Source organism: Bacillus sp. MYb78 (genome assembly GCF_002975115.1).
In the GTDB taxonomy this organism is placed as follows: domain Bacteria; phylum Bacillota; class Bacilli; order Bacillales; family Bacillaceae_G; genus Bacillus_A; species Bacillus_A cereus.
In genome coordinates, this window is record NZ_PCOB01000024.1 from 1 (window position 1) to 81,495 (window position 81,495).

Below are 81,495 nucleotides of genomic sequence, written 5' to 3' on the forward strand. Positions count from 1 at the left end.
AGAAAAACTGCACCCCCAATTGTTAGACTGTGTCTAACAATTGGGGTGCAGTTCATTATCTACCTTTAAAACGCTCTTTTTTATTATTTCCCTTCCGTTACATAAGCCCACTTAAAGCTATATTCTGGACTGATGTTATGTTTCACAATTCCTTTAACATTCGGTTTCATTACATACGCTCTACCTGTTTGATATAAAGGAATTAATCCTGCATCTTCTTCAAGGAACAATTTCTCTGCTTTTCCTAACGTTTCCCAACGCTTCTTCGGATCAGACAATAATTCATTACCTGCTTTCGCTACCATTTCATCGTATTTTGGATTCGAATAACTCATTTGGTTATATGGGCTCTTCGATTCAAACATATCAATAAACGTCATTGGATCCGAATAATCTGGGCTCCAACCTGCAAATGAAACTTCATAATCTTGCGCTGACTCTAATTTCAGTTTTTGTTTGAACGGCTGAATTTTCGTGTTAACCGTTACACCTTTTAAGTTTTTCTCAATTTGATCTTTAAAATAGTCAGCAATTTTTTTCGCAGTTCCATCATCATAGCTTAGTAGTTCAATTGTCACTTGATCTTTTCCAAGTTCTTTTTTCGCTGCTTCCCAAGCTGCTGCACCTTTTTTCGGATCATATTTTAGACCATTTTTAAATGTATCTTGGTAATCTTTACCGTCAGGCCCTGTCGCAAGCCCTTTTGGTACTAATTGATCTGTTGCTTTTGAACCGTTATTTAAAATAACGTTCGCTAGGCCTTTTTTATCAATTGATAATGCAATTGCTTCACGTAGTTTTTTGCTCTTTAACGGTGTATCTTGTCCGTTACGCTTTTGATTTAAACGTAAGAAGAATGTACTTGCTTCTGAATACTCACCGTACTCCTCTTTGTTCGATTTATATTTATCAACAAATTCTCCTGATAATAGTGTAAAATCAATTGATCCTGTATCATATAAGTTTACTTTCGTCGCAACTTCTTTTACTACACTATAGTTAATTTCTTCTAATTTCACAGTCTTTTTATCCCAATACTGATCATTTTTCTTTAATTGCCATCCTTGTTCATGTTTCCATGACGCCATAACGAACGGTCCGTTATACAACGTTGTATCTGCTTCTAAACCGAACTTATCTCCTTTTTCTTTTACGAACTTTTCATTTAAAGGATAGTACGATGGGAATGCCATTAAATTCAAGAAATACGGTACTGGCTTTTCTAATTCTACTTCTAGTGTATAATCATCTACCGCTTTTGCTCCTAAATCTGTTAGAGGTTTTTCACCTTTATTAATTGCTTCTGCATTTTTAATATAGAAAGCGATAAACGCATATTCTGCAGCTGTATTTTTATCGAGTAAGCGCTGCCATCCGTATACGAAATCTTTCGCTGTTACAGGATCACCGTTTGACCATTTTGCATCTTTTCGTAATTTAAATGTATATTTTTTGCCATCCTCGCTTTTCGTACTAGATTCTGCCACAGCTGGGATTGGCTTATTATCTTTATCTAATCGATATAAACCTTCCATTGTGTTCCCTAAAATTTGAGAACCTAATGTATCAGTAGATTTTGAAACATCCATCGTCGGAATTTCTTGATTTTCTGTACGATTTAATACTTGTTTCGCTGCATATTTAATTTCAGCTTTTTTCTCTTCCCCACCACCACTAGACGTCGTAGTTGATTTCTTCTCCCCACCAGATCCAGAACACGCTGTCAACGCCATACTCATTGCTAAAACTGGCGCTACAACCGCCGTGAACTTTTTCATCTTTTTCTTCATTTTTGTACCCTCCCCAATTATATGTACGAAACCATTTTTGATAGACTTTCTAATAACTAGTTATCAGAAAATTCTTATTAATTAATATTCTACTAATTTTTCCGCTTTTGTAAAGTTATTTTTAAAATATTCTAAAAATTATTTTTTTATTATAGTAAAACGTATTTTTTACAATTGTCATGATACAAATTCTTCCTTACATCTATCGATTTATTTACATGTAATCTCATAATAAAAAGAGCATTCCAAAAGTAAATAGTCTACTTTTGGAATGCTCTATCATTTATCTTTCTATTGTACGAGTTTCTCACTACAAAATAAGCTAAGAAACTTGTATACATCCACTTAAAGATAACATTACTGTTTAAAAATTATTTTCCATCTTTTTCAGTCATATATGCCCACTTGAAGCTATACTCTGGACTGATGTTATGGTGAACGATACCTTTTGCATTTGGTTTTTGAACATATGCATCACCACGTTGGTATAAAGGTACAAGCGCTACATCTTGCTCAAGAAGTAATTTCTCAGCTTTTCCTAGCTCTTCCCAACGTTTCTTCGCGTCACCCATTAATTCTCCGCCAGCTTTTTTGATCATATCATCATACTTCGAATCAGCGAAGCTCATTTGGTTATGAGAATGATTAGACTGGAACATATCTAAGAATGTCATTGGGTCAGCGTAGTCAGGTCCCCAACCAGCAAATGATAAATCATAATCTTGCTCTGTTTCTAATTTTAACTTTTGTTTGAATGGCTGAAGTTTAATATTAACTGTTACACCTTTTAAGTTTTTCTCGATCTGGTCTTTTACATATTCTCCAACTTTTTTCGCATTACCAGTATCATAGTTTAATAGCTCAATTGTAACTTGGTCTTTTCCAAGTTCTTTTTTCGCTTCATTCCATGCAGCTGCTGCTTTTTTCGCATCTGGCTTAATACCATTTTTAAATGTTTCTTGGAAATCTTTACCATCCGGTCCGGTTGCTAATCCTTTTGGTACTAAGAAGTCCGCAGGTTTAGATCCATCATTTAAAATTACATTTGATAGATTTTTCTTATCAATAGAAAGCGCGATTGCTTCACGTAATTTTTGGCTCTTTAACGGTGTATCTTGTCCGCCACGTTTTTGGTTCAGACGTAAGAAGTATGTGCTTACTTGTGAATATGTGCCAAACTCTTCTTTATTATTTCTATACTTATCAACGAATTCACCTGATAGAAGTGCAAAATCAATTGCATTTGTATCATATAAATTTACTCTTGTAGCTACTTCTTTTACTACACTATAGTTAATTTCATCTAGTTTTACAGTCTTTTTATCCCAATATTGGTCGTTTTTCTTTAATTTCCAACCTTGCTCATGCTTCCAATCAGTAAGAACGAACGGTCCGTTATATACTGTTGTATCAGACTCTAAACCATATTTATCTCCTTTTTCCTTCACGAACTTCTCATTTAATGGATAGTACGATGGGAACGCTACTAAGTTTAAGAAGTATGGTACTGCTTGTTCTAACTCAACTTCAAGCGTATAGTCATCTACCGCTTTTACTCCTAGCTCTGCTACAGGTTTTTCACCTTTATTCACCGCTTCCGCATTTTTAATTGGAAATGCAATAAATGCATACTCAGCAGCTGTTTTTGGATCTAATAAGCGTTGCCATGCATATGCAAAATCTTTCGCTGTTACAGGATCACCATTTGACCATTTTGCATCTTTACGTAGTTTAAATGTATATTTTTTACCATCCTCACTCTTCGTGCTTGATTCTGCAGCAGCTGGGATTGGTTTGTTATCTTTATCTAATCGATATAAACCTTCCATTGTGTTCCCTAAAATTTGAGAACCTAATGTATCTGTATTTTTAGAAGTATCCATTGTTGGAATCTCATTTGTTTCAGTACGATTTAGTACTTGTTTTGCTGCTAATTTTCCTTCTGATTTACTATCTCCACCAGAGCTAGAATTTGTGCTTGTCTTCTTATCTCCACCTGATGTAGAACATGCTGTTAATGCCATACTCATTGCTAAAACTGGTACTACAACCGCTGTTAGTTTTTTCATTTTTTTCTTTTTCACTTTCTGTACCCTCCCTAATTCTTAACGCTCTCATTTAAGAATTTTCTGATAATTCTGTTTTTCTTTATATATTTATCAGAAGATTCTTATTAACTATTATTCTACTAATTTTTTGAGTTTTGTAAAGTGTTATTATTGAAAATTTTTAAAAAATTATTTTTTTACAGTAATATTCATAAAAATTACTTAACCTTTCGAAACACTATACCTCATGGAATTCTATGTATTGATTTAATAGTCTTTATATCCCTTCACTATAAAATAACTTGTAAATTATTGTTAATAAATAATGTATATCGTAACAAACCTCTTTTCTACAAAAATAAAAAAGCAGACATTTCGTCTGCTTTAATTCTCCTCAATTTTCTTTTCACTTAACCCTAGATGTGTTCTAAGAGTATTACTCAAACTCTGTAGATCTTTTTTATTAGGATTATAATAATATACACGTTGCCCGTTTGGGCCATTAGGTAAGTATAAATCATCACCAGCTAATTGTATTTTTTCAACTGAACCGTTTAAACCGTATTTATAAAAAGATAAAATATCATCCATTACTAAATTTGTTTTAAAATCACTATCAACCGCCTCAACTATTTTTTCTAGCTTCGTAATCGATCCTACACTTTTTAATTTACTTAAAATCGCTTCAATAACAAGTTGTTGGCGCTGTCCTCTCATTGCATCACTATCAATATGGCGCGTTCTTGCTAGTGCAAGTGCTTCTTCGCCATTTAATTTTTGTAATCCTTTTTTCAAATGAATCGCATCAGGTTCATCTTTACTATTTTGCTCCGTAAATTCAACCGGGACATCCACTTCAATACCATCTAACCCATCAACAATTTTAGTAAAGGAACCAAAATTAAATTTCACAAAATAATCAACGGGCACCTGTAACAATTTTTCTACCGCTTCCACAGAAGCATGCGGTCCTCCATCTGTACCATTTTTAACGAAACCACTTCCATATGCATGGGTTATTTTATCTTTTTTCTTTTCAACTGGAACATATGTATATGTATCACGCGGTATGCTCGTTAATTTCACTGTTTTATCGTCTTTATTAAAAGTCGCTAACAATAATGCATCTGTATGAAATGCACCATTATATTCCTTTTGTCGTTCTTGATTTTCATCAATTCCCATAATTAAAAGTGAAACATGATTTGCAATTGGCTTTACAGATTTCTCACGTAAATTGGATTTTTCACCTCGTGCTAAATTCAAATTAGATTTTTGTACGAGACTAGAAGTTTTCATATATACATAGGCTCCATAGCCAATTCCACCAAATAGTAATACCGCCAGTAGTAAACTTATTATCGTTTTCTTTTTATATTTTTGCTTATTTTTCTCTTCTCTTAAAGATGAATGATTCTCCATTTACTCTCCTCCTGTTTCTATTCATCCAATATGTTTTTCATTCTTTCATATTTAGCGCTATCCTTTTGAAACATACTTTCTTTCAATCCCTTATCTATTTGTATCCATTCAGTCGTAACTGAATATTGAATCAAGCCTTCTTGAAAACTAAGAAATTTCAACATAATCCCTGTATTTTTCTCCACAACCATTTCGAATTTCCCTCTTAAATCTTCAGAGGTGCTAACAGGCATCTCTATGTTGATGACTCCTTCAATTTTGTAACAATCTAATCCAAGATATTTCGTTTCTTTATAATTCCAATCTTTATATCGAATTAACAAATCTGCGAATTCTGATTGAATACTATATTTAGCTAGCCCTATATATTCATCATCATATCGCTTTTTTTCACCTGCTTTTTTCAATAACCTTTCCGTAGGATTTAATTTTAATAGTTCATTGTTTCTTTCTTTCGGGTTCCATTTTGTCTCTTTATAGGTATACTTCTCATCATCAAACTCTTTTTTCTTCCCCTCGTTATATATAATTGTTCGTTTTTTGGCTAGTTTATCTTCTTTCGAAGAGATACCTCTTTGTTTCTCCGTATCAATCGCATACTTATATGTTGTAGCAATTCTTGATGAGCTAGAATATTCCTCAAATTGTCCTGAAATATTTTTAAAATAATCAATAGAATCTATCATTTTTTGATGAATCTTTTCTTTATCTGGATAATGTACATTCGATTTTATTTCTTCTTCATTTTCATAATCAGAAAACGCTTTTTTCTTTACATATTCAAATACTCCACCATTTTGTGCAAAACTTTGTATAGAAAACTCAGACATAGATACCACTGAAAGTATACAAACCGCTGCACTAATTATCATCATATGAATTTTGTAACTCTTCTTTTTTACCTTAAGATTATGTAGCGTGCTATTAATCTTTTCATTTAACTCTGGAGGTACTATAACATTTTCATCTTTTATTCTCTTTTTTAATTTCTCATCAAATAATTTTTCATTATCCACCCTTTACACCCCCTATTCCATCTTTAATCGTTTTTGTAGTTGTTCCCTTGCGCGTGACAATCTGGATTTCACTGTTCCTTTTGGTACTTCTAAAAGCTTTGCTATACTCTCTTGATTCATGTCTTCATAGTAATAAAGCACCGTAACAGCTCTTAATTCTTCATGTAACGATTGAATTGCATTACATAAATCTATATCTTCATACTGATCACACGCACTCATATTGTAATCATTCTCTTCTATTGCAATTACCTTTTTATACGCTCTAATAATATTGTTACACTCATTCATTAGAATTCGAATTAACCAAGTTTGAAAAAACTCTTCTTTTTTTAGTTTTTTTATATTTTCATAGGCTTTTAAAATTGTTGTCTGTATCGCATCCTCTATATTTGTCTCATCACGTAACATAGCCTTTGCAATCCGATACATCTTCACTTTTTCTGTATGTATAAGCGCCATAAACGCTTCATGATCACCTTTTTTCGCTAAGGAAACATCTGTTTCTTCTTTTACAATCATTTTATATAAAGGGATTACTTTCACAATTGCTCCTCCTGTTTCATCCTCACTTCATCACTTCCAATTTAACTTTACATGTATTAGACGTATGAACCTAGAAAAAGGTTCGTTTTTTTGAATATTTTCTTAATTAAAAAGATAAATATCCTTTATAAGTGTTATGCGATAAACATACTAGTTTTAATTTACAAATAAAAAAAGCCCACTTTCTAGTGGACTTTCTACTTTATAACGGTAAATCCCTCTTCTTAAACACTACAATTGCTACTATGAAAATACAAAGTGCTCCGGCAATTAACCCTATACTTACCGGCCATATATTATACGCTCCTTCAGCAATTTCTTTCGGACGAAACAGCGTGAATAATGATAGGTTTTTCATCCATTCTAACTTATCACTTAACTTCCCTACCATATCCAATACGAAAAATAGGATAGTTAAACTCGCTGAATAACTTAGTGCTTTTCTTTCGTCATTACATATGCAAGAAAAGAAAAATGAATACGCACTAACGACTAAAAATATGAGACCTCCGACTATATTTATCTTCAAAAATAATTCTTTATTTAAGTTATTATCTTGTAAAAACCATTCTGCACCTACTAACCCAGCTACATACGTAACAGATACAATAATCAGAAGTCCCAATATGAGAACAGTAGCTTGTGTAATAGCAATTTGCACTCTAGATACAGGTGTTGCTAGCAAGTATGCCATTGCTCCTTTATCTACATGACGAGCAATTAAATGTGTCGCAACTGTTACGCAAAAAATTGTTAAAATGATAATAAATAATAGACTATAGTATTCGCCCGCTAGAAAATCCATTACGTTTTGAATCGGACTTTCCATACCAACGATTTTTTTCACACTATCAGGCATGGCAGCTATTAATTCATTTAGCCCTTTCGCTGATACCATTGACGGGAATATCCAAATTAATAACCACAAATATAAAGCCGCACCACACGCATAACTCAAAATACTTTTTTGTGTTTCTTTCAAACTAGCTAAAAACAATTGCTTATTCATGCGCTACCCCTTCTTTCTTATCGTAATAATGCATAAATAAATGTTCTAAATCCATCGCTCTCGTTTGAAGTGCCGTTACATTATAGTTTGAAAGTGTTTGTAAAACAGTTTGATAGTTTCCTTGTACAATGATAGATGCCTCTCTACCTTTTACCGCTTCAAATTGCAAATTACACTTTATAAGGGACTCAATCTCTTCTTGTGATGATACTGTTACATCTATCACCTGTCTTCTCATACTTTGTAAATCGTGAATATTTTCAACCGTTACGAGTCGACCATCTTTAATAATAGCTACTCTGTCACAAGTTCTCTCAATTTCAGTAAAAATATGTGATGACATTAGGATTGTTTTTCCTCTTTGCTTTTCCTCTAATATTAAATCTATAAACACTTGTTGCATAAGTGGATCAAGTCCAGATGTTGGTTCATCTAAAATTAACACCTCTGGATCGTGCATAAATGCAGCGACTATCCCTACTTTTTGCTTCATTCCTTTAGACATTTTGCGAATCGGTGTTTTCACATCAAATTGCAGACGCTCTATCAGTTCATCTCGTCTTTTCGTATCCTTTAATCCACGCATTCCCTGCATTAATTTTAAAAACTCTAATCCGTTCATTCCTTCAATAAAAGAAATTTCACCCGGTAAATAACCAACTTCCCTTTGAATTTTCGCTGCTTCATTCCAACAATCTAATCCAAAAATTGTAGCTTTACCAGCTGTCGGTTTTATAAATCCCATTAAATTACGAATCGTCGTTGATTTTCCGGCACCATTCGGTCCTAAATAACCAAATACTTCTCCCTCTTTTACATCAAATGTAATATGAAACAAACCTTTTCCATTCGAAAACTGTTTTGTGACATCTTGAACTGAAATCATAATTCCACCTCATTTTTTGAAATATTGAATATGTGATATTTCAAAATTATTGTACTCCTCATCTTCCATATTCGCAACAACTTTTTGAAATATTTATTAGTCCATATTTCAAAATTATTGTTTTCCATTATTTTTTCTTGTATATTTTAAGTGAGGTGATTGCATTGAACGGCTTTGAAAGAGTAAAAGAAAAGAAAAAGCGTGCCATTAAAGAAGCAGCATTCGTATTATTTTCAGAACGCGGATTTAATGAAGTGAAAATAGAACATATCGCAAAAGAAGCAAACGTTTCTCAAGTTACAATTTATAATCATTTCGGAAGTAAAGATGCGTTATTTAGGGAGCTTATACAAGAATTTATCATATCTGAATTTCAATATTATAAAGAGCTTGCAGAAGAAAAATTACCTTTTCATGATATGATGCAAAAAATGATTGTAAGAAAAATGAATACTGGCGGGTTATTTCAACCTGATATGTTACTGCAAATGATGCAAAGGGACGAAGAACTCCGTAAGTTTATTTATAGTTATCAAAATGAAAAAATCCTGCCCTGGTATTTAGAAATATTAGAACAAGCTCAGCGCAAAAACGAAATTAATCCACACCTTACTAAAGAAATGATGTTACTTTACATTCAAATGTTTACTAAATTAGGTGATGATTTTGGGGCACAACTTCTTGAAGGAGATCGCGAAAAACATATACAAGATATCGTTACGATGTTCTTTTATGGACTGTCCGTCCCAGAAAAATAATTTTTCTAAAGAACAAATAGAATCACCAAAAAGCCCTTTGGATATTTAAATCGCAAGGGCTTTTTCATATCAAAAAATGACTAAAACTAACTTTATCTTAAAAAAGTTAAATGCTGCTTTATAGATAACACCTTATTATAGATTAACTCTTTTAGCATAACAGGCTGAATCGAAATAATCGTTTCACCGAAATTCAGAAAATAATTTGAAATAAAATCAGATTCTTGCTTGTTAAAATAGCCTGTTATAATGTAATTTTCATTTTCCTTTTGCAACCTCATGGAAGGGTAATTCTCTTTATCAAAAATGTCTTTTCCTTTTTGATTAACAATGACGCTAAAATCAATTGCATCAGGCTTCCTGTGAAAAGTAGTAAGATAACTTAATAATTCTTCAAGATTTTTTGGATGAACATTGCTTGTTTCCACAATAGAGAGAATTTTATCACATCTAATTATTTGAACATGATTTGTCTCAAAATTAAAGATTTTAGCATACCACTGGCCAAATTTAGATTCTATTCGAATAAATTGGACAACCAATGCTTTCTCCTCACCTTTTTTTAAATATGTTAAATGATAAACTCGCTCAGCAAAAATCCCCTGTAAAATTTCTTTTAAGAACGGACTAAAATTACTATGATTTGTTACTTCAAAGGAAAGCGTTAGTTCCATGATTGAAATATTTTTACTCACATTATCAGGTAATACATGTTTAAATTTATTTTCAAGCGCAATACTTTCTACATTAAATGGTTTTGTCTTGTATCCATTTAGCGTAAGAATTGAAAAGTATAACGCATACATTTCATCCACACTAAAATAAATTGGTGATAACACATTATTTTCTATAATTTTATAACTTCCATTTCTACCCAGTTCAGAATATATGGGTACACCTATTTCTTCCAATGATTGAATATCTCGCAACGCGGTACTTTTAGAAATATCATATCTAGCCATTAAATCTTTTAAATTAAAATATCTTTTATTCTTTAAGAAAATAAGCATATCATTTATTCGTTCCGTTTTTTTCATATTTCCCTCCCAAAAAGGTGTCATGTATTGAAACCCTTTTAATCTATATTATAATTATCAACTAATAAAGGAGTTATATATTTATGACATTAGAAATAGCTATTTTTCTTTCAATGAATGGGCAAGCAAAGGAGGCGATTAATTTTTATATACGTAATTTAGAAGCTAAAAAGTTAATGATTGTTACGTATGAAGAACTGGCGAAAAGAGATAGTTCTTTTAAAATTACAAGTGAAAATAAAGATCATATTGCTCACTCTGTTTTACAAATTGGGAATACAAAGCTAATGATAGCAGAAGATACAATGAATACTAATGAACGTTATAACGTTGGAAATAACATGTCACTTTGCATTCAAAGCGCTAATTTAGAAGAAATACAAAGGTTTTATAATAATTTAATTTCCGATAAGCATGTGAAAATAATCTCTCCGCTAGAAAAAAATATATTTAGTGAAGCATATGGTATTATTGAAGATCCTTATGGCATACAAATCCAATTAATGTATGATAAACGACTAAACTAATTAATTAATCATATTCACATATTCCTAATAAAAAAGACACGAAATTCGTGTCTTTTTATTTTATAGAAATGACTCTACCCTTTTCACTGCTTTCAATCGCTAATTGAATCAGTTTAATAACATCTAAACCTTCTTTTGCTGTTACAGGTAGTTCCTCACCATTTAATATACTATCTCGTACACCTTTATAATAATTGTCATAACAACCGACTTCTGTTGGAATACGCTCTAAGCTTTCTTCTGTTTCTAAAGTAGCAAAATTCTCTTCATCGTCTACTCCATAACCGTTATCCCCTGGCTTCATTCCATTTTTTAATTGCTCTTCCTGTGAATCCATACCGTACTTCACGATAGAACCTTTCTCTCCATGCACTATAAAATGCGGTCCAGCTTTTTTCACATAACTGCTGCTACGTAAAATGACACGTTTAACTCCGTAATGCAGTACTATGTGGAAATAATCATCCACCTCTGCACCTGGTCGTTGTTTTATTACATCTGCACTTATCGCATCTGGTTTCCCGAATATTGATAACGCTTGGTCAATTAAATGCGATCCTAAATCGTATAATATACCGGAACCTGGTAGATTTTTTTCTCTCCATCGATCACGCACATGTGGACGGAAACGATCAAAATTCGATTCATATGCGTATACATTCCCTACTCTGTTTTCTTCTAACAATTTCTTAATCGTTAAGAAATCATTATCAAAACGCCGATTATGATATACGCTTAACATTACATTATACTGCTCTGCTAATGTAATAAGCTCTTCCCCTTCTTCAATTGAAACAACAAATGGTTTTTCTACAACAACATGCTTACCGTTTAAAATTGCTTCTTTTACATATGGAAAATGAGTTGTATTAGGTGATGTAATAACAATTAAGTCAACATCAGCTCGCTTCACCAATTCATCAATTGTACTAACAACATTAGCGTTTGGTAATGTTTCTTTTACTACCTCTTCTTTTGAGGATAATACAGCTCGAATATCATATTCTTCTATTGTTTGTAATAGTGGGATATGAAATGTCGTACTAGAAAAACCAAATCCTACAATCCCTACACCTATTTTTTTCATGTTGCCCCTCCATTTGTGCCGCTTTAACGGGCAGTAAGATTCCTAACCCAAAATTCAGTGAAAGCTAAGGAATTAGGTGAGGAATCAACTGCTTGTTAAAGCCCGATTAGTTGAACTTTATGAGAACGATTTCATTCAGTTATTATAACAAGATTATTATTATTTACATAATAAATTGCCTAGAAAAAAGCATCTTGCTACTATTCATAGCAAGATGCCCTCTTTATTCTGGTCTTTTCTTCGTCCACGTTTCTACTACTTCACCAGTATCATTTACATCTAGCACTAGGCTACCATTACTATACCGGTCTTTATTTCGATACGCTTTCGGATCAATCTCTTCTACAATGTTTTTCTCTGTCTTCATGTAAACTAATTCATCGTCCCGAACAATTTCAATACCGACAATGCGGTACGGATTACGTTTTAACTCTTTGAAAATAACAAGACCTCGCTTCGCCCTCGTTGATTTTTCAATTTCTGATGCTTTTAGACGTTTTACAGCACCACGCTGCGTTACGAGAATAAGTTGATCTTTATCACCATTTAACGGTTTACCAGAAGCGACATAGTCATCTTCTTTTAAATTAATTGCTTTCACACCAGCAGCTCTTACACCGACTGGACTTACTTCATCTTCATGGAAAATAAGTGCATATGCACCATGTGTAGCAAGAACGATATCACTCGTTCCATCTGTCGCAAATATATCGACAACTTCATCATCTTTTTTCAAGTTTACAGCAACGAATGCCCTTGAATAACGCTGAACTTTATATTGATTTAATTCTGTTTTCTTTATCATACCATTTCGTGTTACAAATACGATAAATCGTTTTTCTTCCTCAAAGTTCGGTACAACCGTTGCCCAAATGATCGTTTCATCTCGGTCGAGTGAAACGATATTTGCAACGTGCTGACCTAAATCTTTCCAACGAATATCTGGCATTTCGTATACTGGAAGATATATATAGTTCCCTTTACTTGTGAATAAAAGAACTGTTTCAGTCGTATTCGTATCGAATCGTTCAAGTAAGATGTCACCCTCTTTCATACCGAAGTCTTTGCCGTTTGATGCATTATGTGAGCGCCATCCAGTACGTTTCACATATCCTTCTTTCGTTACAGTAACGATGACATCTTCTTGTGGAATCATCACTTCTACGTCTATTTTAATTTCTTCAATTTGTTCTTCAATAATAGCACGGCGATCATCACTATATGTTTTCTTAACTCTCTTCAAATCAGTTTTAATGACTTGAAGTAATCTTTTTTCACTTTGTAAAATTGACTGTAGCTCTAGAATTTTCTTATTAAGCTCATCTGCTTCTTCTTGTAACGCCGTAATGTCTGTATTCGTTAAGCGATATAATTGCAAGGAAACAATTGCTTCCGCCTGTGCTTCTGTAAAGCCAAATTTTGCACTTAAATTATCTTTCGCATTACGTTTATCTTTTGAAGCTCGAATTGTCTCGATTACTTGATCTAAAATCGATAATGCTTTCTTTAAACCTTCTACAATATGTTGACGATTTTCTGCTTTTCTTAATTCATATTGCGAACGTCTCGTAATAACCTCTTTTTGATGTCCAATATAAGCATCCAAAATTTTTGGTAATGTCATAAGTGTTGGACGACGATTATTAATCGCTACCATATTAAAGTTATATGGAATTTGTAAATCTGTATTTTTATATAAATAATTTAAAATACCTTCGGCGTTTGCTTCTTTCTTTAATTCAACAACAATTCGTAAACCAGTACGATCTGTCTCATCACGCACTTCAGCAATACCATCTAACTTTTTATCTAGACGTAATTCATCCATTTTCTTTACAAGGTTTGCCTTATTCACTTCGTAAGGAATTTCAGTGATTACAATTTGTTGTTTCCCACCGCGCACTGTTTCAACTTCTGCTTTTCCACGAATAATAATTTTACCTTTACCTGTTTCATACGCCTTTTTAATACCATCAATCCCTTGAATAATACCGCCTGTTGGGAAATCTGGTCCTTTCATAACTGTTAATAAATCATCAACAGTACTATTTGGCTTATCAATACGCATCATTGTAGCATCAATAACTTCTCCAAGATGATGCGGAGGAATTTCTGTTGCATAACCAGCGGAAATCCCTGTAGATCCGTTCACTAATAAATTCGGGAACGCTGCTGGTAATACAACTGGTTCTTCACTCGTATCATCAAAGTTTGACACGAATTCAACTGTTTCTTTATCAAGATCACGTAATAATTCAGATGCGATTGGTGATAAACGAGCTTCCGTATAACGCATTGCTGCCGCTGGGTCCCCATCAACACTACCGTTATTACCATGCATTTCAACTAAAACATTACGTACTTTCCAAGTTTGGCTTAAGCGTACCATTGCTTCATATACAGAGGAATCTCCATGTGGATGATAATTACCGATAACATTACCTACTGTTTTAGCTGATTTACGAAACGCTTTATCATGTACATTACCTTCTACATACATAGAATATAAAATACGTCTTTGTACTGGCTTTAAGCCATCACGTGCATCTGGAAGTGCACGATCTTGAATAATATATTTACTATAACGTGCAAAGCGATCACCTAACACGTCTTCAAGCGGGAGGTCATGAAACTTCTCTGCTTGCATGTTATTCCACCTCCGTCTCCATAATCATTTCATTTTCTAAAATATTTCCTTCTTCTTGCATACCAAACTGTACATTACGTTCAATCCATTTACGGCGCGGTTCTACTTTATCGCCCATTAATGTTGTAACGCGACGCTCTGCTCTTGCTGCATCATCAATTTTCACGCGAATTAATGTACGCGTTTCAGGATTCATTGTTGTTTCCCATAATTGATCCGCATTCATTTCACCAAGCCCTTTATAACGTTGTAACATATAGCCTTTTCCAACTTTTTTCGTTACACCGTCTAATTCCTCGTCTGACCAAGCGTATTCAATTACTTCACTCTTACCTTTTCCTTTACTTACTTTGTATAAAGGAGGGAGTGCGATAAACACTTTACCCGCTTCGATAAGTGGCTTCATATATCTGTAGAAGAACGTTAATAACAATACTTGAATATGAGCTCCATCCGTATCGGCATCGGTCATAATTACAACTTTATCGTAGTTAATATCTTCAACATCAAATTCATTTCCTACACCGCCGCCAATCGCATAAATGATTGTATTAATCTCTTCATTTTTAAAGATATCAGCAAGCTTTGCTTTCTCTGTATTAATTACTTTACCACGTAATGGTAATACGGCCTGGAAACGACGGTCTCGTCCTTGTTTCGCTGAACCACCAGCAGAGTCACCCTCTACTAAATACAATTCGTTTTTCTGAGGATTACGTGATTGTGCAGGTGTTAACTTCCCGCTTAACGTACCTTCTGATTTTTTCTTCTTCTTACCACTACGTGCTTCTTCTCTCGCTTTACGAGCAGCCTCACGTGCTTGCGCTGCTTTAACTGCCTTTCTCACAAGAAGTGTAGCTACATCCGGGTTTTCCTCTAAAAAGTAAGCTAAATGCTCTGATACAATGGCATCAATAGAAGAACGAGCTTCACTTGTACCAAGTTTCCCTTTCGTTTGTCCTTCAAACTGAAGTACTTCTTCTGGTACACGTACAGAAACGATAGCCGCTACACCTTCACGAATATCTGTACCTTCTAAATTTTTATCTTTTTCTTTTAATAATGAAACTTTACGAGCATACTCATTGAACACACGCGTCATTGCTGTTTTAAATCCAGCTTCGTGTGTTCCACCATCTTTTGTACGTACGTTATTTACAAACGAAAGAATATTTTCTGAGTAACCATCATTAAACTGGAATGCTAGTTCTGCTTCAATCCCGTTTTGTTCACCAGTGAAGTATACAACCGGGTGAATTGAATCTTTTTCTTCGTTTAAATATGAAACGAAAGCTTCAATTCCTGTTTCATAATGAAATACATCCTCTAAATCATTACGTTCGTCTTTTATCGAGATTTTCATTCCTTTTAATAAGAATGCAGATTCACGTAATCTCTCACATAATGTTTCATAATTATAATTTGTCGTGCTGAAAATCGTTGTATCTGGTTTGAAGTGCATTGTCGTACCAGACTCTTTTGTTTTCCCGATTTTCTCTAACGTCGTTGCAGGAACACCACCATTTTCAAAGCGTTGTTCATAAATGTTACCATCACGTTTAATTGTTACTACTAACCATTCTGACAAAGCGTTTACAACTGATGCCCCAACACCGTGTAAACCACCACTCGTTTTATAGCCACCTTGACCAAACTTACCACCTGCATGAAGTACAGTTAAAATAACTTCAGGTGTAGGTTTCCCAAGTTTATGCATTCCCGTAGGCATTCCTCGCCCTTTATCTATAACGCTAATACTATTATCTTTATGTATTACGACTGAAATTTCGTCGCCAAATCCCGCTAACGCTTCGTCAACGGAGTTATCTACTATTTCATATACTAAATGATGCAATCCACGGCTATCCGTACTCCCGATATACATACCCGGGCGTTTTCGAACGGCTTCAAGTCCTTCTAACACTTGAATCGCATCTTCATTATATTGGAACTGATGCTTCGCCAAACTCCTTGCCCCTTTCCTAATCCAAAATCAGAACATATGTTTCTATTATAGAATAACGCCTCGACTATAGTTTTGGCAAGTTATCTTATCTCTTTTATATACCATCTTCAATAGAAAAATCCTTGTTTTCTCACAAGGATTCCTCTAGGCTACTATTTCAGAAAAATAATCGTTTGTCAACGAGAAATGGATATGTATTCCAAGATTACACATTCCAAACCTTTATTATGATCCAAATGATCAAGATCCAAAATGGGATTACAAATAACAATCCCCAAAAACAGCCTTTAAAAAATCTCATGATGAACACCTCGTTCATCGGCCCTACTTATCTATAATGAGAGCTGAATCAATCTTTCTACTTTTAAATCTATACTATTTTGTCATCGCATGTTCTACTTTAATACAACGATCCATTATTACAGTATAGTCTTTTTCTTTTAAAAGTTTATATGTATCTTCATCTTGTACTCCTAATTGTGCCCAAAAAACATCTGCATCAATCTCTACAAATTCTTTTGCAACATCCATTAAAAACTCTGAGCGACGAAATACATTTACTATGTCAACGTGTTCCTTAATATCCTTTAGTGAAGAAACTGCCTTTTCTCCAAGCACCTCATCTACTGTTGGATTAACTGGAATAATACGGTATCCAGCATCTTGCATTGCTTTTGAAACCATATACGATGTACGTTCTGGCTTATCTGATAATCCAACAACCGCAATTGTTTTGCTTCTCTTTAACACTTCACCAATTTCCGTACGAGTTGGGTTTTCAATTGTCATAATTAATCCCTCCTATTCCTTTAGTATAGCCGATAAAGAAAGTCTCTTTCAATATGAAAGAGACTTTCTTTTATTTCGATTATTGATTCTTTGTAGCTGAATTATCTGCTAAAGTAGCCGATTTCGTCATTTTTTGACCGTTACGGTAGAATGTAACTTCTACTTTCTCGCCTACTTTTTTCTTTTCATATAAATATTTACGGAATTGAAGTGAGTTTTCTACTTTTTGATCATCTAATGCTACTACAATATCATATTGCTCTAAACCAGCTTTTTCTGCCGGTGATATTGGGTAAATTTTACCTAATACAACACCGTTTGTTACTTCTTTCGGTACTTTCAATTGATTGACTGCATAAGCTTGCACATCTTCTAACGAAACGACACCTACTCCAAGAGCTGGACGTTTTACTACTCCGTCTTTTTCAAGTGATTCAATAACTGGCTTTGCGATATTAATTGGAATAGCAAATCCAATTCCTTCAACTTCTTGCTGTGCAATTTTACTTGAATTAATCCCAATTATTTCACCATTTTGGTTAAATAATGCACCACCACTATTACCTGGGTTAATCGCTGCATCTGTTTGAATAACTTGTGCTTGCCAATCTGGTCGTTTATCGCCATCAATATCAACTGGAATTTCACGTTCTTTACTACTAATAATGCCTTCCGTTACACTTCCATCAAATCCTAGTGGGTTACCGATTGCAATTGCTTTTTCACCCGCACGGATTTTACTTGAGTCACCTAAAGTTGCAACTTTATTCACATTAGAGCCGTCAATTTCAACAACAGCTAAATCTAACCAAGGATCTTTCCCTACTAACTTTGCATCTACCTTTTTACCATCACTTAGTTTTACAGCAAGTTTATTTGCACCATCTACTACGTGGTTGTTTGTTACAATATATGCTTTATTTCCTGCTTTTTTATAAATAACACCTGATCCTGAACCAGCTTGTTGTTCTTGACCTGTCGGTTGCATTGCAAATGGATCAACACTTTGCTGCATATTAATAACACCTACAACAACGTCTTTCGCTCCTTCAATCATACCAGGTAAATCAGTTTCATTTTTCGCTTTATTTACAACAGGAACTACAGTACCTTCTACTTTTGAATCCGAACTAAATGATGATACTGGTGCTCCATTATTTTGAGCCCATGGCATATATGGTGCTGCAAAACTAATCGAAACCGCTCCGACTACAGCTCCCACTAAACCTGTGAAGAAATAGCCTTTTTTACTACCTGATTTTCTCACTTCTCTCGTTTCACTATGCTCTTCATTTAAATTTGGTCCGTCGTAATATCCCATGTTTTATTTCCCCTCTCTGGTGAATTCGTATTTTCAGTATAGTCACGTTTTGTGTCCTTCTTGTGAACTCATCGTGAAATCCAATTAAAAAAATACTCCTATCTAACATTGTAGACAAGAAAAGTATTTTTTGTACATTCTACCTTCAAAAGAGAGTATAAAATCGCCATTTCCCTAGGCTAAATTACACAAATCGTTCTAGATTATTCTTCAAATTTATAACCAACTCGAATAACAGTACCGATATGCTTCGCTTTATCTCCTAACTTATTTCGAAGTTTTTTAATATGGGTATCAACCGTTCGGTCATCACCGTAATAGTCATATCCCCATAACTGGTCTAATAAATGTTGACGTGATAAAACGATTCCTTTGTTCTCCATTAAATAAACAAGAAGTTCAAATTCTTTATGTGTCAATATAATTTCTTCTCCATCTACTAAAACAGTTCTAGATAGACGATTCACTTCAATTCCAGCTAAAGACATAGCATTTTCTTCCGCTACACCTACCGCACCATCCGCACGTTTCAATAACGTCTTTGCACGAGCTACTAACACTTTCGGGCTAAATGGTTTCGTTACATACTCGTCTGCACCTAATTCGAAACCTAGCAATGTATCATCCTCATCCGAACGCGCTGTCAACATAATAATTGGTACTGCTGATTCTTTTCGAATTCGTCTACAAACAGACCATCCATCTATTTCCGGTAACATAATATCTAACATAATTAAATCAATTTCATGCTCTGCAAATAACTCTAACGCTTTTTTCCCATCTTCTGCTTCGATTACTTCAAAGCCTTCATTACGAAAATAATCACTAACAATTTCACGTAATCTTCTTTCATCTTCAACAAGCAATACTGTTTTATTCATATAATCTATCCCGCCTTTTTACTCTTTCAATCGAATAATACGTTGATTGGAGCTTCCGCGAAATGGAAGTGTTAAATCTTTTTTCTCAATTTCAAACCTTCCATCGACTAAAACATCCCCATAATGTAACAACTCTATCATATCATTATTTTGAGAACTCTGTATCTCTTCTAACGTATAACCTGTATACATCCATAGGTTTTTTTTCAAATCTTTCACGATTTTTGCTACCTTTTTCACTTCAGCAGCTTGAAAAAATGGATCTCCACCTGAAAATGTTACATCAGTTAATGGATTACTTGCAATCTCTTTCACAATTTCTTCTACTGTCATTTCCGTTCCGTTGCAAATATTCCACGATTTTGGATTATGGCAACCGACACAACGATGCGGACAGCCCGCAAAAAACACGACTGTCCGCAATCCTTCTCCATCTACTACACTATCATGAATAATATTCATCACTTTCATTTATGTTTCACCCGATCTATCTCTTCACTACGTTTCGCACTATTCCACTTCGACATATCTCCTACAAGATAGCCTGTTATACGGCGAATTCTTTCTATATTAGCCTCATCTTCATTCCCACAACTTGGACATTCATTTCCAATAACCCCGTGATAACTACAGCACTTACAACGGTCAACAGGATGATTAATTGAACCGTATCCAACGCCATGTTCTGCCATGGCTTGTACAATTTGTTTTAATGCCTTTTTGTTATGCATCGCTGCTCCGTCCAGTTCAATATACGTAATGTGTCCTCCATTACAGAGAGCATGGAACGGGCCTTCTAAACGGATTTTATTTATCGCTTGAATGTTATAATAAACTGGAATATGGAATGAATTCGTATAGTAATTATGGTTCGTTATACCGCTAATCTCGCCAAATTCTTCTCTATCTTTTTTCACAAACTTTCCTGATAATCCTTCTGCTGGAGTTGCAATTATCGAGAAATTCAGTTGATGTTCTTCTGTCGCTTTATCCATTCTATCTCTCATAAAGGAAATAATTTCGTACCCAAGTTTCCATGATTCTTCATCTTCCCCATGATGCTTTCCTGTTAAAGCTACTAAACATTCCGCAAGACCGATAAAACCAACACTTAACGTCCCTTGTTTTAAAATCGAAGCTACGGAGTCTTCAGGCTGCAATGCTTCTCCACCACGCCATACACCTTGTGAATATAAAAACTGAAAATCTCTTGCTCGCTTCGTACATTGATACGCAAATCTTTCTAATAACTGCTTAATTCCTAAATCTAAATAGTAGTTTAGCGCTTCAAAAAATGCTTCTTTTGAACCACTAATTAACGCTAATTTCACTAAATTGATAGACGTAAATGATAAATTCCCTCTACCAATCGCTGTTTCTTCTCCATGTATATTAGACATAACACGGGTACGACATCCCATGTAACATACTTCACTTTCTGGTCTTCCATCATAATGCACTGCATTAAACGGAGCATCTAAAAATGAAAAGTTAGGGAATAATCGCTCTGCAGTTGTCTCTAATGCTAATTCAAATAAATCGTAATTCGGATCACTTTCTTCAAAATTCACACCTTTTTTCATCTTGAAAATTTGAATCGGAAAAATTGGTGTCTCTCCTTTACCAAGTCCAGCTTGTGTCGCTTTTAATAGTTGTTTAATTAACATTCTTCCTTCTTTTGATGTATCTGTTCCGTAATTAATAGAAATAAACGGTACTTGTCCTCCGCCCCTACTATGCATACTATTCGAATTATGAACGAAAGCCTCACACGCTTGATACGTATCATTTTCCGTTTCTTTCCATGCGAATTCTTCTATTTGTTCTTTCGTAAGCGGATATGATTGTAATCGTTTTTTATGTCTCTCAATTGTTTTTCGTACATAAGGTGCTAAATCAATATCAAAGAGTGCAAACGATTGACCGCCATGCTGCATATTTTGATTCGCTTGAAAAATAATAGACGAAAGAGCCAATGCACTTTTAATGTCTTGTGGCTGTCTCATATGTCCATGTCCAGTATGAAAACCGTTAGCAAGCATTTGCGCTAACGGAATTTGCGAACAAGTCGTCGTTCCTGTCGCATAAAAATCTAAATCATGTGGATATAATATATTTTCATTTATCGCTTTTTTCACTTGATCTGACAATAAATTCTCAACAGCATAATATTTTGCACTCTCAGATGCGAACGTTCCCATTACACCCATTGGAGAGCGGCCGTCTACATTTGCATTTTCTTGCATTAAATCTTGTTCATTGCCGTGGACTATCGTCTCGAACACTTTCATTAATTCTTCTCCACGTGTATTATTTTGTAACATTTATAACCCTCCACCAATATGTTGTTGTCTTTTGATTAAAATGTTACTACATATAGTCTTGCTGTTTCTGTGAGAAATGTAACATTACTGTGAAATTTTTTTCACGAAATAATGAATTTTTCATTTACAAAAAAGAAATGTGCTCTTTACAAATGTATGGTACAATATACGGGAAAAACTCTTTTTACCCTTTATCAACACATTTGAATAAAGGAGACTGAACTTATGGTTACTACATATCTTTTATTTATCGTTGCCTACTTGCTTGGCTCGATTCCATTTGCACTAGTTGTTGGAAAAATTGGCTACGGAATCGATATTCGTGAGCACGGGAGCGGTAATCTAGGCGGAACAAACACATTCCGTACATTAGGGAAAAAAGCAGGTTTTACCGTTACAATTGCTGACATTTTAAAAGGGACATTAGCAACAAGTCTACCAATGATTTTCGGATTAGATATTCACCCACTATGGTTCGGGTTAGCGGCTGTTCTTGGACATGTCTACCCGATCTTCGCGAAATTCCGTGGTGGTAAAGCAGTTGCAACTTCTGCTGGGGTGCTATTATGCTATTCACCAGTTGTTTTTGCAATATTGGCTGTTGTATTTTTCACCCTTTTATTTACAACAAGATACGTATCACTTTCTTCTATGGTAACAGCAGTTGTTGCTGTTATTGCATCCATTGTTAGCGGGGATAAAATCTTCATTATTGCGATGTGTTTATTAGCAGGTATGGTTATTTATAAACACCGTGCAAATATCGGACGAATTATAAATAAAACTGAACCAAAAGCAAACTTTTCAAAAAAGCAAAAATAAGATCGTAACCCACATAACGCAAAAAGAAAACGTGAAGCATATTAATAGCGTCTTTTTGCGTTATTTTTTATACTAAAGAAAAGCAACATAATTTGGAGGAACTATACATGAATCTTTCCGTAACAAAAGAAGCAGCACAATGGTATAAAAATGAATTAAACTTACAATCAAATGAAACACTACGCTTTTTCGTACAATACGGTGGTTGTAGTACTGTGCAAAAAGGACTTTCTTTAGGTATTCGTAAAGATGATCCTGCACATCCTGCTGTTCAAATTCAAGAAGAAGGTATTAACTTCTTTATTGAAGGCGATGATGAATGGTTCTTCGATGGACATAATTTATCTGTTACACTTAACGAAGGTGACGACTTCCCACAATTTAATTATGAAAAATAAAAAAACGTGGCTTCTGCCACGCTTTTTTATTTTTTCTTAATTTCCTCATATTTCGCATACCACTCAGGATATAACTTTTTAAATGATACAGGGCGGAACCCTTCTTTTTTCGCACAAATATTCGTTGTACTTGCAGTAATACAAAGTTCACCATCACCATTATATATTTCATATCCATATACAACGCGAAGTGGGCTCACAGTATCTACCCATGTTTTTACGATTGCTTTTTCTCCGTAACGCATCGCTTTACGGTATGAAATTTGTAAATCTAACACAGGAGAAATAATTCCTTCTTTCTCCATTTCAACATATGAAAAACCTAAATCTTGTATAAGTTTCGTGCGACCTAACTCAAGCCACACTAAGTAGTTTGAATGGTAAACAACACCCATTTGATCTGTTTCCGCATAACGGATTTCAACTTCATGTTCTGCTACAAACATATGTATATTCGCCTTCTTTCACTTCTGCTACCTTGCATACATTTAATCATAATACAGTGACATCAAAAATAAAATAAAAATAGTGAATCTTTTCCCGAAAGGAGCCAGCATATGATTCAAATTGTAACTGTTCGTAGTGGTGATAGCGTATATAGCTTGGCATCAAAATATGGATCAACACCTGACGAAATAGTAAAAGACAATGGATTAAATCCAGCTGAAACACTCGTTGTTGGTCAGGCACTTATCGTTAATACGAAAGGGAATAATTATTATGTACAGCCTGGTGACAGCCTATATCGAATTTCTCAAACATATAATGTCCCCCTCGCTAGTTTAGCTAAAGTTAATAATTTATCTTTAAAATCTATTCTCCATGTCGGACAACAATTATACGTACCAAAAGGTACAAAACGAGCTGTAGAATCCATCGCTTATTTACAACCTTCAACTATACCGATTAAAGAGAGTTTAGTTAATGCTACACGTGCCATCAATCCATTCTTAACATACTTAGCTTATTTTAGTTTTGAGGCAAAAAGAGATGGCACATTAAAAGAACCTACTGAAACAGCTAAAATCGCTAATATTGCAACGCAAGGTAAAACAATCCCTATGCTCGTTATTACAAATATTGAAAATGGTAATTTCAGTGCCGATCTAACATCAGTTATTTTACGCGACGCAACGATTCAAAACAAATTTATTACTAACATTTTGCAAACAGCTGAAAAATATGGCATGCGAGACATTCATTTCGATTTCGAGAGTGTAGCACCTGAAGACCGCGAGGCGTATAATCGCTTTTTACGAAATGTAAAAACACGCTTACCTAGCGGGTATACATTGAGCACAACTCTCGTACCGAAAACAAGTTCAAATCAAAAGGGAAAATTTTTCGAAGCTCACGATTATAAAGCGCAAGGGCAAATTGTTGATTTCGTCGTCATTATGACATATGACTGGGGATGGCAAGGCGGTCCACCGATGGCGATTTCTCCTATCGGTCCAGTGAAAGAAGTACTTCAATATGCAAAATCTCAAATGCCTCCACAAAAAATTATGATGGGGCAAAATTTATACGGGTTTGATTGGAAGCTTCCATTTAAACAAGGAAATCCACCCGCAAAAGCAATTAGCTCTGTCGCAGCTGTTGCACTAGCTCGTAAATATAATGTTCCTATTCGTTATGATTTCGCAGCCCAAGCTCCTCATTTTAATTATTTTGATGAAAACGGCGTGCAACACGAAGTTTGGTTTGAAGATTCACGGTCTGTTCAAAGTAAATTCAATTTAATGAAAGAACAAGGTATAGGCGGTATTAGTTACTGGAAAATCGGTTTACCAATCCCGCAAAATTGGCGTTTACTCGTTGAAAATTTTACGATTACGAAAAAAGGCTGACAAAAGTCAGCCCTTTTTTTCATATTACTGCTAAAAACTCATCTTTCATTTCCTCACAAAAAAGAAGAATGATAACATTCTCCTTTTTAACCGTTATCAACAATCGGTTGTTTACCTGTTTGATCTTGCATTTGCTTTCCTTTATTTCCACCAGCTTTTTTCGATTGTGTTCCAATATGATTTGGTGCAAAGTCTTTTGAATTTTTTTTCGGATTACCCATTACTATCGCCTCCTTAACACTAGTATCGTACTAGTGTTAAGAATTATTCAGCTTGCTTAAAAAGTTTCATTTCATAACGTTTTTCAATGCGCTCTTCAATGCGATCAATTGCATCACGATCGCTTAATAATTGTTGTTTATTTTCATTTACAAGTTCTTCAAACGATTTACGGCGACTTCTTCTCATGTTGTTCACCCTCTCTCCTTCGCTTTCTTATTACATAGTATGAGCAAACGAAAAACTCTTTAATCAGATTTGTAAGAAAATTTTATGTTTTAGTACTCCTAAAAAAACTCCGTGTACAATATATTGCAACACTTACGAAATCTAGACACATATCAAAACACCTAAAGCATCCGCTGCAATTCACTTAGTGCTTTTTACATATTTTAACAATACGTTACCATTTCATCCATATCTTAATTCGAAAAATATTTTGACTTCCGAGCAAATATCCCTCGATTACTATTGGCTTTAGTTGTAATATCCTTACCCTATGCAATCCATCCTTTTTCATATATTAATTTAGTTCGTGCATTACGTATTGCTTCTTCAGTACGAGCTATACGTAAATTAATGTATGCTTTTTCTAATTTTTCCCTTCTAATTTTTTTAGACATATTTTTATAAAGTGTTCAAAATACAACAGATCGACTATTTCTGTTTATTGAACACATGAAATATACAAACTATAATAACAAATATAAATAACCAACACTATGTTGGTTAAAAAATAGGAGGTACAAAAATGAAAAACCAAGTATCAATAGTAGTTGAACATGAATTGAATAACGTAACACCAGAAATGATTGACTGGTGGTGGGATAATATCGATAACTCTGAACGATATAAACTATGGCACCCAGAAGAACATGTTGATTTTAAATGGTTAGTTGATCCTAAAGTGCATGGGCATGTAGGAGCCATATCAGCTTCAATTGAATCTGCTGGGGATGGACTAGAATTCCCGCTAAGAATTAGATGGGAAGACCCTAAAGATTGTCCTATAAATACACATTACAGTCATGTTTTAATGGGTTCATGTTTAGATGATCATGACGATGTAATTTCACAAGTAATACATCAATATGAAAAATTCGAGAACGGTACAGTAATGACTTCTACATTCATTTTCCCGAAAGGGTTACCACCATTTATTAATCTAAGTGGTTTATATAAACACAATGTAGAAGAAATGAGTGAGTTCAGTAATTTTTTACCAGAACTATTCAAAGAAAATTTGTAAGGTAACTAAACAAATTTTCTTTGAATAAGTGACTAACTAGAAAACAAATTAGCCCCCATCATTTTAGATATGACTAAAATGATGGGGGCTTTCAATATCAAACCAACCACATTACTTATGCTCAGTAATGTACTCTGCTCTTTAAATGAAAAACATCTCCGTCAAATTTACATACTTAGTATGCAAATTCAGAAGATGTTTTTTCCTGTACCACAATTCGGGTTCACTTCAAAATAGCACACGGAGTTTTTATACCATAACGTTTAAATACTCTTTCAACTTTTCATCTGCATTCATTTCATTTTCTTTATAATCATGAAGCGCCTGTAATACAAAATCATACTGTTCTAAAATATAACTTTCTAATTTCATAACATCCTCTAAGCTATTCAGCATAATTCTCGTATTACCAGCTTCACTATTTAACGCTGGTTCACATGTTAAGCTTGTACATATTTCTTTCACATCATCTTCTAATATCTCTGTTAATACATATTTCTTTCGCCCTTTTACCTTTAATCTCATAACTGGATAAAAAGCTTTTATATCTAAATAACTTCCTACATTCATACAACGTAGCCATTCTACATTACGTTTATTACGTGCAAGCATTTCTTTCACCGCTTCGTATACCGCAGTTTCATCAAGCACAGCCTTATTTACTTTTCGGTTCCCTTCTTCTTCAATAGCTGCACACTTTTGATAAACAGCAGCACACGTAATGCAATCATCCAATGCATTATGAGAACTTAAACGAATGCCAAGCATTCGTTTTAACGTTTCAAGTTTATGATTAGGCGCATGCTTCATGTATTTCTTTGCTAAAAATACAGTATCAATTACTTTATTTGTAGGTTCGGGCAGCCCAAGCATATTTACATTACTTTTCAAAAAGCGCATATCAAAAGAAGCGTTATGGGCGACAATAACATTTGTATGTAAAAATGCTAAAAATAAAGGTAACACTTCTTCAATCGTCGGCGCATCTGAAACACGATAATTAGTAATACCCGTTAAACTCGTTATTCGGTCCGGAATTGGACGTTCTGGATTCACATAGGAAACAAATTGATCTACTAGTTCATGATTACGATATTTCACTGCTGCAACTTGAATAATTTTATCATTATAAGGGTTAAATCCTGTTGTTTCAAAATCAATTACAACATAATCTAACGGTAAGGATATATTCCCCACTCCATACACTCCTTTATCTCTTAACAATTATATTTCTTTTATCATATCATGAAGCTTTCACTACTTGAAAAAGAAAAGGCAGAAATGGCTACTTTCCATCTCTACCTTTTCACCATTACTTTAATTTCGCAATCCTTTTTTCCATCTCTTTTTGCGTCATCGGCCCAATAAACTTATCTTGAATGACACCTTTTGTATCTATAAAGTACGAAGTTGGGATCGTAATTACTTTATACGCTGTCGTTACATCAATGTTCTTGTCCAATAAAACAGGAAAAGTAATTCCTTTTTCTTTAGCAAAATTACTTACCTTTTCTTCCCCCCCACCTTTTTCTGAAGGCGTATAGTTGATTGCTAAAATTTCTACGTTTTCTTTATGTTCTTTATAGAAAGCCTCCATATCAGGCATTTCTTGCTGACATGGTCCACACCACGTAGCCCAAAAGTTTAAAATTACTTTCTTTCCTTTTAAATCCGATAACTTTACATTTGTCCCATCTAACTTAGTTAACTCAAAGTCTGGTGCACTCTTCCCTATCTCAATACCATTCCTTGCGATAATCTCTTTCATCGCAGCTTCACTTTTTTCTTGCTTCCCTTGTACCGCCTGCTCTTTATTACCAAACTGTTCATAAGCTGCATATCCCGCTAAACAAAGTAACACTACAATAATCGTAAGCTTCCGCCACATTTTATATCACCCTAACGTATTTATCTTCTTTCAACACATTCATCAAAATGCTATATACCTTATTTTAGCTTATACGGACAAGCTTGGAAATATTCAGAGTCGAAATAATTAGAATATTCTTATTTAATGTGTGATTTTTTCCTTTTTATCATATAATTAGAAAAACAGATGAAATGTTGTTTATCTTCTTATGGGCCCATTCACCTTTTTACTTTCGTACTTATATAAACTTCAACAAAAGGGGGATTTTTTATGAATTCATTCGAAAAAATAACATTATATATTCTTAGTTTTCTTTTATATCCAATCGGTATTATTACATGGATCATTTCACTCTTTAGTAACGATCTTGAAAAAAAGAAAGTAGGACGTATTTGTCTCTACATTTCTCTAGTCTCATTCGTCCTTTTCTTAATTCTTGGAATTGCCACTTTCCTTATGACTGCTACTTTTAACGTAGATCTAAATCATTCAGAATCTATCCAATATCAAATAAATGATGTTGAATAAAGATAAGGTCACTGCTCTTATCTTTATTCACATCTCTTTCAAAATGAATGACTATTTATTAATTTTTCAGGACTTCCACATGCAACAATACTTCCTTCTCTCATTATGACAACACGATCCGCTAGTATCACTTTCTCTACATCATGTGTTGCCACAATTCTCGTTACATCTCTTCCTAGTCCTTCAATCATATTCCAAACAGTTTCTTGATTACTCGGATCTAACCCCGCATTCGGTTCATCTAAAATAATAAGATTCGGATTTGAACCAATTGCTCGTAATAATGCAAGACGTTTTCTTTCGCCTCCTGAAAACTCTTCACCGCTTTTATGTAGCACAGTTTGACTCCCTTCAGGTAACCCTCTAATAATCGGCGTTGCATTTATAAGTTCACTATTTTTTTCTAACTGATTTTCTAAACCCTCTTCCCCGAAATACATATTCTCTGTTACCGTCGTTCGGAAAAAACGTGGTTCTTGCCACACTGTAGTCATTCGAGCCTTTTGACCATAATAAACAACACTACCGTTAGATGGTTTATACAAACCTGTCATTAATTTTAAAAGCGTTGTTTTTCCTGCACCACTTTCTCCGACAATGATAACGAATTCACCAGGATTAATTTGCAAATCAATATTATTAATTCTACATTTCTCTTCTTCACTCTCCTGAAATGAAACATTTGTTATTATCATCCCCATCGCTCTTTCTACATTACTATTTGCCACTCGTTTATCTAAAAAGGAAAAAACTCTATTTGCCGAAGCGACTGCAACTTGTGTCGTCATTAATAAATCGCCCACGTAACGGACTGGGAAAAAGAGCATTTCAATTGTAGCTAACACTGCAACAAGTGAACCAACTTCCATTTCCCCTTTCATTATTTTTTGTGCACCTACAATGAGAACAACGATATATGCTCCTGTTTCAATCACTGTTTCAACTACTCCAATGCAATGTTGCATCATCGTCTTCTTTACTTCCGATTTATAAGATTGTGCCGTTACTCCTTTAAAGAAGCGAATGGCCCATTTTTCTTTTTGTAAACTACGTAAATCTTGTATACCCTTTACAAACTGTGACACCATCTCTACAACACTCGATTGATTTTTTTGAGCAATGCTTGCAATATCCCTTACCTTTTCTCCCATCAGTATTGGAACAATTGCACTGAAAAATAAAAACGGAGTTACCCACAATATGAACTGTATATCTATATGTTTTAGTGCTATGAACGCACCTATAAATTGCGCAATGGCATGTATATATTCTATTAATATAGAACTATATAACCTAATCCAATTCGGAATATCAGATACAACTAGCGTCTCTAACTCTCCTTGTTTAATTTTCTCACTCTCTTCAAACGGTAATGAGAAATAGTGACGCAATAATTCTATACGTTTCGTTTGTAATATACGTTGACTGGCTTTTGAGCTTATATAATCAAATAAAAGATTGTTCGTCCACATTAAAAAGCGAATACCCGCAAACAAAGCTATATATAAATACGCACCTTTTAGCTCCCTTTGAATAAGATTGTCTACAATTAATCCCATGAAAATTGGGCGTGATAAATTTAAAATGGCAGCAATTATCCCACTACATACAGCTGCCATTACTAATATTTTCTCTTTTCGTAACGGCAACAATATTCTTTTATATTCTTTCATGACGTTCCCTCCACTTTTCGTAGTAAAAAGAAAGGGATGAAACCATATGGTTTCATCCCTTTCCATAAAATAAGGAAGCTAACTATTGTTAGCTTCCTTATTTTTCATTTCAATTATTTAGTTCGACACTTTTGACTCTTCGATTTTCTCACGAAGAACCATTTGCAGAATACCACCGTGACGGTAGTAGTCAATTTCTACTTCACTATCGAAACGAGCTACTACTTCAAATTGTTTTTCGTTGCCATCTAAATCAGTTGCAACTACTTTTACAAGATCGCGTGGTCTAACTGATTTGTCGATTTGAATTTCAAATGACTCGTTACCAACAAGGCCTAATGTTTCAGCACTTTCGCCATCTTTAAATTGAAGTGGTAATACACCCATTAACACTAAGTTACTGCGGTGAATACGTTCGAAGCTTTCTGCGATTACTGCTTTAATACCTAATAAGTTAGTACCTTTCGCAGCCCAGTCACGTGAACTTCCCATACCGTAATCTTTACCAGCAACAACTAGAAGACCTGTTCCATCTTCTTTATATTTCATAGCAGCATCATAGATTGATGTTACTTCACCAGTTGGCCAATATGTTGTATATCCGCCCTCTGTTCCTGGTGCGATTTGGTTTTTAATACGGATGTTTGCAAATGTACCACGCATCATAACTTCATGGTTACCACGACGAGAACCGTAAGAGTTAAAGTCAACTGGTTGTACGCCGTTTTCTAATAAGTAGCGTCCAGCTGGTGTGTGCTTACCAATTGAACCTGCTGGTGAAATGTGGTCTGTCGTTACAGAATCACCAAATTTACCAACTATGCGTAAACCTGATAACGTTTCAACTTCACCTGGCTCTTTAGATAACCCTTCAAAGAATGGTGGGTTTTGAATGTATGTTGAATCATTATCCCAAGTATATAAAGCTTCGTTTGAAGTTTGGATTTCATTCCAACGCTCATTGCTATTAAATACTTGTGCATATTCTTTCTTGAATAGTTCAGATGTAACAACGCTTTGAACTACATCTTCAATTTCTTTAGCTGATGGCCAAATATCGTTGAAGTAAACAGCATTGCCATTTGCATCCTTACCGATTTCATCATTTTTCAGGTCAATATCAACAGTACCTGCAAGTGCATATGCCACAACAAGTGGTGGTGATGCTAAGTAGTTTGCTTTTACAAGTGGATGAATACGACCTTCAAAGTTACGGTTACCAGATAAAACAGATGTTACTAATAAGTCGTTTGCTGCGATTGCTTCTTCTAATTCTGGCGCTAATGGACCAGAGTTACCGATACAAGTCGTACAGCCGTAACCAACTGTTTGGAAACCTAATTGATCTAAATATGTTGTTAAACCAGACTTATCTAAGTACTCTGTAACAACTTTAGATCCTGGTGCTAATGATGTTTTTACGTACTCAGGTACTACAAGTCCTTTTTCAATTGCTTTCTTCGCAACTAGACCTGCCCCAATTAATACATATGGGTTTGATGTATTTGTACAGCTTGTAATTGCAGCGATTGCAATTGCACCTGTTTTCATCGTTACTTCTTTATCTTCTAATGTAACCTTCACTTCTTTATCGAACTCTTGCTCATTAAATCCAAGTCCTTGTGTTCCAACTGGTGCTACAACAGCTTTGTGGAACGCATCTTTCATATCTGAAAGTGGAATTAAATCTTGTGGGCGTTTCGGTCCAGAAAGGTTAGATTCAATTGTATTTAAATCAATTTCAACCAGATCAGTGTAGATTGGATCTTTACTGTCTGCTGTATAGAATAAACCGTTCGCTTTACAGTATTCTTCAACAATACGAATTTGCTCTTCATCTCTACCTGTTAAACGTAAGTATTCTAATGAAATATCATCGATTGGGAAGAATCCACAAGTTGCGCCGTATTCTGGTGCCATATTTGAAATTGTTGCACGGTCAGCTAAAGGCATGCTCTTTAGTCCATTACCGAAGAACTCAACGAATTTACCAACTACACCTTTTTGACGTAATACTTGTGTTACTTTTAATGCAACGTCTGTCGCTGTAGTACCACTTGGAAGTGTACCAGTTAATTTTACACCGATTACTTCAGGTACTGGGAAGTATGAAGGCTGTCCAAGCATTCCTGCTTCTGCTTCAATACCACCAACGCCCCAACCAAGAACGCCGATACCGTTAATCATTGTTGTATGTGAGTCTGTTCCAACTAATGAATCTGGGTATGCAACTAAGTCACCTTCAGCATTTTTCACCGCGTGAACAACTGGTGCTAAATATTCAAGGTTTACTTGGTGTACAATACCTGTAGCTGGTGGAACTGCGCGGTAGTTATCAAATGATTTTTGTGCCCAGCTTAAAAATTTATAACGTTCTTCATTACGTTTAAACTCTAAGTCCATGTTGAATGCAAGCGCGTCTGCCGTACCCGCTCTATCAACCTGTACAGAGTGGTCAATTACAAGGTCTACAGTAATTTCAGGATTAATTTTGTCAGGATCCCCACCCATGTCTGCCATTGCTTTACGAAGCGAAGCCAAATCAACAACAGCTGGAACACCAGTGAAATCTTGTAAAATTACACGAGATGGTTTAAATGGAACATCGATATCTTGCACATCTTTCGTTCCCCATTTCGCTAAATTTGTAACATGCTCTTCTGTGATTACACGTCCGTCTACTTGACGAAGTACTGATTCAAGTAAAACTTTCACGGAATATGGTAATTGAGATACGTTGCCAACCCCTGCATTTTCAAGCGCTTTCAAATCATAATAATGATACGTTTTTCCATCTACTTCAAAAGTTGCACGTGATTGAAATGGATTATGTTTGACCATTATGTTTCCCCCCTGTTAAACGTGACTAAGTTGTCTGAATATAAAATGTAGACAAACTTTTCAATACCTTACGATAATATCTTATTACAACTTTCTAAATAAGTAAATAATAAGAAACTTATAGATTATCATAAGTTTTCTTTATGTTTCTAAATTTGAATAGCTTTCATGCTCCTTATGAATACTATTATCATAAAGTAAAGTGCTCTATCAGCGGTTTACTTACAGTTCATACATACTATGAACTGCTCATCATTCAACATACAAAAAATGTTATAGAGGTGAAATAAAATGGGTAAAAGAAAAGCAAATCATACTATTTCAGGAATGAATGCTGCATCTGCACAAGGACAAGGAACTGGTTACAATGAAGAATTTGCAAACGAGCCTTTAACTCCAGCAGAGCGACAAAATAATAAGAAACGTAAAAAGAACCAGTAAAGAAAAATCCCAAAAGGTCTATTTTCCTTTTGGGATTTCTTCTAATGTTTATAACGTAGTAATTCCGAAACCGTTACAAATCGATAGCCCTGTTTTTTCAGCTCAGGTAAAATTTTTGCTAGCGCTGCTACCGTTTGACTACGATCATTCCCTCCATCATGTAACAATACAATATCGCCACTTTTAGCATTTTTCACTACATGATTTACAATGGATTCAACCCCTGGATTTGCCCAATCACGCGGGTCTTGATGCCACGACCATAGAACGGTTTGATAGCCAGCCTCTTTCGCTGTTTTAAATACAGCATCGTTAATATATCCGCCAGGAGGACGGAATAGCAAAGGTTCTTTCACCCATTTTCCAAAAAATTTCTTTCCATCTAAAATATCATTTTCTAATTTTTCATCTGACGAATTACTTGCGTACAAATGATTCATCGTATGATTTCCAATTTCATGTCCCTCTTTTAACACTTGCTTCACTAAATATGGATTACGCTGAACTCGAAATCCAATCATAAAAAATGTCGCTTCCGCCTTATATTGACGTAATAAATCTAAAACTTGTGGTGTATACGTTGGGTCTGGCCCATCATCAAATGTAATTGCAATAATTTTTTCATTATTAGGTACTTCCCATGTTACATAACCAGTTGGTTCTAACTCTTTTCTGAGCAACATTTTCGCTTCCACTTTTTCCACTTGAAATATATGTACTGCACATAGCAAAGAAAAAACTAATAGAAAAATTTTCTGTTTTAGCATAACGTTTACTAAAGCAGCAAGGTTGTCGAATAAACAACAACCTCATTTACTTTTCTAATTGATCTACATTTCGCATTATATTTTGGAGATTATTTTCATATTGCTCAAGTTGTGGACGTTGTGTTTCTGAAGCTACCTCTAGTGCATTTTGAATTTGTTCATATGCTTCCTGAACCTCTTGGCGTAACTCTTTTAAATCATGACCGTAGTTAGGGTCATTTTTCACAATATTATTAAATGCATTTTCTGCTTGTGTAACTCCTTGCTGTGCCGCTTGAAAGGCTTGTTGCTTATCTTTATGATATGGCATTATATAATCCCCTTTCTATAATTGTTAGTCCCCTTTATCTTTACCTTTTTTTCTAAAAACATTCTCGTATAAAATCGCCAACTTCTCTCATTCTAAAAAGAAAGAGGAGGTGTCATATACAATGGGTAAAAACAACCGTGAATCAAAAGAAAAACAAGGACAACCTGAACCATTAAGCGGATCTCATAAAGTAAAAAACCGTAACCATTCACGCCAAAAAAAACATTCACATCATGATATGTAATAAAAACATTCACATACCGTGCACATTCAACATAAAATGTTTGTATTTCATCATTTATTCTTCACCTCTGTTTCATTCATGCATAACATGATATGAATTGATATTTTACGGAGGGTGTCTTACATGGGCAAGAAAAAGAAGAATTGTCTTTTTCATGTTGATGGTTTCGAAGAATGGATGGATCAATTTTGTTCCGATTCTTATAGTAACTTTAGCTTTCCAAATCAAATTCACATCGATCTTTGCGAAACCGAAGAAGAATATATTTTGGAAACAGATGTACAAAATGTCACGGAACAAAATGTACTCATTAAAAAGTTAGAGACAGGCCTAGCTATATGCATACTTCATAAAAACATTTCCTTACAACGAACAATCCCTTTACCTACTACTATCATTTATAAAAAGATGCTAGCCTGCTTAGAAAACGGATTTTTAGCCATTCATATTTCCAAAAATGAAGTTGCTGATAAGCATGAAAAAAAAGTTCTTTTTTCAAATTAAGAGTTAATATAATTCAAACTAAGCCCCAGTTGGTTACTGGGGCTTATGTTATTTCGCATGCATTTCTATATTAGAATTTCTATCATATCTTTTTTTCGATAAACCTTTTGTAACTAAAAGCACAGGAAATGCCACAGTTGAAAATATAGCTAGTGCTGAAAATACCGCAAACCCATTTTGGTACCCGTAGTAATCGAGAAGTACCCCTCCGAACCACGGACCTATTACTGCTCCAATTCCCGAAAAGCCCATCGCACCGAAGTATGTTCCTTTTAGATGCGCAACAGCAATATCATCAATAAATACATCCGTCATCGAAAACATTAAGACCTCTCCAATTGTAAAAATAATTGTACAAACGGCAGCACCTAGCATAGATTCTACTATTCCAAAGCCAAATAATCCCCCGCTCACAAATAAAGTCCCAACCATAATTGATGTTAACGGTGTATACTTTTTGCACATTTGAATAACAGGGTATTGGATAATCACTACAACAATTGCATTTAAAGCGAGCATATATGAGAATAGCTTCACCCCATCCTCAAATATATGTGCATTTGCAAAATATTGAGATACTGTCGTCGTTAAATGTGAAAAACCGCAATTACTCAAAATAATACCGACTAAAGCAACTAAAAATACTATATCTTTTCGCAATATACGTATCGCATTTAGCATTGTAACAGTTTTTTCTGTACTCACTTTCTTTTTTTCCATTGGATACTTCTTAAATTGGAACGCTAATATAGCTGTATATAGAATATATACCCCAGCTGCTACTAAAAAAGGAATTGTTGATTTTGCACTTCCAATCTGTAATCCAACAATTGGTCCAATTGCAACTCCAACATTTATTGCACCGTATCGTAAGTTATAGACGAGTAACCGATACTCAGGCTTTGTTAAATCTGACAATAATGCTCTTGATGTTGGCTCAAAAAACGACCTACATAATCCATTTAAAGCGTTTAATAAAAAGAAACTTAAAACATGATCCGCAAGTGAAAAACCTATAAACACAAAAATCCAAACGATCATGGACCAGAGCATAATCGTTTTCCGGCCAAATCGATCTGATAAATTCCCTCCGATAAAACTAGCAAAAACACCAACAAGTGCACTCGTTCCGATAATAGCACCAGTCATTCCAGCTGATACACCTTTAACAGTCGTTAAATAAATCGCTAAAAAAGGGATACTCATTGAAGTTGCAAACCTAGCAAACAATGTCCCTAAAATAATACTCATTCCAAGCGGATGAATATGCTGTAACTTCCCCTTCATCGTTAAACCTACTCTCTCTATTTTCACAAAAAAAAGAAAGCAAAGGATCTGCTTTCTTTTCCTTTTTCTATACTTGAGCTGTTGATACCCGAGTTGTTCTCGTTATGTCCATATCAATTCCATATGTGAACTGTAATTCTTTACACACATCTTTAATTAAGATTGCGACATTATACTTTTCATTAAATTGTAAAACTATGTTTTCTACTTCTTCATATGTATACTTATATTCCCCTGTAATGACACTTTTTAGATCAAAGCATTCGTTAATACAAAGTTGTACAAGTAGCTGGTCATATTTCTCTATTACATCTTCTTTCTTCCAAAGTAACTCTTTTACATATAATCGATCAAACTTCACACTTTCTCGATTACAATCCGTTAAAATCCGGGTCATTTCGTTTAATTCTCGATATAATTCGGAAATATTTCTACTTAAACTAAGCAGTTTATCTACGCCGTTTTCATATAACATATTTATTCCACCCCCGCATTTTCTTTCCCTTATTATAGCAAGAAAATTCTAAAAATAGTTTCTTTCTTCTGAAATATTAGGAAACTAATTTCAATTGCATTACAATGAAACTAGTTAATGCGAGAGGAGAAAGAAAATTGGAGCACAAATTATATTACACTGACGCTTATAAGCAAGACTTTACTACTAAAATTATAAAGCAAGATTATGATAAAGACGGTAACTTATACGTTGTTTTGAATGAAACAGCATTTTATCCGACAGGTGGCGGACAACCATATGATACTGGTACATTAAATGATATCAATGTAATCAATGTAGAAGAGATAAACGGAGAAATTCGTCACTACATTGCAGAACAATTACATACAGAAGACGTAGAAGGTAAAATCAATTGGGAGCGCCGTTTTGATCATATGCAACAACATGCAGCTCAGCACATTTTATCTGCTGCTTTTTGGGACCATTTTAACATGCCTACAATTGGATTCCATCTTGGTAAAGAAACAGTAACAATTGATTTAGAAACAGAAAATCTTCATGCAGAAACGGTTGAAAAAGCAATACAAATTGCAAACAAAATTGTTTTTGAAAACCATCCAATCCGCATCCAGTGGATGAACTTAGAAGAAGCGAAAACGTTGCCCCTTCGTAAAGAACCGACTATGACAGAAAATATACGGGTTGTTATTATCGAAAACTTTGACTACAACGGCTGTGGTGGAACGCATCCGAAACGAACTGGTGAAGTTGGTCCTATTCAAGTACTAGGATGGGAGCGCAATAAAGGTGGTATACGCTTAACGTTTATCGCTGGTTGGCGTACACTTAAATTAATGGGACAACAGCAACAAATTATGAAAGATGTTTCTAAACAATTAAACAGTAGCGAAACTGATATTCCAGCAAAAGTGGCGCAACTGCTTACTTCTCAAAAAGAAAACGAAAAAGCAATACAAACAATGAATGAAAAATTATTATTTGCAGAGGCAAATGAACTACTTCTACAGCCTATAAAAATTCATGCTGACATACTTATTTCTAAAGTATTTACAAATCGTTCTATGCAAGAAATCGCAAAGCTTTCCGCTATTATTACAGAACAACAAGAGCATGCAATTACGTATTTCGTCATCGAAAATGATGACAAACTACAATGTATTCTCGCTTGCGGAAAATCAGTATCACTCGATATGAATGCTCTTTTAAAAGACGCTCTTCCTACAATCGAAGGAAAAGGTGGCGGAAATAAGAAGAGTGCTCGCGGTGGCGGGAAAGCAATTATGAGCGGAGATGAATTTTTAAATCAGCTTGTTTCTTCTTTACAGTCGGCGGTGTAAAGCATTTTTAGTAAGGATAGCTAACAGCTATCCTTACTCTATACTTACAAACCAATATTTTGTTTCAATCCTTGGTAACTCCCTGCATTTGAAAAACCTTCACTTATAAGAGTTATAAAAGTTTCCGAAAAACCATAATGACTTAAATCTTTAATCGGCACCATTTGCACATCATGAATTGGATTATGATCAAATTCATTAGAGGGTAACATAATTTCCCCTGTAAGCTTTTCAAGTAGAAATGTAATATGTAATAAAGATGGACTGGCATCCGGTTTATCACAAACATAGAGTAGCTTCTTAATTTTAACTTCTAATCCCGTTTCTTCTCTCATTTCTCTAATCATCGCCTCTTCTAACATTTCACCATTCTCCACTCTTCCTCCAGGTAAAGACCAATTTCGATTAGCAACTTTTTGCTTTACTAGCAATACTTTTTCATCTTCAATTAAAATTCCCGTAACTCGAACTTGCATTACATTTTCCATATATAATCTCCTTCCCTATTAAATTTACAAATTAATCCTTCCACAAAAAGAACATATGTTTTATAATTAAAGGAAATTATGGAAGAAAGAAGTTGTTATATTCATGCGTCCAACTTTAACAAAGTCTATATCACTTGAAGATTTCCAAAACTATTATTGGTTAAAAGCAGAACTCCAAACATTTTGTCGTGAACATGATTTTCCAGCTAGTGGCTCTAAGATCGAAATAACCGAGCGTATCTCACATTATTTAAATACTGGTAAAATATTAAAAAACAGCTCTGTTCAAAAGGTGAGTAAAGCTTCCCTCTCTTATAAAGACCTTTCTCTTCAAACGATTATTACTAACAATCACCGCTGTAGCGAAGATGTTCGTGCTTTTTTCAAAGAAAAAATCGGAACAAACTTCCGCTTTACAGTAGCTCTTCAAAAATTTTTCAAAGAGAATGTTGGAAAAACATATGAAGACGCAATAACGTTTTGGTATGAAGAAAACGAACGAAAAAAAGATCCTACTTATAAAACAACTATCAGCTCTCAGTTTGAATACAATCGTTTCACTCGCGACTTTTTTGAAGATCCAAATAACAAAGGGAAATCAAAAGCTGATGCGATTGCTGCTTGGAACGAAATGAAAGCGAAGCCTGGTAGCAATATTTATGTTCCTCAAAAAGTAGACAACTAGTTACCTCGCTAGTCTTCTACTTTCTCAAATAATAGCGCAATCCCTATCCCGCCTCCAATTCCTAATGTAGCAATTCCATATTTCATAGACTCTCTTTGTGCCTGATAAAACAAACGTGTTACAAGCATAGCACCAGATGCACCGTACGGATGACCGAGCGCAATTGCTCCACCATTTACATTTACTTTTTCGTACGGAATTTGTAACTCTTTTGCACAAGCAACAACCTTTGAAGCAAATGGTTCATTTATTTCAAAATAATCGATGTCCTCTATTTTCATATTCATTTCGTTTAATAATTTGTTCACCGCAAATATCGGACCAGTCCCCGGAAGATTTGGATCTACTCCCACTACAGCACTACGAACGAAACGAAGTACAGGCTTGTATCCTAATTTTCGGGCTTGCCCCTCTTCCATTACAAGAACGGCACATGCTCCATCATTTACACCACATGAATTCCCCGCCGTTACTGTACCATTTTGTAAAAATGCAGGTTTTGTTCTTTTAATCATTCGTTCATAATTCATTTCTAGCTTTATAGATTCATCTAATACTCCATTAAAAGACAATATTTCATCATATATAAATCCTTTTTCTAATGCTTGCAGTGTTCGTCTGTAACTGAGGCAAGCATACTCGTCTTGCATTTCTCTCGTGATGTTATAACGTTCTGCAACATATTCAGCCGCTACTCCCATGTCAGGATCACCAATTGTTTCAGGTGAAAATCGTGCTCTTTTTTGAAAAGGTGACGTACTTGTACTCTCTACTCCCCCGGCGATATAACACTTACCTGCCCCGCCTTGAATGAGATAACACGCAGTTCGAATTGCTTCTAAACCAGCACCACATTGCCGATCAATCGTTACACCAGGAATATGATAGCCAAGTCCCGCCTCTAAAGCAGATAGTCTCGCAATATTCCCTCCTGGCCCAACAACATTACCTAATATGACATCATCTATTTCCCTCTCAATCCCTTTACTTAAAAACGTAAGAAGCGGCGTTGCTAATTGCTGAACTTCATACTCTTTTAACATCCCATTCTTCTTACCAATAGGTGTTCTTTTCGCCTCTACAATAACTGCTCTATTCATATATTTTCTCCCGGTTTTCAATCATACTTTTCGCTTCCATACGAGCGATTTTCCCACTATTTGTATAAGGTATTCCATCTACAAAATGCCATTCTTTCGGTATTTTAAAAGAGGATAATCTCTGTAAGCAAAAACTCTTTAATTGTTGTTTCGTAGCACTTCCTTTTACGATCGCGACGGGCTTTTCACCCCAGTAATTATCTTTCACACCAATTACAACTATTTCATCGACAGCTGGGTGTTCATGTAATACACTTTCTATTTCTTCTGGATAAATATTGATTCCTCCAAATAAAATCATATTCTTCTCTCTACCAACAATATATATAAAGCCTTCTTCATCTTCATAGCCTACATCTCGCACCGTCATCCAGCCTTCTGCATTTAACTCCCGTGTTAAAACCCCATCTATTATGTATCCCATAAAAAACTGATCACTTTTCACATAAACAGTTCCTATTTCACCTTTTTGTACTTCTTCCCCTGCTTCATTACATATTCGAACTTGCACATTATGACAAGGTTTTCCTACTGAATTTGGCCTTCTTTCGCTTTCTGCATCGACTAGTGCTGTTACAAAACTTAACTCTGATGCACCATAAAATTCATATCTTTTCGCATAAGGAAATATATTCTTTATTTTTTCTTTCGCTTCAGCTTCCCATTTCGCTCCTGACGAAATAATTTTCACTTTATTTTCTATTACTCTATTTTCTTTATATAAAGATTCAAGCATTGTCGGAACTGTATACATAACTGATATATTTTCAGTTTCTAACTTATCTAGTACTTGATTTGGAATGAACTTTCTCATAATGTACACCGTTTGTCCTACATATAATGCACTTATTGCCCCGTATAAGAAAAGAGAATGAACGAGCGTCCCAGCTATTAAAATCGAATCCTCCCTTTTCATATGAAAGTCATGTACATTACAATCAAAACTATGAACCCACGATTGTTGTGCACGTAAAAATGCCTTTGCCGTTCCTGTTGATCCTGATGTAAATCCCATATAAAAAGGAGCATGTTGTACACTTTCTACAGTGGAATATGTAGGAAGATATTTCTCTATCATTCTTTTCCACTCATCAATTTCAATTACTCTCCCTTCTTCATCCAATAGATCATTCACCTTATATCGTTCTGTCACAATCATATCCGAATTACTAATTTCAATTCTTTCTCTGAGCTCATCTTGTTTCCACTTTATATCTAACGGAACACAAACCCACCCGGCCATAATGGCACCAGAAAATAGTTGTAAAAACTCTATACGATTTTCTAATAGGATTGCTATCGTTTTATTCTTCGATTTTTTTTCATTTAACCAGCTTGCTACTTTACAAACTGATTCAAACCACTCTTTATATGTTAAAACTCTATCATTTTCCTTTATCGCTATTTTATTTGGTTGTAAAGAGGCATGCTTTTTATATTCTTTTGTAATCCCCATATGAGACGTCCTTTCTTTACAATAATAATAAAAAGAAACACGCAATTAACGTGTTTCTTCCCTTTATCATCCCGCATTTGTATATTTTCCATTCTTTAAAGCGGGCGTAATAATATGTTTCAATGAACGATGTAATTTTGTTACGAGAACTGCCGCAATAATTGCTTTTATACAATCCCCTGGTAAAAACACAGCACTCACTTTCATTGTCTCCCATACAGAAACATCCATTAAGAACGCTTGTACAGTAATACCAAATACATAAACTACGAAAATACCACCAATTATATTAATACATAATACTTTTATAATAGAAACTTCACGTAAACGCTCAATTAAATAACCAATAACAAACGCCCCAATGATGTAACCAAGTAAATATCCTGCACTTGGTCCAACAAATACACCAAGGCCACCGCGTCCACCAGCAAGCAATGGTGCTCCAACTCCTACAATAAGTAAGAAAATAAGCTGACTTAACGCACCTAGACGTGATCCTAACAACCCACCCGCAAGCATAACACCGAGTGATTGCAATGTAATTGGAACTGGTGTAATAGAAAGAGCAATCGGAGGTATTAACCCTAACACTCCCATAATAGAACTAAATAAAGCGACAAAAACTAAGTTTTTTGTATTCATATTTGCTTCTCCTATTTGTAAACTTAAAATTTATTTTAGATAACATATCACAAAAATTATATTATCTTTCCACTCCTCTTTTGTCAACCATTAATGTATTAGAGTTTACAAATAGAAGTTCACTTATTTCTCTCTATGCAAATGCTCCAGTTCTTTCCGAAGCGCCTGTTTTAAAAACTTCCCAACAGATGTTTTCGGTATTTCTTCCATAAAGACAATATCGTCTGGCAACCACCACTTCGCAAACTGTGGTTTTAAAAACTCATATATTTCTTCTTTTGTAACCGTACTATTTTTCTTTTGAACAACGCAGGCAATTGGTCGCTCTTGCCACTGAGGGTGAGGAACTGCAACGACAGCCGCTTCAAATATAGCATCATGTGCCATTAAAGCATTTTCAAGATCGACCGAAGAAATCCATTCTCCCCCGCTTTTAATAACATCCTTCGTACGGTCAACAATTTTCACGCAACCTTCCTCATCCACTGTGACAACATCACCAGTATATAACCATCCATCGCGAAAACCTTCGACAGTACGATCATCGTTATAATAGCTTTCAGCGATCCAAGGTGCTCGTAAACATAGTTCTCCCATCTCCGTACCGTCCCACTTCACTTCACCATTTGTACCGACTACTTTCATCTCTACACCAGGGACAAGATACCCTTGCTTTGATCTAATTTCTAATTGCTCTTCATACGATAATTCTGTTTCATAACTTTTTAAACGTGCAAGTGTTACGAGTGGGCTTGTTTCGGTCATACCATATGCATGGATGAAAGGAACATTGTGTTTCTGTTCAAATGCTTTAATAACACTTTTCGGTGCGGCTGCACCACCACATAGTATTCTCGTCATACTAGATAAATCATAACTATTATTTTCTAACTCTTGTAATACACCGAGCCAAATTGTCGGCACACCGGCAGCTAACGTCACTTTTTCAGATTGGATCATTTCTAATAAAATTTTCGGCGTAAACATCGGTCCTGGAAGAACTTGTTTTGATCCAAACCAAGTAGCCGCAAAAGGAAGTCCCCAAGCGTTCACATGAAACATCGGGACGATTGCCATTGCTGCATCACTTTCCGATAAAGCAGCTGTATCAGCTAAACCGAGTGCCATACAGTGTAATACAGTACTACGATGCGTATATACAACACCTTTTGGATTTCCTGTAGTCGCTGACGTATAACACATACCAGCAGGTGTATTTTCATCAATATCTTTTACAAATTGGAAATTGGGATCGCCTTCTTCTAATAGCTTTTCATAATGATATACAGGCTTCAGCGTCGTATTTGGGAGTTTATCTTTATCAGTCATAATAATGTAAGCTTGTACAGTTGATAATTCGGATTGAATACTTTCAACGAGTGGTACGATATCTTCATCAATAAGTAAAATTCGATCTTCTGCATGCTGAATAATGTATGAAATATGTTGAGGAGATAAACGAATATTAATTGTGTGTAAAACGGAAGCAATACCAGGAATAGCAAAATACGCCTCCACATGTCGATGATGATTCCACGCTAACGTTCCTACACGTTCACCTTCTTTAATTCCAAGCTTTTTCAACGCACTGGAAAGTCTTCTCGTCCTTTCCCCTAACTGCTTATACGTTAACGTTGTAACTGTATCATGCGTCCGTGAAACAATTTCTTTCTTCGAAAACAGTTTCTCTGCTCTTTCCATCATAGAACTAATTGTTAGCGGTACATTCATCATCATATTGGTTATGTCCCCCTTTAAAACGTTTTCATTTTCCGTTTATTATAACAGACTTCTACAAATGATTACGATATTTTTCTGTATTTTCTGAATTATTTCTTTGGAAATAATTCAGAACGATAAAAAACATGTTTTGAATACATTGATTCGAAACATGTTTTTTATTTTTTATAAACTATCTACCTTTTTCCTTACTTTCTTTTTCAGTTTAAAAATAAAACGATTACTGTATTCCTTATTTTCTACTAAAATCCGATACGTCTCTAACACTCCTAACACACGTACAAAAAGATAAACTCCGATAGCAATAAGTACAACACAATAAGGATAATACTGTACGAGTTCTCCCGAAGTGATTCGTTTTTTCTCAAATAAAAACGGTATCGCTCCTGCTGCAATAAAACAAAATCCAACAATCATCACTGCGGCATACTTCTTCTTAATAATCGCATATCTTTTTGTCAATTCTTTTAGAAAGTTTTGATCAAATAGTAGTTCTTCTTTTTTCAATACATTGTATCGACTCTCTTCTATCGTTACAGGTGCCATCATTGCTCCGATCCCAAGCACTGCAATGATAATGACAAGAAACGTAGACATTGTTGCATTTTCTTTAAATAATAAGTACGGTATTGTAGATAAAATAAGCAAGCTAAATCCTAATGCAATATATTTAGAAATTTTTTGTCCATACACTATATACCCTTCTGCCATTTCCTTACTTACATAATAACCATTTTCCTTTTCGTTACTTTGCTCAGCAGTTTCTTTTAATAAATAGTCAAGTGATACTTCAAATACATTTCCAATCATTATTAACTTTTCAGTTTCAGGAAAACCTTGACCGTTTTCCCATTTACTAACCGCTTGCCTTGTTGTGTTTAATTTCTCGGCTAATGCTTCTTGAGAAAGACCCTTTTCTTTTCTTAATTTAAAAAGCTTCTCACCAAATCCCATATGTGTGTCCCCCTTCGTTTTCTTAACTAAATTGTATGTAAACATTGCTCTTACCTCTATCTTCCTGCGGTTGCACCTTGTCAACTTACGGTTGCGATTGTGTTATATAGTGGTTTTGTATACGATTTAGCTATTATTCTTCTATGATTATGGCGTTAATAAACCACCCTTTCTTAATAACCAATTATAACAATTAAAGGTAATTATTGTTATAAAAAATCAAAAAACTCCTTTATTCATTTAAAGGAGTTTTAAATATGAAATATTCCAAGAGGAGCTGTTTTTTCTTCCTCCTACTACCTCACAATTTCTTCTATATATTTTTATGTGTCATATAACGAACTATGTACTGTATATGTTTTCATCTCTTTATCTGAGGCATACTCATATATATGTAAAATATTACTCTTATTAACTACCCTAATAAAACCACTACTCAATAATCATAACGGCTTCTGCTTAAACTTTTCATAATGTCGTACTTTTAATGAAAGGATATTTCCGCAGTCTGTACAAATATAAGCATCCACCGGTGAAGATGTGAACATCGTTTCCTTTTTCCGTATTTGTGCATATCCGACAAACTCACCTTCTCCTATGTTTTGAGAACCACAATTAGAGCATGTCTGCACGGCTTTTTGTTTCATGAGAGCACCACCTTTAATCTGTTTCTACTCCCTTCGACAGTTCAATTCCATTTCCCTTCCAAAAAACTTCTTATTCTCCTACATTACAACAGGAATCTCAAAACAAAAATCGTATATATACTATGAAATATATTTATTAACGGAGGAATTTTATGACTACTGTTATGACACTCGATATAGCAACAGAAATTGAAAATGCAGAAATTGATATGCTCTCTTCTAGATTAGAGGGACTACAAGCAATGAGTGGAAATCCAATGCAAGTGCAAATGAAAAAGTTCGGTAGTGCCACTACCTTTTCATCAAAAATAATTGCCGGTCCTGCTTTTAATACGGTAAAAGGTATTACAAATGCAGATGCGATTGATGCAATCATTTCTTATTATGAATCACTACAAATTCCTTGCCGTTTTGAAATTACACCAGCTCAAGGGACAGCTGAATTATTTCAATACTTGTCTCAAAAAGGATTTTACCAATCCAGCTTCCATACCGCTTTATATAGTATACCGAGAGAAGATCCATCCCTGCTTCCTGCTAACATTTCAGTACGCCAACTGAAAGAAAATGAATTTCATATTTTTGCAGACATATATGTACGTGGATTTAATATGCCATCCTTTACAAAAGATGGAGTGCGCCAAAATAACGAAATTCTTTACGATAAACCAGGATGGCATTTTTTCATAGCCGAAGTTCAAAATACTCCTGCAGGCATTGGTGTCCTGTACATAAATAATGGGATTGCTTCATTAGCTGCTTCTGCTACTTTGCCAGAATTTCAGCGTAAAGGCTGTCATACTGCATTAATTCAAAAGCGAATTGAAACAGCTATTGAATCCAATTGTAATTTAATAGTTGGACAAGCAAGGTTCGGTAGCGGCAGTCAAAATAACATGGAACGTGCCCACATGAAAATTGCTTATACAAAATCAATATGGACCGCAAAAGACATATAATTTACTTTATTTCTCCTTCCGTTACATTTTTAAACATTTTATGACAAATCCTTTTCTATCCTATTAATCATTTGAATATTCAAACTAGATTTGTTACGATATTACTAGATACATCATTCAACTTGCAATATGAAAAGAGAATTCTAATCAAACTACAAGGAGGAGAAATGTATGACTAAACATGATCATGGTTTAAAAGAAAAAGTAGAAGGTACCATTGATAAGGTAAAAGGTGAAGTAAAAGAAGTTGTTGGGAAAGTAACTGATAATAAGAAATTACAAGCTGAAGGAAAATGGGATAAGGTGAAAGGCACTGCTAAAGATACAGTTGGTAATGTAAAAGAAAAAGTACATGAATATAAAGAACACAAGAAAGAAAAATAAAAAAAGAGCCCATCGGCTCTTTTTTTATTTTCCTTCATTCTTCTCTAGCACGTATAAATCTTCTTCCATATTCGTTAACTTCTCACTTACAAGCTTTCTTGCATCTCCAATTGCTTGATTATATGCAAACGGTCCAACTAATTTAATCATTTCTTCTATTAAACGCTCTGCTTGGAAACGTCCAATTTCATCTAAATCTTCTTCCATAAAAAATTGCTGAATTTGTGCTACAAGCTCTTCTTTTTTATCATTTGGTATTTTTATATTCATCATCGTTGTTACTCCTCTATATTTAAGATAATATCTTCCTTAACTCTACCATAGAAAAACGATTACCAGGACAGCTTTTTGTAACTCCTTCTAACTCTCTATGACCGAGTATATTTTCTTTCTTTATAGCAAATTGCTTCATAAACAGTTTACATAAAGAATATAATGCATTCACTTGTGCAGGAGTTGGATCGTATTTATCGAAATTTCCCGTCATACATATTCCAATTGTATGGCGGTTATGGTCTTTCGCGTGCGCTCCAATATGTAAACCTCGTCCTTCCACTACAGTTCCATCCTTTTCGATAAAATAGTTGTAACCAATTCCGCTCCACCCTCTTACAGTTTGATGAAATTCATGCGTTTTATACACGTCCCATCCATCTTCAGCTGTATGGTGAATAATCAGTTTGTTTACTTTTTCTAAAGGAACTAATTCATCTTGAAATGTTAGATTGACACGTTTAATTTCCATTTGAACTGCCTCCTCTTAAAAATCAATCATAATAATCGTTTTATCATCTGGCCTTATTCTCTTTTCCGCTTCTAGCTCTTCAATAATTGCTATATATTCGTTTATACTATTCTTTCTTATATATGCAACAGTTTGTTCTAATGACCAATCTGGGTGAAATAACCCGTCTGAACAAATAAAAATCCCACTCACTTCATCTGTATGTAATTCACCATGTTGTAAATAATGTATCGCTTCTTTCATTCCATTTGCAACTGAATAACCATTTGGCATATTTGCAAGATAACGATTGTATTTTAACTGTTCTCGAACATCTTGAAAAACATATTCTTCTGGTACAGATAACCCTTTTTTACGATCTTCTTCCCTCTTCTTTTTTGCTCTTTTACTAATTCCTTCAACTGTGTCTTTCGTTAATACTTGCATCGTTCCATTTTGAAAAGTTGCGACAATCATACAGTCCCCAAGCTGCGCATATTCAATTTTCTCACCAACTATTTGGACTGCTGCGATACATGTGCACCACAAATGCTCTTTTTTTCTCGTGTCTACTTCATATTCTAACATTTTGCTTTGCAATGCTTCATTTGCTTTGGCAACTGCAAATTGTAAACTATGATTCTCTCGTAATGCAGTAAAATAACTTGCAAATAAATACGAAGCGATGTATGCTCCATTATGTCCCTTTTCATCACGAAACGGGACAAGTGGTGTTGCACCGTCACATACACCATAAATCTTTTTTTCTTTATTACAAAAATAAGAATCCTCACATTCTTGCTTCAACGGGCTTTTCTGTTGATATGTTTTTATCTTCACAACTGTATCCCCTTTCAAATGATAAAATACTCAAATTCTTTTGATTAATCTAATTTACCTAAATAAACTGTTTTTACCCAAAACTTTCAATATCATATATAATCTTGAAATAATATGAATTTTTCAGTGAAGGACGGGAAAGAAATGGTCAGATTCCTTGGTGTTATTATCGGTTCTATTATTATTGCGGTTGCCTTTAATCTTTTCCTTATCCCCCACAAAATTTTAAGTAGTGGAATTGGCGGAATTGCTATTATTTTAGGGATTGTAACCCCTGTAAACACAGGCATTATTAACTTTGTATTAAACTTACCTATCCTTATTTTAGGGTACATAGGTCTTGGAAAAAAAGTAATTTTTAACACAGTTGTCTCTGTAGTTGTATTATCTGTTGCATTATACTACGTTCCAGTAAAAGTCGTAGCAACAGATCCATTGTTATCTTCTATCTTCGGAGGTGTAATCGCCGGAGCTGGTATTGGTCTTGTTTTTAACTGTAATGGATCCACTGGTGGATTTGATATTATCGGTATGCTTTTATCCCGCAAGCGAGACATTAAACTTGGCGGATTCCTTATTATTTTAAATGCAGTCGTTGTAATAATCGCAGGATTCTTCTTCACCTGGGATGTTGCACTTACAAGCTTACTTTCAATTTATGTAACTGGTAAAGTAATTGATGCTGTTCATACAAAACATCGTAAAGTTACACTTATGATTGTAACAAATGAAGCAGAAAAAATGAAAAAACAACTTCTTTCAACTGTTGTACGTGGAATAACGTTACTTGATGGCGAAGGTGCTTATTCAAGCGAGAAAAAGCGTGTACTTATGACCGTCGTTTCTCGTGAAGAATTAGCAAGTATGAAACTAACAATTTCTGAAATCGACCCGAATGCTTTCGTTAATATTACAGAAACTGTAGAAGTGTTAGGACTTTTCAGAAGAAGTTAAAGACTAGGTGGGAATCCACCTAGTCTTTATTTTGCATAAATTCAATTCGGTTTCCAAATGGATCTGACACGTAAAATCGAATTACATCTGGCCGTGCATAATCATCAATCACTTTAACACCTTGCTCTATAAGTGTTTGCTTAAATTCATTAATTTCATTCACATAAAAAGCTGGATGAGCCTTTTTAGCTGGTGTAAAGTTCCGCTCGACACCAATATGGATTTCTTGATTTCCGCATTTAAACCAACATCCACCTCGTTTTTTCAACTCTTCTGGCTTTGGAATTTCTTCCATACCAATCGTATTCCCATAAAAATCACGCGCCTCTTCTTCACACCCTACAGGTGCAGCTACTTGCACGTGATCAATCCCTTGAATATAATTTTTCATTTTCTCTCCCCCTCCTCTACCCTAATGTTATACGGAAAACAGCCGTCTGTAACTTACAAAAGGTTTATAAAACAATATAAGCTCCCCTTATTACCATCCTGCATTCACCTTGCAAAAAATAAAAAAAACAAAATTTATTCTATAACTTCCATTTTTTATAGAAATACACATTACATCTATATTATAGTTATGAATAGACAAATCTTTTTAGATGCTATTTGTACGGAGGAACTATTATGAGTCGTAAAAAATATTCACCAACTCAAAAAAAACGTCATCCGAACATTTCTAGACGTTTGCGAAACCATATACAAGATCGTTCATTAACAGAAATGTACGCATCTCTGTTCGAACACAATCCTGATAGTATTATTTCATTAAATTTAGAAGGAGTTATTCTACATATAAATCCTTCTGCCGAAAGAATATTAGGTTACACTTCTTTAGAATTAGAACAGAAAAATATTACCTCTATTTTAGAAGCCCATATTTCTGAGCAAGTATTACAAAATATAAAGAATACTGAAGCGGATAATCAACAAGAGTATATCTTATCTATTTATCATAAAAATGGATTCTTATTAGATGTTGTGACAAAACTAGTTCCTATTTTTGTTCAAAATCGTCTTACTGGCGTATACGCTATTATGAAGCCGCTTGAAAAATCAGAAAGAATTGAGAATATGCTAAAAGAAAGTGAGAAGAGATTACGTACATTAGTAAACTCCATGCCTGCGTTTGTTATATTTAAAGATCATGAAGGGCGCTGGCTTGAGGCAAATGATTACGCACTTTCTTGCTTCAATTTCCATCATGTACCTTACCACGGGAAAAAAGATAGCGAACTCATTCAATATAATGAAGCATACCGAGAAGCTTTTTTACATTGTGAAGAAATCGATGAACTAGCATGGCAACAAAGACAAATTCTTCATGGCGAGGAATTTATTATACATAGAGATGATTTCGATCTAATCTTAAGTATATCAAAAGTTCCGCTTTATCATCCTGATGGTTCTCGCAAAGGTCTTATCGTGATGGGGAGAGATGTTACTGAGCTAAAAGAAACTGAAAAGTTACTACGAAAATCAGAGAAGCTCGCAGTAGTCGGACAACTGACAGCTGGAATTGCCCATGAAATTCGAAATCCACTCACTTCTCTAAAAGGTTTTCTAACGTTGCTCCTCCCTGAAATAAGTGAAGAGCAGAAATGGTATATCGATGTTATGTTAAGTGAGATTTCACAAATGGAATCCATCACGAGTCAATTTATGGCGATGTCTAAGCCACAAGTATTATCTATCCAAACTTGTAACATACAAACTTTAATTGAAGAGGTAGTTACATTTATTTTACCGACTGCAATTATGCATAGCGTTCATATCATCATGGATCATTTTGATTACGTATATGATATTCAATGTGACGGTAACCAATTAAAACAAGTGTTTATAAACATATTAAAAAATGCGATAGAAGCAATGCCAAATGGCGGAAATATTTTCATCCAAACAAAACCATTAGAGGATAATTTCATCTTAATACGAATTATGGATGAAGGTTGCGGCATTCCTGAAGATCGTATCTCCCGTCTAGGCGAACCTTTTTATAGTTTAAAAGAAAAAGGCACAGGACTAGGATTAATGATGTGTTACAAAATAATTGAAGAACATCATGGTAGATTACACATTTCAAGCGAATTAAATAAAGGTACGATTGTTGATATTGAGCTACCACTTTCTTCATCTCATCTTGCAATCCAGTCTTAAGTAAAAAAGAAGCATCTGCTAATCGTTAGCAGATGCTTCTTTTTTTAAAATGCTTTGTCATACCACTCTTTTGCTTTTTCTACTTCACCCATCGTTAATTGATGCCCTCGATTTTCCCAATGCATTGTTACATTCGCATTTGCATTTTCTAATAGTACCTTCAATTCCTCTGACTCTGCTGATGAACAAATTGGGTCATTTGTCCCAGCAGCAATAAACACAGATTTCCCTGCTAAATTTGCTAATTGCATTCCTCTTCTAGGTACCATTGGGTGATGAAGCACAGCACCTTTTAATGCATTTTCGTAATGGAATAATAAGCTTGCTGCGATATTTGCCCCATTCGAATAACCGATAGCTACAATGTTATTTCTATCGAATTTATATTCTTTAGCCGCTTCATCTAAAAATTCACTTAATTCCTTCGTACGGAAAATTAAATCCTCTTCATCAAAAATGCCCTCTGCTAATCGGCGGAAGAAACGCGGCATCCCATTCTCTAACACATTTCCCCTAACGCTTAATACCGACGCTTCCGGATCAATTATTTCTGCAAGTGGTAGTAAATCTAATTCATTACCACCTGTGCCATGAAGTAATAACAACACTGGTTTTGACGTATCTTTTCCTTTTTGAAAAACATGTTTCATCATAATCCTGTTCCCCCTTCAATCACTTTAATCTAAATTTCTCACTTCAAATGGTAAAAGCGTTTGTTCAATCTGTTTTCTATGTTGTTCATATTGTTCCGGTAACTTTAATTCCTCACCCATCGTCTCTAACGATTCATCATGAGCGAAACCAGGAGGATCTGTTGCAATTTCAAATAAGATTTCACCATGTTCTCTAAAATAAATCGCGTTAAAATAATTTCGATCTTGTACAGGAGTTACGTGATATCCAAAACGCGACACATGCTCTTTCCAGTCTAGCTGATCAGCATCGTCAATCGCTCTCCAAGCTATATGATGAACTGTACCAACGCCCATTTGGCCACGACCGATTGTTGATAATTTCAAATCAATAATATTTCCAATATCAGCAGAAGAACGGAATCGAACAAATTCACCCTCTTCTCCAATTTTCTCAAGACCCATAATATGTTCTAACAATTCAGCTGTTTTTTGAGGCTGTGCAGATAAAAGAACAGCACCTCCAAACCCTTTAATTGCTACTTCTGGTGTAACTTCTCCAAAACTCCAATTATTTAATTCGCCTGCTTCTCTTTCAACTAATTCTATATGCAAACCATGCGGATCATCAAATTCTAAATACTGCTCTCCAAAACGAGTCATTTTCGTATACGAAACATCGAATTTTTCTAATCTATTTTCCCAAAACTCCATTGCACCTTTTGGTACAACGTAAGACGTAATTCCTACTTGACCATCCCCAATAATACCTTGACGAGCACCTGCCCATGGGAAAAACGTAATAATTGTTCCAGGTTTTCCTCCTTCATTTCCAAAATAAAGATGGTACGTACCTGGATCATCAAAATTCACTGTTTGTTTCACTAAACGTAACCCTAATACACCAGCATAAAAGTCTACATTTTCTTGTGGATGCCCTACAATCGCTGTAATGTGATGGATTCCCATTGTTTTCTTTTCCATTTCTTCCACTCCTTTTTTATTTCATTATAAAAATTCTTTTACATTTAAATTCATTATTCATTTTGTCCATGCTACAAAGTAAAATCCGTCATTATAATTTTATCTCGAATTCGAGATATCGATTACAAAATTACACATTAACTTCCAGCTTGTCAATTCATCTCAAATTCGAGATAATTTCCGAAAAATATTTACTCCATTTGAAAGCTTTATTCAAAGTACAAATTAACTTGAACTCAAATTTATTATAAGTTACTTACTTTTAGTTGTCAATAAGTTCCTTATTTTCATTTTAAATAAAAAGAGAGTAAACGCCAGTTTCGTTTACTCTCTTCGCTAATCATTTCGTTTCTTCTTCCAATATTGCTTCCATCTCATTAAATTCACGATGAACTGCCTTAACGGGTTCTTTCGTTAATAAACTTACAACGATAACAGTTAATAAACTACAGAAGAATCCAGGTACCATTTCATACATAATTGCTTTTAAACTTGGAATTTGTACCCATGCTATAACAACTACTGCACCAACAATCATACCTGCAAGAACGCCCCATTTATTCGTCCTTTTCCAATATAAACTTAATAAAATGACTGGTCCGAACGCTGAACCAAATCCAGCCCAAGCATAACCTACAAGTGTTAAAATTGTATCACTTGGATGATACGCTAAAACAACTGCGATCATAGCTACTACTAATACTGACAATCTACCGATAAATACAAGTTCTTTGTCACTTGCATTACGACGGAAAAATGTTTTATAGAAGTCTTCCGTTACTGCACTTGAAATAACAAGTAATTGTGAGGAAATACTACTCATAATCGAAGCCAAAATAGCTGATAATAAAAATCCTGTAATGTACGGATGGAATAAAATATTGGAGAATGTTACAAAGACCATTTCTGGGTCTTGCAATGTCGCATTATTTTTAGCATAATAAGCGATACCAATTAGACCAGTAAGCATTGCACCTATAATTGAAATTGTCATCCAACCGACACCGATTCTACGAGAAGTCTTTAAATCTTTAATAGAGGTGATTGCCATAAAACGGACAATAATATGCGGTTGACCAAAATACCCAAGTCCCCATGCTAAAAATGAAATAATGCCAAGTATTGTGGTCCCTTTAAACATATCTAAATGCGATGCATCGACTTGTTTAATCGTATTAAATGTTTCTGTTACACCACCGACATCCGTAAAAGCAACAATTGGCACTAGTACAAGCGCAATAAACATAATACAACCTTGTACAAAGTCCGTCCAGCTTACGGCTAGAAAGCCACCGAATAGTGTATACGCAACAACGACACCCACTGTTACAAATAAACCAATTTTATAATCTAGGTTGAAAGAATTTTCAAACAAACGTCCACCTGAAACTAAACCAGCCGACGCATAGAATGTGAAAAATACTAAAATGACGATAGCGGAGACAAAACGAAGTATTTTCGTACGATCTTTAAACCGATTCTCTAAAAAGTCTGGAATCGTAATTGAATCATTTGCCACTTCTGTATACGTTCGTAAACGTGGGGCAATGATTAAATAGTTTGCATAAGCACCTATTAATAAACCTATCGCAATCCATACACTTGATAATCCTGTTGCATACATCGCACCAGGTAATCCCATTAGCATCCAACCACTCATGTCAGAAGCACCAGCTGATAAAGCTGTAACTGCTGGACCGAGTCCCCTTCCACCTAACATATAATCTGATAAATCGGATGTCTTCTTATAAGACCAATATCCGATATACAACATACCTGCCATATAAATAGCAAGCGAAACCATAATTTCAATCTTCACCAAATCTCTCCCTTATTCCATAAGCCATTCAAAATTTCGAAAAATGACTTTTTCTATTTTCTTGTTTTCGCTTATGGTTCCCTACCTTAACAAACATTTTTTGTTCTTTCAAGTGAACGAGCACTTTTCATTACATGTGAAAACCTTTATAAACGCCTTTATCCCAGTGGATTACAATGATTTTTTAAGAAATTAAAGTAATAATATTCAGAAAATAAAAAAGCCATACAAATGTATGACTTTTAACTCTATTTAAGCATAGCTCATCTTCTATTTACTAGTAGGAAACAATTCCGAAAGAGGAACTACTCTCCCCACCTCGTCTTTAAACACAATATGCTCTCTAGTTAAATGGCGCGGGCTCTTCACTCCCGCTGCCGCTGCTAATGAAAATAAACTATATCTCATACTAATAATATAATTCATGACTCGCCACTTCTTCTCATACGGATCTAACGCTTTTTGATAATGCGGATTCGTCGTGGCTACACCAGATGGACATTGGCCAGAATTACATTGAAGGGCCATAATACAGCCGCTTGCCATCATAAATCCGCGGGCTGAACTTACAGCATCCGCCCCAATCGCTAAAGCAATCGCCACTTTATCTGGTGTGATTAATTTACCCGATGCAAATACTTTAAACTTGTTACGGACACCATAATGGTTTGCTGTATCGATAAATGTAAGTAATGCTGGAATAAGCGGCAGTCCCATACAATCTGCCATCGATTTATACGTTGCCCCTGATCCGCCTTCTGAACCGTCTATTGTAATAAAATCTGGATAAATGTTTAGTTCTTTCATTGTTTTTATTAAATCTTCCAAAGGCTTCTGCTGACCAATTACAATTTTCATTCCAACTGGTTTACCGCCGCTTTCTTGCAACTGTTGAATAAAATAAAGTGTATCCGCTGCATTCTTTAAAAATGAAAATCGATTCGGTGAATTAATCGTCTCTCCCTTTCGGACGTTGCGAACAAACGCAATTTTCTCATTTACTTTTTGCCCCTCTAAATGACCACCACGTATTTTAGCACCTTGCCCAAATTTCAATTCGAATGCTCTAATATTACTTTCTTTCACTTTCTCCATGAATTTTCCCATTGAAAAATTACCGTCTTCATCACGGTATCCAAATAACCCTGGACCAATTTGCGCAACGATATTCGCTCCTGTATGTAAATGTTCTGGAATAACGCCACCTTCACCCGTATTAATCCACGATCCGCCTGCCATTTTTGCTCCAAGACCACTCGCTAAAATATAATTTTCTCCAATCGCACCATAAGAAGTCGCAGATGCACCAAACATGCCATGTAGCTTCCACGGATATTTACGGTTCTCACCGACTATAATTGCATCATCTTCTTCGTACAGCCAAAGATTCGTTGTATCCGCTGTCAATTTTTCTCTTCTTGAAAATAACCCTTCTTTATGAATCACGTACTTTTTACCCTCTCGCTCTTGCGTGAGATTCACACTTAATTCCTCCGTTAATATCGGAAATAATGTATTAGCAATATAATATCCAGAAGCTTCAAAATCTCGTTTTGATCCAAAACCAAGTATTTCAGAGCGATATTTCGCTAAAAACATAACACTTTGAAAATCATAACGTGAGAAAGGCTTTCCATCCGTATCATGATCAAACCAATATTGTCGAAATTCAGGCCCTATCTTTTCCAGTAAGTAGCGCATTCTTCCTAAGTACGGATGTAATTTTAAAATAGAATGATGTGTTCGTTTTTTTATAAAAAATGTAATGATAAAAAAGACGATTAAAAGCAACATTAAAAATAGTAATATACTAATAATAACGAGTAGCGTTTCACTCATCCCGCTTCCCCCTATGAAATTCCATAATAAAAGGAGAACACTAGATGTGTTCTCCTTTTATCTTTATTCATACTAACGTAGCAAGATGCTCTTTCGCGTCATATTCAACTAAACTTTCAGCGTGTTTAATTCGATGAACAAAGTCTGGATTAGCAATTAACGGTCTTCCGAATGCCGCTACATCAATCGTTCCTTCTTGCAACGCTTCTTCGGCCTCTTTCGGATTTAAATTACCAACCCCAACAATCGTACCATCCCAATATTTTCTTACTAGTTGATGAAAATTCTTTCCGTCAGCAATCTCTTGGGTATAATTCATCGTTGAAGGATGGATCATCGTTAATCCAACCTCTGTAAACATATTTATGAACGTTTCAATTGCAAACTCAGGGTTTTCCCACATATAAGTAGGATTATCACCTTTGAAAGCAGAGAAACGAAGAAGTGTTTTATTAGCTCCAACAGCTTCTATTACAGCCGCCGTTACTTCTTTCATAAACGTTAACCTTTGTTTTAAATTACCGCCATATTTATCTGTTCGCTTATTCGCAAACTCATACGTAAATTGATCGATTAAATATCCGTGTGCACCGTGAATTTCTACTCCATCAAATCCAGCTTCGATCGCATTTTTCGCAGCTTGTGCGTATTGACCGATCACTTCTTGTATTTCTTCTAACGTCATTGCTTCTGGCGTATCAAACGGTTTACGAAAGCGTGGAACATTTCCCTCTGCAGCGATAGCCGACGGTGCTTGTGGCATTTGACCACCAATTATTTCATGATGACTCATACGCCCAACATGCCATATTTGAGCAATAATCGTCCCGCCTTCTTTATGTACTGCCTCTGTAACAGGTTTCCAAGAATCGATTTGTTCTTGTGTATAAATACCTGGTACTCCTGGGTTTCCTTTTGCTCTCGGACTAATGACAATTCCTTCTGTAATAATTAGTCCAATTCCATCCGCAGCACGTTTTCTGTAGTACTCCACTACATCCGCACCAACTACTCCAGTTTCATTATCTGCAAAGCATCTTGTCATCGGTGCCATCGCTATACGATTACGAAGAGACCAAGCTCCAATTTGAATTGGATCAAACAACTTTGTTTCTTCAACGTTTTCAAAAAATCCCCCAGCATTTACATTTGTTCCTTCATAAATACTCGCTGCTTTATTACTTGAACTTGTCATTTTTCTTCCCCCTAAAAAATCTTACTATAATCGCATCATACTTACTTTTAGATAGTAACGTCAATTTTTACGACTTTACAATAAAAAATTCGAATATCAAAAAAATAAAATACTATAAATAATATTAAAAAAGGTTTCCTTAGAAGGAAACCTTTTTTGTTGACCATATATGGCTGTCAATTCGTTTATCTCTTTAATATAAAAAATACCTTATCAATAGAAGTGAATATGGTTCAGTATTCTTCTAAAAATAATAACTTATATACCTAAAACAATGAAAGCCCTACCTCTCTTTCATCCTTACGGCTCCTCGTCCGTGCCAGTGTGAATCAGGATTGCAAAAATCAAGTAACTATTTTATCGAAGTATTCAATTAAACTTCGAACATTCATAAATGAAATTAAAAAATAAAAATGGATTTGATTGTAGTAATAACAATAGAGGTAATGCTCTAAAAGTGGTTTGAAAGAGTTGAATGTCTTTGAAATGATAAATTTTCTATAATTATGTTCCCAAAAAATTCAAGATCTTTTTTGGGATATAATACATTATTTGTAATGAACCTTAACAAAAGCTTTTTATCTGATTTTCTGTGATACCTTCAATTAATCCCAGTTCACTAATCAAAAATTCATATGCGTTATCTAACATCTTCTTTTCGCTTGCATTAAGTGCTTTTTCTTTCTGTATACGCATTAAATCGCGCACAACTTCAGCACCTTCTTGCATTTTACCCGTCTTTATTTTATCAGTGTTCAATTTATACCTTTGTTTCCACGTAAGTAATCTATCTGATTCCCCATGTTGAAAAATATCCATTATGTGTGCTAATGCGGTTATATCCGTCACTGGTCGTATATTCGAATTCAATATTCTCCCTGCTGGAATCATTAGTTCCATATTACTAGCCGACATTTTTATAACATAATACTGTTGTTTTTCTCCTGAGACTTCCTTCTCTTCTATGGCTTTAATTATACCTGCTCCCTGCATTGGATAAACAATGTTATCGCCAATTTGAAACAAATAATCCACCTCCATATATGGTAACCTTCTCAAGCTTAACACACTTTTAGTTTTTTAGCAAAATTTTTATTTTATCATAAAATTATTTTACGCGTCAATACTTCAAAAGCAAGAAATTAAATTTACATAACACACTATAAAAACCCGCAATTTTATTAACGGTTGCACCCACATTCATTCTCTTTTAACATAAAAACACATTACTACATTTGAGTAGTAATGTGTTTTTGATAAGGCATAGATAAAGATCTACTTTTCCGTCTATATACTAACCTGCTTACTAACTATTTCCCTCGCTAAAAGAAAACTCATAATCACTTGCGCTGCTACTCTACTCGTCATATCCCTGAAATCAAGAGTTGGATCAATCTCTACTATATCCATCCCTTGAACGAGCGGTTCTTTACCAAGGAATTCAATCGCATCTAGTAAAGTCGTACTATCCATTCCACCTGGCCCAATTGCTGGACAACCTGGTGCAAACGCTTGGTCTAGTACATCCATATCAAGAGAAATATAAATAGAAGTCACACCTTGTTTTCTTAACACTTCAATACTTTCCGTGATAATATCTTTTATTTCTCGCTCTCGTACGTCTTTCATTGTATACACTGTTACGCCATGCTCTATTGCATATTCATGGTACGTACGTGCGTTAGCAAAATTACGAATTCCAATTTGAACAAGTTGTTTCCCTGTAATGACATCATTTTCTAGTAAACTACGGAATGGTGTACCATTTGACGGGCCTCCATCATCTAAATTACGTAAATCATGATGAGCATCAAATTGAATAATCCCGACCTTTCCTTTACTGTTTGCAAAGCCTGTTATACTCGGAAAACTAATCGAGTGGTCACCACCAAGAACGATTGGTATCATGTTCGGATTTACTTTCGTTACATGACCAACTGTTTTCGCAATTCGGTTATGACTTTCTTTTATATCCGTCACATGCATCGTAATATCGCCGCAATCATATAAGACACTTTCTTTCATATCGTGTTCTTCTGTAATTGCATATGTGCTGTATGCATCTAACATCGCTCGAATTGTTTTTGGAGCAAAACTTGCTCCTGAATGACTAATAGATGGTTTAGAAAGGGGTGCTCCAATTAAAGCAGCACCGAATATTTCTACGCCTTCCTCCCAATCTTTAATCATCTCACTCCATTTTGTCACTTCACGATCAATAAACTTTGCATTTTTCTTTAAATAGTGGCCGTGCTCCACGATTGTTCACCTCTTGTATATGCAATATTACCATTCTTCCATACTGTATTCACATGACTTACGCCGTAATGATACGGTACGTAAGCATAATTGTAAGCATCCCATAAAACTAAATCTGCCTTACGACCAACTCTAATTTTCCCAGCTACATCACCACGGTTAATGGCATATGATGAGTTAACCGTTACAGCATTCCAAACTTCTTCTGGTGTCATTTTCAGTTTTAGCATCGCAATGCTCATAATAAGCTGAATATTTTCAGTTGGACAGCTACCTGGGTTAAAGTCTGTAGCTAACGCAACTGCAACACCTTCATCAATCATTTTACGACCGCGAGCAAAACTTTCTTTATTTAAATAGAAAGTTGTTCCTGGTAATAAAGTGGCTACTGTATTAGAGTTTGCAAGCATTTCAATTCCTTTATCAGAAGCGCCAACTAAATGGTCTGCTGATGCTGCACCGATTTCTGCCGCTGCTTCCGCACCACCAAGAGGGTCGATTTCATCTGCATGAATTTTCACATCAAAGCCAAGCTCTTTCGCTTTTAATAAAAACTCTTTTGACTCTTCGACAGAGAACACACCTGTTTCACAGAAAATATCAACGAATTCCGCTAATTGCTTCTCTTTCATTTCTGGTAGTAGGTCTAACATCCATTGTAAAAATTCTTTCGATCTACCTTTATATTCTTTCGGAACTGCATGAGCACCTAAAAATGTGGAAACTAAATCGATCGGATGCTCTTTTTGTAATTGTGCAGTTGCCTCTAATTGTTTCCATTCCGTCTCATCATCTAATCCGTAACCACTCTTCGCTTCTACAGTTGTAACTCCGAAAGATAACATACGGTCTAAATGGAATTTCGCTTTTTGAACAAGTTCTTCTTTCGATGCTTGTTTCGTTGCATTTACAGTCGAAAGAATGCCTCCGCCTTGTTCTAAAATTTCTAAGTACGGAACTCCTTGTAATTTTAGTGCGATTTCATTTTCGCGAGATCCACCAAATACAAGATGAGTATGCGGGTCGACAAGACCAGGAGAAACCATTTTCCCGCCGCAATCAATAACTTCTTTCGCCTGAAGTCCTTTCGCTTCTTCCACTGTTCCAACGAAAGTAATTACATCGTTTTCAATTCCAACCGCACCGTTTTCGATAACAGGAAGCGTGTTCATCGCTTCCCGTCTTAACAAGCCATCTTCTTGATCCATTGTTAGTAATTGACCAATATTTATTAGTAAAGTGTCCAGCATGTTTTCTCCTCCTTATTTCATCATTGGAATGTTAACGCCTTTTTCTTTCGCAGTTTCCACAGCTAAGTCATATCCAGCATCCACGTGACGAACAACACCCATACCAGGGTCAGAAGTTAATACGCGCTCAATACGTTTTGCTGCTGCTTCTGTTCCATCTGCAACGATAACCATTCCAGCGTGAAGTGAATAACCCATACCAACGCCGCCACCGTGGTGAACAGACACCCAGCTTGCACCGTTTACACTGTTAATTAATGCATTTAAAATTGGCCAGTCTGCTACTGCATCACTACCGTCTTTCATCGCTTCTGTTTCACGGTTTGGAGATGCTACTGATCCGCAATCTAAATGGTCACGACCGATTACGATTGGTGCTGATAATTCACCATTTGCCACCATTTCATTAATGATGCGGCCAAACTTCGCACGCTCACCGTAACCTAACCAACAAATACGTGATGGAAGCCCTTGAAACTCCACTTGTTGACGTGCCATACGAATCCAGTTACATAAATGCTCATTGTCAGCGAATTCGCGTAAAATTACTTCGTCTGTTTTATAAATATCTTCTGGATCACCAGAAAGTGCTACCCAGCGGAACGGTCCTTTTCCTTCACAGAATAATGGACGAATAAACGCTGGAACGAATCCTGGGAAATCGAATGCATTTTTCAAGCCTTCATCGAAAGCAACTTGACGAATGTTATTTCCATAATCAAATGTAATTGCGCCTTTTTCTTGCATTGCAAGCATTGCTTCTACATGTTTTGTCATGCTTTCTTTTGATAATTGTACGTAACGTTCTGGGTCTTCTTCACGAAGTTTCGCTGCCTCTTCTAACGTATAACCTACTGGAATATAACCGTTTAATGGGTCATGAGCAGATGTTTGATCCGTAACTAAGTCAGGGATAATATTACGATCTACTAACTCAGGTAAAATTTCTGCTGCATTGCCTAATAATCCAATTGAAATAGGCTCTTTCTTCTCTTTATACTCGTTTGCAATAGCCAATGCTTCTTCTAATGATTCTGTATACTTATCACAATATCTCTTTTCAATACGACGATCGATACTACGCTTATCTACATCAATAGCAATGACAACACCGCCATTCATCGTTACAGCAAGAGGTTGTGCACCACCCATACCACCTAAGCCAGCAGTAAGTGTTAATGTACCTTTTAATGAACCATCGAAATGTTGACGAGCTGCTTCACCAAATGTTTCATATGTTCCTTGTAGAATCCCTTGTGTTCCAATGTAAATCCAGCTACCAGCTGTCATTTGTCCGTACATCATAAGTCCTTTTTTCTCTAGTTCTCGGAAGTGATCCCAATTCGCCCATTTTGGTACTAAGTTTGAATTCGCTAACAGAACACGCGGCGCGTCTTCATGTGATTTAAAAATGGCAACTGGTTTTCCTGATTGAACAAGTAACGTTTCATCGCTTTCTAACGTTTTTAATGAATCTACGATTGCATTGTAGCTTTCCCAGTTACGAGCTGCACGGCCAATTCCACCATATACAACTAATTCTTCTGGTTTTTCAGCTACCTCAGGATCTAAATTGTTCATTAACATTCGAAGTGCTGCTTCTTGCACCCAACCTTTCGTTTGTAACTCTGTACCTCTTGGCGCGCGAATTGTTTGTTGTACTTTTTCCATTTCAATCTCTCCCTTTTCTCATTTTATAGTGCTGCGTTTACATCTAATCTTTCTTTTATTGAATAATTCGTTTTTAACCAATGCGCAATATTTTCAATATCCGTTGAGAATATACGGTCATTTTTAATAGATGGCACTTGCTGACGACCTTGATGGTAGAAGCTCTTCGTCACTGTACTCATATTTTCAATACCACGATATTCTGCTGCTTGCATTGCACAAATCATCTCAATTGAAAGAACACGTCTTGCATTTTGAATGATCTGATGAGCATGGCGTGAAGCGATTGTTCCCATACTTACATGATCTTCTTGGTTAGCAGAAGACGGAATTGAATCTACACTCGCCGGATGTGCTAACGTTTTATTTTCAGAAACAAGTGACGCTGCAGCATACTGCATAATCATTGCACCTGACTGCAGTCCTGGTTCTGGACTTAAAAATGGTGGTAAATCATTTAATTGCGGATTTACTAAACGCTCAATACGGCGCTCCGAAATATTTGCAAGTTCCGCCATTCCTACTTTTAAGAAGTCCATCGCAAACGCAATCGGTTGACCATGGAAATTACCACCTGAAATTACTTTTTCCCCGCCATCAAAGATTAGCGGATTATCTGTTGCGGCATTCATTTCAATTTCTAATTTTTCTTTCACATAATTCAAAACTTGCCAAGAAGCACCGTGTACTTGCGGGATACAACGAAGTGAATAGGCATCCTGTACACGTAGTTCTCCTTGTTTTGTTGTTAACTTACTATCATGAAGAATGTCACGAATTCTGCTTGCTACATCCACTTGCTCTTTATAACCACGTGCTTTATGAACATTTTCATCAAATGCATCAATAATGCCTTGTAACCCTTCAATTGTCATCGAAGCAATTAGTTCAGCTTGATACGCCGTTGCTTCTGCTTCTATATAAGAAAGAACTCCTTGCGCTGTCATCGCCTGCGTACCATTAATTAATGCAAGACCTTCTTTCGCTTCAAGTTCAATTGGCTCAAGCCCTTCTTCTGTAAGAGCAACCATTGCATGAACGCGTTTCCCCTTATAGAACACTTCACCTTCGCCTAATAATACGAGCGCAAGATGAGATAAAGGTGCCAAATCTCCACTCGCACCAAGTGAACCTTGTTGCGGAACGACTGGGTGAATCTTACGGTTTACAAACTCAAGAAGCATATTTACAACGAGCGGTCTAACACCAGATACTCCTTTAAGCATCGTGTTCGCTCGTAAAATTAACATACCGCGTGATACTTCTTCTGGGAATGGATCGCCTATCCCACATGCATGTGACTGAATTAAATTATGCTGAAGTGCCTTCACATCTTCTTTTTGAATTAGCACATCACTAAACTTTCCAAATCCAGTTGTAATACCGTAAACGACTTTTTCGTCTTCTACGATTTTCTCAACTACTTCGCGGCATTCTGCTACCTTTTGCATACTAGTTGGACAAGCTGTTACACCTTCTCCTTCAAGTAATAACCTCTTCATTTCTTCAACTGTCAATGTATGTCCTGTTAACGTAATCATCATTTTTCCTCCTTAAAAAGGCAAAAGGGGACCTTATCTTTTTAAGACAGACTTCTGTCCTAAAAAAGTAAGGCCCCCTTCTAACTAATAGACTATGGGCAAATCATATGTGATTAATTCCTAAACCAATCGCCTCATGCTCAGATCCTTTTACAGGTGCACCAATCGTTCCATATAATGCAACAGCAACCCATTCGCCTTCTTTTTTTCCGTCGTATGGTGTACCGCGCACAATCGCAAACCGAAGTCCTACTGTACGAAGAACGTCTGCTAACTGAATTTGACCTCTTGTCACTCCGTACAAAGCTTCCATAATTGCATGATAAAGTGCATGTGTTTCTCTGTAAACATCTGTTTCAATAACTTGGTTGCTCTTAGCCGCTGTTTCCATTGCTGCGACAACCTTTTGCGAATTCATCGAACCCACTTTCCCCGTACAATACTTCCAACCTTTCGGAATGGATAATACAGGACTTTCATTTTCATCCGCAAGTGCCAACAGCATGGCCATACGACCAATTCGATGTGTTCCTTGAAGAAGCATGTGACTCTCTCATTTCTTTTGAATTATTTGAATATTACTTAATTTAAGAATATATGAAAACGGTTAAATCGTCAATAGTTTAAACTCACATTCAAACATTTTTTTCATCCCCTCCATTTGTGTACACAAATTATTTACACAATTTTTCCAAGCATGCTATAGTCTCACTAACAGATGCAAAGGGGCGAGATTTCAATGACGAAGCGAAAAGATATTCATTTTCGAATTGAAGAAAAATTACTTGCAAGGTTTGAAGCTGCACTCCATTACGAAGGTTTAAAGAAAACGGATGTATTAACACATGCGATCCAACAATTTTGTACGAAAGTGGAATATGAAAAAATGAATGATGTAAAAAGGCAATATAGCGTCAGTAACAATTTACAAACACGTATCGATACGCATAAACATTACGAAGAAAAACAAGTGAATTTAGATGAAATCGTTATTGAACATTTACAACTTCAAGGGGAAGAAAGCATATTAGAGGTTGGGTGCGCTAGCGGAAAATTCCTTTCCCTTTTACAAACAAATGGTCATAAAGGCCTATTAACCGGGTTGGATCAATCCGAAGCTATGCTTGCTGAAGCTGCTAAGACGAATAACTTAATAGAATGGAAACGAGGGGATGCTAGTAAACTCCCTTTCAAAACAAATTATTATGACCTAATAATCGCAAGACATATGTTATATCACATGAAAGATGTTGAAAAAACAATTCAAGGATTCCATAAAGTAATTCGTCCCGGCGGCTCACTTTTAGCTACAACAAATTCTAGTGTTACATTACCTCGTATAGTTGAAATGTGTAACCGCATGTTAGACGCATTTGATTTACCGAAAACAACATCATCAGTCACTCCATTTTGTTTAGAAAATGGTAAAGAGATATTACAATCCGTTTTTCCAACGGTTGAAGAAACAGTTATTCATAATGCGCTCGTTTTTCATCATTCTACCCCAATAGTAAACTATATTTCTAGCATGTTTCCGTCGCTAAATATACCTGATAATACACTTCTTCACGCGGAAATGAAGGTATGGCTAAAAGAAGAAGTAGAAAATGAATTATCACTTCATAACGGTATATGGCGCGATCCGAAAACTTTAGTTATTTATCGGTGTAAAAAAGAAAAAAGCTAGCATTCGCTAGCTTTTATACATTTTCAGATAAAAGTTTCTCCATCATCACATTACCCTTACCGCCATAAAAATTTGTATTATGTTCGTTCGCTATCCCAAAGTAAGAGGCAATCGCTATTCCGAATGGTACAAATGCATGTCCTTGTGCTGTAATAATATTTGAGTGTTGCACAACTTCTTTATACACAAAATTTTCTACTGGAAAACAATCAAGTTTTTGATAATCTATGGTCACTGTATACGAGATTTCTTTGAATAAGCCTGCTTTTGCTAGCGCATACGGTCCAGCGCAAATAGCAGCTACTAATTTTTCTTGTTCGTGAAATTGGCGAATGACTGAAAAGAGTCCTTCTGCATCCTTCATATGTATCGCATCCCCGCCTGGAATAATAATTCCCTCATATTCTTCTACATGCACTTCCCTTAATTCTATATGTGGTTGCACTTGCAAACCTGTTTCACTTATAATCAATTCTTTTGTTAAGCCCGCTGTAATGATTTCAAATTTATTCTTCAGCAATGCCGTTGCTACTGTTATTTCAAACTCTGCAAATGTTGGGTATACAAGTAAAAGTATTTTTTTCATAGCTCTCTCTCCTTTAACCAGTCCATAAAATATACCTCTAAATCGTCCACTGTTAATCTATTCGTGTCCACATAAGTTACAGGAAATTGTTTATACCAGTCTTTTTCAGTTTCTACTAATTTAAATTGCTCCTCAAACGTACTTCTGTTTCTTGTTCTATCATTATTTTTTCTATCATATACATTCTTCTTCGTAACATCTAAGTAAAAAATCGCATCCGAACGGCATTCTCTTAATTCATATAATTCATCTTTCAATTCAGCTTCTATATCCCACTCTTCCCCTATAATCGTTGGATAAAAGAGTGTAAAAAACTCAATATCTTCTGGTCCGCGATCAAAAATTACGACTGAATCTTTCACATTTTGAAACTCCTTAATTTTTGCTTCAATAAACATTTTTTGATTTATGATAAACCCTTCTTTTGAATTCATATCCAAATTTAATCGCTTTCGCTTTTCTACAATTGGATAAGGATTTTCATATATAACCGAAAGCCCACATCTCTCTAACCTTTTAGCCAATGTTGTTTTTCCGCTAGCCATCGGCCCTTGCAGTGAAATTACGTATACCATACCTCTCATTCCCTTACACTTTAGTACACCTATAATATACAGAATTTTTAAAACTCTCAACATTATATATATCATCTTGTTTCTTATTCCTATCTAACTTATAATAAAAAATAGAGATTATGACGGACGCATCAATAATGTAAGCTTGGAAATCCAAGCTTACATTATTTTTTGCTTTCCCTTTTCGAATAAAAAGAGTATACTAGATTAGAACGTATGTTCTTAATGATTACATACAGTAAGGAGATAGAACAATGGTATACGACACAAAAGCAATTTCTTGGAATGAGTCTTTAAAACAACTTCAACGCCGCTATACAAACAAACAAGTTGACCGAAAAGAATTTGAGGATATTGAACTGATGGAATTCTTCCGCGATAACGACTACATTTCTTTACCTACACATATAAGCGGCCTATCAAAAACACGTTTTACTTCTTACTCTATTTTCACAACTGAAGATAAAGATCGTAAAGTTGGCACACTTATTATTGAGTATGTTGAAGACGATAATAATAATTTATGTGTTGAACAACTATACTTCGTTTAAACTATAACGCTTGGTCAAAATGACCAAGCGTTCTTGCTTTCTATGAATCTCACTGTATATAATATGAATAAAAGAAAACCGCTATCATTAAGGGGGGATATGCTTGCTCGAAGGATGGTTCAGTTGGTTCATTGTATTATGGACGGTTATTTTATTAGGGCTTATGTCTATCGGTGGATACTTTATGTTCAGAAAATTTTTAAAACGATTACCAAAAGAAGACGGCATGTCCATTTTGGATTGGGAAGAACACTACATAAATAAAACGAGACATTTATGGGCTGACGAACAAAAACAATTGTTAGAAGAGCTTGTAAGCCCTGTTCCAGAACTATTTCGCGATGTTGCAAAATCAAAGATCGCTGGAAAAATCGGGGAACTTGCATTACAAGAAAATGCCTCTCGAATTACACAAGACTTAATTATTAAAGGATATATCATTGCCACACCAAAGCGTGATCATAAATTTTTAATTAAAAAACTACAAGAAAAAAAGATTGATTATTCTAACTATCAATCTTTACTCGCAAAGTAACTCCATATTATTTTCGATAAAAAAGACAGCGCCTTTAACGCTGTCTTTTTATTTAGTACATATACAGTTTTTAAGTTAGCTTCATATCTTTTTCATTATAAAAACCATCTTCTTTTTCCATTTCCTTCTGTAATTTCGTAAAGGAACGATACATTGCAATTCTCCATGACACAATCATCGCAAACGCAAGTAAGAAGAACATGCCACTAAGTTGTCCTAAATCAAGAGATTGGCTTAAGTATGTTTTAAATACAATCCGCACGACAAGTAATCCAATTAATATAAAAACAAAGGCTTTTGAACGCTTCAAATAAATCTCTTGTCCTCTAATTTCAAACTTAGATGTTTTAATAAGAAAAATAGAGAAAATCAAACCGACACCAATTGCTTCTAACATTTCTGCTGGAGTTAATCGAAATTCAGGAAAAACATACATCAATGCGCCCGTACTCATAAAAAATGGTGGAAGTATAATTTTTTTCAATGTTGCAGGTTTCTTAGCTGCTTTTAAACGAATAAACATCGCACCGACAGCCATACAAACAGCAACGATACTGGATAAAACAACTATGTTCATATTTTCTCATCCTTTTTTGTGGCTATATGCAAAATATACTTTCATTATATGCTTTTCCGTTAGTATTTCCAACATTTTCGCAGAATAATACTAAAAACCGGTAAAACCACCAAATAAACTTGAGAAATATACGATAATTTTCGTCATCCAGTTAAAGTATAGGAAGACACCCATAACAATCATAATGTATCCTCCGACTTTCATGAAGGCCATACTATTTCTTTTAATCCAAGACATTTTCGTAATAAAAAATGACAGTACGAAAAACGGGATAGCAAATCCAAGTATGTAAGCAATCATGTATATCATTGCTGATTCTGGATTTGTTGCTGCTAATCCAATTACGGACACTAGAATTGGTCCGGTACATGGCGTCCACCCTGCTGCAAAGGCTAATCCAATTAGTACTGATCCAAAATAGCCACTTGGACGATTTTTAAATGTAAATTTACGGTCTTGCATTAAAAATTTCGGCTTAAACACCCCGACAATAATTAAACCGAACACGATGATAAAGATACCACCTAACTGTCTGATTAAATCTTTATAGTCAGTAAAGATTCCTCCAATAAAACTTGTACCAAATCCAATTGCAATAAATATAATTGAAAATCCAAGTAAGAAAAACGCTGTATGTATCATACTTCTTTTGCGAAGCATTGCATTTTCTTCTTTCAATTCAGAAACCGACATACCTGTTATGTACGATAAAAATGCCGGATAAAGCGGTAAGCAACATGGGGAAATAAATGATAAGAACCCGGCGCCAAACGCTAAAAAAATACTAATATCTTGCATCATTCCACTCCTCTCCCTAAATATTGTAACAAAAACACATAAAAATACTATGAACAATTCGTGAAATCACTTTTACAACGTGGCAATAAGAAAAAACATATTTCCTCACAGTTTCTAATAAAACGTTTTCATTTCCTTCTATTATATAGAAAAAACTCAAATGCATTATGAAACTCCTTTAATTGTTATTAACATAACAAAGGTAACATAGTTTCTCAAATAATTAGCACGCTACTAGTACGCCTATTTACATATTTGTTTAAAAAATATTTTTTTCAAATGCTGTCTCTATACAATGCAAAGTTGATTTTATAATACTTCTACTATTAATAATTTCAAGATTATGCATAAATATCATACTTTTATTATTATTCTATAAAATGTCATACTTTTCTTTCATTTGACCCTTTATTTCTAATTTTGTATACTTCCCTCTAGTTATATATTTTCGATACGGAACAACTTCATATAGATGGGAGGAATTTTTCATGCTTCGTTATTCTCTTTTAGTTTTATTAGGAGCGTGTAGTTATGGAATTTTAGCTATTTTTGTTAAGCTTGCATATGCAGAAGGATTTTCACTTGGAGAGGTAATTGGCAGCCAATATTTGTTCGGTTGGATTATTTTGCTTGCTACTACACTTCTATTTTCTAGACATCGCGTTCCTTTAAAGCAAGCATTACTTTTATTCGTTGCAGGAACATCTGCAAGTTTTACCGGAATTTTTTATTATGCCTCATTAAAAACTGTACCAGCTTCTATTGCAATTATTCTTTTATTCCAATTCGTTTGGGTCGGAATTATCATTGAAGCAGTCGCAACAAAAACATTACCTTCAAGAGAAAAAGTTATTTCTGTTATTTTCTTACTTGTAGGGACATTTTTATCAAGTGGTTTACTAGAACAATCAGCAGGTGCTTTCGATACGACTGGAATCATTTTAGGTTTATTATCTGCTGTTACATTCGCAACATACATTTTCGTGAGCGGAAAAGTTGCTGTTGAAGTACCTTCATTACCGCGCGGTGTTCTCTTAATGACTGGTGCTTTAACTTTAGTCATGATTGTATTCCCACCAACATTTATTTTTAATGGTGCCATTTCTCAAGGTCTTTGGAAATACGGTTTAGGATTAGGAACATTTAGTATCGTCATTCCATCTATTGCCTTTACAATCGGGATTCCAAAAATCGGTTCTGGCTTAGCGACTATTCTTGGTGCAGCGGAACTACCAGTTACAACAATTATGTCCGTATTCGTTTTAAAAGAGGCTGTACTATCTTCACAATGGTTCGGTGTATCACTTATATTAATTGGGATTGCAATCCCGCAAATTGCATACGCAATGCGTGGACGTTATCGTAAACATCCTACGCATAAAAAAGTCGCAGCATAAAGTGAAACTTTAATTAGTTGAACCAATCGGGCTTTTATGGGATAAACGAGAGAGGATTTTCATTTGAGAATCCTCTCTTTTATTGTTGTATACTTATGATAACTATTTTGCTGAAGAAAGAAGGCATACTACATGGTATCTATTTCAAATCAACTAAAAGAAAAACTTATTTCCATCCGTCGACATTTACATGAGTATCCAGAACTATCATATGAAGAGTTCGAAACAACAAAAGCAATAAAAAATTGGTTAGAAGAAAAAAATATTACTATCATTGATTCCAATTTAGAAACAGGAATTATCGCTGAAGTGTCTGGTAATAAAAACGGACCAATTGTAGCAGTTCGTGCTGATATTGATGCCCTTCCTATTCAAGAAGAAACACATTTGTCCTATGCATCTAAAGTACGAGGGAAAATGCATGCTTGTGGACACGATTTTCATACAGCTGCTATTTTAGGTACTGCTTTCTTATTAAAAGAAAGAGAATCTTCCCTAAATGGAACGGTTCGCTTCATATTCCAACCAGCTGAAGAAAGTAGTAATGGCGCTTGCAAAGTTATTGATGCTGGACATTTACGTAATGTGCAAGCGATTTTCGGCATGCATAATAAACCTGATTTACCAGTAGGTACAATTGGCATTAAAGATGGTCCACTGATGGCTGGAGTTGATCGATTTGAAATTGAAATTCACGGAGTTGGTACACACGCGGCTGTACCAGATGCTGGCGTAGATCCTATTGTCGCATCCTCTCAAATTGTGATGGCACTGCAAACAATTGTAAGCCGAAATATAAGTTCATCTCATAATGCGGTTGTTAGTGTTACAAATATTCATGCAGGAAATACGTGGAACGTGATTCCTGAAAAAGCTACGTTAGAAGGAACTATTCGCACGTTCCAAGCTGAAACACGTGAAAAGATCCCAGCACTCATGGAGCGTATTATTAAAGGTGTATCTGATGCATTAGGTGTAAAAACGGAATTCCGTTTTTTTTCAGGTCCTCCTGCTGTTCACAACGATAAAGCTCTTACAGACTTATCTACTCAAGTTGCCACAAAGATGAATCTTAATATCATCTCGCCTAGTCCGTCAATGGCTGGAGAAGATTTCTCATTTTACCAACAGGAAATACCAGGTTCATTCGTCTTTATGGGAACGAGCGGTACACATGAATGGCATCATCCTGCTTTTACAATTAATGAAGAGGCACTGCCTATAAGTGCAGAATACTTTGCTTTACTAGCCGAAAGAGCACTTAAACAATTCTCATAAAAAAAGCCGTTCAAAGTGCATCTCAGCACCCTGAACGGCTTTTCTTATTAAGTTAAATCACGTTTTAAAAACACAGTATATGAAATACATAAAAATACGAACAAATAAAGCAGTAACATACATGATGCAAACGGGAATGTTACTCCATCAATAAAACTTCCATTCTTTGAAATACTATATAAATCTGTGTTTGCTGGCAATAAATATTTCGCCCAGTTATATCTAGTGGCTGCTAATAACGCAATATTGCCTGATAAAGCAAGGAATAGTGAAATACCAATTGCACCTCCACTAGATCTCGTTAACACAGAAATCATAAATGCAAACGATGCATACACAACCGTTGGTAACCACGATAAAACATAATATTTACTTGCTTCCACAAAAATATTTTGTTTTATTATATTTCCATCTTGGAAAATAAACTCACTCCATGCAGGCTGTTGGAATTTATAAATAACAAGTCCACATAAAGCGGAGAAAATCATATTAAATATAAACAATAAAGCTGCAAATATAACGATTGCTAAAAACTTTGCTGTTAAAATTTTAAATCGACTCGCCGGACGGATTGTTAAAAATTTATATGTTCCCCAGCTATATTCATTCGCAAAAATTGTACTTGCATACACGAGGATAAATGGGAGCAAAATTGGAAATACGATAAAACCTGTATCTCTCATGAAAGAAAGTGGAGAACTGCTTGCCGGTGCTGTATCCGTATCTAAATGCTTCATCTTAAGCTGGTATTCTTTTACAAGCTCATCCCCTGATTTTTCTGCTAAAATAGCTTCTTTTTTCATGCCAAGCTTTTTCTCAATTTCTACAGTACGTTCTGTATAATCTACTTTCCATCCTTTTGTTTCCGGTTCAAAATACTTTACCGTAACCCACCCTAATCCGATTATTAATACTGCAATAACCGCAAATGGAATAATCGTTCGCTTCCGCTTAAATATTTTATACAGTTCGTTATATACTAAATTAAACAATATCTTTTCCCCCTGTTAATTCTAAAAATTGCTCTTCTAACGTTTTTCTTTCTTCATATACACGATACACTTGAATATTTTTCTCAAGCAATGTACGAATAACATTTGGGATTTCTTCATCTTTTACGTTAATAATTAATTCATTATCCTTTAATAAAACATCATGCCCTAACATTTCCGCTGCTTTATTCGCATCATCTACACGTATACGGATCGTCTCCATCTCTTCACTTTGAATATACTGAATATTTTGCGTAGCCACATATTCCCCGTGCTGAATAATGATAACTCTGTCACACATTAATTCAACTTCTGAAAGTAAGTGACTCGATACAAGTACAGCTTTTCCTTGTTCGTGTGCAATTTTTTTTATGTACATTCTCATTTCATGTATTCCACTAGGGTCTAATCCATTCGTCGGTTCATCTAGTACCAACACATCCGGATCGTGAATAAGCGCCTGAGCGATTCCTAAACGTTGTCTCATGCCGAGTGAATATGCTTTTACTTTACGATTAATTACTTGTCCCATTCCTAACAATTTCACTACTTCATCGATACGTTCTTCGGTCACATTACCATTCATTCGTCCGAAATATGTTAAATTTTCATACCCGCTCAAAAAAGGATAAAATTCGGGTGTCTCAATTACCGCCCCAATTTTCGCAGCGGTTTTTTCAAATTGCTGTTTCACAGATTGACCATCAATCCATACTTCACCTTCTGTCATACGGATCATACCAACCATCATTCTCATTAAAGTCGTTTTTCCAGCACCGTTTGGTCCGAGTAAACCGACAACCTCGCCTTTTTTCACTTCAAAACTAATATTTTGTACAAGTGTCTTTGAGCCGATTCGCTTCGTTAACCGATCGACTTTTACAATTGATTGTTCATTTGTCATTCTATACAACCTTTCCTTCCCATTCTTTGTCAGGTCTTTTCACTGTAACATGATTATTTTTATGTGTAAAATAGAAAAAAGCATGATTTCTCATGCCCTTTCTTTTAATCGCAACGAATTTTCATCTTTTAAACTTCGAACAAATCGATAACATTGCATCATCGTTATTAAAACGACAGTCATCATAATTATACTAATAATTACAACTGCATATATTGTAATTGGCGCACTATTTACTCCTTGTATCCCTGCGATTTTCATAAAGATAACCGTGAATAATTTCAAAAATAGCATCCCATTAATTAATCCGAAAACAAATGCTGCTCCATAAATGAATAATTGCTCCTGACATAATAAACATAGTACTTCTTTTCTTTTTATATTTTCTGCTACATAAGATGTAAACTCCTCTCTCCTCACTAGCAAAAGGGAGTACATCATTTTATATGTAGTAAAAATACATATGAAAATTAGTACAATAAACAGTGTGTAAAAATACATTTGAAATACAAATGCATCCCCTACTTTCAAAATAGCTCCTTCATTAAATTGTAACGATATCATAAAAAACAAAATCATAGTACTCATAGCAATCCACATAAATTGCTTCATCCTTTTGGTAGCAAATGTTCTAATATTTTTTCTCGCTAACCGACATAAAGACATAAAATTCTTCCCCTACCTTATTACATACGCATTCTATACTACTAGTGTATAAAAATATGACATTTTAAACATCGCACTACAATCGGAATTTTTTCTAAGTCTTTAGTCCTAGAAAACGAAATGATAAAAAATCACATTTAGAATATAATTGTAAAAAGGAGGAGATTGCATGCGTATAAAATTACTATCAATCTTGTGTTTATTATTACTCACAAGTTGTAGCCAAATAAAAAACAATGAAGTTGCCATTGTTGAGCCATACAAATTAACAAAAGAGCAAGCTTCTATTTTACAAATGACTCCTTTTCAAGAAGGAAATAGCATGTTTTATAACGTTACTCTTAAAAATGATAAAGATGAAATAAATGCTACAATTGATTATTATAACAATGGTAAAAAAACAAAAGAAATTGCTAATATAGCTACCTCACATTTTTCAAAAAAGAAAGTAAAGCTTTCTTTTTTACCACCACATTTCCAATTCGATAAAGATATACAAGAAAAAAGGCAGTGGTATCTGAATATTGAAGGTGGTTCAACACTTGTTCCTGAAGAAGCGCCACCAAGCGTAAATAGCTCTGCAACTACTACAATCCAATCTATAAAAAATTTAAAATACAATCAAAAAACAACTTTAGCTGCTGTAATCCAAAGCAGTAAAGAAACTGTAAGCGTTCCTACCATTGATGAAGAAACAGGTATTGATCTACTCTTAAAAGAAAATGAACACGTTTATCTATTTAGTATCGAGCTAAAAAAAGAACAATAAAGCGGAAATGCAACTTAAGTTGCATTTCCGCTTTATTGTTTAATAAGGTGTACTTTTATGGATTTGAATTAAATCCATATTCTGTTACTACTATTGCTCATCTTCTACTTCTATTCTTTTCTTCTCTCTTGCAATTTTTAAAAACTCTAGCAGCTCTGGATTACTATTCATTTTTTTGTAAGCCACTGACATTTCTGCAACAAAATTAGAATCATATAACTCTTTATATACAACTTCTGTTTTATATAACTTATTTGCCGACACGGGTATTACTGTAATTCCAATCCCTGCTGCTACAAGCCCCATAACTGTTTGATACTCTGTTGCTTCTTGTACAATACGCGGACTAAATCCAACTTCTCTGCAAAGAGATAAAATTGTATCATACAAAGCTGGCCATACTGGTCTCGTAATAAATACAAACGGCTCATCTCGTAAATCTTCTATATGTATTTCATCTTTCTCTGCAAGTGGATGTGCCTTTGGTAAACATAAGGTGCAAGATAACCTTTGAATTGGCTCTAATTCTAATAATTGTGTTGGAATTGGTGGACGTAAAAAGCCAATATCGATACGGTTATCATGAAGTGCATGAACTTGATCTGGTGTTGACAATTCATGTAATGCAACAGACACTCTCGGAAATTTTTTTCTATATTCCCTAACAATTGATGGTAAAATATCATATATCGCCGCACCTACAAAACCAATTGAAAGTGATCCTACTTCTCCCCTTTGCGCACTTTGTGCAACTTCTACTGCTTTTTCAATTTGTTCAAACGCCTTTTTTACTTCTTTTAAAAACATTTCTCCTGCTTCTGTTAGTTCAACCTTTCTTTTCGTTCTTGAAAATAATGTAACTCCCATTTCTTTTTCTAATTGCTGTATTTGTTGACTAAGTGGTGGTTGTGTCATTTGTAAACGAGCAGCCGCCCGTCCAAAGTGTAACTCTTCTGCCACAACAACAAAATATTGCAAATGCCGTAATTCCATTTTTGGACACCCTTTTCACTTTCGATTAATATGTCTAATATATTAATAACATATAATTTATATATTAGACAAATATTTTGAATGAACGTATAGTAGAAATTGTTAATTCTTTTTTACAATTTTTATGTAAAAAAAGAAAGAGGTGGTTACTGTATGAAATGGTGGAAGTTAAGCGGACAAATTTTATTACTATTTTGTTTCGCTTGGACAGGTGAATGGATTGCAAAACAGGCACACCTCCCAGTTCCAGGAAGTATAATCGGTATTTTTTTATTATTAATTTCATTAAAATTTAACCTAGTTAAAAAAGAATGGATACAGGACGGAGCAGATTTTTTATTAAAAGAACTTATTTTATTTTTCATCCCTTCTGCAGTCGCTGTCATACGTTACAGAGATACACTAACACAATATGGAATCGATCTCATTTTAATTATTATGATTAGCACTCTTTGCGTTACCTTAGTTACAGGACTTTTAACAGAATTGCTACTAAAGCGGAAAGGATCAACGCAATGATCGGATTTCTTTGTTTACTATTAACACTATTCACATATTGGATATCAAAAAAAATGTATCAACGCTGGAATTGGAGTCTACTTTCTCCTCTTCTCGTCTGTCCCATTATTTTAATTTCTTTATTGCTCGGATTAGATACACCTTATGAAACATATGAATCTGGTGGTCACTGGTTAACTGAATTATTAAAACCCGCAACAGTTGCTTTTGCATGGCCAATCTATAAATACTTTGATTTACTAAAGAAACATGGAATGGCTATCTTACTTAATGTCATTGTCGGTTCGTTTTTATCAGTCATTACTTCAGCACTACTAGCAAATTATTTTCAAATTGATTCATCACTAGAACATAGTTTAGCGCCACATATCGTAACAACACCAATCGCAATGGCTATTTCAGAAATGATTGGTGGTATGTCACAATTAACTGCTGTATTTGTCGTTTTAACTGCCTTAACAGGAGCATTGTTCGGTCCTTCTCTCATACGTATTTGCCGTATTAAAACAGCAATCGCAAAAGGTATTATGTTAGGAACGAGCGCAAATGGAACCGGTACATCAAAAGCATTCGAAATCGGTCCTGTGGAAGGAACAATTGCAAGTTTATCCATGCTTTTAACAGCAGGCGCTAGTTTAGTTATCGTTCCGCTTTTCTTGTCTTGGATACATTAAAGAAGCAAGTATTTACATACTTACTTCTTTATTTATATATTGGTACAGCAATTCATAATCCTCTGGAAAAGCTAAACACAATTGTTCAACTTCATGTATCCCTTTCCAAGCAATTTCATGTATTAACTCATCAGGATCTTGGATTTTCATATTACCGCCTATTTGTTTAACAAAATAATAATGGACATACACTGGAACACCGTATGTAATACCCTCTTTTTCATATATTTTATTTACAACTTCCACATTGTAACCTGTTTCTTCCCAAACTTCCCTGATACAACATTCTTCTAGTGTCTCTCCCTTTTCAAGTCCTCCACTTGGGACAGACCACCTTTTTTCTTCTCCCTCTTTTCCCTGCAGTACCATTAAAACTTCATTTTTTTCATTTACACATACCGCTGCACTACCTATCCATCTCTCCATAAACATCCCTCCCCTACTAAAATTCGCCTTCTTTATTATTTTCCCCTTGAAAAAAAGAGGAAAATAATAAAACAATGACGAAAAGTTACATCAACTTCATAGACAATCCCTTCTTAGAAATTAAAAATGGAAGGATGAAAATATGATTTCTAATTATGTTGTGGAATGTGTCTTTTGTGAAGAAAATCGAAAACCTCGCCAAGCTATTGTCACAGTTCCCGCCACTACTCAGCTACTAGCCCTTGAAAAAGTGCGCGCGGAATGCAAACGTCGCTTCGGAAAAACTGTATTATTGCAAACAGAAATTAAAGAAGAAATAATTTTCGAACAAAAAGAAAGCTGACCATAAATTGGGCAGCTTTCATATCCGATCATATTTTCACATGAAGATTAGGGGCATCCTCTTTAAGGATCGGGATTTTCCCATTATGTACGTTCCATAATGGTCATCGAACAATATATTTCTATGCAATTAACTATTGAATAGAATAGGGCAAAACTTGTTCGCATTTTTAGAAAAGGGATAGGGATATAATTCAAGTAGTACTTCGAATACTCGAACTTTACACTCATAATATTAAAACAAATCCTTTTATATGGGAAATATGAATTACCTATATAATTCATTCGTAAAATATATTAATAGTTTGCTATATTAATTTTATCCCGCTATTTGTAAGCAGTAACCCCCTACTGATTATAATTTCACTTTATTCCATCAATAGCATACACCCAGCTAAAACCGGTGTCATAATCATCGAAAACCTCAAAAGCGTTCGCGGTGCATAATTTGTAAACTTCGCGCCAATGTATGCCCCTAACATGGTCCCAATCAATACTTGCAATAACAATATATAATCTAAATATCCTTCCGAACTATATCCTATCCCGCCTCCAATTGCAATCGGTAATATAACAAGCATTGTTGTCCCTACAGATTGCTGAATCGTAAGTCCCAATAGAACCATTAATCCAAGTTGAATAAACGGTGCAGAACCAATCCCAAATGAACCAGCCATCATTCCAGTAACTAATCCAAGGCATACACATTTCAACAAGTAGTTCACGGAAAACTCTTTATGTTTATATAAAGACGACTTTTCTTTGTTTTGGAACATAATTAATTTAATAAACATAAAAATTGCCGATAAAAATAACATCCCAGCTGTAAACCAATGAAGAAGATGTGCTGGTATAAGTGAACCAAATTTAGAACCAATATAAGAGCCAATTGCGCCAAATCCCCCAACAATCCCGCCTATAATAAGTGCAACATTGCCTTCACGGTAATGACTTACAACACCTGATAATGTCGTAAATGCCATTGCAGTTAAAGATGTTGCAAGAGCAACATGAATAGGAATTTGGAATACTAAAGTGAGTATCGCGATAATAAACCCAGCTCCTCCAGCTCCAACAAATCCTAATAAAATACCCATTACTAACATTGTTATAATTATTGCCACAGACTTTCCCTCCAGTAACACAATTATCCATCATATTTATGCTTACATACAAATAAAAAGCATCCTAGATGGATGCTTTTTATTTCAATGATATGTACTTAATCTTGATTAATCAAAATAACTGCTGGACCAGCGACCACCACTCCAGCTACTTCTATCTTTTCAAATTCCTTTACTGTAATAGAGATAACTCCTTCTCTTTCCATCAATTCTTTACTCAGGACATCAGTCGGGATTGCTTTCACCGTCTTACCTCCTCGTATATTAATATTTAAGCCCTATTACTGGCTTAGATTTTCTTCTTAAT

At 35.1% G+C, this 81,495-nt stretch carries 86 protein-coding genes; 25 read left to right on the top strand and 61 right to left on the bottom strand.

The features are described 5' to 3' along the window. Nucleotides 1-83 precede the first annotated feature (83 nt). From CQ064_RS27910 to CQ064_RS27940, 7 genes are all read right to left on the bottom strand, one after another. Nucleotides 84-1,790: a peptide ABC transporter substrate-binding protein gene (locus CQ064_RS27910; protein WP_000728442.1), complete on the bottom strand. Its 1,707-nt coding sequence runs from the start codon at nt 1,788-1,790 to the stop codon at nt 84-86. Between the two features lie 371 nt (nt 1,791-2,161). Then, nucleotides 2,162-3,874 carry a peptide ABC transporter substrate-binding protein gene (locus CQ064_RS27915; protein ID WP_000727535.1) on the bottom strand — a complete coding sequence of 571 codons (1,713 nt, stop codon included), beginning with the start codon at nt 3,872-3,874 and terminating at the stop codon, nt 2,162-2,164. A 348-nt stretch (nt 3,875-4,222) separates the two neighbouring features. Continuing rightward, the gene (locus tag CQ064_RS27920; RefSeq protein ID WP_000427598.1) at nt 4,223-5,260 is read right to left on the bottom strand and encodes an LCP family protein; all 1,038 of its coding nucleotides are present in this window, start codon (nt 5,258-5,260) and stop codon (nt 4,223-4,225) included. Nucleotides 5,261-5,277: 17 nt separating this feature from the next. After that, nucleotides 5,278-6,276: a hypothetical protein gene (locus CQ064_RS27925; RefSeq protein ID WP_000368250.1), complete on the bottom strand. Its 999-nt coding sequence runs from the start codon at nt 6,274-6,276 to the stop codon at nt 5,278-5,280. 12 nt (nt 6,277-6,288) lie between these two features. Next, nucleotides 6,289-6,822, bottom strand: a complete 534-nt coding sequence (locus tag CQ064_RS27930; RefSeq protein WP_000864740.1) for a sigma-70 family RNA polymerase sigma factor — start codon at nt 6,820-6,822, stop codon at nt 6,289-6,291. A gap of 202 nt (nt 6,823-7,024) precedes the next feature. Further along, a complete protein-coding gene (locus CQ064_RS27935; protein WP_001041425.1) occupies nt 7,025-7,831 on the bottom strand; it encodes an ABC transporter permease subunit in 807 nt (268 codons plus the stop codon). Further along, nucleotides 7,824-8,717: an ABC transporter ATP-binding protein gene (locus tag CQ064_RS27940; protein WP_000626565.1), complete on the bottom strand. Its 894-nt coding sequence runs from the start codon at nt 8,715-8,717 to the stop codon at nt 7,824-7,826. The genes CQ064_RS27935 and CQ064_RS27940 overlap by 8 nt, the downstream gene beginning before the upstream one ends. A gap of 155 nt (nt 8,718-8,872) precedes the next feature. On the opposite strand from CQ064_RS27940, the gene CQ064_RS27945 reads away from it, so the two are divergent. Beyond that, the gene (locus CQ064_RS27945) at nt 8,873-9,475 is read left to right on the top strand and encodes a TetR/AcrR family transcriptional regulator (protein ID WP_003291871.1); all 603 of its coding nucleotides are present in this window, start codon (nt 8,873-8,875) and stop codon (nt 9,473-9,475) included. A 92-nt stretch (nt 9,476-9,567) separates the two neighbouring features. Here CQ064_RS27945 and CQ064_RS27950 read toward each other — a convergent pair whose 3' ends face one another. Continuing rightward, nucleotides 9,568-10,536, bottom strand: coding sequence for a helix-turn-helix transcriptional regulator (locus CQ064_RS27950; RefSeq protein WP_003271203.1), 969 nt, complete (start codon nt 10,534-10,536; stop codon nt 9,568-9,570). A gap of 59 nt (nt 10,537-10,595) precedes the next feature. Between CQ064_RS27950 and CQ064_RS27955 the strand changes: the two genes are divergently transcribed. Then, complete coding sequence (locus CQ064_RS27955) at nt 10,596-11,039, top strand: VOC family protein (RefSeq protein ID WP_000171337.1); 444 nt, start codon at nt 10,596-10,598, stop codon at nt 11,037-11,039. A gap of 55 nt (nt 11,040-11,094) precedes the next feature. Here the strand turns inward: CQ064_RS27955 and CQ064_RS27960 are convergent, their stop codons facing one another. From CQ064_RS27960 to CQ064_RS28000, 8 genes are all read right to left on the bottom strand, one after another. Beyond that, the gene (locus CQ064_RS27960; protein ID WP_000719762.1) at nt 11,095-12,126 is read right to left on the bottom strand and encodes an oxidoreductase; all 1,032 of its coding nucleotides are present in this window, start codon (nt 12,124-12,126) and stop codon (nt 11,095-11,097) included. 223 nt (nt 12,127-12,349) lie between these two features. After that, nucleotides 12,350-14,773, bottom strand: a complete 2,424-nt coding sequence (parC, locus tag CQ064_RS27965; protein ID WP_001147467.1) for a DNA topoisomerase IV subunit A — start codon at nt 14,771-14,773, stop codon at nt 12,350-12,352. A gap of 1 nt (nt 14,774) precedes the next feature. Continuing rightward, nucleotides 14,775-16,739 (bottom strand): DNA topoisomerase IV subunit B, encoded by a 1,965-nt coding sequence (parE, locus tag CQ064_RS27970; RefSeq protein ID WP_001062198.1) that lies wholly within the window; start codon nt 16,737-16,739, stop codon nt 14,775-14,777. 375 nt (nt 16,740-17,114) lie between these two features. Continuing rightward, entirely contained in the window at nt 17,115-17,528 is a 414-nt protein-coding gene (locus CQ064_RS27980) for a CoA-binding protein (protein WP_000151397.1), read from the bottom strand. 79 nt (nt 17,529-17,607) lie between these two features. After that, on the bottom strand, nt 17,608-18,849 hold the full coding sequence (locus tag CQ064_RS27985; protein ID WP_000542643.1) for a S1C family serine protease: 1,242 nt from the start codon (nt 18,847-18,849) through the stop codon (nt 17,608-17,610). A 203-nt stretch (nt 18,850-19,052) separates the two neighbouring features. Beyond that, entirely contained in the window at nt 19,053-19,730 is a 678-nt protein-coding gene (locus CQ064_RS27990) for a response regulator transcription factor (RefSeq protein WP_001044679.1), read from the bottom strand. 18 nt (nt 19,731-19,748) lie between these two features. Further along, nucleotides 19,749-20,201 (bottom strand): anaerobic ribonucleoside-triphosphate reductase activating protein, encoded by a 453-nt coding sequence (nrdG, locus tag CQ064_RS27995; RefSeq protein ID WP_000867078.1) that lies wholly within the window; start codon nt 20,199-20,201, stop codon nt 19,749-19,751. After that, nucleotides 20,198-22,054, bottom strand: coding sequence for an anaerobic ribonucleoside triphosphate reductase (locus CQ064_RS28000; RefSeq protein ID WP_000940080.1), 1,857 nt, complete (start codon nt 22,052-22,054; stop codon nt 20,198-20,200). The genes nrdG and CQ064_RS28000 overlap by 4 nt, the downstream gene beginning before the upstream one ends. 225 nt (nt 22,055-22,279) lie before the next feature. Between CQ064_RS28000 and plsY the strand changes: the two genes are divergently transcribed. After that, the gene (plsY, locus tag CQ064_RS28005) at nt 22,280-22,876 is read left to right on the top strand and encodes a glycerol-3-phosphate 1-O-acyltransferase PlsY (RefSeq protein WP_000258974.1); all 597 of its coding nucleotides are present in this window, start codon (nt 22,280-22,282) and stop codon (nt 22,874-22,876) included. A gap of 107 nt (nt 22,877-22,983) precedes the next feature. Continuing rightward, on the top strand, nt 22,984-23,274 hold the full coding sequence (locus CQ064_RS28010; protein WP_001054453.1) for a HesB/YadR/YfhF family protein: 291 nt from the start codon (nt 22,984-22,986) through the stop codon (nt 23,272-23,274). A 26-nt stretch (nt 23,275-23,300) separates the two neighbouring features. Here CQ064_RS28010 and CQ064_RS28015 read toward each other — a convergent pair whose 3' ends face one another. Continuing rightward, complete coding sequence (locus CQ064_RS28015; RefSeq protein WP_000495812.1) at nt 23,301-23,720, bottom strand: acyl-CoA thioesterase; 420 nt, start codon at nt 23,718-23,720, stop codon at nt 23,301-23,303. Nucleotides 23,721-23,831: 111 nt separating this feature from the next. On the opposite strand from CQ064_RS28015, the gene CQ064_RS28020 reads away from it, so the two are divergent. After that, the gene (locus CQ064_RS28020) at nt 23,832-25,124 is read left to right on the top strand and encodes a glycoside hydrolase family 18 protein (protein ID WP_000614854.1); all 1,293 of its coding nucleotides are present in this window, start codon (nt 23,832-23,834) and stop codon (nt 25,122-25,124) included. 86 nt (nt 25,125-25,210) lie between these two features. On the opposite strand, the gene sspN is transcribed toward CQ064_RS28020, so the two are convergent. Together sspN and CQ064_RS28030 are read right to left on the bottom strand one after the other, a co-directional pair. Next, a complete protein-coding gene (sspN, locus tag CQ064_RS28025; protein WP_000527987.1) occupies nt 25,211-25,345 on the bottom strand; it encodes an acid-soluble spore protein SspN in 135 nt (44 codons plus the stop codon). A 43-nt stretch (nt 25,346-25,388) separates the two neighbouring features. Further along, entirely contained in the window at nt 25,389-25,532 is a 144-nt protein-coding gene (locus tag CQ064_RS28030) for an FbpB family small basic protein (protein WP_001254699.1), read from the bottom strand. Between the two features lie 562 nt (nt 25,533-26,094). Between CQ064_RS28030 and CQ064_RS28035 the strand changes: the two genes are divergently transcribed. Continuing rightward, nucleotides 26,095-26,592, top strand: a complete 498-nt coding sequence (locus CQ064_RS28035) for a DAPG hydrolase family protein (RefSeq protein ID WP_000795982.1) — start codon at nt 26,095-26,097, stop codon at nt 26,590-26,592. Between the two features lie 249 nt (nt 26,593-26,841). Here the strand turns inward: CQ064_RS28035 and CQ064_RS28040 are convergent, their stop codons facing one another. Together CQ064_RS28040 and CQ064_RS28050 are read right to left on the bottom strand one after the other, a co-directional pair. Further along, a complete protein-coding gene (locus CQ064_RS28040) occupies nt 26,842-27,789 on the bottom strand; it encodes a 3'-5' exonuclease (protein WP_000526912.1) in 948 nt (315 codons plus the stop codon). Between the two features lie 115 nt (nt 27,790-27,904). Next, complete coding sequence (locus tag CQ064_RS28050; RefSeq protein WP_000269086.1) at nt 27,905-28,480, bottom strand: TlpA family protein disulfide reductase; 576 nt, start codon at nt 28,478-28,480, stop codon at nt 27,905-27,907. A gap of 252 nt (nt 28,481-28,732) precedes the next feature. On the opposite strand from CQ064_RS28050, the gene CQ064_RS28055 reads away from it, so the two are divergent. After that, nucleotides 28,733-28,990 carry a hypothetical protein gene (locus CQ064_RS28055; protein ID WP_001083876.1) on the top strand — a complete coding sequence of 86 codons (258 nt, stop codon included), beginning with the start codon at nt 28,733-28,735 and terminating at the stop codon, nt 28,988-28,990. A 38-nt stretch (nt 28,991-29,028) separates the two neighbouring features. On the opposite strand, the gene CQ064_RS28060 is transcribed toward CQ064_RS28055, so the two are convergent. After that, nucleotides 29,029-30,663 carry an ABC transporter ATP-binding protein gene (locus CQ064_RS28060; RefSeq protein WP_000666382.1) on the bottom strand — a complete coding sequence of 545 codons (1,635 nt, stop codon included), beginning with the start codon at nt 30,661-30,663 and terminating at the stop codon, nt 29,029-29,031. Nucleotides 30,664-30,780: 117 nt separating this feature from the next. Next, nucleotides 30,781-33,504 carry an aconitate hydratase AcnA gene (gene acnA, locus CQ064_RS28065; RefSeq protein ID WP_000238555.1) on the bottom strand — a complete coding sequence of 908 codons (2,724 nt, stop codon included), beginning with the start codon at nt 33,502-33,504 and terminating at the stop codon, nt 30,781-30,783. A gap of 291 nt (nt 33,505-33,795) precedes the next feature. Between acnA and sspO the strand changes: the two genes are divergently transcribed. Further along, nucleotides 33,796-33,945, top strand: a complete 150-nt coding sequence (gene sspO, locus CQ064_RS28070; RefSeq protein ID WP_000518057.1) for an acid-soluble spore protein SspO — start codon at nt 33,796-33,798, stop codon at nt 33,943-33,945. A gap of 41 nt (nt 33,946-33,986) precedes the next feature. On the opposite strand, the gene pdaB is transcribed toward sspO, so the two are convergent. Further along, complete coding sequence (gene pdaB / locus CQ064_RS28075; RefSeq protein ID WP_103568136.1) at nt 33,987-34,712, bottom strand: polysaccharide deacetylase family sporulation protein PdaB; 726 nt, start codon at nt 34,710-34,712, stop codon at nt 33,987-33,989. A 46-nt stretch (nt 34,713-34,758) separates the two neighbouring features. Then, entirely contained in the window at nt 34,759-35,022 is a 264-nt protein-coding gene (locus CQ064_RS28080; protein ID WP_001146295.1) for a hypothetical protein, read from the bottom strand. Between the two features lie 121 nt (nt 35,023-35,143). Here CQ064_RS28080 and CQ064_RS28085 point away from each other — a divergent pair, with 121 nt between their 5' ends. Both CQ064_RS28085 and CQ064_RS28090 read left to right on the top strand, forming a co-directional pair. After that, on the top strand, nt 35,144-35,266 hold the full coding sequence (locus CQ064_RS28085; protein WP_000517654.1) for a small acid-soluble spore protein P: 123 nt from the start codon (nt 35,144-35,146) through the stop codon (nt 35,264-35,266). A 123-nt stretch (nt 35,267-35,389) separates the two neighbouring features. Continuing rightward, a complete protein-coding gene (locus tag CQ064_RS28090; RefSeq protein ID WP_000516758.1) occupies nt 35,390-35,770 on the top strand; it encodes an Hsp20/alpha crystallin family protein in 381 nt (126 codons plus the stop codon). A 48-nt stretch (nt 35,771-35,818) separates the two neighbouring features. On the opposite strand, the gene CQ064_RS28095 is transcribed toward CQ064_RS28090, so the two are convergent. Next, nucleotides 35,819-37,057 (bottom strand): MDR family MFS transporter, encoded by a 1,239-nt coding sequence (locus CQ064_RS28095; protein ID WP_000676813.1) that lies wholly within the window; start codon nt 37,055-37,057, stop codon nt 35,819-35,821. A 67-nt stretch (nt 37,058-37,124) separates the two neighbouring features. Further along, nucleotides 37,125-37,532 (bottom strand): hypothetical protein, encoded by a 408-nt coding sequence (locus CQ064_RS28100; RefSeq protein WP_000965149.1) that lies wholly within the window; start codon nt 37,530-37,532, stop codon nt 37,125-37,127. Between the two features lie 137 nt (nt 37,533-37,669). Here CQ064_RS28100 and CQ064_RS28105 point away from each other — a divergent pair, with 137 nt between their 5' ends. Further along, nucleotides 37,670-38,872 (top strand): serine-tRNA(Ala) deacylase AlaX, encoded by a 1,203-nt coding sequence (locus CQ064_RS28105; protein WP_000400374.1) that lies wholly within the window; start codon nt 37,670-37,672, stop codon nt 38,870-38,872. A gap of 44 nt (nt 38,873-38,916) precedes the next feature. Here CQ064_RS28105 and CQ064_RS28110 read toward each other — a convergent pair whose 3' ends face one another. Continuing rightward, nucleotides 38,917-39,360, bottom strand: coding sequence for an NUDIX hydrolase (locus CQ064_RS28110; RefSeq protein ID WP_000432571.1), 444 nt, complete (start codon nt 39,358-39,360; stop codon nt 38,917-38,919). A gap of 103 nt (nt 39,361-39,463) precedes the next feature. On the opposite strand from CQ064_RS28110, the gene CQ064_RS28115 reads away from it, so the two are divergent. After that, nucleotides 39,464-40,045: a DUF6434 domain-containing protein gene (locus tag CQ064_RS28115; protein ID WP_001247910.1), complete on the top strand. Its 582-nt coding sequence runs from the start codon at nt 39,464-39,466 to the stop codon at nt 40,043-40,045. 8 nt (nt 40,046-40,053) lie between these two features. On the opposite strand, the gene CQ064_RS28120 is transcribed toward CQ064_RS28115, so the two are convergent. From CQ064_RS28120 to CQ064_RS28145, 6 genes are all read right to left on the bottom strand, one after another. Next, entirely contained in the window at nt 40,054-41,145 is a 1,092-nt protein-coding gene (locus CQ064_RS28120) for an acetyl-CoA C-acyltransferase (RefSeq protein WP_001077999.1), read from the bottom strand. After that, a complete protein-coding gene (locus CQ064_RS28125) occupies nt 41,138-42,601 on the bottom strand; it encodes an acyl-CoA synthetase (protein ID WP_000513159.1) in 1,464 nt (487 codons plus the stop codon). The genes CQ064_RS28120 and CQ064_RS28125 overlap by 8 nt, the downstream gene beginning before the upstream one ends. A gap of 66 nt (nt 42,602-42,667) precedes the next feature. After that, the gene (locus CQ064_RS28130) at nt 42,668-43,243 is read right to left on the bottom strand and encodes a biotin transporter BioY (protein ID WP_001093334.1); all 576 of its coding nucleotides are present in this window, start codon (nt 43,241-43,243) and stop codon (nt 42,668-42,670) included. Between the two features lie 123 nt (nt 43,244-43,366). After that, on the bottom strand, nt 43,367-44,980 hold the full coding sequence (locus CQ064_RS28135; protein WP_000980199.1) for a long-chain fatty acid--CoA ligase: 1,614 nt from the start codon (nt 44,978-44,980) through the stop codon (nt 43,367-43,369). 168 nt (nt 44,981-45,148) lie between these two features. Further along, complete coding sequence (locus tag CQ064_RS28140) at nt 45,149-45,937, bottom strand: helix-turn-helix domain-containing protein (RefSeq protein WP_000505605.1); 789 nt, start codon at nt 45,935-45,937, stop codon at nt 45,149-45,151. A gap of 443 nt (nt 45,938-46,380) precedes the next feature. Further along, nucleotides 46,381-46,584, bottom strand: a complete 204-nt coding sequence (locus CQ064_RS28145; RefSeq protein ID WP_000810194.1) for a hypothetical protein — start codon at nt 46,582-46,584, stop codon at nt 46,381-46,383. A gap of 152 nt (nt 46,585-46,736) precedes the next feature. Between CQ064_RS28145 and CQ064_RS28150 the strand changes: the two genes are divergently transcribed. Both CQ064_RS28150 and CQ064_RS28155 read left to right on the top strand, forming a co-directional pair. Next, nucleotides 46,737-47,543: a GNAT family N-acetyltransferase gene (locus CQ064_RS28150; protein ID WP_000214335.1), complete on the top strand. Its 807-nt coding sequence runs from the start codon at nt 46,737-46,739 to the stop codon at nt 47,541-47,543. 171 nt (nt 47,544-47,714) lie between these two features. After that, nucleotides 47,715-47,927 carry a CsbD family protein gene (locus CQ064_RS28155; RefSeq protein ID WP_000160421.1) on the top strand — a complete coding sequence of 71 codons (213 nt, stop codon included), beginning with the start codon at nt 47,715-47,717 and terminating at the stop codon, nt 47,925-47,927. A 24-nt stretch (nt 47,928-47,951) separates the two neighbouring features. On the opposite strand, the gene CQ064_RS28160 is transcribed toward CQ064_RS28155, so the two are convergent. Genes CQ064_RS28160 through CQ064_RS28170 form a run of 3 tightly spaced genes read right to left on the bottom strand, consistent with a single transcriptional unit; the run spans nt 47,952 to nt 49,509 of the window. Continuing rightward, a complete protein-coding gene (locus CQ064_RS28160; protein ID WP_000981066.1) occupies nt 47,952-48,200 on the bottom strand; it encodes a DUF2164 domain-containing protein in 249 nt (82 codons plus the stop codon). 19 nt (nt 48,201-48,219) lie between these two features. After that, nucleotides 48,220-48,672: a peptidoglycan recognition protein family protein gene (locus tag CQ064_RS28165; protein ID WP_000403999.1), complete on the bottom strand. Its 453-nt coding sequence runs from the start codon at nt 48,670-48,672 to the stop codon at nt 48,220-48,222. A 15-nt stretch (nt 48,673-48,687) separates the two neighbouring features. Further along, nucleotides 48,688-49,509: a protein phosphatase 2C domain-containing protein gene (locus CQ064_RS28170; protein ID WP_003271186.1), complete on the bottom strand. Its 822-nt coding sequence runs from the start codon at nt 49,507-49,509 to the stop codon at nt 48,688-48,690. A 126-nt stretch (nt 49,510-49,635) separates the two neighbouring features. Here CQ064_RS28170 and CQ064_RS28175 point away from each other — a divergent pair, with 126 nt between their 5' ends. Then, on the top strand, nt 49,636-50,445 hold the full coding sequence (locus CQ064_RS28175) for a YitT family protein (protein ID WP_000251344.1): 810 nt from the start codon (nt 49,636-49,638) through the stop codon (nt 50,443-50,445). Nucleotides 50,446-50,464: 19 nt separating this feature from the next. On the opposite strand, the gene CQ064_RS28180 is transcribed toward CQ064_RS28175, so the two are convergent. Further along, complete coding sequence (locus tag CQ064_RS28180) at nt 50,465-50,836, bottom strand: VOC family protein (protein ID WP_000800772.1); 372 nt, start codon at nt 50,834-50,836, stop codon at nt 50,465-50,467. A 236-nt stretch (nt 50,837-51,072) separates the two neighbouring features. Between CQ064_RS28180 and CQ064_RS28190 the strand changes: the two genes are divergently transcribed. Further along, nucleotides 51,073-52,605: a BA3702 family sensor histidine kinase gene (locus CQ064_RS28190; protein WP_000087653.1), complete on the top strand. Its 1,533-nt coding sequence runs from the start codon at nt 51,073-51,075 to the stop codon at nt 52,603-52,605. Between the two features lie 44 nt (nt 52,606-52,649). Here the strand turns inward: CQ064_RS28190 and CQ064_RS28195 are convergent, their stop codons facing one another. From CQ064_RS28195 to hutP, 11 genes are all read right to left on the bottom strand, one after another. Then, complete coding sequence (locus tag CQ064_RS28195; protein ID WP_000975459.1) at nt 52,650-53,258, bottom strand: alpha/beta hydrolase; 609 nt, start codon at nt 53,256-53,258, stop codon at nt 52,650-52,652. A gap of 24 nt (nt 53,259-53,282) precedes the next feature. Then, a complete protein-coding gene (locus tag CQ064_RS28200) occupies nt 53,283-54,221 on the bottom strand; it encodes a ring-cleaving dioxygenase (RefSeq protein WP_000412727.1) in 939 nt (312 codons plus the stop codon). A 340-nt stretch (nt 54,222-54,561) separates the two neighbouring features. Further along, entirely contained in the window at nt 54,562-56,040 is a 1,479-nt protein-coding gene (gene putP / locus CQ064_RS28205; protein ID WP_000687594.1) for a sodium/proline symporter PutP, read from the bottom strand. Between the two features lie 270 nt (nt 56,041-56,310). Further along, complete coding sequence (locus CQ064_RS28210) at nt 56,311-57,879, bottom strand: FMN-binding glutamate synthase family protein (RefSeq protein WP_000005168.1); 1,569 nt, start codon at nt 57,877-57,879, stop codon at nt 56,311-56,313. Nucleotides 57,880-57,946: 67 nt separating this feature from the next. Continuing rightward, on the bottom strand, nt 57,947-59,074 hold the full coding sequence (locus CQ064_RS28215) for an alkene reductase (protein WP_000204578.1): 1,128 nt from the start codon (nt 59,072-59,074) through the stop codon (nt 57,947-57,949). A gap of 564 nt (nt 59,075-59,638) precedes the next feature. Beyond that, a complete protein-coding gene (locus tag CQ064_RS28220) occupies nt 59,639-60,100 on the bottom strand; it encodes a CarD family transcriptional regulator (protein WP_014482101.1) in 462 nt (153 codons plus the stop codon). A 261-nt stretch (nt 60,101-60,361) separates the two neighbouring features. After that, nucleotides 60,362-61,333, bottom strand: coding sequence for a formimidoylglutamase (hutG, locus tag CQ064_RS28225; protein ID WP_000399836.1), 972 nt, complete (start codon nt 61,331-61,333; stop codon nt 60,362-60,364). Further along, nucleotides 61,312-62,583 (bottom strand): imidazolonepropionase, encoded by a 1,272-nt coding sequence (hutI, locus tag CQ064_RS28230; RefSeq protein ID WP_000887518.1) that lies wholly within the window; start codon nt 62,581-62,583, stop codon nt 61,312-61,314. Before hutI ends, hutG begins: the two co-directional genes overlap by 22 nt. A 12-nt stretch (nt 62,584-62,595) precedes the next feature. Continuing rightward, entirely contained in the window at nt 62,596-64,254 is a 1,659-nt protein-coding gene (hutU, locus tag CQ064_RS28235; protein WP_000416936.1) for a urocanate hydratase, read from the bottom strand. A 23-nt stretch (nt 64,255-64,277) separates the two neighbouring features. Continuing rightward, nucleotides 64,278-65,795, bottom strand: a complete 1,518-nt coding sequence (gene hutH / locus CQ064_RS28240) for a histidine ammonia-lyase (protein ID WP_000631864.1) — start codon at nt 65,793-65,795, stop codon at nt 64,278-64,280. A 103-nt stretch (nt 65,796-65,898) separates the two neighbouring features. Beyond that, nucleotides 65,899-66,339 (bottom strand): histidine utilization transcription antiterminator HutP, encoded by a 441-nt coding sequence (hutP, locus tag CQ064_RS28245; protein WP_000926516.1) that lies wholly within the window; start codon nt 66,337-66,339, stop codon nt 65,899-65,901. 195 nt (nt 66,340-66,534) lie between these two features. Between hutP and CQ064_RS28250 the strand changes: the two genes are divergently transcribed. Then, nucleotides 66,535-67,482, top strand: a complete 948-nt coding sequence (locus CQ064_RS28250; protein WP_000166750.1) for a class I SAM-dependent methyltransferase — start codon at nt 66,535-66,537, stop codon at nt 67,480-67,482. Nucleotides 67,483-67,495: 13 nt separating this feature from the next. Here the strand turns inward: CQ064_RS28250 and CQ064_RS28255 are convergent, their stop codons facing one another. Both CQ064_RS28255 and CQ064_RS28260 read right to left on the bottom strand, forming a co-directional pair. Beyond that, nucleotides 67,496-68,068 carry a DJ-1/PfpI family protein gene (locus CQ064_RS28255; protein WP_000722338.1) on the bottom strand — a complete coding sequence of 191 codons (573 nt, stop codon included), beginning with the start codon at nt 68,066-68,068 and terminating at the stop codon, nt 67,496-67,498. Next, nucleotides 68,065-68,652: an AAA family ATPase gene (locus tag CQ064_RS28260; RefSeq protein ID WP_003271178.1), complete on the bottom strand. Its 588-nt coding sequence runs from the start codon at nt 68,650-68,652 to the stop codon at nt 68,065-68,067. The genes CQ064_RS28255 and CQ064_RS28260 overlap by 4 nt, the downstream gene beginning before the upstream one ends. 245 nt (nt 68,653-68,897) lie before the next feature. On the opposite strand from CQ064_RS28260, the gene CQ064_RS28270 reads away from it, so the two are divergent. Next, complete coding sequence (locus tag CQ064_RS28270; RefSeq protein ID WP_000262400.1) at nt 68,898-69,194, top strand: hypothetical protein; 297 nt, start codon at nt 68,898-68,900, stop codon at nt 69,192-69,194. Between the two features lie 103 nt (nt 69,195-69,297). Further along, on the top strand, nt 69,298-69,729 hold the full coding sequence (locus CQ064_RS28275) for a DUF2621 domain-containing protein (RefSeq protein ID WP_000889378.1): 432 nt from the start codon (nt 69,298-69,300) through the stop codon (nt 69,727-69,729). Nucleotides 69,730-69,799: 70 nt separating this feature from the next. Here the strand turns inward: CQ064_RS28275 and CQ064_RS28280 are convergent, their stop codons facing one another. From CQ064_RS28280 to CQ064_RS34350, 3 genes are all read right to left on the bottom strand, one after another. Next, the gene (locus CQ064_RS28280) at nt 69,800-70,306 is read right to left on the bottom strand and encodes a CcdC family protein (protein WP_001028640.1); all 507 of its coding nucleotides are present in this window, start codon (nt 70,304-70,306) and stop codon (nt 69,800-69,802) included. A gap of 90 nt (nt 70,307-70,396) precedes the next feature. After that, a complete protein-coding gene (gene ccdA, locus CQ064_RS28285; protein WP_001152676.1) occupies nt 70,397-71,104 on the bottom strand; it encodes a cytochrome c-type biogenesis protein CcdA in 708 nt (235 codons plus the stop codon). Between the two features lie 16 nt (nt 71,105-71,120). Further along, nucleotides 71,121-71,270 carry a hypothetical protein gene (locus CQ064_RS34350; protein ID WP_002152557.1) on the bottom strand — a complete coding sequence of 50 codons (150 nt, stop codon included), beginning with the start codon at nt 71,268-71,270 and terminating at the stop codon, nt 71,121-71,123. Nucleotides 71,271-71,592: 322 nt separating this feature from the next. Between CQ064_RS34350 and CQ064_RS28295 the strand changes: the two genes are divergently transcribed. Together CQ064_RS28295 and CQ064_RS28300 are read left to right on the top strand one after the other, a co-directional pair. Then, on the top strand, nt 71,593-72,501 hold the full coding sequence (locus CQ064_RS28295) for an EamA family transporter (protein WP_000947049.1): 909 nt from the start codon (nt 71,593-71,595) through the stop codon (nt 72,499-72,501). A gap of 132 nt (nt 72,502-72,633) precedes the next feature. Beyond that, entirely contained in the window at nt 72,634-73,779 is a 1,146-nt protein-coding gene (locus tag CQ064_RS28300; RefSeq protein WP_000253672.1) for a M20 peptidase aminoacylase family protein, read from the top strand. Nucleotides 73,780-73,826: 47 nt separating this feature from the next. Here CQ064_RS28300 and CQ064_RS28305 read toward each other — a convergent pair whose 3' ends face one another. From CQ064_RS28305 to CQ064_RS28315, 3 genes are all read right to left on the bottom strand, one after another. Continuing rightward, a complete protein-coding gene (locus CQ064_RS28305; RefSeq protein WP_000482759.1) occupies nt 73,827-74,771 on the bottom strand; it encodes an ABC transporter permease in 945 nt (314 codons plus the stop codon). Next, the gene (locus tag CQ064_RS28310; RefSeq protein ID WP_000180627.1) at nt 74,764-75,675 is read right to left on the bottom strand and encodes an ABC transporter ATP-binding protein; all 912 of its coding nucleotides are present in this window, start codon (nt 75,673-75,675) and stop codon (nt 74,764-74,766) included. Before CQ064_RS28310 ends, CQ064_RS28305 begins: the two co-directional genes overlap by 8 nt. A gap of 90 nt (nt 75,676-75,765) precedes the next feature. Then, on the bottom strand, nt 75,766-76,341 hold the full coding sequence (locus CQ064_RS28315) for a hypothetical protein (RefSeq protein WP_000050626.1): 576 nt from the start codon (nt 76,339-76,341) through the stop codon (nt 75,766-75,768). Between the two features lie 169 nt (nt 76,342-76,510). Here CQ064_RS28315 and CQ064_RS28320 point away from each other — a divergent pair, with 169 nt between their 5' ends. Then, entirely contained in the window at nt 76,511-77,110 is a 600-nt protein-coding gene (locus CQ064_RS28320; protein ID WP_001220605.1) for a hypothetical protein, read from the top strand. Nucleotides 77,111-77,200: 90 nt separating this feature from the next. Here the strand turns inward: CQ064_RS28320 and alsR are convergent, their stop codons facing one another. Continuing rightward, nucleotides 77,201-78,103, bottom strand: coding sequence for an acetoin biosynthesis transcriptional regulator AlsR (alsR, locus tag CQ064_RS28325; protein ID WP_000423235.1), 903 nt, complete (start codon nt 78,101-78,103; stop codon nt 77,201-77,203). A 153-nt stretch (nt 78,104-78,256) separates the two neighbouring features. Between alsR and CQ064_RS28330 the strand changes: the two genes are divergently transcribed. Further along, on the top strand, nt 78,257-78,622 hold the full coding sequence (locus CQ064_RS28330; RefSeq protein ID WP_000872365.1) for a CidA/LrgA family holin-like protein: 366 nt from the start codon (nt 78,257-78,259) through the stop codon (nt 78,620-78,622). After that, the gene (locus CQ064_RS28335) at nt 78,619-79,296 is read left to right on the top strand and encodes an LrgB family protein (RefSeq protein WP_000578963.1); all 678 of its coding nucleotides are present in this window, start codon (nt 78,619-78,621) and stop codon (nt 79,294-79,296) included. The genes CQ064_RS28330 and CQ064_RS28335 overlap by 4 nt, the downstream gene beginning before the upstream one ends. Nucleotides 79,297-79,308: 12 nt before the next feature. On the opposite strand, the gene CQ064_RS28340 is transcribed toward CQ064_RS28335, so the two are convergent. Then, complete coding sequence (locus CQ064_RS28340) at nt 79,309-79,722, bottom strand: NUDIX hydrolase (protein ID WP_000442976.1); 414 nt, start codon at nt 79,720-79,722, stop codon at nt 79,309-79,311. Nucleotides 79,723-79,864: 142 nt separating this feature from the next. Here CQ064_RS28340 and CQ064_RS28345 point away from each other — a divergent pair, with 142 nt between their 5' ends. Then, a complete protein-coding gene (locus tag CQ064_RS28345) occupies nt 79,865-80,065 on the top strand; it encodes a DUF3903 domain-containing protein (protein ID WP_000625226.1) in 201 nt (66 codons plus the stop codon). A gap of 367 nt (nt 80,066-80,432) precedes the next feature. Here the strand turns inward: CQ064_RS28345 and CQ064_RS28350 are convergent, their stop codons facing one another. Both CQ064_RS28350 and CQ064_RS28355 read right to left on the bottom strand, forming a co-directional pair. After that, nucleotides 80,433-81,188 (bottom strand): sulfite exporter TauE/SafE family protein, encoded by a 756-nt coding sequence (locus tag CQ064_RS28350; protein WP_000974667.1) that lies wholly within the window; start codon nt 81,186-81,188, stop codon nt 80,433-80,435. Nucleotides 81,189-81,286: 98 nt separating this feature from the next. After that, nucleotides 81,287-81,433: a BC1881 family protein gene (locus tag CQ064_RS28355; protein WP_000644411.1), complete on the bottom strand. Its 147-nt coding sequence runs from the start codon at nt 81,431-81,433 to the stop codon at nt 81,287-81,289. Nucleotides 81,434-81,495: the final 62 nt, after the last annotated feature.

Coding starts and splice junctions, on each gene's coding strand:
- CQ064_RS27910 (WP_000728442.1), bottom strand. CDS start 1,790: ATGAAGAAAAAGATGAAAAAGTTCACGGCGGTTGTAGCGCCAGTTTTA.
- CQ064_RS27920 (WP_000427598.1), bottom strand. CDS start 5,260: ATGGAGAATCATTCATCTTTAAGAGAAGAGAAAAATAAGCAAAAATAT.
- CQ064_RS27935 (WP_001041425.1), bottom strand. CDS start 7,831: ATGAATAAGCAATTGTTTTTAGCTAGTTTGAAAGAAACACAAAAAAGT.
- CQ064_RS27940 (WP_000626565.1), bottom strand. CDS start 8,717: ATGATTTCAGTTCAAGATGTCACAAAACAGTTTTCGAATGGAAAAGGT.
- CQ064_RS27950 (WP_003271203.1), bottom strand. CDS start 10,536: ATGACACCTTTTTGGGAGGGAAATATGAAAAAAACGGAACGAATAAAT.
- CQ064_RS27955 (WP_000171337.1), top strand. CDS start 10,596: ATGACATTAGAAATAGCTATTTTTCTTTCAATGAATGGGCAAGCAAAG.
- CQ064_RS27960 (WP_000719762.1), bottom strand. CDS start 12,126: ATGAAAAAAATAGGTGTAGGGATTGTAGGATTTGGTTTTTCTAGTACG.
- parC (WP_001147467.1), bottom strand. CDS start 14,773: ATGCAAGCAGAGAAGTTTCATGACCTCCCGCTTGAAGACGTGTTAGGT.
- CQ064_RS27980 (WP_000151397.1), bottom strand. CDS start 17,528: ATGACAATTGAAAACCCAACTCGTACGGAAATTGGTGAAGTGTTAAAG.
- CQ064_RS27985 (WP_000542643.1), bottom strand. CDS start 18,849: ATGGGATATTACGACGGACCAAATTTAAATGAAGAGCATAGTGAAACG.
- CQ064_RS27990 (WP_001044679.1), bottom strand. CDS start 19,730: ATGAATAAAACAGTATTGCTTGTTGAAGATGAAAGAAGATTACGTGAA.
- nrdG (WP_000867078.1), bottom strand. CDS start 20,201: ATGAAAGTGATGAATATTATTCATGATAGTGTAGTAGATGGAGAAGGA.
- CQ064_RS28000 (WP_000940080.1), bottom strand. CDS start 22,054: ATGTTACAAAATAATACACGTGGAGAAGAATTAATGAAAGTGTTCGAG.
- plsY (WP_000258974.1), top strand. CDS start 22,280: ATGGTTACTACATATCTTTTATTTATCGTTGCCTACTTGCTTGGCTCG.
- CQ064_RS28010 (WP_001054453.1), top strand. CDS start 22,984: ATGAATCTTTCCGTAACAAAAGAAGCAGCACAATGGTATAAAAATGAA.
- CQ064_RS28015 (WP_000495812.1), bottom strand. CDS start 23,720: ATGTTTGTAGCAGAACATGAAGTTGAAATCCGTTATGCGGAAACAGAT.
- CQ064_RS28020 (WP_000614854.1), top strand. CDS start 23,832: ATGATTCAAATTGTAACTGTTCGTAGTGGTGATAGCGTATATAGCTTG.
- sspN (WP_000527987.1), bottom strand. CDS start 25,345: ATGGGTAATCCGAAAAAAAATTCAAAAGACTTTGCACCAAATCATATT.
- CQ064_RS28030 (WP_001254699.1), bottom strand. CDS start 25,532: ATGAGAAGAAGTCGCCGTAAATCGTTTGAAGAACTTGTAAATGAAAAT.
- CQ064_RS28035 (WP_000795982.1), top strand. CDS start 26,095: ATGAAAAACCAAGTATCAATAGTAGTTGAACATGAATTGAATAACGTA.
- CQ064_RS28050 (WP_000269086.1), bottom strand. CDS start 28,480: ATGTGGCGGAAGCTTACGATTATTGTAGTGTTACTTTGTTTAGCGGGA.
- CQ064_RS28055 (WP_001083876.1), top strand. CDS start 28,733: ATGAATTCATTCGAAAAAATAACATTATATATTCTTAGTTTTCTTTTA.
- CQ064_RS28060 (WP_000666382.1), bottom strand. CDS start 30,663: ATGAAAGAATATAAAAGAATATTGTTGCCGTTACGAAAAGAGAAAATA.
- acnA (WP_000238555.1), bottom strand. CDS start 33,504: ATGGTCAAACATAATCCATTTCAATCACGTGCAACTTTTGAAGTAGAT.
- sspO (WP_000518057.1), top strand. CDS start 33,796: ATGGGTAAAAGAAAAGCAAATCATACTATTTCAGGAATGAATGCTGCA.
- pdaB (WP_103568136.1), bottom strand. CDS start 34,712: ATGCTAAAACAGAAAATTTTTCTATTAGTTTTTTCTTTGCTATGTGCA.
- CQ064_RS28080 (WP_001146295.1), bottom strand. CDS start 35,022: ATGCCATATCATAAAGATAAGCAACAAGCCTTTCAAGCGGCACAGCAA.
- CQ064_RS28085 (WP_000517654.1), top strand. CDS start 35,144: ATGGGTAAAAACAACCGTGAATCAAAAGAAAAACAAGGACAACCTGAA.
- CQ064_RS28090 (WP_000516758.1), top strand. CDS start 35,390: ATGGGCAAGAAAAAGAAGAATTGTCTTTTTCATGTTGATGGTTTCGAA.
- CQ064_RS28095 (WP_000676813.1), bottom strand. CDS start 37,057: ATGAAGGGGAAGTTACAGCATATTCATCCGCTTGGAATGAGTATTATT.
- CQ064_RS28100 (WP_000965149.1), bottom strand. CDS start 37,532: ATGTTATATGAAAACGGCGTAGATAAACTGCTTAGTTTAAGTAGAAAT.
- CQ064_RS28110 (WP_000432571.1), bottom strand. CDS start 39,360: ATGGAAAATGTAATGCAAGTTCGAGTTACGGGAATTTTAATTGAAGAT.
- CQ064_RS28115 (WP_001247910.1), top strand. CDS start 39,464: ATGCGTCCAACTTTAACAAAGTCTATATCACTTGAAGATTTCCAAAAC.
- CQ064_RS28120 (WP_001077999.1), bottom strand. CDS start 41,145: ATGAATAGAGCAGTTATTGTAGAGGCGAAAAGAACACCTATTGGTAAG.
- CQ064_RS28125 (WP_000513159.1), bottom strand. CDS start 42,601: ATGGGGATTACAAAAGAATATAAAAAGCATGCCTCTTTACAACCAAAT.
- CQ064_RS28130 (WP_001093334.1), bottom strand. CDS start 43,243: ATGAATACAAAAAACTTAGTTTTTGTCGCTTTATTTAGTTCTATTATG.
- CQ064_RS28135 (WP_000980199.1), bottom strand. CDS start 44,980: ATGATGATGAATGTACCGCTAACAATTAGTTCTATGATGGAAAGAGCA.
- CQ064_RS28140 (WP_000505605.1), bottom strand. CDS start 45,937: ATGGGATTTGGTGAGAAGCTTTTTAAATTAAGAAAAGAAAAGGGTCTT.
- CQ064_RS28145 (WP_000810194.1), bottom strand. CDS start 46,584: ATGAAACAAAAAGCCGTGCAGACATGCTCTAATTGTGGTTCTCAAAAC.
- CQ064_RS28150 (WP_000214335.1), top strand. CDS start 46,737: ATGACTACTGTTATGACACTCGATATAGCAACAGAAATTGAAAATGCA.
- CQ064_RS28155 (WP_000160421.1), top strand. CDS start 47,715: ATGACTAAACATGATCATGGTTTAAAAGAAAAAGTAGAAGGTACCATT.
- CQ064_RS28160 (WP_000981066.1), bottom strand. CDS start 48,200: ATGATGAATATAAAAATACCAAATGATAAAAAAGAAGAGCTTGTAGCA.
- CQ064_RS28165 (WP_000403999.1), bottom strand. CDS start 48,672: ATGGAAATTAAACGTGTCAATCTAACATTTCAAGATGAATTAGTTCCT.
- CQ064_RS28175 (WP_000251344.1), top strand. CDS start 49,636: ATGGTCAGATTCCTTGGTGTTATTATCGGTTCTATTATTATTGCGGTT.
- CQ064_RS28180 (WP_000800772.1), bottom strand. CDS start 50,836: ATGAAAAATTATATTCAAGGGATTGATCACGTGCAAGTAGCTGCACCT.
- CQ064_RS28190 (WP_000087653.1), top strand. CDS start 51,073: ATGAGTCGTAAAAAATATTCACCAACTCAAAAAAAACGTCATCCGAAC.
- CQ064_RS28195 (WP_000975459.1), bottom strand. CDS start 53,258: ATGATGAAACATGTTTTTCAAAAAGGAAAAGATACGTCAAAACCAGTG.
- CQ064_RS28200 (WP_000412727.1), bottom strand. CDS start 54,221: ATGGAAAAGAAAACAATGGGAATCCATCACATTACAGCGATTGTAGGG.
- CQ064_RS28210 (WP_000005168.1), bottom strand. CDS start 57,879: ATGAGTGAAACGCTACTCGTTATTATTAGTATATTACTATTTTTAATG.
- CQ064_RS28215 (WP_000204578.1), bottom strand. CDS start 59,074: ATGACAAGTTCAAGTAATAAAGCAGCGAGTATTTATGAAGGAACAAAT.
- hutI (WP_000887518.1), bottom strand. CDS start 62,583: ATGCTGGACACTTTACTAATAAATATTGGTCAATTACTAACAATGGAT.
- hutU (WP_000416936.1), bottom strand. CDS start 64,254: ATGGAAAAAGTACAACAAACAATTCGCGCGCCAAGAGGTACAGAGTTA.
- hutH (WP_000631864.1), bottom strand. CDS start 65,795: ATGATTACGTTAACAGGACATACATTGACAGTTGAAGAAATGAAGAGG.
- hutP (WP_000926516.1), bottom strand. CDS start 66,339: ATGCTTCTTCAAGGAACACATCGAATTGGTCGTATGGCCATGCTGTTG.
- CQ064_RS28250 (WP_000166750.1), top strand. CDS start 66,535: ATGACGAAGCGAAAAGATATTCATTTTCGAATTGAAGAAAAATTACTT.
- CQ064_RS28255 (WP_000722338.1), bottom strand. CDS start 68,068: ATGAAAAAAATACTTTTACTTGTATACCCAACATTTGCAGAGTTTGAA.
- CQ064_RS28260 (WP_003271178.1), bottom strand. CDS start 68,652: ATGAGAGGTATGGTATACGTAATTTCACTGCAAGGGCCGATGGCTAGC.
- CQ064_RS28270 (WP_000262400.1), top strand. CDS start 68,898: ATGGTATACGACACAAAAGCAATTTCTTGGAATGAGTCTTTAAAACAA.
- CQ064_RS28280 (WP_001028640.1), bottom strand. CDS start 70,306: ATGAACATAGTTGTTTTATCCAGTATCGTTGCTGTTTGTATGGCTGTC.
- ccdA (WP_001152676.1), bottom strand. CDS start 71,104: ATGCAAGATATTAGTATTTTTTTAGCGTTTGGCGCCGGGTTCTTATCA.
- CQ064_RS34350 (WP_002152557.1), bottom strand. CDS start 71,270: ATGCATTTGAGTTTTTTCTATATAATAGAAGGAAATGAAAACGTTTTA.
- CQ064_RS28295 (WP_000947049.1), top strand. CDS start 71,593: ATGCTTCGTTATTCTCTTTTAGTTTTATTAGGAGCGTGTAGTTATGGA.
- CQ064_RS28300 (WP_000253672.1), top strand. CDS start 72,634: ATGGTATCTATTTCAAATCAACTAAAAGAAAAACTTATTTCCATCCGT.
- CQ064_RS28310 (WP_000180627.1), bottom strand. CDS start 75,675: ATGACAAATGAACAATCAATTGTAAAAGTCGATCGGTTAACGAAGCGA.
- CQ064_RS28315 (WP_000050626.1), bottom strand. CDS start 76,341: ATGTCTTTATGTCGGTTAGCGAGAAAAAATATTAGAACATTTGCTACC.
- CQ064_RS28320 (WP_001220605.1), top strand. CDS start 76,511: ATGCGTATAAAATTACTATCAATCTTGTGTTTATTATTACTCACAAGT.
- alsR (WP_000423235.1), bottom strand. CDS start 78,103: ATGGAATTACGGCATTTGCAATATTTTGTTGTTGTGGCAGAAGAGTTA.
- CQ064_RS28330 (WP_000872365.1), top strand. CDS start 78,257: ATGAAATGGTGGAAGTTAAGCGGACAAATTTTATTACTATTTTGTTTC.
- CQ064_RS28335 (WP_000578963.1), top strand. CDS start 78,619: ATGATCGGATTTCTTTGTTTACTATTAACACTATTCACATATTGGATA.
- CQ064_RS28340 (WP_000442976.1), bottom strand. CDS start 79,722: ATGGAGAGATGGATAGGTAGTGCAGCGGTATGTGTAAATGAAAAAAAT.
- CQ064_RS28345 (WP_000625226.1), top strand. CDS start 79,865: ATGATTTCTAATTATGTTGTGGAATGTGTCTTTTGTGAAGAAAATCGA.